The sequence below is a fragment of the Pacificoceanicola algae genome (assembly GCF_049341065.1).
GTDB lineage: Bacteria > Pseudomonadota > Alphaproteobacteria > Rhodobacterales > Rhodobacteraceae > Pacificoceanicola.
The window spans coordinates 114,160-229,502 of record NZ_JBMPIX010000004.1; the positions used below are offsets into that span (position 1 = coordinate 114,160).

The following is a 115,343-nucleotide window of genomic DNA, read 5'->3' on the forward strand; positions in this document are numbered from 1 at the left end:
TTTGGTCAGGCTTATGGGCCAGAAGTTCCAGCCGCGCGGCGAGCAGTTCGGCGGTCTGACCGGCAATCTTGCCGCTGTCGTAAGACAGGCACGGCGTGTCGCTCAGTTCGACCGTAAGGACAGTTCCGGGAATGTGTCCGCCGCTGGCGGCGATACCGATCTGAGGCACCTGCGGCCAGGACAACTCGGGCGCGCGGGCCACGATATCGGTGGTGAAGGTCTTGCCCCTTGCGGCATTGGCAAAGTCGCTGGGCACACCGCCGGTCACCCGCAACGGCGCCCAAGGCGAGGTCATGCCCGTCCCGGCCAAGGCGGCGATTTCCGCGTCGGCATAGGCCAGATCAAAGGTGCTTTGCCCGCCCAGACGTGCGGCCCATTTGGCGACCAAGGCCGCCCCTGTCTCGCCGGTTGGCAGGGTCAATACGCGGGTTTCAACGGTGTCTTCCCCTTCGCACGCGCCGGGGACGGTCACGGGCTTCTGATCGCCCAGCGCGACCCGCCAAAAACCGTCATACGCGGCGATCTGCGCCACGGCGGCATCGATCTCGGCAAGCTCATCGGCAGTTGGCAGGGGAAGGAAGTCGCCAACCGCCGCAACCTCGAACAGGTTCACCGGCATGCCGCAAATGCGGGTAACCCCGTCAAGCATCAACGCATGGTCGGCGCAGGCGATGGTCATGTGATCCGCTGTCAGTTCCAACACGGTGCCCGGCGTCCCATGACCTTCGACGATCTTGGCGTGACGGACCAGCCAAAGCGCCCCCTTGGCGCGGAATTTTGCGGCGGACAGCGGGTTCCAATAGGGGCCATGATCCAACGCGCGGATCAGACGCTCCAGACCGGCAGCCGGGCATTTGAAATCCAGCAGACCGTGGCCTGTGGGCCGGTCGCCCAAGGCGTGATAGCTGCGCTCAGACAGATCTTGGCGCTTGCGCTGCAAGGCGCCGCTTTCAAGCTGGTCCAAAAGAGCGGGAAAGCTTTCTATCGCCGCCTCATATGCCTTGGTGTTCAGTGTCAGCGCGGTGTCATTGGCCGAGATGTCAAAGCTGCGCGTGACCAGAACATCCCCTTCGTCCACGCCACCCTCGATCATATGCCAGGTAATGCCATGCGTGGTTTCGCCTTCGATCATCGCCCAGATCGGCGCATTCAGACCCGCGTGCCGGGGCAGCGGGCCATCATGGAAATTGATCGCGCCCTTGGCAGGCATCGACAGCACGTCGGACGGAATGATTTTGAGGTTGGCAATGGACAAGAGCCATTCAAAACTTTGCCCCTGAAGCGCCCCAGCCAGATCGCGGGCGTCCGTAACCACGGCTATGCCCTTGCCCTTGGCCCAGTCCGCGATTTCTGACGCATCCGTTACAACCGCACGGATCACATTTCCATGTGCCAACAGCCGCTCGCTACATTGAACAAGCAGGGATTCATTGCCGATCACCACACAGGAAAACTGAACCAAGATCTTTACTCCACTTTTGCTTCAATCGCGGCCACGGTCATGGCGCTCCGGGCCGCGCGCTGCTTTCCCGGCAAGGGCCGGAGCAGCGCTTTGAGATCATGTAACAACAGATCACGCAAAAAGTGCGGCGGATCTGCGGGGGCTTTGCGTTGGATAACGCGCCGGATACGCCACAAGGTGCCACCAAGGATATGCATCACGGTCGCCCAAACCGCATAGATGCGCCCATGGTTCTTGCAGAAATAGAGCCAGCGGCTGTCGAGCCAAAAACCGGGAATGCGCGTCCAGACCTTCATGCCCGTCGAAACCGAGCCGATGTGAGCGACTTCGCTTGCGCGGACAAAATGCGTCTCAAATCCGGCGCGGGCGGCGCGCAGGCACAGGTCAGTCTCTTCGAAGTACAGAAAAAAGGTTTCATCAAACAGGCCGATCTGATCCAGCACCGATTGCCGCATCATCATCGAGGCCCCGGCCAGCCAATCCACGCGGCAGGCCGCTTGCGGCACGGGCAAAGGCACCGCCTTGCTGCGCAACAGCCGCGAGACTGGACCAGAGCGCGCCGCCCCTTCAAGTTCGGACAAGGCCGAGGGGAAGCGGAAGGCGGTCATATGCGCCGCGCCGTCTTCGCCGTGCAGATAGCTTCCGGCAAAACCAGCCTTTGGATTGGCCTCCAGATGTTCCACAAGGCACCGGATCGCGTCCGTTGCGGGAAAAGCATCGGAATTCAGGATATAAACGTAGTCGGGTTTCCCACAATCGGACAGGCCTGACCGAATCCCCACGTTGTTGCCCGCGCCAAAGCCGCCGTTGCAGCCCGACTGGATCACCCGGATCAGCGACGCCTCCGGCCAAGTTGCGACCTTCTGCGTGATCGTCTCGTACGAGCCATCTCCCGAGTCGTTGTCGACGATGACCAATTCGGCCTCAAGCCCATCCATCGCGCGCAAAGCCGCGCGGGCCGAACGCAGAGTCATGTCCGCTGTGCGGTAGTTGAGCAAGACGACCAGAAGCTTGGGCATATGCTACTCCGCGGCCTGCGTTGGGAACGACAGCACCTCGCCGTGGCCCGCTGACATGGCCTCGGCGCTCTCGATCGACTCGCGCATCAGCCCGGCCAGAACCCGCACGTTGGGTTCAAGCACCATGCTGTCGTGATCACCGGGGACTTCATGCACCTCGACGTGCGGCACAGCGCTGCCCCAATCGTTGTCCGGCAGCACATAGCTCCGTTCGGAGTTCACCAACTGGCCATTTGAGACCGTCCATTTGCCTTGTAGCGGCGGGCGATACAGAACGACACGACCATCCCACGGCTTGACAGTGTAAGTGGCAATGGCCCGATAAAAAGCAGCCTCGATTTCGGCATTGTGAAAGGCATGCTCCGCGCCGGTTCCATCCCTTTCGCGGCGCTTGACGATTTCCCAAGCGATGCGGTTTCTGGCCCAGATCAAGGGATACAGCAGACCCTTTTCACGCGCCTGATGCCATTGGATGATCATCCGGTCGTGGCGCGACAACGGGCGGCGCTGCGGCAAGGGCGTATCCAGCATGACGACCAGAGACACCTCTTCGCCCATGGCCTCAAGCTGATGGGCAATCTCGTAGGCGGTAATCCCGCCGCCGGAAAAGCCACCCAGCATATAGGGACCTTCGGGCTGCACCTGGCGCATCTCGGCGATGTAATCGCGGGCGGCGTCCTGAATACTGTCATGCGGCGCTTCACCGCCGTAAAGCCCCTTGGCCTGAAGGCCATAAAATGGGCGGTCCGCGCCCAGAAGATGGGCCAGATGACGCAGGTTCAGCACGTTGCCAAACATACCTGCCACCAAAAAGAACGGTTGGCGCGGGCCGCCGTCGCCTTCGTGCATGGCGACAAGATGCTTGAACCTGCGTTCAGGGGCGGATTGCGGCGCGGGCTCAGCGCCGCTTTCGACATGGCCGGTCTGTTCGGCAATCAAAGCGGCGCATTTGCGGATGGTCGGAGCCTCGAACAGCACCGAAATCGGGAATTCCACCCGGAACGCCTTTTTCACCATCGAGAACAGCCGCACCGCGATCAAGCTATGCCCGCCAAGGTCAAAGAAGCTGTCTTCGGCCCCCACGTTCTGCACGCCAAGCAGGTCCTCCCAGAACCCTGCAAGGGTTTGTTCGATCTCGCCTTCCGGGGCGACATAATCGCCCTCAAGCTGTGGCCGCTCGAACTTTTGGCCGCTTGACGCCTCGGCCGTGCTGACGGCGGTTTGCCGGGTCAGCGCATCAAGATCCATGGACGAGATGACAATCTGCGGCTCGCCCAGGGCCAGGGCCGCATAAAAGGCCTGAACACCTTCGGCGGGCAAAATGCCCTGTGACAAATTGTGGGCCAGTCGCTCCTCGGCGGGCGACAGGGGTTGCGCAGCGTCAGCCTCGTCAAACTCGACCTCGGCGGCAGTCAGGCGCGGCGCGGCCTTGAGAATGTCGAGACTGGCCAGCTTGCGGATGGTAAAGCCTGCGATTTCGACCAACACAGCCCCGACTTCGTCACAGATCGTGATGTCAAAACTTGCGGTTTCGCTGCTGGCCTTGTTGTCGGCGGCATTACGGACCCAAGATACGATCTTATCCGTCAGCGGCGCATGGACGCGTACGCGGCCATAACGTACAGGCGCCCAAAGGTGCGTTGGCTGCCAGCCGTCGATCAGGTCCATGGCCCAGCCAGTGGCGATATCCATCAAGGCGGGATGCAGCAGGCAATTATCACCCTGCGCGGCAGGCGGCAGGGACAGCTGAGCAATCCCTTCGTTGTCCCCAAGGGCGCGGGTATCCAGCACCTTCCAGCGAGGGCCAAAAGACAGCATGACCTCTTGCGCGGCGGGCAGTTTTTGACCCGGCCCGGCTGTTACTGGCGCGGCGCAGCGCGCACGCATCGCCGCAAGATCAATCGGAGCGGGCCGTTTCATCGGCAAAAGGATCAGCGTGCCCTGAGCCGTCAATGCATGCCCGTGGCGGCCGTTCAGCGTGGCATCGGCCAAAACGTCAAAGCCATACCCTCGATCATTGCGCGACAACCGCACCCGCACATCACGAGAGGCGCCATCGGCCACGCGCAAGGGCCGCAGGAAATCCAGATCTCGAATTTCAAAAGCGCCGGTTTCGTGATGGGCGCGCAGGGCATTCATCGCAAGTGACAGGTATCCCGTACCGGGCAGCAACGCATCGCCCGCCTTGGTGCGGTGTTCGCCGATGAACCAATCGTCGCTGGAATAGGTCGCATGAAAGACCCGGTTTCCGTGGTTGTCAAAAGTCGCCTCGTCCAGCATGGGCTGATTGACCGGCGTCACCGGCGGCTTTGGCAAATCCCCGTTTCGGGCGGCAACAGCCTCGGCGGCCATGCCGACCTCGTTCCAGATGCCCCAGTTGATGGCGACCACTTTGGTCTGCCCGCCGGCCCGCGAACGGGCAAAGGCGTTCAGAAATTCGTTGGCCGCAACGTAATCCACCTGCCCCGCAGGCGCCGTCACGGTCGAAGTTGAGCTGAACAGCGCCATCCATTTGACCGCACCGTCCGGGAAAAGCCTGCCAAGAACCTCGGTGCCGTGAATTTTCGGGGTAAAGACATCCTCGACGCTGACGGGGCTTTTGGTCAGCAGCGGCGCATCGTCGATCACACCGGCGCCGTGAATCACCCCGGTGATCGGGCCAAAGCGCGCTTCTGCCTCGTCGCGGACCCGGGTCATCTGGGTCAGGTTGCAGACGTCGGCAGCGGCGACCATGACTTGCGTGCCAGCCTCTTCCAATGCCTGAACTGCGCGGATGCGGCGGGCGGTGGCGTCCTGCGGCGCGTGACGGTTCAGGTAATCCGACCAGCTGCCGCGATCTGGCAAAGCCTTGCGCGCAACCAGCACGAGGTTGGCACCTCGCGCGGCAAAGTCCTGCGCCAGAGTCAGACCGATCCCACCAAAACCACCCGTCAATAGATAAGTGCCGCCAGCCATCGGCTGCGGCGTTTCCATCGGCAGGGCAAGCGGCTTGATCGCACATTCAAAACGCCGATCCCCGCGCAGGGCGGCGATGGTGTCGGCAGGTTCGGAAAGCATCTCTTCGAGTATGCGCAGCGACAGGGCATTCATCGCCTCTTGTCGCGCCGCATGGGCCTTGGCTTGGCTCCAAAAGCTGGCCTCGACCGGCGCCGGAAGTTGCACATCGAGGGTAGAGACAGAAACGCCGGGTAATTCGCGCGGGATCACGCGAGCCGGACCCGCGATGGTGGACTTACCGGGATAGGGCAGCGCCTCGTCCCGCAGTTTCGCCGCGCCGTTGGTAACGACCGTGATATGCAGCGGGCGCGTCAGGTTTTCCTCGGCTACGGCCTGCGCAAGGAACATCAGCGAATAAAAACCATGCTCTTGCAGGCGGTGGAAAAAGCTGGAGCCGGGGCGATGGCTTTCGTCCTTGGTGACCAGCCAGAAATGCGCGATGCGGGTGGGGATCACCCCTTGCAACGCGAGATCCTGCAGCAACAGATCATAGCCTTCGCGGCCACGTTCCGGCGCCAACAGGTAAGAGGTTGCCGACAGTCGCGAAAAGGTGTCGCCAGGGCGCACTTCGATCACGCCATGGCCCGCCTTGCGCAGCGTGAGCACCGCATCATCGGCAAGGCCCGCGTCATCCATGAAGACCAGCCAGACCTGCGGTTCGGCGTCGGCCAGCCCTTCGGTCACGTCCACTTCGACCTGTGCGGCGCGGGGCCGCCAGACAGGTTTCCAGCCCCATTGCGTCACATCGTCGGAGCGCATCAGATAGTGCGGCGCGGTTTCGGTCTGTGCCTTGCCGGGCGCAATGAAATAAGGCGCGCGCTGAAAGGCGTAGGTTGGCAGCGGCACCCGGTTGCGGCGCGCTTCGCCCCAGATCTGGCCCCAATCGATGGTCGCCCCCAAGGCCCAAAACCGGCCCAGCACCTCAAACATGTGCTTGTCATCGGGAATGGAATCTTCGGGGTGGCGCAGGCTGCTGAGCACCTGATTGCCGCTGACGTCACCGTGCTGACGGGCCAGCGCCGACAGTGCCTTGCCCGGGCCGACCTCAAGGAAAATCCTGTTGCTTTGTGCAAGCGCGCCGATGCAATCGGCAAAATGCACGGTACCGCGCAGGTGCTGCACCCAATAGTCCGGGCTGGTCGCCTGCTCGGGCGTCATCAAGGCGCCGGTGCGGTTGGACGTCAGGGGAATTTGCGGCGGGTTTAGTGTGATCGAGGCCAGATAGGCCCGGAAATCCGCGAGGACGGGATCCAGCATGCGGCTATGCGCGGCGATGTCGATCCCGATGCGCTGGCAGTCGATATCTTGCGCCTTCAGGCGGGCCTCAAGCGCGTCAATCGCGGCCAAGGGACCAGAAGCGACCGACAGGTCTGGCGCGTTTTCTGCGCCCAGATCCAAGTCATCCCCCAGCATCGGGCGCAGTCTATCGGCTGAAAGCGCCACCGACAGCATTCCACCCGCAGGGACAGTGTCAAACAGCCGACCGCGCAGATGAACCAGCCCGATACAGTCCTCAAAACTGATCACTCCGGCAAGGCAGGCAGCAGTGTTTTCGCCCATCGAATGACCGACCAGAGCTTTGGGCGTGACCCCCCAGCTGATCCAAAGCTGCGCCAGCGCGTATTCGACAAGCATGATCAGCGGTAATTGCAGGCTGGGCCTTTGCAGCGCCTTGTCAGCCTCGGCCCGATCATTTTCAGGCAGCCAAAGCGCCCGCATGTCCACATCCGTGAGGGTCGCAAGGTGATCAAGCCCGCGATCCATCCATTCGGCAAAGACCGGCTCGGTCTCGTAAAGGTCACGAGCCATGCCAGCGTATTGCGCGCCGCCGCCCGGGAACATGAAAACCGTGTCGGGGCGATCCAGCGCGGTATGTTGGTGGACGCGGCGCTGGTTTCCGCTTTGAAGCAGGCGGGCGGCCTCATCTTGGTTATCGGCGACAATCGCCAGACGCTTTTCAAAGGCACGGCGACCTTCCTTGAGCGTCCATGCCACATCCGCCAATGGCTGTTCAGGATGGGCGCGCAGATGCGTTGCCAGACGGTCCGCGTTGTCCTCAAGCGCGGCTTTGGAGCGGCCGGACAGGGTCAAAATCTGGAAGGGGAAATCGCTGTCATCTGACGCCGCGCGCATCGGCGCCTCTTGCAGCACCGCATGGGCGTTTGTGCCGCCAACACCCAGCGAGTTTACTCCGGCGCGGCGCGGATGGGTTTGGCTTGACCAATCGGTCAGGCGGTCATTCACGCGAAAGGGCGAATGTTCAAAATCGATTGCGGGGTTCGGCGCCTCGAACCCAAGGCTGGGGGGCATCTGTTTATGGTGCAGCGCCAGCGATGCCTTGATCAGGCTGGCGACCCCTGCGGCAGTGTCCAGATGACCAATGTTGGTCTTGACGCTGCCGATGCGGCAATGGCCCACGGCATCACTGGTTTCCCGAAAGGCCTGAGTCATCGCGGCAACCTCGATCGGGTCGCCCAGATAGGTGCCGGTGCCGTGGCATTCGACGTAATCCACGGTGTCCGACGTCACATCGGCCATCGCCTGCGCCTCCGCTATGGCGGCGGCCTGCCCGTCCACCGAAGGGGCCAGATAGCCAGCCTTTTGCGCGCCGTCGTTGTTGACGGCAGTGCCCTTGATGATGGCCCAGATATGATCGCCATCCGCCACCGCATCAGCCATGCGCCGCAGCACCACAACGCCAGAGCCCGAGCCAAAAACCGTACCCTTTGCGCGGTGATCAAAGGCGTGGCATTCGCCGTCCGGGCTGAGGATCTCGTTTTCCTTGTAGAGGTAGCCGCGCCCCTGCGGCAACTCGATCGTCACGCCGCCCGCAATCGCCATATCGCATTCCCCATTCAGCAGCGCCTGCGCGGCGTAGTGGGTGGCGACGAGCGAGGTAGAGCATGCGGTTTGCAGATTGATCGACGGACCGTGCAGATCCAACACATGGGACAGGCGCGTGGTCATGAAATCCTTGTCGTTGCCAGTGTGGCGCAACAGGAACATACCCGTGTTTTCAACCAGATCAGGGTTCGAGCAGACATTGAAATAGAAATAGCTGCCCATCCCGCAGCCTGCAAAAACACCCACCTGACCGGGGAAGTTTTCCGGCACATGTCCGGCGTTCTCAAGCGCCTCCCACGCGGTTTCAAGGAACTGGCGGTGCTGGGGGTCCATGATCGCCGCCTCCTTCGGGGAAAACCCGAAAAACTCGGCGTCGAACTGTTCAAACCCGTCCAGAGGGGCGGCGAAGGGCACATAATCGCGGTGGCGGATAAGACCGGGGTCTTCGCCCGCCTCGCGCAGGTCATCCTCGGACAGACGGCGGATCGAGGACACGCCATCACGCAGATTACGCCAAAAGGCGGCAATGTCCGGCGCACCCGGAAGATGCGCGGCCATACCGACAATGGCGATATCGTTTTCGCCAGTTTTCTGCTGAGCGTCACCCGCCATGATTCACTACCCCGCCACACACCTATGCTGTCATCCTGCATGAGGAATGCGTACAAAATTGGGCGACTTTTAGGTTTCAGCCCGCCAAAAGACCCGAAGAACAGGGCACTCAGCGGCTTGGCTCCATTCAATCGACAGGCAGGGAACATACCCCCAATGCAACCATAAAGGAACAGGGAGAGGTCAAAGGCTTTTCCCCGCCAATTCTGCAACCGCATCCCAATTCAGCCAAAGCGCAAAACCCGCCAGACCGGTGCCAAAGCCTGCAAAAATGGCGTCGTGCAATCCATCCCAAGCGCCCATCCGACGCGCCAGCCAGACCACCACGGGATAGGACAGCAGATAGGCCGCCCCCTGCCCCACAAGTGCGCCCAGCAAGCCCGCAGTTTCCAGCCCGATAATCAGGCAGAGGATCATCAGTGCGGCGCGGGCAGCCGCCAGCACGAAGAACCGCTTGGAATCGCCCGCCGCCAAGGCCGCCTGATCATAGGTCTGAACCACAAGCATCGGCATCTGCGCACAGGCCAGAACGACAACAACCGCCCCCGCCATGGCATAGCGCGGATCGTACATCAGATCGACCAGCCAGACCCCCAGCGCGGCAAAGAGGCCAACCATGCTGATCAACAATGCCGTCACCGCAAATCGCATTTTGCGCAGCTTGGCAAAGTTCGCGGCGCTTTCGGATGGCGGTGTTTCGCGGTAGATCGGGATCAGGATCTTTCGCGTGACCATCCCACCCAGAAGCATCGGGAAGGCAGCAAGGAAATAGCCGATATTGTAGACGCCAAAGCTATCAAGGCTCAGGTATTTGCCGATCAGGATCTTGTCGGCCTGACTGAACAAAAAGCCAGCGATGGTCGCAAGAAAGACCCATTTTCCGAAATTGATCAGCTCATCCGTCGCCGCTTTTTCCCAGCGAAAGCGGTTGCGTTCCCCGGGCAGGAATGCGCTGTTGATCGCCACCTCGGCGATGCCCCCGACAACGCCGGATATCACCAAGGCCCAGACCGACCCCGTCGCCCAGGCCAGCGCCACCGCAACAAGAACGCCGATCATCTGCACGACCATGTCGATCACCGTCACGCGCCCCAGCAACAGATGGCGATTGGCGGTGTCCATGCGCGTCGGCTTGAACCCCGCGATCAACAAGGTCAGCGCAGCAACGGGCAAAAGTTGGGTCAGGAAGGGTTCTTCGTAGATCCAGGCCATCGGCCAGGCCGCGGCGCAAGCCACCGCCCAAAGGCCAAAGCCGCGCATCACCTGGATGGTCCAGGCAGTGTTCAGGAACTCACGATCATCACCGCGCTTGGATTGCAGGATTGCCGGGGTCACACCAACGTCAGAAAATTGGCCGAGCCCCGTGAGAAAGACCATGACCAGCGCCATGAGGCCGAAAGCCTCGGGGAATAGCAGGCGTGTCAGGATCAGGTTCGAGGCAAGACGGATCACCTGGCTAAAGCCAAAGCCCCCCACCGTCAGCAAGGACGATCGCATGACCCGCGCGGACAGCGAACCGCCGCGCAATTTTCCGATCAGGGCGCTCATCTGCTGCGGCTCCAACCCGATGTCTGGCCTTTGGTCAGCTTCACCACAAGGGCGACGCCCGCGTAGACAGCAAAGCCAAAGGGATCGCCCAGCGCCATATCCATCTTGCGTGACCTTGGGAAAACCGGCTTGTCATCGTTTGCCAAACGCGCCGGATATTTCTGCGCAATCTCATCCACGCCCACGTCCTGTCGGCGGCGCACCCGGATCAGGTTCCGCAGACCTTCGGCGATGGGCCAGCGGTATGTCGCGGAAACGCCAATGCGTTCTTCGGGCGCAAAGCTGAGGCGGACAAAAGTATCGTCCGAAATGATATCGGGAAAGGTGCCCCAACGGTTCCGCCCTGCCGCGTTGACGGCAAAGACACCGCAGCCCGGAACGCACTCTGCCATAAAGGGCACTTGCCGCCAGATGCGGGCATAGGCGCGACTGACCGGGCTTTTCGCGGTAATCTCAACCTTGCCGCTGGCGTAGCGCGGCTCATCGGTGGACAGCGCCTCGGTCAGTTCGGACAGCAGGCCGGGGGATACGGTCACATCAGCATCCAGATAGACCCGGATCGCGCCAGAGGCCTTTGCATCACCGGCATTCAGCGCGCCCGGTTTGCCACCCTGCGCCAGTTCGGTCACGTTAAACCCCCAGTTTTGCGCCTTGAACCGGACGGCAAAACCCCGCGCCAGATTGGCCGTATTGTCACGACATCCATTGGCGACCACGATTACCTCGACCGTCTCGGACCGATCCCAGCGCGAGGCCAAAAGCGCTTGAAGGCAGTCGCCGATCAGCGCCGCCTCGTTGCTCGCGGGAAGTATAACCGACACAAGCCCCGCCCGTGCCTCGATGCCATTAACCATGTCCCGTACCTTTGGAGCCACACATGCAAAAAATACAAGCCCTTCTTTCTAGCTGATTGCCGGTTAACTATGGCCAAAGCATGGTTCGGGCTGGAATAGTCCAAGGCATCCGCTTTCGGGGGAAAGCCGGTTCAAGCTGCCCTACCACAGGACAACAACAAGGTGTCGCAAAAGCTGCGTATCGGTTATTTGGTGCCTCAATTTCCGGGGCAAACCCACATCTTCTTCTGGCGCGAAATTCTTGCGCTGGAGGCGATGGGGCACGAAGTGCATGTCTTGTCCACGCGCAAGCCGCCTTCGGGGCTGATCGCGCATGACTGGTCCGATGACGCGATTTTGCGGACCAATTACCTTGGCTCTTTCGATCCGGTTGCCTCGGCAGTGGGGCTGTCCCGCCTGACGGCCGCAGGGCTGCCCAAATGGATTGCGCAAGAAGGCCCACGGTTCGCCAAAGACGCCCTCGTTTCTGCAGGCGCGGCCCAACATCTGGTGAAATACGCCGAAAAACACGGGCTGGACCATGTGCACGCCCATTCCTGTGGGCGCGCCGCGCTGATCGCCGCCTTGGCGCAAAACCTTGGCGGGCCCCCCTATTCGATCACCTTGCACGGCCCATTGTCGGACTACGGCACAGGTCAGCGATTCAAATGGTCCGGCGCCAAGTTTGCGACCATCATCACGCACAAGCTGCTGCACGAAGTCGAAGAGACCTTGCAAGGCTCTCTGCCCGATCGTCTGGTCGTCCGGCCGATGGGCGTAGACACCCGGATGCTAAGCCGCGACACGCCCTATATGCCACCAGAAAAAGGGCGCCCTGTGCGGTTGTTTTCCTGCGGGCGTCTGAATGTCGTCAAAGGTCATCAGGATTTGATGAGCGCTGTCCGCCAACTGTTGGATCAGGGCGTGGACGTGCGCCTTGAAATTGCCGGCGAAGATGACGCCGGTGGCAGCGGCTATCGCAAGGAACTTGAGGCCCATCTGAAAAAGCTGCGGCTTCAGGATCACGTCAAGCTGCTGGGCGCCATCGATTCCGGAGCGGTCCGCGAAAAGCTGAAAGAGGCGCATATCTTCGTGCTTGCCTCGTGGCACGAACCCTTGGGCGTCGCCTATATGGAGGCGATGTCCATGGGCGTTCCCGTGATCGGCACCGACGCAGGCGGCGTGCCGGAACTGATCAAGGATGGCACCCACGGCTATCTCGTGCCGCCCAAGAACCCTGGCGCCCTTGCGCGCACCATCCGCGGGCTGGCGACCGACCCCGACGCGCTGATGCGCCTGTCCGAAACCGGCCGCGCCCATATCGAGGCGCATTTCCGCGCCTCGCTCGGGGCTGAAACGCTGATCGAAGAGATCCAGCGCTAAGACTTATCTCCCCTCTTCAGAGCCCTAAAACTCACTTTCCGGGATTGCGGTGATGGGGTCCGCTTCAAAGACCAACTCTTCGATCCCTGTCATTCGCAATGTGCCATCTGGCCCAGTGAGCAACAACTGACGCCCTTCGCGGGCAAAGCCATAGTCCTTGCGCGCACCGGGCAGCACGGCGCGGTCCTTGCCTGCCCCGCCATTCAGAACATCCGCGCCGCCAGAGGCAACCAGCGTATCATCGCCCGGTCCCGCAATCAGGATGTCTTCTTGGCTCGTTCCCTGAAGGCGCTGATTACCCTCTTCGGCGATACGGGTGATGCCATTGGCAAAGGCAGCAGGATCGCGCGGCGCCCAATCATTTGGACCCGAGGCATTGTAAGCCATCAACATATTCCAACGCGGGTTCTGGTCGTCCAGATGGCGCAAGGCGCCCCAGCTGCCCCATTTCGTGGCGGGGGCCACATCGACGAAAGCATTGAAAAGGGTGCCCCCGGCATTCGCCCACCCGGCCAGCAAGAGCTCGTACAGCTTCGCCATTTCGGGGGTATAGTTGTACTGAGTGAAAAACTCGGTCAGGCGGTCGTCGTTGACCTGATCGCCGTGGGCGGTGACATGGCTGCCGCCTTCATACATGACCAGACGCAGACCGGCCTTGCGGGCAACGGCGGCGTGATAGGGAAAGACCTCGTCGATCAACTCCCTTAGCGATCCCTCTTCAAGCGCCAGCGTCACAGGGGCAATCGCTGCCTCGAAACGGGCCTGCTTGGCGAATTCTCGCAGCGCGACGCGGCGCAGTCCTTGCGCTTCGCCTGCCTGGGTCGCGATCCTCTCGGAGGTGTCCAGCCAGTCGTTCATGCGCTGCGCCATCTCGGGCCCGCCCATTTCATAGCCGAAATAACCCGTTACCGCGTAGGCATCAAAGCTGTCCTGCGGTGGGCGGCCAAGCTGCAAAAACGCCAGTGGTGCCATCAGGATGCTTTCCTCAAGACCCGGCCAGCCGGTGTGCGTGGCGACCACGCGCACCAGACGCGCCTTGGCCTCATTGCCAAAGACGTCACTCCAGATGTCCATGACCTGCGCCGCGCGCAGACCGTAGTATTGCATCCAGCCGGTTTCCGACTTGCCCCAAAGCGCCTCGGCCTGCGCGGCGGCCCATCCGGCCTGCGGGAAGACAAAATTCCAGACCTCGTTGGAATATTCGACATGCGCCTTCAGCCGGGGATCCAGCGTTGCCTTTACCAGTTCGGCGAAATTCCGGACATAGTCGTCATCCGCCAGATGGGGCATGTTGAACCATGGGTCCGCGCCAATCCGGTTGGCCAGCCGCACCATGACTTCAACGGGTACGCCCCAGACGCTATAGCTGGCATCGGTCATCCTCGGGCGATCGTCCCATGTCGTCACGGTCGAGCCGTTGGTCATCATCCAATCCATGAAGCGGATCGCGCGAAGATCCTCGATCTTGGCGATCCAGTCGGGGTTGAAAAGCACGCCCGCCTCGTACAGCGGAAGGCTCTCTTTTTTTACGACATGGATGTTGCGGATCGGATCAGCCGCGTCGATCTGCGAGATCGCGATGCCAACCAGCCCTTCGCCGGGTTCGTAAAAAAAGCCGATTTCCCCATCGTCATAGCGCACGCGCTTGGCGCGCCCGGTCAGCTTGATATCCCCCTTGCCCTCATAAAGCACGACATAGTCGCCGCGCAGATGCTGGGCCTCTTCGGGTTGGTCGGTCAGCAGAACTGCCTCCAGCGCGTCGGCCCCGCTCGGCAGGCTGAGCGGCCAGCCATCAGGGCTGACGTGCCCCTCGGCACGCAGCACTTCAGAGGTGAAAGCGCCCCATTCGTCGCCGCGATGCCCCACCCAATCGCGCGAGGTTTTCATCAGGTCGATAAAGGGATGCTGCGTGGACCAATCGGCGATGCCATTCAATCCCATGCCAAGGGCCGGCAACCCGGCAGGCTTGACGTCAGAAGGTGGCAAGGTAACTGGCTGGCGCGCCGGAAGATCTGCGTCCGCAGCCGCTTGGGCCAAGGTCTGGGGTGCGGCGTCCTGCGCCACTTTCATGGCCTTGGTCTGCGGCATCATCTGCCAGATACGCTCCGCGATCTGCGGGTATTTGTCGAAAACATCCGGATGTACCGCGACAGGCGGGCGCCAGTCTTTGGGCGGAGGGGCATCATAGATCACCGCATAGGTCACCATGGCCGCGAGCAGATACAGCGTTTCGGTCCCATGCGGCGCCGAGTCCGTGTAAAAGGCTTCGGCGGGCAGGCCCTCCAACAGCCCATCTTTGGCCATCAGCGACGACAGGATCGAGGCGACGGGGATCAGCGAAACCGGGTGATCCGGCCGCGTCTGGGCAAGCTTATCCAGCAGATCCACGTACCATTGATGATTGTCGACCTGATTGTAGGCGTGATAGCGCGCCAAAGCCTCGGGCTCTGGCGGGTAGTCGCCTGTAACGCCGGCCATTTCGGCCCAGCCTTCGTATATGTACAGACGTGACTTCGGGCTTTGCGCGCCGACCCAATCGATCAGGCGCAACGCCGCGCCAAGCGGGCTTTCACCGGCTGGGTTATCACCTTCATAGGGCACATCCGGTTGTTGATATTGAATGAAGTTCGCCGGGGCGATCACCACGGCATCGAAGTTGCCCGCGGAAAACTCGGAACTGGGCGACCATGCCCCGGAAACCCCGGGAAATGACCAGTTGGCAGTTGGCGGCAGGCCGTCGGCATAGTTGCGCAGGAACCCCCACTGGCCATCCACCGCGAAGGTGCGCCCATCCGCCACTGCCATTTCGTTCAGCCAGTGTGGAACGTTGGTGTGATCGGACTTTTCACTCAGGTGGTTTATCAGTGAATTGCCAAAGACATAGACGCGCGCGGCGCCTTCTCCGCGCTGTGCGTCCTGCGCAAAACTCACATACGGAATCAAAGCCAGCGCTGCTGCACATAGCATCCTGCGGAACATTTCATTGCCCTGTTTATTGCCTCGCGCGCAATATGCAGCAAGCTGATGCGAGGTCATAGCCCCGGAACGAAAACAGGCTGAAATTTGCGGGTTTTCTTTTGGGATTTGCGACGTATAGTGGCGGCCATGATGATGAATGGCCATATCCCAGCACCTGCGCGTTTTCACGCGTCGCTTGCGCTTGGCCTATCGCTTCTCCTAACTCGCCTCTGAGCGTGCCGTCCCGGCGCGTCCGCTCAGAGGAGATGTGAATCGCGCCAAACGCAACGGAGAAGACAAGAGAGTTCCTGACATGACCACGACCAAAAAAGACCGCGTGTTGATTTTCGACACGACCTTGCGCGACGGCGAACAAAGCCCCGGCGCAACCATGACCCATGACGAAAAGCTCGAGATCGCCGAGCTTCTCGACGACATGGGTGTAGACATCATCGAGGCCGGGTTTCCCATCGCCTCCGAAGGTGATTTCCGCGCCGTGAAAGAGATCGCCGAGCGGTCCAAAGATGCGGTGATCTGCGGCCTGGCCCGCGCGCAATTGCCCGACATCGACCGCTGCTATGAAGCCGTGAAGCATGCAGCCCAGCCGCGCATTCACACCTTTATCGGCACCTCGCCCTTGCACCGCGCCATTCCGAACCTGACCATGGACGAGATGGCTGAGCGCATCCACGAGACCGTGACTCATGCCCGCAATCTTTGCGATAACGTGCAGTGGTCACCGATGGACGCAACGCGGACCGAATGGGATTATCTTTGCCGGGTGATCGAGATCGCCATCAAAGCGGGCGCCACAACGATCAACATTCCTGATACCGTCGGCTACACCGCGCCGCGTGAAAGCGCCGATTTGATCAAGCGCCTGATCGAAACCGTCCCCGGCGCCGATGACGTGATCTTTGCCACGCACTGCCACAACGACCTTGGCATGGCGACGGCAAACGCCCTTGCCGCTGTCGAAGGCGGTGCGCGCCAGATCGAATGCACGATCAACGGACTTGGTGAACGCGCTGGCAATACCGCGCTTGAAGAAGTGGTGATGGCGTTGAAAACGCGCGGCGACATCATGCCTTTTGAAACCGGGATCGACACCCGAAAGATCATGCACATCTCGCGCCGGGTCAGCACGGTGTCGGGGTTTCCGGTGCAGTTCAACAAGGCCATCGTTGGCAAGAACGCCTTTGCGCATGAAAGCGGCATCCATCAGGACGGCATGTTGAAGAACGCCGAAACCTTCGAGATCATGCGCCCCGAGGATGTGGGCATCGCGGGAACGTCCCTGCCGTTGGGCAAGCATTCGGGCCGCGCGGCCTTGCGCGCCAAGCTCAAGGATTTGGGCGTTGAAGTTGGGGACAACCAGCTCAAGGATATCTTTGTCCGCTTCAAGGAGCTTGCCGATCGCAAGAAAGAGGTCTTTGACGACGACATTCTTGCGCTTGTCACCGCGACGACGGACGGCGACACGAACCGGTTGCAGCTGGTGAACCTCAAGGTCGTCTGCGGTACTGGCGGCCCGGCCGAAGCTTCGCTTGAGATGGAGATCGACGGCGAGGAGCATTCCGCCACCTGCACTGGCGATGGCCCTGTGGACGCGACCTTCAAGGCGGTGCGCGAATTGCACCCGAACAAGGCGCGGCTTCAGCTTTATCAGGTGAATGCCGTGACCGAAGGCACCGACGCGCAAGCCACGGTTTCCGTGCGCCTCGAAGAGGACGGCATGATCGCCACAGGCCAATCGGCCAACACCGATACGGTCGTTGCCTCGGCCTTGGCCTATATCCATGCGCTCAACCGTCTTTTGGTGCGTCGTGCAAAATCCGGTAAGGACGTCAAGGAAATCTCTTACAAAGATGTCTGATACCCCGCCCCGGCTTTCGGGCCGGGGCCGCTTCGCTGGACGATTGTGGTTGCCCGCATGCCTGTGGGTGGCCGGGATCGCGCCAAGGATAATTCCCTTAAAATTTTGCCGCTGACGAAAACGGGCATTTGACGTGATCCTGCTACGACCTAATACCACTCTAGCAGCATGCGAATGGTATGCGGAGCGAGGGTGGCGAAAATGAATCCTGCAAGGACGGTGCTTATCATGGGAAGCGCTCCTGGCGTCACCGCGTGTCGCGACTGGCCCCGGACTCTGTTTTCATCGATCGTTGCCATCAACAATGCATGGCGGGTGCGAGACGACTGGGATTATCACGTCGCTCCGGATGACTTTCCCAAGGACCGGTCACCGGACGGACTGCGTGGCGATCAAAGGCAGATTGGATCGGACAGCTATGTGCCAACCAACAACCAATATGGCGGCATAATCTACGCTGGCGGCACGATGGCGTTTTCCGCGGGGTACTGGGCGCTGTCGGCGTTGAGACCGGAAATTTTGGTCTTTGCCGGCTGCGATATGGTCTATCCAGCAAGCGGCAACACGCATTTTTACGGGACCGGCACGCCTGACCCGTTGCGGGTCGACATCACCTTGCGAAACCTCGAGGCCAAATCTGCCCGGCTGATGTTTCATGCCGCCAGACAAGGCTGCGCTTGCGTTCGCATCCCGTCAGACGAAAGCCGTCTGGTCTTTCCTGTCGCTGAGCTGGGCGATCTGGCGCGCGGCCAGGTCGAACACGTGTTGCCAGATCTGTCGGGCTTTATGCGCGTGAAAGCGCGGGAGCGTGAATTGGGCTGCTACGTCGAGTCCGGGCGATATTGGGAGGCCGCCAAGCCGTACCCTGTCAGCGATCTGGATGACATTGACCGCATGTGGCTTGGCCTGTGCGGTCTCAACCTTGGCCGGGAACACGTCCTGCTCGCCTAACGACGGCGGCTTTCTTCCGACCGGGCCCGCAAACTGTCAGCTCTTTTTCACGAACTTCGTCAGGATCACGATCCGCTGGCCTTCGACCCGGCCCGAGATATGTTCGGCATTGTCAGCCTCGAGCGAGATTTTCCGCACAGCGGTGCCCTGCTTGGCGGTAAAGCCCGCGCCTTTGACCGGAAGCGCCTTGATCAGGGTGACGGTGTCCCCGTTCTGAAGGACGGTCCCATTCACATCGCGGTGCACGATGCCATCGCCCGAGGGCAAGCCAGATTCGGCCCATTCCTGCACCTCCTGCTCCAGATAGGCGATTTCGAGAAGGTCATTGGCCCATGCCGCATCCAATTGCTTGAGCAAGCGCCACGCCAGAACCTGCTCGGCCGGGTTTGTGCTCCAGATTGCTTCGTTCAGGCATTGCCAATGAGGTCCGTCGGTCGGTCCGTTGGCCACACCTTCGGCGCAAGTCGCACAAAGCGCCACGGTGTCATCCTTGGGGGCAACAGCAACGGGGCTGGCGTCATCGGCTTTGCACAGGGCGCATTGGGTCATGATTTCGGTCCTTGGGTCTGGGTAGGCCGTGTAAACCTCAGGAACCACGACCTGTCCATGCGTCCAATGGTGCCAGCGTCAGAACAGAAGGCCGACCACCAAGGGCGCCAAAAGTGCCGTAAGAAGAGCGTTCAACCCCATGCCGATGCCGGAAAACGCGCCAGCGGTTTCGTTGACGCGAAAGGCCTGGGCAGTGCCGATGCCGTGCGCCGCCACACCCACCGCAAAGCCCCGCGCCCGGTAATCCGTGACCCCCAGAAGGTTCAGCATTGGTGTCGCCACAATCGCCCCGGTGATGCCTGTCAGGATCACCAGCACAGCAGTCAAGCCAGGCTGGCCTCCGATCGCCTCGGAGACGCCCAGCGCCACCGGCGCGGTTGCCGATTTCGGCGCCAGCGACAGCAGGGCTTCACCGCGTACGCCCAGCGCCCAAGCAATGCCAAGCGCCGACAAGATCGCCGTCAGCGATCCCGCCAACAGAGCCGCCGCCATGGGCAACAGGCTTTCCTTGACGCGTGACAGGTTGAAATACAGCGGCAGGGCCAACCCGACGGTCGCCGGCCCCAGCATGAAATGCACAAACTTCGCGCCGTTGAAGTAGTCGGTGTAAGGCGTGGCCGTGACCTTCAGGATCACCGCCAGCAAGATGACCGATATCAGCACCGGATTGGCCAGCGCATGGCGGCCCAAAGCTTCGGAGGTGCGGTCGGCGATGACATAGGCGGCCAACGTCAGGGTCAGCCACAGCAAAGGGTCGCGCGCAAGGTAGCTCCAGAGAGCGACGGCGTCAGACATTCGAGCCCCCGGTCAGGCGCACCACCAGCAAAAAGGCACCAACTCCGACAAGAATTGCCAGAATGGTGCTGCCCACCAGGGCAAGGATCAGCCCCGGTCCATCCCGTCCAAAGGTGTCCAGATGCGCGACAACGCCAACGCCTGCGGGCACAAACAGCAATGACAGATGACTCAACAAACCCGTCACGGTCTCGCGCATATAGTGCGCCAGACGCGGCAACATCAGCAACGTCACGAAAAGTCCGGCCAGCCCCAGTACCGGCCCCGGCACCGAAAGCCCCAAGGCCCGCGAAATGGTTTCCCCGCCAAGTTGGAACAGCAGCAGAACACACAGGACGCGGATCATCGCCACCGGAGCGGCCTATTGCATCGCAGGGACAACCTGATCTGGCGGGCGGTGCCCGTCAGCAAAGGTCTTGATGTTGATGATGACCTTCTCGCCCATCTCGACGCGGCCTTCGACGGTGGCCGAGCCCATATGCGGCAGCATCACTACGTTTGGCATGTTGCGCAGCTCGGGGTTGCCCTTGATGCCATGTTCGTAGACGTCCAGACCGGCCCCGGCCAATTCCCCGGCCTTGAGCATCCGGGTCAGGGCGTTTTCGTCCAAGACCTCGCCGCGCGACGTGTTGATGATCACGGCCGAGGGTTTGAGCAACTTGAGCCGCCGCGCGTTCAGCAGGTGATAGGTGCTGGGCGTGTGCGGACAGTTGACGCTGATGATGTCCATGCGGGCAGCCATCTGATCGAGGCTTTCCCAATAGGTGGCCTCAACCGCCTGCTCTACCTCGGGGCGCAGACGGCGACGGTTGTGGTAGTGAATCTGCATGCCGAATGCGGCGGCGCGTTTGGCAACGGCCTGCCCGATCCGGCCCATACCCAGAATCCCCAGACGTTTGCCGCCCAGACGGGTGCCCAGCAAAGCGGTCGGCGCATAGCCCTGCCATTCGCCCGCCTGCATCAGGCTCAGACCTTCCTGAATCCGGCGGGTCACGCCCAGCATCAGGGCCATGACCATATCGGCAGTGTCGTCGGTGACCACGCCCGGCGTGTTCGACACCAAAATCCCGCGCTGCCGCGCCGTCGCCACGTCGATATGATCGAAACCGGCGCCATAGTTGGCGATCAGCTTGAGGTTTTCACCCGCTTGCCCGATCAGCCCCGCATCGATCACATCCGTCACCGTCGGCACCAGCACATCCGCGTTCTGGACGGCATCGACCAGTTCGCCCCGGGTCATCGGGGTGTCGTCATCGCGCAACTGAACGTCGAACAGCTCTTTCAGCCGTGTTTCGACCACCTCGGGCAGGCGTCGCGTCACAACAACACTCGGACGTTTTGATGGCATCGAAACTCTCCCCTACTTTTCCCGAACCGGGCCTTGTGGCACAGTGCGTCAAAGGCTGTAGGGGCGCAAGAACCCCACCTCAATAATATCGGGCGGATCTGTGAAATGATCAGGAAAATCGGGGGCTTTGCCCTTTGTCTTTTGGTATTGGCAAGTGCCGCGCTGGCCGAGGATCGAGGCCCCGTAACCAATCTGCCGCTGCCGCGCTTCGTTTCCATGAAGGCCACCGAAGGCAATGCCCGGCGCGGCCCGTCGCTGTCTCATCGGATCGACTGGGTCTACAAGCGCCGCGGTATGCCGCTTGAGGTGACTGCGGAACATGGCCATTGGCGCCGCGTGCGGGATCGCGATGGCGCGGGCGGCTGGGTGCATTATTCGCTGTTGTCCGGCGTGCGCACCGTTCTGGTCGAACAGGACATGTTGCAACTGCACCAACGCGCCGATCCGGACAGCCCTGTCACGGCGATTCTGGAACTGGGTGTCATCGCCGAGCTGGGCGATTGCGAAATGACCGCGTGCGAGTTGACCGCTGGCGGCTATGAAGGTTGGGCGCCCAAGACCGCGCTTTGGGGTGTCAAACCGGACGAGATTCGCGAATAGCCCGTCCGGTTGTTGGTGTCAGGCGGCTTCGAACCGCAGGATTGCCGCCTCGGAACTGGACAGATTCCGCCGCGCATAAGAGCCATAAAGATGCGGGTTGTCCCGTATGCTGGGCTGAATGTTCAGCAAACGCATGCGGTCTTGCTCGGAAATGGTCGTCAGGGCTGTGTTCGCCGGGTGGAAGCTTTCGGTCTCGACACCATTGGCAAAGACCACCTCGTGCCGCGGCAACATCAGATGAATATATGTTACCTCGCGCACTGCGGTATCCAGGATCACGCTTTCCCCATTCACCAGATCACGCGCCGCAACCAATACCTCGGGGGTGTTGAACAGGGCGCGGGCAACATGCCCTTGCACAAGCATCCGGTGATCGGGTGAAACGAGGAATTCCTCTTCGGGGCGCTCAAGTCCGAAGGCTCCGGCCCGAATGCGGATGGGCCGCAGTCTGGGGATGGCGAAAAGCCTTGCGCCGGTCATGCGGCGACTGCCGATCCATTGCACCGGCTGGGCACCGCTGTCCTTGGTCTGAAGCAGGTCGCCGATTTGCAGATCTTCGACAAGGGTTTGACCAGTGGGTGTCTTGAGCCATGTGCCGGGGGTGAAACAGATCACGCCGCCTGCCTGCTCGCCCGAAGCCGGATCGCGCATCAGCTCCAAATTGTGGTGAACCACCCAAAGGTCGCGATTGGTCGGAGGCAACTCGTCAAGAAACATCAGCAACGGCAGCGCGCCATTGCTGACTTCGATCAGCGTGACGGTATAGCTTTGCATGCCATCCGTGACGACAAAACTGCTGTCGGTCAAAGGATGTTCGACCTCGACGGTCGAGATGTCCTTTTTGTACGTGATTGCAGCGCCAACCAACCGCCGCACCATGCGTGCGGCGCGTTTGCGCAAATGTGCTTCGCCCGTCGCCTGATCAAGTTGCAGGATCGACGAAGGACCGTCGACCCGTACAGCCTCGCCTTGCCAGGACCACGTGGCCCCAACCGACAAGGAGGACGGAGGTGCGGCCTTGAGACCGCCTATATCCGTCTGTGACCAAGAGATGACGAACGTGCCCCGATAGCCCGTTCCCATGCCTGTATGCCTGCTCAGTTTCTTGTTTTTATAGTGTCACAAAGACTAGACCAACTCGATCGCTTGGAAAAGCTTGCCAGGCACAAGGTCAGGGCATGGGGGCGCTCACGCCCTTCATTACGTGTCAATTGAGTCACAGAAAATACAATTAGAGCGTGCCAAAGCCCGAACGACCGATACTTTCATAGGCTTCGAAGCCGGCTGTTTCCGCATCTGAAGGCGCATAGACGTTGCGCAGATCGGCCATACGCGGGCTTTGCATGTCGCTGGCGATCCTGCGCAGGTCCAGCGCGCGGAACTCGTTCCACTCGGTCAGGATCACCAATAGATCGGCGCCCTTCGCGGCCTCATAGGGATCTTCGATCCATGCGATACCGGGCAACAGGTGCTCTCCCTCACGGCGGCCTTGGGGATCACAGGCCCGCACCTTTGCGCCGCCGCCGACAAGCGCTGGCACGATGGTCAGCGACGGCGCGTCTCGCATATCGTCGGTGTTGGGCTTGAAGGTCACCCCCAGCACAGCCACCGTCTTGCCATTGAACGAGCCGCCACAGAGATCCTGCAGTTTTTCGATCATCCGGCGTTTGACGTCTTCGTTTACCTTGATGACAGTCTCGACGATGGACATGGGCGAGGCATGGTCTTGCCCGATCCGCGCCAGCGCCTTGGTGTCCTTGGGAAAGCAGCTGCCGCCATAACCGGGACCTGCATGCAGGAATTTGTTGCCGATCCGGCCATCAAGCCCCATCCCCTTGGAAACCTGTTTGACGTCAGCGCCAACCTTTTCGCACAGCGCCGCGATCTCGTTGATGAAGGTGATCTTGGTCGCAAGAAAGGCGTTGGCGCCGTATTTGATCATTTCGGCGGATTCCAGATCTGTGGTAATGATCGGGAAGTCGCGCAGGTAAAGCGGGCGGTAAATCTCTTCCATAACCTTGGCGGCGCGGTCGGTTTCGACGCCGACAACCACGCGGTCAGGCTTCATGAAGTCGTCAATCGCCGCACCTTCACGCAGGAATTCAGGGTTGCTGGCCACGTCGAAATCAAGGCCGGGGTTTGCCGCCGTTACCACAGCCTTGACCTGCCGGTTGGTACCGACAGGGACGGTCGATTTGGTGACGATGACGACATAGTTCTTGGCGGCCTTGGCGATTTCTTCGGCTGCGGCCATTACATAGGTCAGATCCGCATGGCCGTCGCCGCGGCGGGTCGGTGTGCCCACGGCGATAAAGACCGCATCCGCCCCGTCGATCGCGCTGTTCAGGTCCAGCGTGAAGGACAGGCGCCCCGCCTCGACGTTCTTGGCCATAAGCCGATCAAGCCCGGGTTCAAAGATCGGCACCTCGCCATTTTCGAGCATCTCGATCTTTCGCGGGTCCTTGTCGACACAAACAACTTCATGTCCGAAATCCGAGAAGCACACACCAGAGACAAGCCCGACGTACCCAGTACCGATCATTGCGATTTTCATCTAAATTTGCCTTCCGCCAATACCCTTGTCTCTGTAATGATCCGCCGCCCCCGCAATTGTCAACGCAGGCCAAACCGGGCAAGCGTGGATATGCCCCATTGGACACGGGTCTAAATGCGCGATAACAGGCGGAATAACAGTTACGAGCGTTGCGAAATGAGCCAGACCCCGACCGAGATTGCCCGCGAAGTGCTGACCACCGAAAGCGCGGCCCTGACTCAACTGGCGCAGGAACTGCCCGCCAGCTTTGAAGACGTGGTGACGCGGCTTTTGAGCGTGCAGGGCCGGGTGATTGTGTCCGGCATGGGCAAGTCTGGCCACGTGGCGGGCAAGATCGCCGCCACCTTTGCCTCGACCGGAACGCCGGCACAGGTGGTACACCCCGGCGAGGCAAGCCATGGCGATCTGGGGATGATCACCCGCGCCGATGCGGTGATCCTGATCTCGAATTCAGGCGAAACCCGCGAGTTGGCTGATATGATCGCCCATTGCGCCCGCTTTGCCATTCCGCTGATCGCCATGACCAAACAGGCGGACAGCACTCTTGCCCGCGCCGCAGAAAGCGTTCTGCTGCTGCCCAACGCCCCCGAGGCCTGCGCGATTGGCATGGCGCCCACAACCTCGACCACAATGGCGATGGCGCTTGGCGATGCGCTGGCTGTTGCGATGATGCGGCACCGGGGCTTTGGCCGCGAAAACTTTGCCGCCTTCCATCCCGGCGGTACACTTGGCGCGCAGTTGCTGCATGTCTCGGCAGTGATGCATCGCGGCGATGAATTGCCGCTGGTGCAGGACACCACCCCGATGAGCGAGGTGCTGCTGACCATGAGCCAGAAGGGGTTTGGTGTTGCCGCGCTGGTTCAGGGTGGCAAACTGGCCGGGATCATCACCGATGGTGACTTGCGCCGTAACATGGACGGGCTGATGGACCGCACCGCCGGGCAGGTCGCCACGCGCACGCCGCTGGTCACGCGCCCTGATACTCTTCTGACCGAAGCACTGGGAGTCATGAACATGTCGAAACGCACCGTACTTCTGGTGGTCGAGGAGGATCACAGGCTGGTCGGCCTCTTGCACATCCACGACGCATTGCGCGCAGGTGTGGCATGAGCGCCGTCATCTTCATCCCCGCCCGCTATGCCTCCAGCCGGTATCCCGGCAAGCCGCTGGTCGAACTGACCGGCGCGACGGGGGTGGCAAAATCGCTGATCCAGCGCAGCTGGGAGGCGGCCAAGACCGTCAAGGGCGCCAGCGCCGTTTACGTGCTGACCGATGACAACCGCATCTCCGAAGCGGCGCGCGGCTTTGGCGCCGATGTGCTGATGACCTCGGACAAGGCGCGCAACGGCACCGAGCGCTGCGCCGAGGGCGTCCAGCAACTGGCCGAGGAACCGGACACGGTGGTGAACCTTCAGGGTGATGCTCCACTGACCCCGCCTTGGTTTGTCGAAGCGCTGATTGAGGCCATGCAGGACGACGCGGTGATGATGGCCACGCCGGTTCTGAAATGCGACCACGATACGCTGTCGAACTTTGTCTCTGACCGGCACGCTGGCCGGGTGGGCGGCACCACCGCCGTGATGCGCGCTGATGGCAATGCGCTGTACTTCTCAAAGGAAGTGCTGCCATATGTCGGTAACCTCGAAACGCCGCCCGAAGTCTGGCACCATGTCGGCGTCTACGCCTATCGCCCTTCTGCGCTGCGCAGCTATATGGGCTGGCCCGAAGGTCCGGTTGAGCGTGCCGAGGGGCTGGAGCAGTTGCGGTTCCTTGAAAACGGCATGCCGGTGACCTGCGTGCCGGTGGATGGACATGGCCGCGTGTTCTGGGAGCTTAACAACCCCGTCGATGTCACCCGCATCGAAGGTGTTCTAAAGAAAGAAGGCATCGCATGAGCCCTGTTCGCACCGTTACCATTGGCAACGTCACAATCGCCAACGATGCCCCGTTTGCGCTGATCGCCGGGCCGTGCCAGCTTGAAAGCCTCGATCACGCGCGGATGCTGGCGGAAAAGATCGCTGCGGCGGCAGACCAAAACCAGACCCAGTGGATATTCAAGGCCAGCTATGACAAGGCCAACCGATCATCGCTTCAGGGCAAGCGCGGTCTTGGTATGGATGAGGGGCTGAAAATCCTGCAAACCATCCGGTCCGAATTTGGCGTGCCGGTTCTGACCGATGTGCATGAGACCAGCCAATGCGCCACGGTGGCCGAGGTTGTCGACGTGTTGCAGATCCCCGCCTTTCTGTGCCGCCAGACCGATCTGCTTTTGGCCGCTGGCGAAACGGGCAAGGCGGTGAACGTCAAGAAAGGTCAGTTTCTGGCCCCTTGGGACATGGCCAATGTCGCTGACAAGATCGCCAGCACCGGCAACGAACAGATCATGCTGTGCGAGCGCGGCACATCCTTTGGGTACAACATGCTGGTCTCTGACATGCGGTCGCTGCCGATCATGGGCCAGACTGGTCGTCCGGTGGTCTTTGACGCAACCCATTCGGTGCAAATGCCCGGCGGTCAGGGGACATCCTCGGGCGGCAAGCGTGAATACGTCGAGCCCTTGGCGCGCGCGGCGCTGGCCATTGGTTGCGCGGCGGTCTTCATGGAAACTCATGAAGACCCGGACAACGCGCCTTCGGACGGGCCGAACATGGTCCCCGTAGAGGTGCTGGACCATATTCTGCACGGGCTGCGCGCCATCGACGATCTGACAAAGGGTCGGACCGAGGCGCTGGACGCGATCTTTGCCTGAGGCTTAACCGGCCAGTTCGTCGCGCAACTTGCCCAGATACTGTGTCACCAGCCCAAGCGCACGCTCGGCGCTGGCGGCTTCGGCATAACAGCGAAACTCGGGCGCATTGCCCGAGGGGCGAAGGTGCACGACATCGCCGCCCTCAAATGTCACGCGCAGCCCGTCGGTTTCGTCCAGCGCGGTTTCCGTTCCCGTATCTGCGAAAAACGCCGCGCGCGCAGCGGCATCGTCCGACATTTGCGCGATGAAGGCCTTGGAGACATCGGTTTCGATCCCGGCAATCCGGTCCGCTGCGGTAAAGCGCGGCGGCAAGGCGTCTGCAAGCGCGCCCAGCGTCACGCCTTGGGCGCAGGCCTCGGCCAACGGCGCAAGGATCGGCAACAGGCAATCGCGCGTCATCAGCGGCGCCAAGGAACCCGCCGGCCCCTGTCCCTCGAACCCCAAAAGGAATCCGCCGTTTGCCTCGTACCCGACGACCTTGGCCTTGGGGTCTGCCTCAACCGCTGCCTCCATTGCCGCGATCACATAGGGCGAACCGATGCGTGTCAGGGTCACCTGATCGAATTCCGGCATCTGCGCGACCATCGTGTTCGAACTGACCGGCGTGCACAGGACCTTGGCCCCAAGCGATCGCGCCGTCAGCGCGCCCAGCACGTCGCCGGGAATTATTCGGCCCGACGCATCAGCGACCATCGGTCGATCCGCGTCACCATCGGTTGAGATCACCGCATCCAATCCGTGCGCATTGCACCAGCCTGCCAGCATCCCGCGCGTCGCCGGATCAAGCGCCTCGGTGTCGACCGGGATGAAGCTGTCCGATCTCGCCAGAGCGACCGGATCAGCGCCCAGCGCGCCCAGCACCTCGACCATGACGTCACGCGCAACCGAACTGTGCTGGTAAACCCCAATCCGAAGACCTTTGAGCGCCCCACCATAAGCTTTGGTATAACGCTGAGTGTAATCGGCGACCGCATCCTGTGCGATCCGCGCGGGGGCAGCAATGCCAGTGACGCCCTTGCCCAGATGCGCGCCGATGGCGTCTTCATCGGTTTTGGAAATCTCGCCCGTGGGTACGTAGAACTTCAGCCCGTTGCGGTCTGCCGGAATATGGCTGCCCGTGACCATTACAGCCGCCTGCCCCGCGCCAAGCGACGACAGCGCCAAGGCGGGCGTCGGCAAAACGCCACAATCAATCGCCTGAACGCCCGCGCCCTCGATCGCCTGCATCACCCACTCTGCAATCTGCGGCGAAGACGGGCGCAGATCACGCCCGACATGAACCGCGCCACCATGCGGACAGGCCGCCAGAAAGGCGCCGGTGTAATCCCTGACCAAACCCTCGGTCAATTCCGTGACCAGACCACGCAGGCCGCTTGTTCCAAATTTGGGCGCCATAATCTTCTCCGTACAATTCGCATGAGTGATGCCCAAGCCGGGCCGCAAAGGCAACCGCGATTGACAAGATTTGCCCGCTTGTAAGGCGCACGCGCGGCAGCTATCACGATCCTCCTACCCAGCAGGAGAGCGCCCTTGTCCAGCACCGCCGCACGCATCAGCCGCATCATCGCCCAAGAGATCAACGCCAGCGCCGGACAGGTTTCTGCCGCCGTCGAATTGCTGGATGGCGGCGCCACCGTCCCCTTTGTCGCGCGCTATCGCAAAGAGGTGACAGGCGGGCTGGATGACACGCAGTTGCGCACCTTGAACGACCGCCTAGCCTATCTACGCGAGATGGAATCGCGGCGCGAAACGATCCTGAACTCGATCAAGGAACAGGGCAAGCTGACCGACGCCTTGGCCCGCCAGATCGGCAGTGCCGAGACGAAATCCACGCTCGAAGATATCTATCTGCCCTACAAGCCCAAGCGCCGCACCCGCGCGATGATTGCCCGCGAAAACGGGTTGGAGCCGCTCTTGCGCGCCATCCTCGACGACCGCAGCGCTGATCCGCAAGGCCTTGCCCAAAGCTTCGTCAAAGGTGAGGTGCCGGATACCAAGAAGGCGCTGGAAGGCGCGCGCGACATTCTGGCCGAAGAGCTGAGCGAAAATGCCGAGCTTCTGGGCAAACTCCGGACCTTCATGCAGACCGAGGCGGTGATCACCGCCCGCGTCCAACCCGGCAAGGAACAAGAGGGCGCCAAATTTTCGGATTATTTCGACCATTCCGAAAAGTGGGCAAGCATTCCGTCCCACCGCGCCCTGGCCATCCTGCGCGCCGCCAAAGAAGAGATCGTCACCATCGAGATCGCCCCTGATACGGAAACCGGAACACCGCGCGCGGTGAATATGGTGGCTGCGGCGGTGGGCACCCGCGGCGACGGCCCCGGCGATCAGTGGCTGCGCGACGCGGCGGGCTGGACCTGGCGCATCAAGCTGAGCCTGTCGATGTATGTCGATCTGCTGTCCGATCTGCGCAAACGCGCCCACGAAGAGGCGATCAACGTCTTTGCCCGCAATCTGAAAGACCTGCTACTAGCCGCTCCGGCAGGGGCGCGGGCGACGCTCGGCCTCGATCCCGGCATTCGCACCGGGGTAAAGGCGGCGGTGGTGGATGCCACCGGCAAGCTTCTGGACACCGGGACGATCTATCCCTTCCAGCCCAAGATGGATGTACGTGGTGCGCAGGCGAAGATATTGGAACTTGTCCAGCGCCACGGTGTCGATCTGATCGCCATCGGCAACGGCACCGCCTCGCGAGAGACCGAGCGACTGGTCGCCGACACGCTGAAATTGCTGCCCAAGGGCGTTAAGACCCCGACCAAAGTTGTCGTCTCCGAGGCGGGCGCTTCGGTCTATTCCGCCTCTGAACTGGCGGCGCGCGAGTTCCCCGATCTGGACGTTTCGCTACGCGGCGCCGTGTCGATTGCGCGGCGCCTGCAAGATCCCCTGGCCGAATTGGTCAAGATCGAACCCAAAAGCATCGGCGTCGGTCAATACCAGCACGACGTGGATCAGCGACGCCTGACACAAGCCCTAGAAGCCGTGGTCGAAGACGCGGTGAACGCGGTGGGCGTGGATGTGAACATGGCCTCGGCACCCTTGCTTTCTTATGTCGCCGGGGTTGGCGGATCGGTGGCGCAGGCGATCGTGGATCACCGCGACGCCCATGGCGCTTTTGACGCGCGCAAAGCCCTTCTGAAAGTTCCGGGACTGGGCGCAAAGACTTTTGAGCAATGCGCCGGTTTCCTGCGCATTCAGGGCGGCGCAGAGCCTTTGGATGCCTCCTCGGTTCACCCAGAAGCTTACGGCGTGGCGCGCAAGATCGTGCAGGCCTGCGGGCGCGACATTCGGTCGATCATGGGCGATGGAAGCGCGCTCAAGGGGCTGAAGGCCGAGCAATTTGTCGATGACACCTTTGGCCTGCCAACGGTGCGCGACATCCTTTCCGAACTGGAAAAACCCGGGCGCGATCCGCGTCCGGATTTCAAGACGGCCAGCTTTACCGACGGGGTCGAGGACATCAAAGACCTGCGCCCCGGTATGCGGCTTGAAGGCACGGTGACCAATGTCGCGGCCTTCGGGGCCTTTGTCGATATCGGCGTGCATCAGGACGGGTTGGTGCATATCAGCCAGTTGGCCGACCGGTTCGTCAAAGACCCGCATGAGGTGGTGAAAGCCGGGGATGTGGTCAAGGTCACAGTGACCGAGGTTGATATCCCCCGCAAAAGGATCGCTCTTTCGATGCGCAAGGACGCTGGCCAACAAGATCGCAACGCCCCCTCCCCGCGCAAGGAAGAGCCACGGCGCAGCCCCGGAACCAAGCGCACACCGCCGCAAAAGCCGCAAAAAAGCGACAGCCCCGGGGCGCTTGGCGCCGCCTTGCTGGATGCGATGAAAAAAGGGCGCTGACCATCCGGTCTGGCCAGATCACACAGCCGGAAATGACTAATATCTGTGCAATTCAGCCTTTGCATTCTGCGCCGCAGAAAACCCGATTTGCCATTTGGTGGCGATTTGGTAATAGGGGCCGACCCAACATTTCGAGTTAGTGAATATGGCTTTTACGACGATCACCCCAATCATTCTTTGTGGCGGCTCTGGCACCCGTCTTTGGCCGCTGTCTCGCAAAAGCTATCCCAAGCAATTTGCGACGTTGATGGGGCGCGAAACGCTTTTTCAGGCCTCCTCTCGTCGTCTGTCGGGCAAGACCGAAACCTTGGGTTTCGACAAGCCGATGGTGCTGACCAATTCCGATTTCCGGTTTATCGTCACCGAGCAACTTGCCGAGATCGGCATTGATCCGGGCGCTGTGCTGATCGAACCCGAAGGCCGCAACACTGGCCCCGCCGTTCTGGCCGCGGCGTTGTACGCTTCCAAGACAAATCCCGACGCGGTGCTTCTGGTGGCGCCGTCGGACCACGTTGTTCCGGATACCGACGCCTTTCACAAAGCGGTGGAACGTGGGTTGAAGGCCGTTGCCGAGGGCAGTCTGGTCACCTTCGGTATCTCGCCGACACATGCCGAAACGGCTTATGGCTATCTTGAACTGGCCGATTGTCCCGGCGATGACCGCGCCGCGGTGCCGTTGGCGCATTTCATCGAAAAACCCGACGAAGCCCGCGCGGCCGAAATGGTCAAGGCGGGGAATTTCCTTTGGAATGCGGGGATCTTCCTGTTCCGCGCCTCGGACATCATTGCCGCCTTCGAAAAACACGCGAGCGAGCTTATCGCGCCGGTTCAGGCCGCCGTTGACGAAGCGCAGGTCGATCTGGGCTTTTTGCGTCTTGCACCGGAACCTTGGTCCGGAGCGGTCGACATCTCGATCGACTATGCCGTGATGGAAAAGGCCGACAATCTGTCGGTCGTGCCTTTCACGGATGGCTGGTCGGATCTGGGCGGCTGGGATGCTGTTTGGCGGGAAAGCGGCCCGGATGAAAACGGCGTGATTGCCAGAGACAAGGCAACCGCGATTGACTGCCGGGACACATTGCTCCGCTCGGAAAGCCCGAACCTCGAGATCGTCGGGATCGGCTTGAATAACATCATGGCCGTGGCAATGAACGATGCTGTACTGGTCGCTGACATGAGCCGCGCGCAGGACGTCAAGAAAGCCGTTGCAGCGCTGATGGAAAAGGGCGCTGTTCAGGCGACGACCTTCCCAAAGGATCACCGCCCCTGGGGCTGGTTCGAAAGCCTGGTGGTCGGCAACCGCTTTCAGGTCAAGCGCATCCTCGTGCATCCCGGCGCGGCGCTTTCGCTGCAAAGCCACTTTCACCGCTCCGAACATTGGATCGTGGTCGAAGGCACTGCACAGGTGACCGTCGATGATCAGGTCAAACTGTTGACCGAAAACCAGTCCGTTTACATTCCGCTGGGCGCTGTGCACCGTATGGAGAACCCGGGCAAAGTGCCGATGGTTCTGATCGAAGTGCAGACCGGCGCCTATGTCGGTGAGGACGACATCGTGCGCTACGAAGATGTCTACGCGCGCAGCTGACAGGATCAGCTGTGTTGCCTGACATGGGTTGATCGCGGATAGAATTCAAAAACCGGGCCCCGCAACAGGGCCCGGTTTTTTTAGCGGACCGCCGCGCCAACGGTGGTCGTGATCAGCGACGGCGTGATCTGCTGAATGACCCGGCCCCAGCGCGTCACCGGCTGTTCCGAGACAAAGATCACGTCATTCGGGCGCAGTTCAAAGCGGGTTGCCAGAATAAAGTTCGCCGCGTTACGACCGTCCAGTTGCCATGCCGTCACCGCGCCAAATTCACGGGCATCGGCCGAGCCGCGCAGCACGTAAATCTCGCGCACGTTGCCCGTCTCGGTGGGAATGCCGCCCTTGCTGTACAGCGCATCGGCAAGCGTCGCGGTCTTGCCAAAGGGCAGCGGATAGCGGCTTTGCTCGGCGACTTCACCTGCCAGATAGACGTAATCGCGCTCGACCGAATCCAGTTCGAGACGGGTGAGATAGTTCTGCCGGGCGTCCTGCATCGCGTTTCGGCGAATGCTTATCTCGGACTGCAATTCGTTCAGGGCATTGACTCGCGAGGTCTGCCGGAATTGAGCGGTGCGGATTTCCTGCTCGAAATAGGCCTGCGCCTGATTCAACTGAAACTCGGTATCGACAAAGATGCTGTCTCCGTCGGCCAACTGGGTGCGCTGAAGCCCGCGGTTGGAATACAGCTCGTTCAGGGGGATCTGGTAAAGGGTGCCATCGCGATAAATCCGGACAGAGGCATAGTCCAGATTCTCGGCGGAAACGCCTCCTGCCGCTGCTAGCGCTTCGTCGAGGTACAGCGGTCTTAGTCCAATGGCGGCGACGGTCGGCTTTGCAACGGCGCCGCCGATGGACACTTTGCGAGAGTTGAATTCGGCAATCTCAAGGCTGAAAGTCGGGTCGATCTGCGCCGCGACCAAACGCTGGAACAGCTCGGCCTCGGCCTCTTCGAGGGTCATGTCATACACGGTGACACGCCCGACGTTCGGGATTGCAATCGCGCCGTCGTCCTGAACGGTATACCCCTGCCGGGAATTCGAGGCTGCCAGCAGGCCCGTCAGCTGTTCAACTGTGCTGCCAGCCTGCGGTGTTGCCAGAAGGACGACATCGCCGATGCCAATCTTGTACGGGCCGTTCACCATCTGCGGCGGAACGCGGGTCTCAAGAAAGCCGCCAGCGGTTCCGGGATTGTCCAGAGTTCTGGGAAGCGCGCCAGCCCCGCGCGGCGAACTACCGCCCCCTGCAGCGCCGAAAAACACCGCCGGAAGCTGCTTTGGACGATAGGTAGAGCGGTTCGCAGAAATGACCGTGTCTGGCGTCATGGCAACAACGCGGACCTTTGCGTCACCGTCGCGCAGCGGATTGACACTTGGCGATTGGTAAACCACGTCACAGCCAACCAGCCCGACACAAAACAAAGCAACCAACAAGGGCCTGAGCATCGATCATTCCTTAATATCTGGGTCCGACAAAGGGTTTTTACACCCCGCGAATGCAGGGTGCCAGCCTATGTGTCTTGGGAAAACGAAAAAGGCGAACCCGATGCAGGTTCGCCTCATTATTCCGTCAAAGACTGAACGTCTTTGGCTTAGTTGTTAACGACGGTGTTCGGGGTCGATCCACCTTTGCTGCTGCCACCACCGGATGCAACGATGGCCAGAACAGCAACGCCGCCAAGCGCAATTGCCGCCGCAGTGCCGCTACCTGCAAAACCACCCAGAATGGTGCAATCGTCGTTGGTCGCTGCGGTCGATTGGTTGCTGTCACAGCCTTCGGCAGAAGCAACAGATGCGCCAGCCATCGACGCGACAAGCAGCATAGAGGTAAAGAATTTCTTGTTCATGATCTGCACTCCGAAAATCACACTTTGTAAGGTACGTACACGAAACAATAATTCCACGCAACGCGCGTCGTTAATGAATCGTTAATTTGGGTCCGGCAATTACGGATTTTGCCTTTTTATTGGACTTTCAGCAACTCGGTCTCAAGGTATCCGATAAACGGACCAAGCCATTGTTTTGACTTCCGCACGCGTCCCGCAGCATCGACCCAGAATTCATTGTCGAACTGCTCCCCCGTGCTATCAAAACAGATTTCGGCGACAAACAGCGCGGGGATTTGTCCGACAAGGGTCTGCGCAGCGCCGCCAGACGTGTGGACGTACTCACATATGAAGGCCCGCACAACAAGTTGGTTTTCCTGATTCAGGTAGCGGTGGACGCGTTCACCCTGAATTGCGCCCGAACGCAGCGCCGACTGAACATCGTCCAGATCAGAAGACATCAGATCGCCGCCCAGCCCGCGCGTTGCGGTGACAACACCGCGATCAAAGCTGACGGAAACGCCATCGGGCGTCACCCATTGCTGCGCCGAGCCGTTGCGCACCGAGGGCACCAGACCGGCCTGAACAGACCGAGCGGGCAGCGCCGCGTACATCAGAGGCCCCTCAAAACCAGCAATGAAACCAGGCGTCAGGGTCTTGCGAAGATCGGGTTGCGCCACTTGCCCGCGCTGCCCCATGACCCTGCCCAAAGCCCCTTGAACAGCGCCGGGTGCCAAGCTGCGGTCCCCGCAGGCAGCCAGCGTCAACAGCGCCAGCGCGGCCACGAAAAAGGGTCTCATCGCCAGAACCGTCCCCATTGCTGTTGCAGGCCAAGTTGGTGGTATTCCCGCACATCGTTGTACAGGCGACCATCGACGTCCAGCCGTGCACCACCGTCGCGCTGAACCGGCCTGATGGTCCGCGCGATCGTCCTGGTCGATTTACTTCCGGTTATCGCCGACAGCGGAATTTCAAAGCGGAATCCTTTGTCGAATGAGCCTTCGCCAAAGGTGGTGAAGGGCACATCGGTCAACGTCGCAAAAGCGCCGACCTTGATCCCGTTCCTGAATTCACGATCCACTGACAGGGTCGCTCCCCAGTCGCCCGCCAGATAGCGGCCAACGTCCAGTTGATAATGGAACCCGTTGAGCGTCTCGTAATAGGCCGAAGCGTGGCCTGTGATGACGTCGTAATCCCGCAGCCCAAAGCCCTGCGCGAACTCGCGTTGCTTGACGTAGTTCAGCTCGGCCCCAAAGGCGAGGCGGCTGTTGACCGGCTTCCACAGCAACTCGCCCGACAAGCCGGCAAACATCGGCTCCAGATAACCCGCCGTGACCCGGCCATAGAGGTTTTCGCCGGGGCGGAAATACTTGGCCACGGTCAAACTGGTCATCGCCGTCTGCCCTTCGGCGGCATAAAGGCCCACGTCCGAACGCACATGCGGCAGTTTGGAGCCTGACAACCGCAGATCGACCCGATTCCCGGTCAGGCGGCGCTGCACGGCGCCGGAATAGACCAGCCCCAAAGACGGTTCGTACCGGAAGGTGCCTTCGACCCCCAGATCAAGGCGGATCGGTGAATCCGGGTCAAAATAGCTCGCCTGAAGGTAAGGGCCGATCCCCCATGTGAACGACGGAACCGTGACTCCCGGCATTTCAGCGCCCAGCGATCCGGCGTTCGCGTCTTCGATCCTGGCGCGGGCAAAGGTTTGCCAAGCGCCGTCCGGGGCATATTCCAACTCTTCCAAGTCGCTACGCTGCAGAACCACGCGCGAGGCAGCTATGCCGTTGGCCGTCACCGGAACGATCTCAAACTGCTCGACCGAGGCGGGCATCAGCACCGTCAACGTCCGCGCGATCCGCCCCACCGACTGGGCAGAGTTCGCATTGCCAGGATTGCGGAAGCGCACCAGAACCTTGGTTGGGCGCAGCGTAAATCCATCCAGGGCAAGGCCCTCGGCCTCAAGCACCTGCGCAAGAGCATCTCGCAATGATCCGGCCACGTTGGTTTGCTGCGACCAGCCAAGATCGGCCGCCGCGCCGGGCGCGCGCACGGCCAAGGGTGGCGGGGCCCCGTCCAGCACCGGCGGATTGCGGTTTGGCTGCTTGGGGTTCAGGGTATAGCTGAACTAGACGGCCAGCGTACTGCCATAAAGGTAGGCCGCCCGCATATCGACGCCATTCCGAAAACGATAGTTCAGACCGAAGTTCAGCGGCGAGGCGCGGTCAAATCCCATGCGGGTCGTTTCACCGACATAGGCGTCCGAGGAATATTCAACCGCCAGCCTGAGCCGGTCGTTCACGGCATATTCCAGTCCGCCGAACAACGCAGCGTCGCCGCGGAACCACTGACCCGCATCAAGACGCCCGGTCTGGGTCACCCCGCCCGTCTGGTCGGGCCGTGTCTTGAAGCTCTTGGACAGCACACCCAAGGGGTTCGTAAAGCCGTTGTAGCTGCCAAAGCGCCCCCAGCCGATCCCGCCTGTGGCCCGCAGATTGCCAAAGGTCTTGGTCGCCACAAGGTATTCGCCCAAATAGATCCCGGTGCCGCCAAAGTCTTGCAGTCCAACAGTGACCGCAGGGCGATAGCGCCCCTCTTCCATAAGCAAATAGCGCAGATCAAAGCTGCGGTCGTAATAGGCCACGGTGCCTTTGTAGTTGTCGAGATAGGCATAGCGGAATGCACCGGACAAACGGGGCGTAATCTGAAAGTGAAACGTCGAGCGCCCGGTCATGTCGAACAGGCCCAGCGTCACTGTCAGATCTGCGTCTTTCATGGAATGCGCCGTCGGCATGTCCAGAATGCCCGGTACGCCGCTGAAACCAAGGGTTGGCCGCGACCATGCGCTGTCCTGCGCCTTCGCCGAGGCTGCCAAAGCGCCGCTCAGGCAGAGTGACAAACCAATGGTTCCAATTCGAGATCGCAAAAAGTTACCTCCTTCAGACACCATCGGTTTACCGCGAAAACAGGCTTGGTCAATCGGCCGCGACCAATCCGATCAGCCACGCACCCAAGACCAGCCAACAGGTGGATGAGGTTCTTCTGCCGTGTCCGTCAAAAAGAATAAAGCGGCGGCGCGGAAAAAGTCCGACTTTGGGTCTGTGTCATGCGCAAAAACCACATCAAAGATTGATTTTCCGCCACCAGAACCGGCCACACACCGCTTGGCGCCGATGACACCAAGGCACCTTGCAGCCGCCCAAAAGATCAACCAGATTGAAAAGGTTATTCTAGAAAAGGGGTTTAGCCTTGGTCAGCCGACCGGACATGCAGACTGTTCTGGATCAGCTTGGCCTATCTGATCTGATCGACCGGTTTCGAACGCAAGACATCGACGACGCCCTGTTCTGGACGTTGCGCGAATCCGATCTTCGAGAGTTGGGTCTGACCATCGGGCAGCGAAAAAAGCTGCTCGGCGTCATCGGGGACGCGTCAGAAAGGGCGCAACCCGCCGAGGGTTTGGAAAAACGGCGCCTGACGGTGCTGTTCATCGATATGATCGGATCAACCCCGCTGGCCGAACGTCTTTCAGCGGACGACATGCACGACCTTCTGCAATCGACCTATGTTGCCGCCAGCGCCGTGGCGCGACGGTTCGGGGGGTATCTTGCGTCTTTGCAAGGGGACGGCATGATCATGCTGTTTGGCTATCCCCGGTCGCGTTTTGGCGACGCTGAACGGGCGCTTGGGGCCGCGCTCGCCATGCAAGAGGACCTCAAGACAAGCGAATACCTTTTACCGTCCGGCGCCCGCGTCGAGGCGCTGTTCCGCGTCGGTGTGGCGACGGGTCAGGCGATCATCGGCACGCCATCGGACTATGTCGTCGGCGGCGGGCTGCAAATGGTTGGACAAGTGATGAACCGGGCCGCGCGCCTGCAATCCGCAAGCCCTCCGGGCGGGGTGATGGTGGACGGGCCGACACGCGCCGAGGTCGGCGATCTTTTTGAGTTCGAGGCCCGCGACGATGTGGTGCTGAACGGCATTGAGGACACCACTGGAATTGCGCAACTGGTTCGGCGCAGCACAGCTCAGACGCCGCAACAACCCCAGCCGACAACCGTGTTCGGACGCGACGCTGAAAATGCCCGGCTGCGCGGACTTTGGGCCCAAGTCGGGGCGGGTGCGACAAGGTTTGCGCTGCTGACGGGTGAGGCGGGATTGGGCAAATCGACGGTGCTGCGCCAGTTTCTGACCGCGACGTCCGGCGCGCAATCCCGCGTTGTCTCATTGGCCTGTACGTCGCTTTCGCAATACACCGCGCTAGGCCCGGTTTTGAACCATTTCGAGCAATTGGTCGGCGACAAAGAGGCCGCGACCCCAACCGCCCGCAGCGAAGCGCTGCGCCTGATCCTTGGATCACGGCCAGTTCAGGATCTTGCCCTGATCGCCGGACTTCTGGGACTGCCGGTGAAGGAGGCTTTGGATAAACCGCCTGCTACAGCTTCTCGGGGGCAGTTGATCGACATACTGGCGGATTGGCTGGTCGATACCTCTACCGGACGGACAACTCTTGTGGTTCTGGAGGACGCGCATTGGTGTGACCCAACCACACGCGATCTGATGGAGGCCTGCGCCGAGCGTGCAAATGGCCATCCCGTCATGTTACTGGCCACCTCGCGCAACGCCGCTGAACCGCTTTGGCGCACCCAATCCGGGGTCGAGACCCTGGCCCTGAAAGGCCTAGAGTACAAACCCGCCGAGGCCCTTCTGACCCGCATCTTGCAGGATCATCCACCGCCGGCCGTCATCCGCCAGCGCATTCTTCAGCGCAGTGACGGAAATCCGCTAATGTTGGAAAGCCTTGCGCGCAGCTTTGGGCGTGATTTCGACGGCGACTATGGGCGCGATGTTACGGTGCCGCAAACCATCTACGAAAGCGTGGCCGAAAGACTGGATGGGCTGAAACAGGGGCGCCGTGTTGCCGCCGCGCTTGCGGTGCTGAACACCGAAACCGATCGGGACATGCTCGCGCCGCTTCTTGGACTCTCTCCCGCGCAGATCGACGACGGCTTGCAAGACCTTCTCCGGGCCGGCCTTGTCAGCGATGATCGCGCCGGCCGCGCTTGTCGCTTTTACCACCAGTTGTATCGCGACGTCGTCTATGAACGGATGATCGAGGCTGATCGCCGGGATCTGCACCGCAAGGCGTTGGCCATCCTGCCCGACCTGTTTCCGGACATGCGCACGCGTCACCCTGACATCCTTGCCACGCACGCGCTGGCAGCGGGCGCCAAGGTCCATGCAGCCCCTCTCGCCCTGACCGCGGCCGAGCTTTTCCTGTCCCGCTCTGCGCTGGTCGAGGCCGATCATTTCTTTGAAATGGCCCTGACGGCTTTGGATGGTCTTGCGCGCACGCCTGATCATCAAAGGCTGCGTCTGCGTGCAGTCACAGGGATGGCTGCGGTCAAGCGCGGCCGCCTGAGCATCGCTGCAGATGAAGTGCGCACGCTCGGGCGGGAGATGCTGGCGCTATCCCGCGAACTTGAGGACCGCCAGAGCGAAATGCTGGCGCTGAACGGTCTTTATGCCCACGCTCTTGTGCGCGCCGATTATCGCGAAGCTCGGGATTGGGCGGTTGCCTTGAACGACGCCGCGCGGTTGTCACAGGACCGCACATTCACCATGATCGGGGGGCGCGCCATGGGGGTCGTTGCCCTGCACGTCAGCCGCTTTGACGAGGCCGAGGAAAGGCTGCGCGCGGCGCTGGATGCCTATGATCGCGACCGGGACATTGGGCTGGCCTACGCGCACGGTTATGACCACGCTGAAATTTGCGCCGTGTTCCTGTCCTTCACCCTTTGGATGCGCGGCGATCTGAAAGGTGCGCGCAAGGTCAGCGCGTTCTCTGTCAGTCATTCACGCGATATTAATCATGCGCATTCGCTTGGTCAGGCGCTGTCATTTCGTGCATTGCTGGCTGCATTGGCCTTTGATGATGGCGAAATGGCCGATGCCGGTCTCGAAGCGGTGGAGATGGCGGATCGGTTTGACATCAAGGTTGCGCGCGGGGCGGGGCTGTTTTTCGGCAATGCCGCCCGTTTGCTTGCCCGGGCCGATCCTCCGGATCAATCCGACTGCGCGGCCTTGAAAAGGGCCCTCCCGGTTTTTCAACAGTTCAACCCATTCAACTACGGCCCTTTGGCGTGGTCCGTCCTGGCCAACGCTTATCTGCGTGCAGGTCAGTTGCCCGATGCCAAATCCTGCCTCGAACAAGCGCAAAAGATCGAGAAGCACACTGACGAGACGTGGACAAGTTCTGAAATCGCCCGCCTTCAGGCGCAGTTGGCCGGGCTTGAGGGCGATTCAGACAAGGCTGCGGACCTGCGGGTTCGGGCTTTTGAGCACGCGCGGGAAAGCGGAGCGGCGACGCTGGCCCTGCGCATCGCCTGCGACATGGTCGAAGCTGAGGGTTCGGAGCAGTCATACGCGCGACTCGCACAAGCGGCTGACGGCATGGTTTCCCTTGATGAGGGATGGGATGCCACCCGCCTGCGTCGTTTGCGTGCGACGCGATGAAGGTTTTTCGACCGCACCGTTGCAGAGATGCCCGGCATCCGGCACGCAAAGCCCACCCGGCAAGAGCTTTTGACAGTTCCGCAATTGGCTGTGCAAATGCGCGTCGCAGAAATTCACAGGCCCGTCACGTGACATTAATCGAGCCACCCTTCGCTGTTGCCGCAGCCTCGCCTAAGAACGAAGCCCCACGCGGTTGGGCGCTCGCGTGAGCACTGCCACCGAATCCCCAAGGCAAATCAGCCCTTCAGCAGCAATTTTTGTGATTGCCGCCGTCGTTGCTACGTTCGGGGCGCTAAGTGGGTGGAGCATCTTGTTGAATATCGCGGCCATCGCCTTGGTCGCTTTTGTGGTGCTTCAGTTCCGCAACATACAGCGCGCTCAGCAGATCGCCGGGATCTTGCTTTTGGCCATCGCGTTCTTTGTTTCCCTGTCACAGAGCAACGTGATCGAGGTTTTCGAGACCGGCGTTCTGAAAACCCTGCCTTTCCTGTTGGTCTTTGCCTCGGTTGGCTGGCTTCGGGCTGCGGCTTGGGAAAGCCCCTCTGTCGCCGATCTCAGGGCGGCCTTGTCCCGCATGGGGCCGGGGCGCCGCTTTGCCGCCTTTATCCTGTCGGCCCATACCATGGGGGCTGGCTTTAATCTGGCTGGTCTCGGGCTTTTGGCGCCGATGCTGGATGACGGCCGCGAGAACACCATTGAAGGCATGCGTCTGCGCTGCGCAATCATGTGGGGGTTTGCCGCGGCAACCTGTTGGTCGCCGTTCTTTGTCGGCACTGCTGCCGTGCTGGCGACCATGCCGGGGCTGCGTTGGCCGCAGGTTGTGCCCTATGGGCTGCTCATTGCCGCCGGATTTCTGATCTACGCCACTGTTTATGACCGCTTTGTCAGACGCCGCGGCGGTGTTCGCCGGCAGGGCGTTGCGGAAAAGTTGGACCTTGGCCCCGCTGTCGCACGGCTTCTATTGGCGATTACCGTACTTTTCGTCATCACTCTGACGCTTGTTGAAGGAACGCATCTGAAGCTGACAACGGCCATTGCCCTGTCGGCTCCGACCTATTCGCTGGCTTGGCTCTGGCTTGTACATGGCCGAAAGAACGCCCCGCGCGTCGCCCAAATCGCACGGTCGGTTCTGGCGGGCTATTCCGGGATGCGCACTGAAACCACCCTTTTCGTATGCGCCAACATCTTTGGTGCGGCCGTGGCATCCATGCTGGCTTCGGGTGATGCCGGCGGCATTGCCATGCCGGGACTGACCGGAGTGATGTTCGTCGACGCTGTTCTGGTGATCTGGATTTATCTGGCGGTCTGCGCGGTTGGCTTGCATCCCATCATCCTTCTGGTCGTCTTCACCACGGTCACCGACCCGGCTTCATTGGGCATCCCCTTGCCCCTTATGGCGGCCACGATGATGGCGCTTTGGGGTATGGGCACCTCGGTCTCGCCGCTTTCGGGGACAACGCTGTTCATGTCGCAAATGTCCCCGGTGTCATCCTTTGTCATCGCCTGGCGCTGGAATGGCGTCTTCGTCATCCTAAGCACTTTTTGGGTGGCTGCCGTCCTAACCTTATTTTCCTAACGATGCCGGTTTCCCAAGCTCAGAGAGGCTAAAAATTCGCGTCCCGCCGCATAAACCTTTGGAGTATGCGCGATTTTTTCGGAGCGCATTCATTCCATGCACCCAGAGTTTATATCCTTTGGCCGGACAGGCCGGATACGGTTTTCCCAATTGATCAGATTCTTCGAAAGGAACGACCGTGCCAGATTTATTTGGAACACCCGAGGCGGACCGCTTGGTTGGCACGAACGGCGCTGACGTATTTTATGCGGTAGGCAATGATCTTATGGTTCGGGATAGGTTGATCGGGAAAAACGGCGATGACACCTACGCGATCACCTCGGGCACCTACAACAGCTTTTTCATTGATGATCGAGGCACGGACGACGGCACCGACACTATCCTCAGCCCCAACGGATTGTATAACACAACCTCGACCGGGGCAATTTCGACCTTCGCCACGGCGGTGAAGGCCGGCGACACGCTGGTTCTGAATTTGCCGGGTGAAAATTCGTGGTGGCGTCACAGCGCGACACCGGACATCGAATTGCGGCTGGTCGGGCAACATGCTGGGACGGGGATCGAAAAGCTTGTCACGTCGACCGGGACCTACACCATCGCCACTGGCGACACCGGGACCGAAACAGCAGACCTGATCGTTGGCGGCAATGAGGCCAACACCTTTTCGGCAATGGGCGGTGCGGATTTTGTTTTTTCCAACGGCGGCAACGATAGCATCGATCTGGGCGCCGGTGACGATTTTGGATTTGCTGGCGGCGGCCGCGACACGATCTTCGCCGGCGCGGGCGATGACCGTGCCTATGGCGGCAACGGCAACGACTGGATCCATGGCGAGGCCGGAAACGACGTGCTTTTTGGGGAAGATGGCAATGATCATATCTGGGGCGGCAGCGGTGCGGACAATCTGTCAGGGGGCGATGGTCGGGATTGGCTGCGAGGCGGAAGCGGCGACGATACTTTAAGTGGAGGGCTTGGCAACGATCTGCTGTTCGGGCAACGCGGTGCGGACACTTATCATTTCGATGCGAACATCGGCACGGATCAAACGGATATCATTGACGACCGCGGCGACGGCAACGCCACATGGCTTTCCCACGATGTGATCGATCTTTGGGGCCTTAACCCCAACAACGCCACCAACGCGCAGCTTCAGCTGACCGCCTTTGACGATCTGTCGTTTTCCAAGGTCGGCAACGATGCGGTCATCACAATTGCCGGATCGGGCAACACGATCACTGTCAAGGACATGCTGAACGCGTCTCTTCACGACAAGGCCTTTGTCGAGGAACTTCAACTCGGCTCGTCAGTTTTCACTTTCCGCTTTGTCGACGCACAGGTGACGGATGTCTCGAACGACCGCGATTGGGGATCGGGCTATGGGTCTGAGCTTAACGAGATCATTTACGGCACAGGTGGCAATGATCAGATCTTTGGCGGGACCGGTATCAACTTCATCGTGACGGGCGATGGTGCCGACACATTGATCTACAAGGTCGGCGATGGCCAGGGTCTCGGCGGGCTGGGCGGCGGCGTCTCGCACGATATCATTCAGGACTTTGACCTGACCGTCGACACGTTGGATTTCTCAGAGATCACGGGCGAACTGGGCGCTGGCGGGTACTATCTGCAATACGGAGAGGACGCCCAAGGCGACGCAACCATCTTCATCGACACAGGGGATTTCCAGACAGCCGACGTCCTGATCGAATTGCGCGGTATTTCACTGGTCGATCTCATGGCTTCGGACGCTCTGATCTTTTGAGCATGGGGTTCACACGCCGGCTCTGAAATCCGATCTTTGCCTATGACGTGCCGACGCAGCCAAGCCAAGTCGGCACAACGACGGGCGGCCTGGAAAGTGGCCGCCCGAGAGGTCTATTTTGCGTCTTCTTTCACCGTTTCCGCGTCTTCGACGATCTCGGCCTCAACGGGCTCCGATTGGGGTTCCGCAGGCGCGTCTGGCGTAGCGTCCACCAACTCTTGCTCTTTGGTTGGCTTTGGCGAATGGTCCTCAAGCGCGCCCACAATCAGTGGCAGCATTTCGGCCCCTGCGGGCAGAACGACCTCGGATTGCGGCGGTTTGGTCCAGCTGAGCGTGTCAAAGGCCCCGCAATTCGAACAGAGCGGCGCCCATTGGGCGTGAATTGTATTGCAGTTGTCGCAGACCCACTGCGGACCACGCGGCGAGGTCAGCGCCTTTGCCAGCCAGCCACGTACAACTGAATCCGACCCGCCCTCGCCCTTTTCGATCGCTGCCATGATGGCCAGCACCCGCGCGTCAGGATCAGTTTCCACCAGGTCGCCAAGGCTGCGGCGCGCTTCGGGAAAGTTTTCGGCGGCAAGGTTGAGTTCGGCCTTGAGCAGCTTGGTTTCGCGATGATCGGGTTTGATCGCCGTCAACGCAGCAAAGCGCTTTACGCGTGCATCGGGTGTCTCGTTCGGTTCGATTTCGGCGAAGGCAGCGGCAAGATCCGGGTGCGGGTGCACTTCCCAAGCTTTCTTGAGCACGCGTATCGCATTACGTTTGCGGTTTTGCGCGATATAGCCACGCGCCGCCATGGCAGCAGCGGGGATCAGGTCAGGCGAGGCTTTGTTCGCCTTGATCGCCGCTTCGGCAGCGGCGCCGCTGGCTGCATCATCAGCGATGTTCTGCGCCTCGGACAAAGCCAGAACCGCATCGCGCCGCTTGAAGACATCACGCGGTAAGGTGCCGGTTTTCAACTTGGTGGCGAGAGTCTTGCGGGCGCCTTCCCAATCCGACGATTCCGCCTGAAGCCGCAGCAGAGTATCCTGCACTTCGGTATGCTTGGGCTTGATGGCAAAGGCGCGCTCCGCCAGTTTCAGCGCTGTCGCCGTATCGCCCGAGGACAGCTTTTGCTTCATCAGACCGCGGACGCCGACGAAACGGGTATTTTCGTCCTTGAGAAGCCGTTTGTAGACCTCCTCGGCCTTTTTCGTGTCGCCAACCATTTCCGCCGCCTGCGCGGTGATCAGATTGGTCAGGTCAGGACGATGCAGGTACTTGTCAGCCTTGGTCGCCTTGGCCATCGCCAAACGACCCTCGCCCGAAGCCAGCGCCATGAGCCCTTCGGACAAAGCCTGAAAGCCCTTGCGTTCGCGGTTGCGATCAAAATACCGGCTTAGCGCGGTTTCATCGCCGTTTATGAACTTGAGCAGGGCAATCACCAAGCCAAACAGCTTGAAGAATACCCAGACCAAGGCCACCAGCACCAGAGCGCCGATCACCGACTGCAGCGGACCCAGAGTAAACTCGGTCCCCGCCACGGTGACCTGGATACCGCCCTGGCTTTCCATCAGGTAGCCTGCGCCAAGGGTCAAGGCCGCGACAAGCGCGACGAAAACGACAATCTTGATAAGTGACCAAAGCATTTCGTGACCCTTATTCTTTATTCAAATCTTGAGCGAGCGACTGAGCCGCTGCCAGAGCATCTTTGCGCGAATTGGCGCGCGAAACCCAATCGGCCAGCACCGCTTGTGCTTCGGCAGGCAGGGCCTGCAATTCGCTCAGCGCGGTGTCGAGATCTCCGGCCTTGACGGCCGCCTCGGCGCGCGAAAGCACGGCGTCGGGATCATTGCCTTCGCGCGGAGTAACCGAACGCGCGCCAAGCTGGTTCGACAGGAAGGTCGCCAGACCGCCGCCACCTTCTTCGGCAGGGGCCGCGCGGCGCGCGACGCTCAGCGCATCACGCGCGAGATCCGGAAATTCGCTGGCCAGCGCGGTGATCGTCGGCACGCCATCGGCGGCAGCAGCGCTCAGGGCTGTGGGAACCTCAACGCCATTTGCCGTCAACAAGAGAAGGGGTTCGCCATAGGGTTTGCCTGCCTGCGCCAAAGCGATCAATTCAGCCAAGGCATTGCGGCTTGACGCTATCGTGGCCTGCTCTTCTGCGTTGGCGTTGGCGGCCAGAGCCTTTTCCGCCATGGCCTGAATTTCCGCCTTCTGTTCCTCGACCGCTTGTTTCTGCGCGGTGATCGCCAAGCGAAGCTCTTCGAGCTCACGTTCATAGGCAGCGATGGCTTCGGGGCCGACGGCCTCGGCAACCGGGGCTTTTTCGATCGCTGTGATACGGCTGTCCAAACCGGCGATGCTGGCTTCCAACGCGGTCACGTTGTCGGTCAAACCAGACAGGGTATCCTCGACCCCGGCGACCGAAGACATGATCGGGTTCAGATCAATGATACCGATGGCCTTCTGTGCCTCACCAAGCCCGGCCTCAAGGTTTGCGATCTGCTGGGACTGCGCGTCGATCGAAGCCTTTGCCTCTTGCTCAAAGGGGTTCGGTTCGGGCGCACCAAATAGGTTCATGTCGGTGAATTGCGCCGCGCCAAAGCCCAAAGCTGCGGCGACGATCCCGCCCAGCGCCATTGGCACGAACCCGCCTTTGCGTTCGATCACCTTCTCCTGCACCACGGTGGGCTGAGGCGTAGGCGCTTCGGTTTCCGAGGAGGCAAGGTCATCGCGAATGTCATCGTCCAAAACTTCGGCCGGACCGCTGGAATTGAAGACATCTTCGGCTAGCGTGTCATCCAGCGCGGGGTCTTCCGGCTGGGCATCGTCCTTGGGCGCGTCTTCGGTCAAAGCCTCGTCCTTGGGTGTTTCAGGCTCATCCGAGGTATCGATCTCGGTCGACGCCTCGACGCTGTCCTGATCTTCAGTGACCTCTTCGGTTACCGCATCCACCACGTCTTCGGGTTTGGCAGTTTCTGCCTCGGATTGATCCGAGGGTTTGCTGGACTTTGCCTTTGCCACGTTTCGTCACCCTTTCACATTCCCTGCACATCCGCCCATAACCGGAGGCAGTCACTGTATTCAATTCTCAACCGATTCCCGCGCAAACTCCAGCAATTCCAGAACAGCAGCCAGCATCGCATCGGATTCGGGGCGCGTTGCGATTTCCACCTTCCATATATGGAGCGGCTGAGCCGCATTGACCACCGTTTGACTAATCCCCGCGACAAGAAGCGGCGCTTTAATGTGCTGTTTGGCAAAAAGCTGAGCGGTTCTGGGCGAAAACAAAGGGGCAATAACCGGAGTTTCGCCTAGCAAAGCATCCTGCGCCTGCCCTGTCAGGGGCAACGGGGGCTGTTGATAAAGGATCGCTTCGCGTGTTTCCAGACCGTCAGATCCGAGCCGCGCGGCCAGATCTCCTCGGCTGTGCTGACCCCTGACATGCAACAACGGCACGTCAGGCCGCTGATCCAACAGCATTTCAATCAAGCTTTCCGCATTTCCATCGGCACTTTTGGCCGTCATTCCCGCCCTTTGTGCAGCCTGCGCGGTGGCATTGCCGACCGTGTAGGCCGGAAGATCAACGCGCCCGCCAAGCGCCTGCCACGCCGCGACACCATTGGCCGAAGTAAAGATCAGGCCTCGCAGGTCGTCTTGCGCGGGCAATGGGCCAGCGTATTCGATCCCGATGAGCGGTGCAAAAATTGGCTGAAAGCCAGCATCCCGAGCCTGTAGCTGCGCAACGAATTCCTCTGCCTGCGCCCTCGGACGAGTCATCAGCAGGATGGGATCTGGCTTGGCCATCTGACCTCCGGGATTGTGGGGCGCCTTTCAGGGTGGTACCTGCGAGGGCAGGACAAAGCAACGGGAACGGCGGATGGACACTGTGCCCCTTATTCTTGGGCTGGAAAGCAGTTGCGACGATACCGCCGCCGCCCTGCTGCGCGGTCGCGATGTGTTGTCCTCGGTGGTGATGGGCCAGAACAACCTGCACGCGGCCTATGGCGGCGTGGTCCCCGAAATTGCCGCGCGCGCCCATGCGGAACGGTTGGATATCTGCGTTGAACAAGCGCTGGACGAGGCCGGTGTTACGCTGGCGCAGTTGGACGCGGTTGCCGTGACCGCCGGTCCGGGGCTGATCGGCGGCGTTTTGTCTGGCGTCATGCTGGCCAAAGGGTTGGCGACCGGGCTGGGCAAACCGTTGATCGGGGTGAACCATCTGGCCGGTCACGCGCTGACGCCCCGCCTGACTGACGGGCTGTCTTATCCTTACCTGATGCTGCTTGTTTCGGGCGGTCATTGCCAATTCCTGATCGTCCGCGGGCCGCGGGATTTCACGCGCCTTGGTGGCACCATCGACGACGCCCCCGGCGAGGCCTTTGACAAGACCGCGCGCATTCTGGGCCTACCGCAGCCCGGCGGCCCCTCGGTCGAGGCCGAGGCGCAAAAGGGCGACGAAAAACGGTTTCGCTTCCCGCGCCCGCTGCTGGACCGCGAAGGCTGCGATCTGTCCTTTTCGGGGCTGAAGACCGCCATACTCCGCCAGCGCGATAGCCTGATCGCAGTGCAAGGCGGGCTGACCACGCAAGATCGCGCCGACATTTGCGCCGGGTTCCAAGCCGCGGTGCGCGACGTTCTGATGGAAAAGACGCGCCGCGCCATTGCGGCTTATCTGGACGAAACACCTGAACAACCGGCCTTGGCCGTGGCTGGCGGAGTTGCTGCAAATCAGATGCTTCGGGCTGGATTAGAGACTGTTTGCAGACAAGCGGGCCTGACGTTCACCGCCCCGCCACTGCGTCTTTGCACCGACAACGCGGCGATGATCGCCTACGCCGGGGGCGAGCTTTTGGCCTTGGGCCTGACCGACGACATGAGCCTTGCCGCGCGCCCACGTTGGCCGCTGGACAAAAACGCCGCGCCGCTGGTTGGATCAGGTAAGAAGGGGGCCAAGGCATGAGCGTTTCGATCCTTGGCGGCGGCGCTTTCGGCACCGCCCTTGCGGTGGCGATTGGGCAAAAGCGCCCCGTTACGCTTTGGGCTCGCGATTCCAGGCATTTGGCAATGCACCGCGAAAGCCCTCGCTTGCCGGGGGTGCAATTGCCGGAAAACGTGACCGTGACTGCCGACCTCGAAATCGCTTTGGATGAGGCGGCCCTGCTGTTTTCAATGCCCATGCAAAGTCTGGAAAGATTTGCCTCGCAGATCCCGGACACCCTTACCAGCAAAGCCCTTGTCGCCTGCTGCAAGGGTATCGACCTGACCACCCTGCAAGGCCCCGCTGCGATCCTTGCCAAGCACTGGCCCGAGGCGCACCCTGCCATCCTGACCGGGCCAAGTTTCGCCGCCGATATCGCGCGCGGATTGCCTACTGCCCTGACACTGGCTTGCGCAGACGATGCGCTGGGGCAAACCTTGCAAGAGTGGCTCTCGACTCCGACGCTCCGGCTCTATCGTACAACGGATGTTGCGGGGGCCGAACTGGGCGGTGCGCTGAAGAACGTCATCGCCATCGCTTGCGGCGCCTGCATTGGTGCCGGATTGGGCGACAGCGCCCGCGCGGCGCTGATGACCCGCGGTTTCGCCGAGATGACACGGCTTGCGGCGGCATTGGGCGCAAAGCCGGAAACCCTGGCTGGCCTGTCCGGGCTGGGCGACCTGACGCTGACCTGCACCTCGGACCTGTCGCGAAACTTCCGCTATGGGCTTGCTCTTGGACGGGGCGAGGCGTTTGATCCGTCGGTAACTGTCGAGGGCGCCGCAACGGCCCGCGCGGTTGCGCAAATCGCTCTGCAACGCGGTCTGCCACTGCCCGTCTGCTCTGCCGTCGCAGAGCTCACGACCGGGGCATTGACCGTTCCCGAAGCCATGAACCAACTGCTTTCCAGACCCCTGAAAGAGGAATAAACCATGCTCATCGCCCTGATCGCCCACGACAAACAAGACGCGCTACAGGTTCGTAAAGACAACCGCGACGCGCATCTTGCCTATATCGAAGCCACCGGTGTGGTGAATCAGGCCGGGCCTTTGCTGGACGACGCAGGCGAGATGGCCGGCAGCCTTGTGATCCTTGACGTGACCGATATGGCTGCCGCTCAGGATTGGGCCGACAACGATCCCTACGCCAAGGCGGGCCTGTTCGAAAGTGTCAGCCTGACCGCGTGGAAACGGGTGATCGGCGGATGAGGTACTGGCTGTTCAAGTCCGAACCGTCGACCTGGAGCTGGCAGGACCAAGTGGCCAAGGGCGACGTCGGCGAGGAATGGGACGGCGTGCGCAACTATCAGGCCCGCAACTTCATGCGCGAGATGAAGATCGGCGATCGCGGCTTTTTCTACCATTCCCAGAAGGAAAAGGCGGTGGTCGGCACGGTAGAGGTGATCGCCGAAGCGCACCATGACAGCTCCACCGAAGACGCGCGCTGGGAATGCGTGGACATCAAGGCACTTGAGACCGCGAAAACCCCAGTGACACTGGACGATATCAAGGCAGACGACCGGCTGGCTGAAATGGTTTTGGTGAAAAACTCTCGATTGTCCGTCCAGCCCGTCACCGAAGACGAATGGCGCCTCATCTGCGACAAGGCCGGACTGACGGCCTAGTCAAAAACCGCGCTCTGCGGCAACATCGACGTCACAAGCAGGAGGGGAACTCATGGAACTCATCAATGTGATTGTGGCGACTGTCGCTGCCTTTGCCGCGGGGGCGGCCTGGTATATGGTGCTGTCAACGCCCTGGCTGGAAGCCATCGGCATTCCCTGCGATGCCGATGGCAAGCCGGAAGGCGGACAAAACCCTTTGCTGTTCGGGTTCGGATTCATTCTGCAGTTGATTGTCGCAGGAATGATGCGCCATGTCTTTGCACTAAGCGGGATCGACAGCATTGGTGCCGGGATCATCGGCGGGGCAGGCATAGGCCTGTTTTTCATCACGCCCTGGATCGCGCTGAACAATTCCTACGCCATGCGGCCGCCCAAGCTGACGCTGATTGACGGCGGGTATGCCACCGTTGCCTGTGCGATCATGGGCTTTGTTCTGACGTTGTTCTGAAGGTAATATCTCGAAGGCAAAAAATGTTACGGGGGCACCGATCACAAGACCGGCACCCCCGTCACCCCACGTGCTCCCTACGCACCACACGTGAATCTGATCAAAGGATCCGGCCTTCTGGCCTTCTTTGAATTGACACTAACCGGGAAAGAGCCAGTCGAGCAATCTTCAAGTATTCGCAATTCAAACTTCATTGAAAACGAAAAGGCCCCCGCGCAAAGCAGAGGCCTTTATGTATTGGTTGGAACAGGGCTTTACCCGTAAACGGACTCTTTGCCAAAATGCTTGGTCAGCATGTAGTAGACCACGGCGCGGTATTTGTTGCGCTCGGAGCGGCCATATGTTTCGATCACGCTGTTGATCGCGTCCATCAGCTCGGGGCCGTCGCTGAGGCCCAGCTTTTTCATCAGGAAGTTTTCCTTGACGGTTTCAAGCTCGGACTCCTGACCGGCGGCCACAGTCGATGCGTCTGCGTTGTAAATGGCGGGGCCGCAACCGATGGTCACCTTGGTCAGAAGATCCATGTCAGGATCCATACCGCACTTGGTGCGCAGGTCGTCCGCATATTTCGCGATCAGATCGTCACGCTTTCCCATAATCCACTCTCCCTCGGGATATTGATAAAATAGTTATCAACGGCCACTTTGGACAAGGCAACCGCACAAATCTAGGGGAAAAACAGCCAGATTGCATCGCAATATGCCAGGAAACGGCCTAATCGCGCCCGCTCACCAATACCGAGCGATAATCGCGCATAACAGCACCGGCGCATAAAAAAGCCCCCTCCGTCAATCGCGGAAGGGGCTTTGTATGCTTGGGTGGTGCCGATCAGTAGCGGTAGTGTTCCGGCTTGTAGGGGCCTTCCGGAGTCACACCGATATAGGCGGCCTGCTCGGGGGTCAGCTGGGTCAGTTTGACACCGATGCGGCCCAGATGCAGACGCGCGACCTTTTCATCCAGATGCTTGGGCAGGATGTAGACGCCGTTTTCGTAGTTTTCGCCGTTCTTCCACAGTTCGATCTGTGCCAGCACCTGGTTGGTGAAAGAAGCCGACATAACAAAGGACGGATGCCCCGTAGCGTTGCCAAGGTTCAAAAGGCGCCCTTCCGACAGAAGGATGATACGCGAGCCCGAGGGCATCTCGATCATGTCGACCTGATCTTTGATATTGGTCCATTTGTGGTTCTTCAGCGCGGCCACCTGAATTTCATTGTCAAAGTGACCGATATTGCCAACGATCGCCATGTCCTTCATCTCGCGAATATGCTCGATGCGGATCACGTCCTTGTTGCCGGTGGTGGTGACAAAGACATCGGCGCTGGCGACAACGTCCTCAAGCAGCACGACTTCATAGCCATCCATTGCCGCTTGAAGAGCGCAGATCGGATCGGCTTCGGTCACTTTGACCCGCGCGCCAGCACCGCTGAGCGAGGCTGCCGAGCCTTTGCCGACGTCGCCGTAACCGCAAACAACAGCGACCTTGCCGGCCAGCATGGTGTCAGTGGCGCGGCGGATGCCGTCAACCAGTGATTCCTTACAGCCATACTTGTTGTCGAATTTCGATTTGGTGACGGAATCGTTCACATTGATCGCGGGAAAGGGCAGCTGCCCCTTCTTGTGCAGGTCATACAGACGGTGCACGCCGGTGGTGGTCTCTTCAGACACGCCTTTGATCGCATCGCGGGTTTTGGTGAACCAACCCGGCGTTTCAGCCATCCGCTTGTTGATCTGGGCCTTGATGACTTCCTCTTCTTCCGATGTCGGCACCGGAATGATATCCTCACCGGCCTCGGCGCGCGCGCCCAACAGCACGTACAGCGTGGCGTCGCCGCCATCGTCGAGGATCATGTTCGCGCCATCGGGGAACATGAACGATTTGTCGAGATAATCCCAATGCTCAGCCAGGGTCTGGCCTTTGATCGCAAAGACCGGAACGCCTGCCGCCGCAACGGCTGCGGCAGCGTGATCCTGGGTTGAGAAGATGTTGCACGACGCCCAACGGACATCAGCGCCAAGTTCGACAAGTGTTTCGATCAGAACTGCGGTCTGGATCGTCATGTGCAAAGAGCCGACGATGCGCGCGCCCTTCAGCGGCTTGTCCGTGCCGTATTCCTCGCGAAGGGCCATCAGGCCCGGCATTTCGGTTTCAGCGATATTCAGTTCCTTGCGGCCATACTCGGCCAGAGAAATGTCTTTTACGATGTAATCTTTATTCATGATGCGATCTGCTCCTGGTGTCACACGTGCAAGGCGTGAGCCGTTAATAAGGTTTGGTTTAATTGACAACAAGCCGGGATACCATATGCATGACCAAGAGGCATCATGAAAGCGCTAGAATGGACTTCGAACATCGCATTTGCGTCAATGAGTACGGATTTTACTGCGTGCCAAACGAATACAGCAAACGCGAAATCCCGCAAATTTTAACGCGCGGCGAAGTTTATGAACCTGGTACCCTGCGCCTGATGCGCCGCCGGGTTGGCAGCGGCGATATCGTGACCGGTGGGGCCTTTATCGGTGATTTCTTTCCGGCGCTCAGCGCGGCACTGGCACCCGAAGCCCGCCTGATCAGTTTTGAGCCGAACCCGCTGAGCTTTGCCGCAGCCCAACGCACCATCGCCCTGAACAAACTGACAAATATCGAACTTTCCCCTGTCGCCGTGGGCGCAGAAGCGGCCAAGCTGCATTTGCAATTGTCCCGCGTCGGTGGCAGCGCAACCGCCGCCCGCGCCAAGATTGTCGAAACCGCAGACGATGGCGAGACGATCGAAGTCGATGTTGTGCCGTTGGACACGCTGGTGGCCAAAGGTCGCAAGGTCTCGATCCTGCATCTCGACGTGGAAGGGCACGAAAAAGAGGCACTGTTGGGCGCGCGCCGGGTGATCGAGGAAAATCGCCCGATGATCGTGCTCGAAGCGGAGCGGCCCTGGCAGCGCAACATGTACCTCGAATTTCTGGGCGACAATTTTGGCGACCAAGGATACCGCTTTTGCGGCGGAATGGAGCGGAACGCCTTTTATCTGGCGGATGGCTGATGCACTCAGATCAAGGGGGCCGAAATGGCGAAACAACCACGCGCTTGGCAACGGATGCTGTCCGGTCGCAGGCTGGATCTGCTGGACCCGACGCCGGTGGACATCGAAATCGAAGACATCGCGCATGGTCTTGCGTTCGTGGCGCGCTGGAACGGCCAGACACGCGGCGATTATGCCTATTCGGTGGCCGAACACTCCTTGTTGGTCGAAGAGATTTTCGGCCGTCTGTGCCCCAATGCAACGGTGGCCGAACGCTTGACCGCCTTGCTGCATGATGCGCCGGAATACGTGATCGGCGACATGATCTCGCCGGTCAAAGCCGCCGTCGGACCGGATTATGAAGAACTGGACAAACGGCTGACCTCGGCCATTCACATCCGTTTTGGCTTGCCCGCAGTCACTCCGGTCAAGCTCAAAAGACAGATCAAAAAGGCTGATCGCATCAGTGCCTGGATGGAGGCCGTGCAGATCGCCGGATTTTCCCGCAGTGAGGCGGACAAGTTCTTTGGCGCTCCGGATCTGGACCTGATTGCCGATCTGGACATTCTTCTGCGCCCACCGTTGCAGGTGCGACTGGATTTCACCGCACGTCATGCCGCCTTGATGAAAGCGCATTGATCGGCTCTTGGTCCGCTTGCCGAGCGCGACCGTGGAGAAAGGGCAACAGGTTTTGCGCCTTCAAATTATCCGCCATTTTGGAAACAATCTGCCCAATTCTTGCCGCAATCGACCTCTAGCGAAATCGAAAAGCGTTTCGTTATGGAGGTTTAACGATGTCTGGCAGCAAAGCCGTTTTGGTCGCAGTTCTCGCAATCACCGTGTCTGGTTGCGCCCAAACGCAACGTATCATGGCCACCTCGCGGAACAACACGGCCTTTCTGATCGAGCCTGTCGCCCAGACCTCGGAAAGTGAACGCGCGCTGGTGCGCAGCGCCGAGGCCGGCAGCTCTCAGGCGGACTGCGGCACGGCCTTGTCTGACCCCAGCATGGCCGAATGTTCGGAAAAACAACTGCTTGGCCGATACATCGGCACCCTTCGCGGCACTGGTCCGGCGGCAAACCGAGTGGATGTAAACAGCTTTATCCCCGCGCTGGCCGAAAGTTATGAACACCTCGAAAGCGTCGACACGGGCGTGACCGCGATGCTCGAACAGCAGAGCGCCGAACTGGCTCTGCTCAAGCAACAGCGCGCCGCGGGAGAACTGTCGGATCACGACTATTCTGTGCGGGTTACGGCAATGAAGCAAAGCCGCGAAGCTGTGGGTGAAGCGCTGAAGCTGAGCGCCAATCAGGCCGCAACGGCGCAAAAACTGTTCAAGAAAGCGCAGGCAAAAGGCCAGGACGGTCTGTCGTGGTATGTGCTTTCACTGGGCCATGTGGAAGAGGTGACCAAGGCAGCCAAAGCCCGCCTTGCGGCGGCGGGATAGGCATTGTGCGACTGGCTTAGCGCGGGCTGCGCTTGGCCAGAATGCGCTGCAAGGTGCGCCGATGCATGTTCAGACGGCGCGCCGTTTCCGAAACATTGCGGTCGCACAATTCGTACACACGCTGGATATGCTCCCAGCGGACGCGGTCCGCGCTCATCGGGTTCTCCGGTGGCGGCGGCAGGTCATCGCCCTTCGCCAGCAAGGCATTGGTGATATCCGTCGCATCGGCGGGTTTGGACAAGTAGTCCGTTGCCCCGATCTTGACCGCAGCAACGGCGGTGGCAATCGCGCCATAGCCCGTCAAAACCACAACCCGGCTGTCGGGACGTTTTTCGCGCAGCACTTCGACCACGTCCAACCCGTTGCCGTCCTCGAGCCGGAGATCGACTACTGCGTAGGCTGGCGGCCTTGCCGTGGCCACAGCCCAGCCAGCCGCTACCGATCCAGCGGTTTCCACTTCGAAACCCCGTTTCTCCATGGCCTTGGCCAAGCGCCTCAGGAAAGGCTCATCATCATCGACAAGAAGCAAAGTTCTGTCGTCACCGAGTTCCTCGATGTTGCGTTCTGCCAAAGCCCATCCTCCCGGCCCGTTCGCGCCCAATTAAAGGAGTATTAGCCCCGCGATGGGCGGCGGTCAAACCATTGAGAGATATCATTTCTGAACGGGTCTGCGAATGCTATGTCGCATCGATGAAGCAGGCGACTTTTTCAGCCATCTCCTCGGGCGGCATATCGCGACGGAAATACTCGACAAAGCCATGTTCGGGAAGAACCAGATAGGTAAAGGTCGAGTGGTCGACGAGGTAATAATCATCCTCGCCCGGCTGCCGTTTGTAATAGGTTCGATAGGCCTTGCTGGCGGCTTTGACCTGTTCTTCGCTGCCCGTCAGGCCAATCATGCGGTCATGTACATTGGCGGCAAAGTCGCCGACAGCCTCGGGGGTGTCGCGGTTCGGGTCGATCGAAATAAAGACCGGCGTGACCGAATAGCCTTTGGCATCCAGCACGTCGACAGCGTCGGCATTGCGCACCGTATCAAGCGGACAGACGTCCGGGCAGAAGGTGTAACCGAAGTACAGAAGCGATGGACCGGTGATTACGTCCTTGTCTGTAACGGTTTCACCGTCCTTGTTCACCAGAGTGAAGGGGCCGCCAATCTGCTCGGTTCCGCCCGCAATGGCGGCACTGCGGCACTGCGCGAAGCGATCGGCACTATTTGGACCCGAGGTTACATACCAGATGCCCCCAAGCAACGCGGCGATGGCAACACTGGCGGACAGGACGGCGATACGGGGCATTTTCAGCTCTCCCATTGCGAACACTTGCCTGACAGGTAACAATCCAGACAATCCCCGCAAGTGACGAATGGGCGCAGATGGCGAATAGTGAAATCGACCTTTTGGGCGAATACCAACGCAGTAACTGGATTCGCCTTAGGACGATGATCCTTTTGCGTTGGTTTGCCATCATCGGCCAGCTGATCGCCATCACTGTCGCCCAGCGCATGTACAACCTTCAGCTGGAACTGGGTCTTTGTTATCTGGCCGTAGGTGTTTCGGTCGTTGGTAATCTCGTCGCGATTTTCGTCTTTCCGGAAAGCAAACGGCTGTCCGAGACCGAGAACTTTTTGATGGTCATGTTCGACCTGCTGCAGTTGTGCTTCCTGCTTTATCTGACCGGGGGGCTGCACAATCCGTTTTCCCTTTTGGTGCTGGGTCCGGTGACGGTCTCTGCTTCGGTTCTGACACTGAGATCGACAGTGATCCTTGGGGTAACGGCCAGTATTCTGGTGTCGGGGATGGTGTTCTTCCACCTGCCCCTGCGAACCGAACAGGGGTTTATCCTGCGAATCCCAGACGTTTTTGTCTTTGGCCAATGGACCGCAATCAACATCGCGCTTGTTTTCATTTCCGTTTATTCGCGCCGGATCACGCGCGAGATGAATTCCATGTCCGACGCGCTGGCCGCCACTCAGATGGCGCTTGCCCGCGCACAAAAGCTGAACGATCTGGGCGGCGTGGTCGCCGCGGCCGCGCATGAATTGGGCACGCCGCTGGCCACGATCAAGCTGGCGTCAACCGAACTGGCTGACGATCTGGAGGACCGGCCCGAGCTTCAGGAAGATGCGCTGCTGATCCGCGAACAGGCAGACCGTTGCCGCGATATCCTGCGCTCGATGGGGCGCGCGGGCAAAGACGATCTGCACATGCGGCACGCTCCCCTGATCGAAGTGATCCGCGAGGCAGCAGAGCCGCATCAGGATCGCGGCAAAGAGATCGTGATCGAGGATGGTCCTGGCCCCGGCGGGGAATACAACCAACCACAAATCCTGCGCCGCCCCGAGGTGATCCACGGGCTGCGCAACTTGGTGCAGAATGCTGTCGACTTTGCCAAAAGCACCGTTTGGGTCGAGGCGATCTGGACCGATGAGGTGATCTCGATCCGGATCATTGACGACGGGGGCGGCTTTCCTCTGCACCTGATCGGACGCATCGGCGATCCCTTTGTGCGCAGAAGGCGCAGCGAGGCCGAGCGCAAAGCCCGCCCCGAGTACGAAGGCATGGGTCTGGGTCTATTCATCGCCAAGACCTTGCTGGAACGTAGCGGCGCCGAACTGAGCTTTGCCAATGCCTCGGACCCATTTACCTCGCCGTCGCTGCAAGGCGAACGGCGCGGCGCGGTCGTCGAGGTCGTCTGGCCGCGCAGCAAAATCGTCGCCGAGGCGGCAAATCCGGGTACCGCCTTGGGGGAGAACCAGCCATTCGATATGTGATATTAATGTATACTCCTGCGCAATTGCGATGAAACTTAACAATTCGTAAACTACTTTTTGGATAGGTGGATATTCGCCGTAGCAACCAAGACGGGAAATTTTAAGTGCAGGACTTCATTGCCATAGGCGTTGGAATCTTTATCGGAATCTCGATGATTTTGGCTGGATGGTTGATCCTGCGCAGCGCACGGCCCGCCAAACTTGAACCTATTGTCGATAGGGGATCCAAGGAAACCATCTTTTTGTTTGGGGACGACGGCAAACTGTTGGATTCCACGCCGGATGCGCGCGATCTGCTTGGCAGTACGTTTGGCGATGACGGCACTTGGGAAGACTTGCACTCTGCCCTTGTCAAAAGGTTCCCAAGCCTTCCGCAAAACCTGCCAAACAAACCCCTGTCTTTTTCTTCGGATGACATAGCCGAGACCGAGCTCAGCATTACCCCGACCAATGGCCAAATCCGGGCGATTCTCAAAGCGCCCCCGATGGGCCCCGCCGAGCAGCATCAATATATTGTCCAATGCTGCGAGCTGGATCGCCTGTCGGCAGCGTTTAACGTGGCGCCCAATCCCATTTGGGCAACCGATGAAAACGATGCTGTGACCTGGAACAACAGCGCTTTTGACCTGCTGAAAGACATGGCCAGAGACTCGGTTTCAGAGACCGCCTTGACCGACTTGGGCGTGCCGGAAGACTTGTCGGTCAAAAGCGTGAGAACCCGGATTGAAAAGCTGGACGGAACGACCCGTTGGTTCGAAGTGACCTCGCGCAAGACGACCGACGGATGGATGCATTTCGCCACGGACATCGATACCTTGATCGAGGCGGAACTGGCGCAGCGCAACTTTGTCCAGACCCTTGCCAAGACCTTTGCCCATCTGCCCATTGGCCTTGCGGTCTTTGACCGTGATCGCCGTCTGGTTCTATTCAACCCGGCTCTGGTCGATCTGACACGCCTGCCTGTAGATTTCCTGTCGGCCCGGCCCAACCTGCTCAGCTTCTTCGACCACATGCGCGAAAACCGCATGATGCCTGAGCCCAAGAACTATGCCACCTGGCGCGAGCAGTTGACGGACGTGATCACAGCCGCCCGCGACGATCGCTATTGCGAGACATGGAGCCTTGCCTCCGGTCTGACCTACAAGATCACCGGTCGCCCGCACCCGGACGGGGCGGTTGCCTTTTTGCTCGAAGACATCAGCGCCGAAATCTCGCTGACCCGGCGTTTCCGGTCTGAACTGGAACTGACTCAATCCGTCATCGACTGCTTTCATGACGCAGTCGCGGTGTTCTCGCGGCTTGGGGTGCTCACCTTCAGCAATTCCGCCTATCGTGAGCTTTGGAACTGCGATCCTGACAGCGCCTTTTCCGAGATGAGCATCGTTGACGCCACCAACGACTGGCAAGCGGTCTGCGAACCAAGTCCGATCTGGACCGAGATGCGCGACTACGTACTGACGATGCAGGACAGGACAGCTTGGGATGCGCCGCTGCAACTGGAAGACGGCCGCAACCTGCACTGCTGGGTGGAGCCCGTTTCCGCCGGGGCCACAATGGTCCGCTTTTCGTTTCACGCCAAAACGGCCGAACAGCGGCCTTTGAAAGAAAGCGCTGCCATCGCGGGCTGATCCCGCTTGCAGCCGCCTCACCCCAAGGTATCCTTGGGCCATGACCGCTCGGCAAATCAGCACCACTTTGACCTCACCCGATGAAACCTGCGCGCTGGCCGCGCAGATGGGTGCGTTTTTGCACCCCGGCGACGTGATTTTGCTGTCTGGGGGGATTGGGGCGGGCAAGACGCATTTCGCGCGCTGCCTGATCCAGTCGGTCCTACTTGAACCCGAAGACATCCCTTCGCCAACATTCACCTTGGTGCAGGTATATGACACACGGGCGGGTGAGCTTTGGCACAGCGATCTGTATCGACTGTCCGGTCCGGACGATTGCGTTGAACTTGGTCTGACTGAGGCCTTTGAAACCGCCATCTGCATCGTTGAATGGCCCGACAAGCTTGAAGATCTGACCCCCGCCAATGCCTTGCACCTGATCCTTTCTGACGGCGATCAGGAAGACGTTCGCATATTGACAGCGCAATGGAGCGATCCCCGTTGGACCGCAATGCTGGAAAGGTTGATCGCGTGAAGCAATTTCTGGCCTCTTGTGGATGGGCTGGAGCGCAGGCGCTGCCTTTGGCTGGCGATGCCTCGGCCCGCCGCTACACCCGGCTGACCCAGAAGGGCGAAAGTGCCATCCTAATGGAAGACCCCGAAGGCGACGTCGCGCTTTTTGCGCGTCTGGCGCGACATCTGACCCGCCTCGGCCTGAGCGCGCCCAAAATCTTGGCCGACGACGCGACGCGTGGATTGCTTTTGCTAGAGGATCTTGGCGATGGCCTGATCGCGCGGCTTGCGCTGGATGGTGAGACCGAAAAGCGGCTCTATCTTTGCGCAACGGATGCCTTGATCGCGCTGCACGGGCACTCGCCGGCCCCCGGTTTACCGAAAGCCACACCCGACTTTCTGGCAAATATGACCGACCTCGCGTTTGACTGGTATACATCGGCGCCCAAGGCAAAGCTTGCCGTCATAGCTGCCTTCGTACCCATCTTTGAGGCCCACGCGCTACCCGCGGATGTGATGGTTCTGCGCGATTATCATGCCGAAAATATCCTTCACCTGCCGTCCCGCACTGGCGCGGCGCAGGCCGGGCTTTTGGACTTTCAGGACGCCCTTGAAGGGCACCGCGCCTATGATCTGATCTCGCTCATCGAGGACGCGCGCCGCGATGTTGCGCCCGATACCTCCAAGGCTTGTATCAGTCACTATCTCGGCGCAACTGGCCAGCCAGAGGAGCCTTTCCGAGCTTCGCTTGCCGTTCTTGGCGCCCAGCGCAACCTGCGTATTCTTGGGGTATTTGCCCGGCTCGCGGCCACCCGAGGCAAACCGCATTACATTGACCTGATTCCAAGGGTCTGGAACCACCTGCAAACCGATCTGCGTCACCCCGCCCTTGCCCCGGTGCGCGACTTGATCCTCGACACCCTGCCCGAACCGACCGACACCCACCTTGAGAGGTTAAAGACCCCATGCCCGACGCCGTAATGCTTTTCGCCGCCGGGTTTGGCACGCGCATGGGCGCGCTGACAAAGGACCGGCCAAAGCCGCTGATCAAAGTTGCCGGACGCACCTTGCTGGACCATGCCCTGGATCTGACGTCTGGCATCGGCGCCAAGGTGGTCAATGCCCACTATCATGCCGATCAGATTCGGGCTCATCTTGCTGGCCGAAACATTGAGGTCAGCGTCGAGGCTCCGGATATTCTGGATACAGGCGGCGGGTTGCGCCACGCCTTGCCGCTGCTCGGGTCCGGCCCGGTTTTCACGCTCAACACCGATGCGGTCTGGAGCGGTCCAAATCCGTTGCAATTGCTGCGCGCGGCCTGGGCCCCCGACCGGATGGATGCCCTGCTGCTTTGCGTTCCGGTCGCCCGCGCCATCGGGCGTCTTGGGGCGGGCGATTTTTCCTTGCAGGACGATGGCCAACTCAGCCGGAAGGGTGAACTCGTTTATTCCGGCGCTCAGATCGTCAAGACAGACCTGTTGCACGATGTATCCGAGCCTGCCTTTTCGCTGAACCTGTTGTGGAACCGCATGGCCGAGGCGGGGCGCCTGCACGGCCTGCCCTACCCCGGCCAATGGTGCGACGTCGGCCATCCGGAAGGCATAACTTTGGCAGAGGAACTTCTTGCCAATGTCTGAGGCCAAGCTTTTCGCCCTGCCCCCCGGCGTCGATTTCGCCAAAGAGCTGCTGAATGGTCTGCGCGCCCGCATTGACGGGCCGCCCGAAGCGATGGCCCAGGTCGAGCTTTACGTGAACACGGAACGCATGGCCCGACGGTTGCGTGGATTGTTCGACGAAGGCGCTGCCTCGTTCCTGCCGCGTATCCGATTGGTCACCGATCTGGCTGATCCCCTGGCCCGCGCACAACTGCCGCAGCCCATTCCGCCCCTGCGCCGCCGGCTTGAAATGGTTGGTCTTGTTTCGCGGTTGATCGACGCCCAGCCCGATCTTGCTCCGCGCTCGGCGCTGTATGATCTGGCCGATAGCCTTGTTGGCTTGATGGAAGAAATGCACAGCGAAGGCGTCTCGCCGCAGGCGGTTGCCGAACTGGATGTGTCGGATCAATCCGGCCATTGGGCGCGCGCGCTGACCTTTTTCAATGCGGTTCAGCCGTTCTTTGAAGAATCTGCCGAGCCGGATCAGCAGACCCACGCGCGTCTTGCGCTGGAACAGAGACTGAAACACTGGGAAATCGATCCGCCGCAACATCCGATAGTCGTCGCCGGATCTACCGGGTCGCGCGGAACAACAGCCGCCTTCATGCGCGCCGTGGCCCGGCTGCCCAAAGGCGCCGTGGTCCTACCGGGCTTTGATTTTGACATGCCGCAATCTGTCTGGGAACGCCTTGGCGACCCTATGAAAGGCGAGGATCATCCGCAGTTCCGCTTTGCCCGCCTCATGTCCGAGCTTGACCTGACCTTTGGCGATATCCAGCGGTGGACCGCCACTCTGCCCCGCAACCCCGATCGCGGGCGGCTTTTGTCGCTGGCACTGCGCCCCGCCCCGGTCACCCACCAATGGATGAGCGAAGGCCCGAAATTGCCGGATCTGCGCGAAGCCTGCGCCGATATCGCCCTGCTGGAAGCGCCGACCGGGCGGGACGAAGCCATGGCAATTGCCCTGCGCCTGCGTGAAGCCGCGGAATCGGGCACGCGCGCCGCGCTAATCACCCCTGACCGGATGCTGACGCGTCAGGTGACCTCGGCCCTTGATCGTTGGGGGATCACGCCGGACGACAGTGCCGGAACGCCCGCGCAGCTAACGCCTCCGGGGCGCTTCTTGCGCCATGTGGCCGGGCTGTTCACCGAAGAGCTTTCGGCCGAAGCGTTGCTGACTCTGCTGAAACATCCGCTGACACATTCCGGCGCAGATCGCGGCCCGCATCTGAACAACACGCGAGAACTTGAACTTCATATCCGTAGAAAAGGTTTGCCCTACCCCAGCGCCGAGGCTTTGCGGGCTTGGGGGGCGGGGCACAAATGCGCTGACTGGGCGGATTGGGTGGCAGATGTTTTCTGCGCCCAGCGCGAAACCGGCCATCCGCTGTTGGCCGATTGGATCACCCGCCACACGACCCTCGCCGAACGGATCGCAGCAGGGTCCAAAGCTGAAGGATCAGGCAAGCTTTGGGAAGAAAACGCCGGGCGCAAACTGCTTGATATCGTCTCTGACCTTGCGGCAGAGGCGGAGTATGGCGACGCCCTTGGTGCCCGCGACTATGCAGACCTTTTCGGGGCCATCGTCAGCGCGGAAGAAGTGCGAGATCGTGATGAAGGCCATCCGCACATTCTTATCTGGGGGACACTTGAAGCCCGCGTGATGGACGCCGACCTTCTGATCCTTGCCGGTTTGAACGAAGGCAGCTGGCCCGAAATGCCCGGCGCAGATCCCTGGCTAAACCGCAAGATGCGGGCCGATGCAGGGCTATTGCTGCCGGAACGGCGCATTGGCCTTTCGGCGCATGACTTCCAACAGGCCGCCGCCGCACCCAAGGTCTGGCTGACCCGTTCGCTGAAATCCGACGACGCGGAAACCGTGCCGTCGCGCTGGCTGAACCGCATGGTCAACCTGATGAACGGCCTGCCCGACAGACATGGGCCAACGGCGTTGCAGCAGATGCGAGAAAAGGGAGCACATTGGCTTGCGCTTGCCCGCGCCTCGGAGGCGCCGATTGTGACGCCCCCGGCCAAACGACCCTCGCCCGCGCCACCGCTTGCCGCGCGGCCCCGGGAATTGCCGGTCACGGATATCAAGAAACTGGTGCGCGATCCCTATGCGATCTACGTCCGGCGGATCCTGCGGCTCCGGTCGCTTGATCCTCTGATGCGAGCGCCCGATGCTTTGATGCGCGGCATTCTGGTGCACTCGGTTCTTGAGGCGTTCGTCAAAGCCACGCAGGAAGATCCGGACAACCTGACCAAGGCAAAACTGATCGAGATGGCCGCAGATGTCATCGGTGATCCCCAGCAGGTCCCCTTCCCCACGATCCGCGCGCTTTGGACCGAACGGATGCGCGCCGTGTCCGATTGGTTTGTTACCAGCGAGGCGGAAAGGCAGGCTGTTGCGCGCCCTGCCCGCTTTGAGGTGACGGGAAAGGCGCAGATGCCCGAGATTGGCTTTACCCTGACCGGACAGGCTGACCGGATCGACATCGACGACCGCGGTGGCGCGCATATCTACGATTACAAAACCGGCAAGGCCCCCACCGGGCCGGAACAGGCGCATTTTGACAAACAATTGCTGCTTGAGGCGGCGATGGTCACCAAGGGCGCATTCGAGGGTCTCGATCCCCGGCATGTGGAACGCGCGCTGTTTATCTCGCTCAAACCCGGCGACGCCAAAGAGGTTTTGGCCCCGCTGGAGGACTCGCCCCCCGACAAGGTTTGGGAGGAGCTTGCCGTGTTGATCACTGCCTATCTGGACCCGGACAAGGGGTATTCAGCCCGCCGCGCGCTGATGTCAGACAATGATTTTGCCGAATACGATCACCTTTCGCGGATGGGCGAATGGGATGTGACCGATTTGCCCGGAAAAGAGGTGTTGGAATGATCCGCGATCTGGCCACTCAGCGGCAGGTCGATGCTGCCGCACCGGGCAATTCCACATGGCTTGCGGCCAACGCCGGGTCTGGCAAGACTCGTGTGCTGACCGACCGCGTGGCACGGCTGCTGCTGGAAGGCGTGCTGCCCGAACATATCCTGTGCCTGACTTACACCAAGGCCGCTGCCTCGGAGATGCAGAACCGTCTTTTCCGGCGGCTGGGCGAATGGGCCATGTTGGACAGCGACAAACTCAGGGACGAGCTGCGCAGCTTGGGCGTGGAAAGTGCCCTGTCAGATGATTTTCTACGCGATGCACGGACACTGTTCGCCCGCGCCATCGAAACGCCCGGCGGATTGCGGATTCAGACAATCCACTCGTTCTGTTCCTCGCTGTTGCGACGCTTTCCGCTGGAGGCCGGTGTCAGCCCGCAGTTCCAAGAGATGGAGGACCGTTCCTCCGAGCTGCTGCGCGCGGAAATCCTTGATCAGATCGCCGACGGCCCGCTGGCCTATCTTGTCCAGGACATTGCGCCCTATGTTTCGGGGAATGACACCGAAAGCCTGATGGCCGAGATCACGCGCCACCGCGACGCTTTTGCCGCCGGACACTCGGAAGCCGATATCAAAGCTGCCTATGGTCTGGCCGATGGGCAGACCCTGAGCGGCCTTCCGGACCAGGTTTTTCTTGGCGGCGAAATGGAATTTTTGGCTGAGTTAGAGCCGCTTTTGCGCACCAGCGGGGTCAACGACCAAAAGCTCGCCGATTGCATCAAAGGCCTGAATGGTCCGACGCTGGAAAGCCTGATCGCGCTTGAAAAAGTGTTTCTGACTGGCGCAGCGGCCAAAGACCCCTTTGCGGCAAAAATCGGCGCGGTGCCAACCAAGGGCTTTGTCGGAAAGCACGACGTCGACCACATCATTCCGAAGCTGGACGCCCTCATGCTGCGGGTCGAAGCCGCGCGCCAGACGCGGCTGTCACTGTCTGCCGCCCAGCGCGACATCGCTTTGCACCGTTTCGCCGAGCATTTCCTGCCCGCCTATGAACGCGAAAAAGAGCGCCGCGGCTGGCTGGATTTCGACGATCTCATCACGCGTGCGCGCGATCTTCTAAATGATCCCAAGGTCGCCGCCTGGGTTCTGTTCAAGCTTGACGGCGGCATTGACCACATTCTGGTGGACGAGGCACAGGACACATCGCCAGTGCAATGGCAGGTGATCGAACGTCTTGCGCAGGAGTTCACCTCTGGCATGGGCGCGCGGGCCGATGTTCGCCGGACGATCTTTGTCGTCGGTGACAAAAAGCAGTCGATCTATTCGTTTCAGGGCGCCGATCCGGCCGAATTTGACCGCATGCGCGAAGAATTCCGCGACAGGCTGCAAAGGACAGATGCGCCGTTGTCCACGATGGAGCTGGAGCATTCCTTCCGCTCGGCCGATCCGATCCTGCGACTGGTTGACTGCACCTTTGACAATGCCGTGCCCTCGGGCTTTACGCCCGATCAAAAGCACCGCGCCTTCAAGGATCGGATGCCGGGGCGCGTTGATCTTTGGCCGGTGGTCGAAACCGTGAAAGAGGAACGGGATGGCGAATGGTTCGATCCGGTGGACCGCGTCGGGGTGCAACATCATACGGTTGTTTTGGCTCAACGCATCGCGCGTTTCATTCGCAAGACCATCGAGGCAGAGACTCCTCTTCCGATCGAGAAGGGCCATAGTGGCGACTACGAAGCCCGACCCATCCACGCTGGCGATTTCCTGATCCTTGTCCGCTCTCGCTCGCGTCTGTTCAACGAAATCATCCGCGCCTGCAAACAGGAAAAGCTGCCTATCGCCGGGGCGGACAGGCTCAAGGTCATGGCGGAACTGGCGGTGCGGGATATCATGGCGCTGCTCAGCTTTCTCTCGACACCCGAGGACAGCTTATCGCTTGCCACGGCGCTCCGCTCGCCGCTGTTCGGGATCACAGAGCAGGCGTTGTTCGACCTCGCCCACAGGCGCAAGGAAACCTACCTGTGGGAAGCATTGCGCAACAACCGGGATAAATTCCCGCAAGAAATGCAGGTGATCGACGACTTGCGCGATCAAACGGACTTCCTGCGCCCTTATGATCTGATCGAACGCATTCTGACACGCCACAACGGTCGCCGAAGGCTGATCGGGCGTTTGGGGGCTGAGGCCGAGGATGGGATCAACGCGCTTTTGGCGCAGGCGCTGTCGTATGAACGCACCGCGATCCCGTCGCTCACCGGGTTCTTGCAGTGGGCCGAGGCGGATAATCTTGAGATCAAGCGCGCGGCCGAAAGTGCCGGTCAGACGTTGCGCGTCATGACGGTGCATGGCGCCAAGGGTCTTGAAGCGCCGATTGTCATCATGCCCGATTGCGCCAAACCTGACGGCAAGCTGCGCGCAACCCTTCTGCGAGACGAGGCGGGATTGGTCTGGAAAGAAACCGGCGCAAATCTTCCCGAACGGCACAGCGCTGCGATCCAGGCCGCAAAAGACGCGGAAGCCCGAGAACGCGACCGGCTGCTGTACGTCGGTCTGACAAGGGCTGAAAAATGGCTGATCGTCGGCGCTTCTGGCGAGACCGGCAAAAATGGCGACGCATGGTACGATAAAGTGGCGCGCGGAATGGAGGGGGTCGGTGCCGATACCGTAACCTTTGATTTCGGTGATCTGAGCAGTGGCGAGGGGCTGTCGGTGACCCACGGCGACTGGTCAGCGCTGGAAATGACACGCCCCGAGGATAAGCAGGTTATCAACCCGGACTTGCCTGCCCACCTGACCCAGCCCGCGCCCGCCGTTGCCCCTGCCCCGGAAACCCGGAAACCTTCGGATCTTGGCGGTGCCAAAGCGCTGCCCGGAGACGAAGGTGATGATGAAGACACCGCCAAAGCGCGCGGCACCTTGATCCACGAATTGCTCGAACTTCTTGCACCATTGCACGAACCTGATCGGCGGATCGCTGGCGAAAGCCTGCTGCGTGCCAACGGTGTTTGGGCTGAAACAGAGCCGCTTTTGGCCGAAGCGCTATCTGTTCTTTCCGCCCCAGACATGGCAAGTTTTTTCGCCCCCGGCACGCTGGCCGAAGTTCCGGTGACCGCTGAAATCCCCGGCGTCGGACGGATCCATGGCGTGATCGACCGGCTGATTGTGACTCCGGCAAAAGTAACGGTCGTGGACTACAAATCGAACCGGATTATACCTGACAGCCCTGGGGCCGTACCTGAAGGTCTCAAACGGCAGATGGGCGCCTATGCCAATGCCCTTTCTCAGATTTATCCTGATCGCGCGATCGAAACTGGCCTGATCTGGACGGCAGGGCCACACTATATGCCGCTGCCCCACGATGTTGTGACACAAGCGCTCGAACGGGCAGCTGCATCTTGACGGATGGGTGCAGGCTACATACTTTCCGCGTTCAAAGACGCTGCCCCTTTTTCCCGATAGGAGAATACCCATGGCCACTGTCGCCGTAACAGACGCCACCTTTGACGCAGAAGTCAAAAATTCCGATGTGCCCGTTGTCGTGGACTTTTGGGCCGAATGGTGCGGACCCTGCAAACAGATCGGCCCAGCTCTGGAAGAGCTTTCGGTCGAGATGGACGGCAAGATCAAGATTGCCAAGGTCGATGTTGACCAGAACCCGAATGCTGCTGCCGCAATGGGCGTGCGCGGTATCCCGGCGCTGTTCATCTTCAAGGACGGTCAGGTGATTTCCAACCGTGCCGGCGCGGCACCCAAGGCCGCCCTGCAAAGCTGGATTGAAGACTCGATCTAAGCCTTTCCCGCCAGATTTCCAAAGGCCTCACCCTCAGGTGGGGCCTTTTGCTTTTCCGGCTTCGACTTGGCAAAAACGCCCCCATCCCCCATATGGGCAGGAACGCAGGAGAGACAAATGAGTGATACGGACTTCCCCGGCTGGCACGGCACAACCATCATCGGCGTTCGCAAGGGCGGCAAGGTGGTGATTGCCGGTGACGGACAGGTCAGCCTTGGCCAAACCGTGATCAAGGGCACCGCGCGCAAGGTGCGGCGACTGTCGCCGGGTGGCTATGACGTGGTCTGTGGATTTGCCGGATCGACGGCGGATGCCTTTACCTTGCTTGAACGGCTTGAGGCCAAGCTTGAAGCCACCCCCGGACAGCTTCAGCGCGCCTCGGTCGAATTGGCCAAGGACTGGCGCACCGACAAATACCTGCAAAAGCTTGAGGCGATGCTGATCGTTACCGATGGCAGCGATCTGCTGGTCATCACCGGCGCGGGCGACGTGCTTGAGCCGGAACATGACGTCACCGCCATCGGCTCGGGTGGCAACTATGCGCTGGCCGCCGCGCGCGCCATGATGGACACGGACAAGGACGCCGAAGCCATTGCACGGGCTGCGATGGCAATCGCGGCCGACATTTGCGTCTACACCAATGGCAACCTGACTGTAGAGACTATTTCGGCCTGAAACGGCCCGAAAGGATACCCATGACCGACCTGACCCCCCGCGAAATCGTCTCGGAACTCGACCGTTTCATCATCGGTCAATCAGACGCCAAGCGCGCCGTCGCGGTGGCTTTGCGCAACCGTTGGCGTCGCAAGCAACTGGCCGATGATCTGCGCGAAGAGGTTTATCCAAAGAACATCCTGATGATCGGCCCGACCGGCGTCGGCAAAACCGAAATCTCGCGTCGTTTGGCAAAGCTGGCCAGGGCCCCCTTCATCAAGGTCGAAGCCACCAAGTTCACCGAGGTCGGCTATGTCGGACGCGACGTGGAGCAGATCGTCCGCGATCTGGTGGACGCATCCCTGGCCATGACGCGGGACCATATGCGTGAGGATGTCAAATCCCGCGCCCATGAAGCTGCCGAAAACCGCGTGATCACGGCAATCGCCGGCGAAGACGCCCGTGAAGGCACGCGCGAGATGTTCCGAAAGAAGCTCAAGTCCGGCGAGCTGGACAACACGGAAATCGAACTGGAACTGGCCGACACCGGCTCGCCCTTTCCAACGATGGAAATCCCCGGTCAACCGGGGTCGAACATGGGCATGATGAACCTTGGCGATCTTTTCGGCAAAGCGCTGGGCGGCAGAACGACCCGAAAGAAGATGACTGTCGCCGACAGCTATGAGGTGCTGGTCGCGGAAGAGGCCGACAAGCTGCTGGACGATGAGCAGGTCAAACTGGCCGCCATTGAAGCGGTCGAGCAAAACGGTATCGTCTTCCTTGATGAAATCGACAAGGTCGCCACCCGGCAAGAGGCGCGTGGCGGCGATGTCTCCCGCGAAGGTGTTCAGCGCGATCTGTTGCCGTTGATCGAAGGCACCACCGTCAGTACCAAATATGGCCCGGTCAAGACCGATCATATTCTGTTCATCGCATCAGGCGCGTTCCACATTGCGAAACCGTCGGATCTGCTGCCTGAATTGCAGGGCCGCTTACCCATCCGGGTCAATCTGCGGCCACTGACCGAGCAGGACTTCGTTCGCATTCTGACCGAAACCGACAACGCGTTGACCCTGCAATACACCGCGCTGATGGCCACAGAACAAGTAACCGTCAGCTTTACCGAAGGGGGTATCGCGGCCCTGGCCAAGATTGCTGCCGAGGTGAACCAATCGGTGGAAAACATCGGCGCACGCCGGTTGTACACTGTTCTGGAGCGCGTCTTCGAAGAGCTCAGCTTTACGGCTCCGGACAGACCCGGTGAAACGGTGACGGTCGATGATGCTTTTGTCGAACAGCACCTTGGCGAACTGACCCGCTCGACCGATCTGAGCCGCTATGTTCTTTAAGGCCGCCCGGCAATTACGCGAGCTACAAGTACGCCGCCCCTTCCTTGGCGGGCAAGCTCTGATATGTTTGCGCGAACACTTTAGGGAGGCACCATGAAACGGTCGCGCATCAATGAGATCATCCAAGAGGCTGACACCTTTATCCGATCGCACGGGTATTCTTTGCCGCCCTTCGCGTATTTCTCGCCTGAAGAATTGCGCGCGGCGGACCACGATCAGATCAAGACACGGCGCATGGGATGGGACATAACCGATTATGGTGAGGGCGCCTTTGACGAAATGGGTCTGTTCCTGTTCACCACCCGCAACGGTCTGAACAAGGATCTGGGTCAGAAATCCGCGATGCTTTACGCCGAGAAAATCATGATCTCGCGCGATAACCAGCTAAGCCCGATGCATCGCCACGACATCAAGGTCGAGGATATCATCAACCGCGGTGGCGGCGATCTGGTGCTGAAACTGTACATGGCCGATGCCAGCGGTGGGATCGATCATGACGCAAGGGTCGAGGTCATGTGCGACGGGTTGCCCCGCAGCGTCGAAGCGGGCGGCCTGCTGAAGCTGAAACCCGGCGAGTCAGTGACGCTGTTCCCGAACAACTGGCATGCTTTCTGGGGCGAAGGCGGAGATGTGCTGATCGGTGAGGTTTCGACCGTGAACGACGATATGACCGACAACATCTTTGCCAAGCCCATCGGTCGATTTGCCAATGTCGAAGAGGACGAAGCGCCGCTTCACCTGCTGGTGTCCGACTACGATACGCTGCTGTAAAACCAGCTTCATTTCATTGGCGGCCAAAACAAAAACGCCCCACAAAACCTGCGGGGCGTTTCGTCGTCATTTCGGGACAGATCAGGCCATCGACCAACGTTCCGCCATGCGGGCGTTGTCCATCTGCCAAAGGTTGCCCACCGTCTCAGGCGAGGACACCTTGTTGCTGACAGCCTGCACGTAGTTGGCGAACATCGGGATGATCGCGCCACCATCGTCACGCAGGATTTGCTGCATCTCGTGATACATCTCCTTGCGCTTGGTCGTGTCGAGAGTCGCCCGCGCCTCGAGCAGTAGCTCTTGGAATCGCGGCTGATCCCACTGAGTGTCGTTCCACGGCACACCGGTTTCATAGGCCGTTGCAAACATCCAGTCCTCGGTCGCACGACCAGAGAAGTACGACGCGCAGAAGGGTTTTTTCAGCCAGACGTTCGACCAGTAGCCATCCGCCGGTTCCTGCACCACGTTGATATTGATGCCCGCACCCTTGGCCGAGGCCTGATACAGCTGCGCCGCGTCTACAGCACCGTTAAAGGCCGCGTTAGACACGTTCAGGTCGATGTTGAGCTCGGTCAGACCGGCCTCTTTCAGATAGAACTTGGCTTTGTCCAGATCGTAGGTCAGCGGTTCCATGTCCGCATAGAAGTACTGGTTTGCAGGGCCGATGGGCGTGTCGTTCGCAGCCAGACCGTGGCCCAGCAGGATCTTGTCGACCAGTTCCTGACGGTTGATGCCATACTTGAGCGCGCGGCGGATGTTGACGTCATCGAAAGGCGCGACCTTGGTCAACATCGGGAAGGTATAGTGCTGGTTGCCTGTCACTTCCTGAATGCGGACCATCGGGTTGGCCTTGAGCAGAGCCTCGGTCTTGAAGTCGATCCGGTTGATCGCGTCGACCTGACCGGTCAGCAAGGCGTTCATCCGCGCGGTGGAGTCGTTGATGGCGATATACTCGATCTCATCAAAGAAGCCCGCATCGTCGCCTTTGTAGTGGCTATCAACACGCTTGGCGGTCATGCGAACGCCCGGCTCGAATGAGGTTACTGCATACAGGCCCGTACCGATGCCATTGGCAATGGCCTCTTCGATCTGGCCAGCCGGGTACATCAGCAGGTGATAGTCGGACATCAGATAGGGGAAGTCGGCATTGCCCGCAGCAAGCGTGAACTGAACCTGATGTTCGCCGGTCTTTTTCATTTCCTGAATCGCGGAGACGATAGGCTTGGCGGCGGATTTCGCGCCTTCGGCCACATGCAGTTGCAGCGACTCGATCACATCATCTGCGCCAAATGGCTTGCCGTTGTGGAAAGTCACACCCTGACGCAGGTTGAACGTCCAGGTCTTGGCGTCCGGGGTTGCCTCCCAATCCGTGGCCAGTTCGCCAACGAGCGAGCCATCGGCGGCCACTTCGGTGAGGCTGTCGAAAACCGCGCCCTGGGCGCTGGCGATCATGTAAAGGTCGGAATGCGTGCGGCCATCCCAGCTGTCGCTGGTATTGGCCCCGTTCAGGCCCGCGCGAAGCCGTCCGCCGCGCTTTGTCTGGGCGCGCAGGGGTAGCCCCGAGGCGGCCAGAACACCGGCTGCGGCGCCTGTGGTCAAAAGTCCGCGTCTGCTGATGCGTGTCATATAGTGGTCTCCCTTTGTTTCAGCGGTCTTGGCCGCCTGAATACGTCGCCCTTATGGGGCGATTCCCTTGGTTATAACGCAGTTGACCCGATAAAAGGCGTCACTTTTGCGATTGCGCTAATCCATCTTTTGCACGGCGGCATCGCCAATGTTGTCCAGCCCTCGTTCCTTGAGAAGATTTGTCAGCCAGTCCGGGTCCATTTCTGGCACCGACGACAAAAGCAGATCGGTATAGGCATGGTGCGGCGGCTGGAACATTTCTTTCTTCGGCCCCTGCTCGACGACCTCGCCGTCCTTCATCACGACAACCTCGTCGGCGATGGATTTCACCGTGGCAAGATCGTGGGTGATGAACATATAGGACAGCTTGAGCTGATCTTGAAGATCGGCAAGCAGGCGCAAAATGCCCTCGGCGACAAGTTGATCCAGCGCACTGGTCACTTCATCGCAGATGATGAACTTGGGCTCGGCGGCCAAGGCCCGGGCGATGCCTATGCGTTGTTTCTGGCCGCCCGACAGTTCCGAAGGCAGACGGTGGAAATATTGATCGGCCGGCAGTTCGATTTGTTCAAGCAGTTCTTCCACGCGTTTGCGTTTCGCCTTGCCCGTCAACCCCATGTAAAATTCAACCGGGCGGCCGATGATGTCACCGATCTTGTTGCGGGGATTCAGCGCCGTGTCGGCCATCTGATAAATCATCTGAATCTGCCGGAGTTGGTCCTTGGATCGCTTACGATAATCGAGGGGCAGGGGTTGCCCGTCCAGTTCGATATGCCCGCTGCGCGGCGGCAGAAGTCCGGTAATGCAACGCGCCGTGGTCGATTTGCCCGACCCGCTTTCGCCAACCACCGCCACCGTGCGGCCTTCGTGAATATCAAAGCTGACATCATGCAGCACATCGACCTTGCCGTAGGCTGCCGTCACACCCTGAACCGAGATGACCGGCGTGGCGTCGGTCTGAACTGCAGGTTTTTGGGGGCGCTGGAATTCACGTACCGCCCAAAGGCTTTTGGTATAATCCTCTTTCGGGTGGGCCAGCATTTCGCGGGTCTCGGCCTCTTCGACCTCGTCACCTTTCAGCAAAACCTTGATCCGGTCAGCCATTTGGGCAACCACGGCCAAATCGTGCGTGATGTAGATCGCTGCGGTGTCAAACTCGGCCACGATCTCGCGGATGCTGGCCAGAACTTCGATCTGGGTTGTGACATCCAGCGCGGTCGTCGGTTCATCAAAAATGATCAGATCGGGCCGGCAGGACATGGCCATTGCCGTCATCGCACGCTGTAGCTGCCCGCCGGACACCTGATGCGGATAGCGAAAGCCGATTTCCTCAGGGTTGGGCAGCCGCAGTTTGCGGTAAAGTTCAATCCCGTCGGCCTCGGACTCGGCCTTGGACATGATGTGATGTTGGACCGGCGCCTCGGTGTGCTGGTCGATCAGCTTGTGCGCGGGGTTGAAACTGGCGGCAGCACTTTGGGCTACATAAGCGATGCGTTTGCCCAAAAGCTGGCGTTTCTGATCGGAACTGGCAGCAAGCAGATCAATTCCGTCAAACTTGACTGAACCTTTGGAAATCCGCACGCCGTCACGGGTAAAGCCCATGGCGGCAAGACCCAAGGTGGATTTCCCGGCACCCGATTCCCCGATCAGACCCAGCACTTCGCCTTTTTTCAGGGTCAGGTCGACACCGTTGATGATCGGCGTCCAATGCTCGTCACTGCGGCCTTCCATAACGATGCCGCGCATTTCAACAAGAAAGCTCATTCCTTCAACCCCGAGCTTCGTTGCAGCATCCAGTCCACCACAAAGTTGACTGCAACGGTCAGCAAGGCAATGGCGCCTGCGGCCATCAGGGGCAGGGCGGCCGTCAGCGGGCTGAAGGCAGCAAAGTTGATGAATTGGGCAAGATCACGAACCATGGTGCCCCAATCCGCAAGCGGCGGCTGAATCCCGACACCGAGGAAGGACAATGAGGCGATCGTCAGGAAGACAAAGCAGAACCGCAATCCGAACTCGGCCAGCAAGGGGGCCATGGCGTTCGGCAGGATCTCTTTGAAGATCAGATAGGTCAGCCCTTCGCCGCGCAGTTTTGCGGCTTCGATGTAGTCCATGACCACGATGTTCATGCCGACCGCGCGCGCCAGTCGGAAAACCCGGGTCGAGTCGATCACAGCGATGATCAACACCATGTAGACGGTCAGCAGCCACTTTTCCGAACCCGCCCATGCGCTGGCGATGGTCATCAGCAGCAGCGCAAAGATTAGCGAAGGGATCGCCATCAGCACGTCAACCCCGCGCGACAGGACCTGATCGAAGAAACCGCGCAGTGTCGCCGCCAGAAAGCCAAGCGTGCCGCCGATAAAGAAGGCAAGGCAAGTGGTGGCGAAAGCAATGCCCACGGTGTTCTGCGCGCCATAGATCAGGCGGGACAGAAGATCACGCCCGATCTGATCGGTGCCAAGCAGGTGATCCGGATTGCCACCGGTTGCGGCATTGCCGCCGGGCAGGGCGTTGACCTGTTGAAAAACATCGGCCTGACCATACGGCGCAAGCGCTCCTGCAAAAATCGCGAGGATGGCGTAAATGAGGATAACCAGAATCCCGAAGGACGCGGTCAGGGGCATCTGGCGAAACAGCTTGCGCGTGGCCTGAGTGCCGACGGTGCGGCCCAATAGCCGAAAGAGGTAAGCGGACAGTGCGAACAGGGCAAAGCCATGCACCGCCCACTGGAAAAAGGTCACGCCTGCGTCGGGAATCCCGGCGTCTGTCATCGCGGGCTGGAAATAATACCAAACCGCGAACAGCACCAAGGCCGCCGCCAGAACATACCCGAAGGCCACCGCATATGGCATGTCACGGAAGGCAGGCTTGTTTCCTGTGATTTTCCGGCCGACGAACCGGAACAACCAGCCGCCAAAGGTAATCGCCACAATGGCCACGATCAGGATCATCCAGCCGCTCATTTCGGGTGCCTCAGCCGCGGGTTCGACAGGACTGACAGGATGTCGGCGGTCAGGTTCAGCAGGATATAGGCTGCGGCAAAAATCAGGCAGCAGGCCTGCACCACCGGGATATCGCGAATCTTCACGCTATCAACGAAAAGCTGGCCGATGCCGGGATAGACAAAGACCACTTCGACCACGACAACACCGGTGATCAGATAGGCCAGGTTCAGGGCAATGACGTTGATGATCGGCGCCAGTGCATTAGGCAAGGCGTGCCGAACGATCACCCGCATCGGCTTGATCCCCTTGAGGCGCGCCATTTCGATATAGGGGCTGGCCAGCAGGTTGATGATCGCGGCGCGGGTCATCCGCATCATATGCGCCGTGACAACAAGCGTCAGGGTCAGCGCTGGCAGCAATGTCTTTTGAAGTCGCTCACCAAAGCCCATGCCGTCATAGATATTCGACAGTGACGGAAGCATCGGGTTCAGCACCGCGAGAAACAGGATCAGGATATAGGCCAGAAAGAATTCCGGGCTGGAGATTGAACTGAGCGTCGTCACGTTGGTCGCGCGGTCAAACACCGAATTGCGGTAAAGCGCGGCCAGAATGCCAAGAGTGACCGCAAATGGCACAGCGATGGCAGCGGTAACCCCGGCAAGGAACATGGTATTGGCAAAGCGCGGCGCGATCTGTTGCGCCACGGTGGTGCGCACACCGCTGTCATCCCCGACAAAGCTGGCAAAGTTCGCTTGCGCGAAAGAATTCCCCAGATCGCCATGAAGAGCAGACGCCAGCCACTGGAAATACCGGGTCACGGGCGGCTGATCTAATCCAAGGTCACGCCGGATTGCGTCAACCGCTTCGGGCGTCGCCCCCTGCCCCAGAATAGCCTGCGCGAAATCTCCGGGCAGCATATTCACCGCAGTGAAAATGACGATCGAAACGATGAACAGCGTAAGCAGTCCCAGCGCGAGACGCTGCAAGATTATTTTGAGAACCGAGTTCACGATCCCTGTCGGTTTGTTGTTATCATTGACTGGCAGGTTAACGGCTGCGCGAAGTCTGTAAACCCTTGTTATCAAATTCCGACACAAATGTCGGGTTCGAATAGCGTAAAGGCTTACGCCGACAGCGTTTCGGCGATCTGATCCATGGCGCGCACAAGTTCCGAGCTGATACCCGGTTCGGACAGGGCGTGCCCGGCGTTCCGGATCATCCGCAGATCGGCGTTTGGCCAGGCCTGAGCCAGCTCCCAGGCGCGCAGAGGCGGGCAGATCATGTCGAAACGCCCCTGCACGATGACACCGGGAATATCGCGGATCTTGTCGGTATTGGCCAAAATCCATCCATCGTGCTCAAGAAAGCCCTTGTTGACGAAGTAATGGTTTTCCAGCCGCGCGAAGGCGCGGGCATATTCACCCGGGGCTTCCCCTCCGTGACCCGAGGAATAGACCGATGCGAGCGCATTTTCCCAAGACGACCATGCCTGCGCATGTTTTGTCTCGACCCGCAGGTCTCCGCAAAACAGCCGTTTGTGGTAGGCCCCGATCAGGTCGCCGCGTTCCTCTTCGGGAATCAAGTCACGAAAGCGCGCCCATGTTTCCGGCCAGAATTGGCCTGCGCCGCCGCCATAGAACCAATCAAGTTCGGCCTGAGTCATCATGAACACACCGCGCAGCACCAACTGGCGCACGCGATCCGGGTGTGTAATCGCATAGATCAGCGACAGGGTGGCGCCCCAACTGCCGCCAAAGACGATGAATTGCTCTATCTCCAGCTCGGAGCGGATCGCTTCGATGTCAGCAACCAGATCCCAAGTGGTGTTGTCCTTGACGCTGGCGTGTGGCCGCGACCGGCCACAACCGCGCTGATCGAACAGGACAACGCGATAGACGTTCGGATCGAAATAGCGCCGCATTGCCGGGCTGCATCCGCCGCCCGGGCCGCCATGTAAAACGATCACGGGAATGCCTTTGGGGTTACCGCATTGCTCGACATACAGGGTATGCCCATCGCCCACAGCCATTGTGCCCTGATCAAAGGGATCAACCGGAGGATATAGATACAGCACTGCGCGCTTTTGGCTCGGGAATTTGTCCATGATCCAACTATATTAAAGCAGGTAGGCAAAAGACCATGGGGAAAGTCATGACAGTTACCGTCGATCCTGCGGAAGTGGCAAAGTTTGAGGCGATGGCCGCAGAGTGGTGGGATCCAAATGGCAAGTTCAAGCCCTTGCACATGCTGAACCCTTGTCGTCTGGATTATATCACGACTCAGATCGCAGGCGAATTCGATCGCGACCTGACAGACAAGGCACCGTTTGCCGGGCTTAGAATCGTCGATATCGGATGCGGTGGCGGGCTTTTGTGCGAACCCATGGCGCGATTGGGCGCCGAAGTTGTGGGCGTTGATGCGGCTGGCCGCAACATTCCCGTGGCGCAAACACACGCCGCGCAATCGGGCCTGACCATCGACTATCGCCATACCACCGCAGAGGCCGTCGTCGCAGGCGGTGAACGGTTTGACGTGGTGCTGAACATGGAGGTGGTCGAACATGTCGCCGACCCCCTGGCCTATCTGACCGCTTGCCAGGAGCTGCTGAAACCGGGCGGGCTGCACATCTGTTCGACGATCAACCGCAATCCAAAAAGCTTTGCCATGGCCATCGTCGGCGCCGAATACGTCATGCGCTGGTTGCCCAAAGGCACGCACGAATGGAACAAGTTCATCACGCCTGATGAACTGTACGAACTGATGCGCAACGCAGGCCTCGATCCCGTGGACCGCAAGGGCTTTGTGTTCAATCCGGTTAGCTGGAAATGGAGCCTTTCGGACAGGGATCTTTCGGTGAATTACGTGACCGCGGCGCTTAAACCGCAGTAGCCCATTGCCGGGGCCCGGATTGCGCGACATAGCTGGCGCATGGGTTTTCTTCGTTTTCTGACCGGGAACTTCCGGTGGCTGTCGGCTGGCATCATGCTGACCTTTCTGTCCAGCTTTGGGCAGACCTATTTCATTTCCATTTTCTCAGGCGAAATCCGCCAGGCTTTTGATCTGAGCCACGGGGCTTGGGGCGGTATCTATACCCTTGGCACAGGGGTTTCTGCGGCCGTCATGCTTTGGGCCGGAGCGCTGACCGATCAACACCGGACACGGATGTTGGGAGCTGTGGTTCTGGTGCTGCTGGCCTCGGCTTGCTTGTTCATGGCGTTCAATACCTGGGCCGCGATGTTGCCCGTGGTGATCTTTGCGCTGCGGCTGTGCGGACAGGGGATGATGAGCCATCTGGCCGTGGTGTCCATGTCGCGCTGGTTCGTCGCCTCGCGCGGGCGGGCGCTGTCGATCGCTGGACTTGGCTTTGCCTTGGGCGAAGCGATCCTGCCGGTCAGCTTCGTATCACTGATGTTGTTGGTCGACTGGCGTTGGCTTTGGGTCGGCGCGGCGGGGGTCAGCCTGATGGCTATTCCCGTCCTGTTTTTGCTGCTCCGACAGGAACGCACCCCGCAATCGCACGCCGAAAGCGATGTGTCTTTCGGGATGGACCAAAGGCATTGGACACGGCTTCAGGCCCTGCGCCATCCCCTGTTCTGGTTCATGGTGCCAGCTGTGCTGGGGCCATCGGCCTTTAACACCGCCTTCTTTTTCCAACAGGTTCACTTTGCCGAGGTCAAAGGCTGGGCGCATTTGGATCTGGTCGCCCTTTTCCCGCTCTATACGCTTGCTGCCTTTTGCACGATGCTGATCTCGGGCTGGTTGCTGGACAGATTCGGAACGCCGCGTCTGATACCTTGGTATCAACTGCCTATGATAATTGGCTTTGCTATCCTTGGGTTCAGCCAATCCCTGTCTCAGGCCTTTTTCGGGCTGATGTTTCTGGCCATGACGACCGGGGCGAACAACACGCTGCCAAACGCATTTTGGGCTGAATTCTACGGCACCCGGCATCTGGGCGCGATCAAGGCGACCGTGGCCGCCGTCATGGTGCTGGGCTCGGCTATCGGACCGGGGATTACAGGGGCGCTTATCGATTTTGGGGTCGGAATTGAAACCCAGTATCTATTTGTTTCGGTTTTCTTTGTCGTCACAACCTGCCTGATGGCGATCGGGGTCGGACGCGCAGTAAAAACGCTTTAACGCGTGCGCCGCAGATAGACGTAATACGCTCCTGCGCCGCCATGCTTGATATGCGCTTCGGCGACCTGCAGGACGGCTGTGTTCAAGGGTGCCTGTCGAAGCCACATTGGCACCTGACGTTTCAAAATCCCGCGCCGGTGAGGCATCGGATCATAGGGATCCTCGCGCGACCCCTTGCCCGTGATGACCAGAACCAGACGCAAGCCGCGAGTATACGATGTCATGATGAACCGCGACAAAGCAGGGTGTGCTTGGTCCAGCGTCATACCATGCAGGTCAATCCGCGCCTCGGGCGCCAGCTTCCCGCGTTTCAACCGGGTAAAAGCCTTGGAATCCATCTGAAGCGGATCAGCCTGTACCCTTTGGCTGGTCGTCTTGGGAAAGAAGTGCGTTTCTGTATGGGTTTGCGCGGTGTCGCCAAGCTTGAAACTGGGGATCGGCTGGACGGCGGGCTTGACCATCGCGCTGTTGGGTTTGGGTGCAGGGCGCTCAACCGGCTTTGGGCGTTTGTGCATGGGTTCTGCACTTTTTGCGACCTGCTGCCAAAGTTCCAGTTCTTCGGGGCGGACACGCCGCCGACTCATTGCACCGATTCCGGTAGCAGCGCATAGGCCCTTTGGATCGGCATGAAAACGATCATCCGGCCCGGATCTTTCAAAGTTCCGGCAATGCGCCCGGCGTCGTCCCCGGTGCCGATGAAGATATCCGCGCGCTGGGCACCCTTGATGGCAGACCCGGTGTCTTGCGCAATCATTAAACGGCGCAGCGGTTTTTTCCCGTCTTTCTCGATCCAGACCGGGGCGCCCAGCGGGGTAAAACTTGGATCAACGGCAATGGACCGCATCGTGGTGATAGAACGGTTCATCGCACCAAGTGGGCCTTTCTCGGCCGGGACTTCACTGACCTCGCGGAAGAACACGTAGGAATCATTATGGAACAAGAGTTCCTGCCCGTCATAGGGATTGCGCCGGACCCAGTTCTTGATGACCTGCGCGGACACTTGATGCGGCTGGTAAGTGCCTCGCCGGACCAGTTCCTGTCCGATCGAGCTGTAACTGTGCCCATTGAACCCGGCGTAACCGATACGGATGTGGCTGCCGTCCGGATACCGGACGCGGCCCGATCCCTGAACCTGCAAAAAGAACAGCTCGACCGGGTCATCGACCCAACAGATTTCCAGCCCCCGGCCGTCCATCACGCCAAGTGTCGCTATCTCGCGACGTGTCAGCCAAGGGCGGGTCGTCCTTGCTTCGTCTGGCATCTTGTAAATGGGGTAACGATAACGCGGCGTCCGAACCGGTGAGCCGTCAAGCTCGGGCTCGAAGTAGCCGGTAAAAAGCGCGTCTTTTCCGTCGCTGATCAGGACAGGACGAAAGAACAACTCAAAAAACTGCCGCGCATTCTTTGCATCCGCAGCCACGCCACAAAGGGCACGCCAATCGGGATCGTTCAAATCGTTGCAGGTGTTGAGAAAGGTCTGCAGCGCGTCTTCGTGACTGTCCTCGGCCCAGCCGTTCAAATCCCCAAAATCGAGGATTTCATAGTGCACCTCGGTCTGGGATTTAACTGGGTCAGTCATGAGGATTATCGCGAAAAGCGCTGCAAAGACCGTTCGTATCATTCGTCCGTTGCGACAAGCTGCCAGTTGGGATCATCGCTGCCCATATTGCGGGCGTAGGTCCAGATGTCCTTTTGCCGTTTGACCGCAGTCGGGGATCCTTCAAGCACCTGGCCTTCGGAATCCTTGGCAACGGAGGTCAGTTCACCGACGTATTTCACGGTGATTTCGGCGCGCTTGGTCGTGTCGTCAAAGGTGGCATTGACCAAAGACATCTCTCGAACGCCGACAAACTCGGATTCGATAGTGATGCCCTGCTCGGCCCGCTGATCAACGACCTGCTGGAAGGTTTCATAGACCTCAGGATCAAGGAACGGCACCAGTTCTTCGATTTTGCCGCGCTCAAACCCCATGAGGATCATCTCATAGGCGCCGCGCGCGCCAGACAGGAAGTCGGACACCCCAAAGCTTGGCTCGACGCGTTTCATCGCGGCCAGTGCTTTGGCGGAATCGGACCCCTCGGGAACGTGATCAGTGATGTCCAGATCAGGGCCGCCTTCGATAACCTCAAAATCACGCTTATCCTTGCGGGATTTTGAGGCTGCAGGAGCGGCAGGCTTTTCGAACCCGTCGCGCGTCCCAAGGACGCTGCGCAGGCGAAGGACAAGAAAAATGGCGATTCCGGCAAGAACCAGAAGCTGCAAGATAGGCGAGTTCATCTGCACCTCGTGCTGGGGGTGGATGGCAATTCATCAATTGCATTCCTATGTAGGTGCTGTGTGCAGGCAAGTCCACCTGCGCCGGGACAAGAAGGAGCCCTTCCCATGTGGTTGTTCATCGCCTTTCTGGCTGTTCCTCTGATCGAGATCGCGCTTTTCATTCAAGTTGGCGGTCTGATCGGTCTTTGGCCGACGCTTGGCATCGTCATTATCACGGCGATTTTGGGCACCTATCTTGTTAAACAGCAGGGTCGTGCGGCGATTGGGCAGCTGCAATCCTCATTTTCGCGGCTTGAGGATCCAAGCGAGCCTTTGGCCAATGGCGCGATGATCCTGATCGCGGGTGCCCTGCTGCTGACGCCCGGATTTTTCACGGATGCAGTTGGGTTTGCGCTGCTGGCCCCGCCGGTCCGGATGGCTGTTTTCGCCTGGGCACGCAAACGCGTGAAGGTTGCGCGCTTTGAAATGGGCCCTGATCCGCGACGTCCGCAGGCAGACCCAGGCGCGCAAAACCGCCCCGGCGACGTGATCGAAGGTGAATTTACGGAAGTTCCGGACGGGAAAAACCCCAATCATCCCGGCTCTGGCTGGACGAGGCATTGAGCAAGCAAGGCCTGCCTGTTAAGGCATAGCGCAATATTTTTTGATCTAGCGGAGTTCGGCTCATGGCGGAAAACGACAACGGCGCGGCGGCACAGGCCCCCCAACCCCCGAAAATGAACGTTCTTGCACAATTCGTGCGGGATCTGTCCTTTGAAAACATCCTGTCGCAAAAAGGCGTGACAGGCGAAGTTCAGCCTGATGTTCAGGTTCAGGTGAACCTTGATGCCAAAAAGCGGTCGGCTGAGCATCAATACGAAGTGATCCTCAAGCTGAAGGTTGAAGCCAAGTCCAAGGGTACCGGCGATCACCTGTTCCTGCTTGAACTGGATTACGCGGGCGTGTTCCAGATCGAGAACGTTCCCGAAGACCAGATGCACCCCTTCCTGCTGATCGAATGCCCGCGGATGATCTTCCCCTTCGTGCGCCGGATCGTTTCGGATGTCACACGTGACGGTGGCTTTATGCCGCTGAACCTCGACACCATCGACTTTCTTGCACTGTACCGCGCCGAGATCGCCAAGCGTCAGCAAGAAGCGGCGGCCGCTCCGGTATCCTGATGGGAGTTCTCGCTCAGGTCTTGGACCAGAGCGCGTTTTCCCCAAGTTTCTCGACAAAGGCGGCGTGAGCCGCCTTTTCTTTTTCCTTGATCCGTGGGGGCAGGGACGTCGGGCGTGGTTTTGGGCGCCAATTCAAATCTGCTTGGCCGCTGGATTGTTGCTGGGCAGGTGTCGCCAAGCCAAAGTCGGGCTGCTTGCCGCCAATCAGTTCCAGGTACACTTCCGCAAGAATTTCACTGTCGAGCAATGCGCCGTGCAATGTCCGTGACGAGTTGTCGATGCTAAAACGTCGACACAGTGCGTCCAGCGAGGCGGGCGATCCCGGGAATTTTTTCCGCGCTATCATCAGTGTGTCGACAGCGCGCGAATTGGCGATTTGCGGCAGGCCCATCCATTTCAGCTCGGCATTCAGGAACTTCATGTCAAAGCTGGCGTTGTGGATAACAAGGGTCGAATCCTCGATAAAATCCAGAAAAGCTTGGCCGATCGCTTTGAATACGGGTTTATCCCTCAGGATAACTTCGCCCGGATTGGGTGGTCGTGGAACACTCAGCAAATCCGGCCCGATCCCATGCACCCCAAAGGCCTCGTCTGGCATTCCGCGTTCGGGATTGATGTATTGGTGATAGGTCCGACCCGTGGGCACATGATTGAACAGCTCCAACGCCCCGATTTCGACGATGCGATCGCCGGCTTCCGGCTCAAACCCTGTGGTTTCGGTGTCGAGAACGATCTCACGCATCACTCAGCCCCTTTCGAATGTCCTGCATGATATCCTGCACCTGCCCGCGAGCATGCTCAAGGGTGTCAGTTCGAATGACATAGGTCGCGCGGGAACATTTTTCGTCGTTTGGCATCTGCCGCGACAGAATGCGCTCCAAGTCGTCTTGGGTCATCGTGCCACGCGCGAGCACTCGTTGAATTTGAATTTCTTGCGGAACAGTGACGCAGGCTGTTGCGTCCATTTCGGCGTCACCGCCAGTTTCAAATAGCAACGGAACGTCAAATACGCCGATCTTGTCCGGGTGCAGGCGGGCAAATTCCGTGCGGTCCTGTTGAACCAGTGGGTGAACGATGGCTTCGATCCGGGGCAGGGCGGTTTTGTCCGCTGCTATGATCTCGCGCAGACGATCACGCGAGATGGCGCCATTTTCTATTGCCTCAGGCCAGGCTTGTTGGATCGGCGAAACCGCTGCTCCTCCGGCGGAATAGAGTCTGTGTACCGCTGCATCAGCATCCCAAATCACGCAACCTTCTTCGGCAAACATTGCAGCGGTTGTAGATTTTCCCATCCCGATCGAACCGGTCAGTCCAAGACGAAACTTCATAGCATCACCGCATTTCGAGTGGCGCTGTCCACTTTGGGGCGCTGACCGAACCAACGCTCAAATCCCGGAACGGCTTGGTGCACCAGCATCCCAAGGCCATCAATCACTGTGCAGCCTGCAAGTGCTGCCTGTTCCAACAGGTGAGTTTTGAGCGGGCTATAGACAATATCCGTGACCACCATGTTCGGTTTGAGCGCGTCAAGCGGCACCCGGAAAGGTGGTTTCCCTGTCATCCCGAGCGAGGTTGTATTGATGATCGTCGAACTGCCTTCGACAATATTCCCGGCTTTGACCCAATCGTAAACCTGAACACGGTTGCCAAAATCCGCGCGCAGTTTATCAGCGCGGATACGCGTGCGGTTGGTTAGTCGGATCTCGGGTACACCGACATCCAGAAGCGAAGCGATCACCGCCCGCGCAGCGCCGCCTGCGCCAAACACGGTTGCGGCGCCGATCCGCGGGTTCCAATCCGGCGCACCTTGGCGCAGGTTCTCGATAAATCCATAACCGTCCGTGTTGTCGGCATGAATTCGGCCGTCAGTTCGAAAGATCAAGGTGTTCGCCGCCCCGATAAGCGTTGCCCTGTCCGAGATAAGGTCCGCGATTTCCATCGCCCGCTCTTTATAAGGAAGCGTGATGTTGACTCCGACGAATCCAAGATCGGGCAAGCGACGAAGGCAATCCGCCAATTTGTCAGATGCGATATCCATCGGGATATAATGGCCGGGCAGGCCATAGGTTCTGAGCCAGTGAGCGAACAACCGAGGAGAGCGGGAATGTGCCACGGGCGATCCGATCACACCAGCCAAGGGAATGCGGGTTGGGATCATGCCCGGATAACCCCTCTGAGGGAGAGGTAATTTAGGAGCTCCAGCAACGGGAGGCCAAGAATGGTGAAGTGATCGCCCTGAATTTGTGAAAACAGCCGAACGCCCTCTTTTTCCAGCTTGTAGGCGCCAACGGACTGGCCAATGTCAGGCCAATTGCGATCGATGTACTCATCAAGATAGCTGTCGGACACGTCCCGCATCGTCAGGCGGGCTGTTGAAACATGACGCCAGACCGGCTGCGCATTCTGATATAGAACTGCGGCCGAGAGCAACCGATGGGTCTTTCCGCGCAGTTTCATCAGTTGGTCACGCGCAGCGTTCGGTGTTTCTGGCTTTGAAAACAGCTGCCCTTCAAATTCGAGAACCTGGTCACAACCGAGAACCATATGTCCCGGCAGCTTACGCGATATTTTCTGGGCTTTCGCTTCAGCAAGCGCGTCGGCGATGTCCCGCGGTGTTGCCTCCTCTTCAAGAAGGGCATGTTTTATGGCCTGCTCATCTACCCGAGGCGATTCGATTTCGATCGCCAGACCTGCGGCGCGGAGTAAATCTGCGCGTATTTCGGAGCCTGAGGCGAGGATGAGGTCAAGATTCATGTGGATTAATACGCGGACAACTTTGTGGTCAGGGGTGATGATGTTTCTGGGGAAAAGGTCGCGATCATGCAAGCCTTGGGACGACTCAGCGAGTTCAAGGCGAGTCGTTGGAGTTTTCAAACCTGTGAAAGGGAAAACTTTAACTTGTGGGAGGGTTGGTGAAACTCCGGCTTATCCACGACGTGGGCCATCTTGAAAGCGAGGGCTTTTCCCAACCACCAAAAGCCCAAAACAAGGTTCAGGGAAAGAACCCACAAGAGTATCCCAAGTTCACGCCTCTGTGAGTAACTTTGGTAAGAAACATTAATCCACAGGTAAGATGTTCCCCTATCTAAATCAAAATCCTTTCTATTTTCTTTATTTATTTAAGAAGGCACCGTCGGAAGGGATGATCATTGACGAAACAGGGTGTCCCGGGTTAGGAGGCTGGTGTTCCTGTTCTGGAGCAGTTTCCCATTAAGTGACATGAGGCGGGCAGAAATGCCCGAAGGGCATCGTATGACCCAGGAAAGATTGAACCTTGCTGATCTGAAGGCGCAAAGCCCGAAAGACTTGCTGTCCATGGCGGAAGATCTTGAGATCGAGAACGCTTCGACCATGCGAAAAGGTGAGATGATGTTCCAGATCCTGCGCGAGCGGGCTGATGAAGGTTGGGACATATTTGGCGATGGCGTTCTGGAGGTCCTTCAGGACGGTTTCGGCTTTTTGCGCTCGCCCGAAGCAAACTATCTGCCGGGTCCGGATGACATCTATGTCTCGCCTGACATGATCCGTAAGTATTCTCTGAGAACCGGGGATACCATTGAAGGCGAGATCAAGGCACCGGACGGGGAAGAGCGGTATTTTGCCTTGGTCTCCGTCACGCGCATCAACTTTGAAGAGCCCGAAAAGGCGCGTCACAAGATTGCGTTCGACAACCTGACGCCGCTGTATCCGGACGAGCGTTTGAAGATGGAAGTCGAAGACCCGACGATCAAAGACAAGTCCGCTCGGGTCATCGATATGGTTGCGCCGATTGGGAAAGGCCAGCGCGGCCTGATCGTGGCGCCGCCGCGGACGGGTAAAACCGTGATTTTGCAGAATATCGCGAATTCGATCGAGAAAAACCATCCCGAGTGCTACTTGATTGTTTTGTTGATCGACGAACGTCCGGAAGAAGTCACCGACATGCAGAGATCGGTGAAAGGCGAGGTTGTGTCTTCGACCTTTGACGAACCGGCGCAGCGGCACGTCGCTGTTTCTGAGATGGTAATTGAAAAAGCCAAGCGCCTTGTTGAGCACAAACGAGATGTAGTTATCCTTTTGGACTCAATCACAAGACTTGGTAGAGCGTTCAACACTGTGGTGCCATCGTCCGGAAAGGTTTTGACGGGTGGTGTCGACGCAAATGCTTTGCAACGCCCCAAGCGGTTCTTTGGCGCGGCGCGGAATATCGAAGAGGGCGGATCGCTGACCATTATTGCCACGGCGCTAATCGATACGGGTTCGCGGATGGACGAAGTTATCTTTGAAGAATTCAAGGGTACCGGTAACTCGGAATTGGTTTTGGACCGCAAAATTGCTGACAAGCGGGTCTTCCCGGCGATTGATATTCTCAAGTCCGGCACACGGAAGGAAGATCTTTTGGTCGACAAGGTGGACCTGCAGAAGACGTTTGTTCTGCGCCGCATCCTCAATCCGATGGGCACGACAGATGGCATTGAGTTCTTGTTGTCGAAGTTGAAGCAGACGAAGTCGAATGCTGAATTCTTCGACTCGATGAATACTTGATCCCAGGCACGCCATGGATACGATCTTTGCCTTGGCGAGCGCGCCGGGGAAAGCTGGCGTTTCCGTTATCCGGGTCTCTGGCCCGGATTCGGAGAAGGCTGGAATAGATATTTGCGGAACGTTGCCCGCGTCGCGGCGTGCGGGATTGCGAATGTTGCGCGGGACAAACGGAGATCTGCTGGACGAAGCTTTGGTTCTGTTCTTTGAAGCCGGTAAAAGCTTTACGGGTGAAACAGTTGTTGAATTTCAAACTCATGGCAGTTTGGCTGTTGTTTCCGCAATTTTAGGACGGTTGGCCAAGATTGAAGGCCTGCGTCACGCTGAGGCGGGAGAATTTACACGCCGTGCCTTGGAAAATGGAAAGCTGGACCTGACGCAGGTTGAAGCGCTTTCTGATTTGATCGAAGCGGAAACCGAGGCCCAGCGGCGCCAGGCCGCGGAGGTTCTTTCGGGTGCCCTTGGAACATTGGTAGATAAATGGCGGACAGATATTATCCGTGCGGCATCGCTTCTGGAAGCGACTATTGATTTCGCGGACGAAGAAGTCCCGTTTGATGTATCAGATGAGGTGAGGGAGTTACTGTGCGGTGTTCGCCGCGAGGTAATGGCTCAGCTGAATGGACTTGAAGCAGCAGAGCGGGTTCGAGATGGTTTCGAAGTTGCGATCGTTGGAGCGCCTAATGTCGGTAAGTCCACTCTGCTCAATTTCTTGGCAGGGCGTGAGGCTGCCATTACTTCTGAAATTGCCGGGACGACGCGGGATGTCATTGAAGTTCGGATGGATATTGGGGGTCTTGCCGTAACATTGATAGACACCGCAGGGCTTCGTGAAACGGAAGACGCGGTTGAATCGATTGGTGTAGATCGTGCTAAAGTTCGTGCTGCCAGCGCAGATATTCGCATCCATTTACTGGAAAGTGGGCAGTCGCCTATTCTTGATGTCGAGGCATGTGACCTGGTCGTTATCGCAAAGGGTGATGTGCATTCTGCCGCAAACTCGATATCCGGGCTGACGGGAAAGGGCGTTAATGATCTTCTGGAAGCACTGAAGAGTCGGCTGCTGGAAATGACGGCAGGGGCAGGTGTGGCAAGTCGAGTGCGACATCGTAATGTCCTTGAGCGGGGTTTGGCCCAGATTGATTTGGCTTTGGAAAATTTGAAAGATGGTCCAGAGGCATATGATATTGTGAGCGAAGAAATTCGCGTCGCTGTTCGTGAAATGAGCTCACTTTTGGGTTATGTTGACGTTGAGCATCTACTTGATGAAATTTTTTCCAGTTTCTGCGTTGGGAAATGAGGAGTGTTTCACGTGAAACAAAACCGGTTTGACGTAATCGTAGTCGGCGGCGGACATGCTGGGACAGAAGCCGCAGCAGCGGCTGCGCGGATGGGCGCCAATGTTGCTTTGGTTACACTTCGTAAGTCCGATCTAGGAGTAATGTCCTGCAATCCCGCCATTGGTGGCCTTGGAAAGGGTCACCTGGTTCGGGAAATCGACGCGATGGATGGTGTGATGGGTGTAGTGGCTGACAAGGCCGGAATTCAGTTTCGGCTATTGAACCGTCGCAAAGGACCAGCAGTTCAGGGGCCGAGAGCGCAGGCAGACCGCAAAATCTACCGCGAGACCATGCAGCTTCTGATGTCCTCCATCCCCAACCTCGAGATTATTGAGGGTGAAGTGGTCGACTTCCTCATGCAGGGCTCAAAGATATCCGGTGTTCGGCTTGCAACGCAGGTCGATCTGGAGGCTCGCACAGTTGTTTTGACAAGCGGAACCTTTTTGCGCGGGACAATCCATATCGGCGATGAGACGACAGCGGGTGGACGTATGGGAGATCGACCGTCGGTGCGTTTAGCCGAGCGGATTGACGATTTCGGATTGTCCCTTGGTCGATTGAAGACGGGCACGCCGCCGCGTTTAGACGGGCGCACAATCAACTGGGACGTCTTGGAGAAACAGCCGGGCGACCCAGATCCCGTCCTGTTTTCGTTTATGTCGAAGTCGGTTTCGGCTCGGCAGATTTCCTGTGGAATTAGTCACACGAACTCTCATACACATGATATTATTCGAGAAAACCTCGAAAGATCGGCAATGTATGGCGGTCATATCAACGGAGTTGGGCCAAGATACTGTCCATCGATCGAAGATAAGGTCGTTCGCTTCTCGGAAAAGGAAAGTCACCAAATCTTTCTTGAGCCAGAAGGTCTTGATGATACGACGGTATATCCGAATGGCATTTCAACCTCTCTACCGAGGGATGTTCAGATTGCGTATGTACGCAGTATTGTTGGCTTGGAAAAGGTTGAGATTTTGCAGCCTGGTTATGCCATCGAGTATGACTATGTCGATCCGCGAGAGCTTGATACTCGTCTGGCGTTGAGAAATGTAGCTGGCCTGTATTTGGCTGGGCAGATTAATGGAACAACGGGTTATGAAGAAGCAGCAGCTCAAGGGCTGGTTGCAGGACTGAACGCGGCCTCAGAGGCCCTGAACTTGGATCCAGTGCGCTTTGCACGGAGTGAAAGTTATATCGGCGTTATGGTTGACGATCTGACAACTCGCGGTGTTACAGAACCTTATAGGATGTTTACCTCGCGTGCCGAGTACCGCCTGTCCCTGCGGGCTGACAATGCAGATCAGCGGCTTACGCCAAAGGCAATTTCTCTGGGCTGCGTCTCTGAGGTTCGGAGGGTCGCCTTCGAAGAAAAACTTTCTAAACTTCAGAACGCAAAAGAAATTTTGGACGAAACGTTTTTGTCGCCGAATGATTTGGTTGCTTTGAACACGGATGTGAAATTGGACGGGACTAAACGGTCTGCCTATCAGGCCCTTTCGTTCAAAGACGTAGAGTTTTGTGACCTGAAGCTGATGAACAAAAGTCTAAATTTGATTGAGGATGCAATCGGGGAACAGATGAAGTGTGAAGCCCTATATGCAAACTACATCGAACGTCAGCAACGAGACGTCGAGATTTTGCGTAAGGACGAGGCTGCAAGGATTCCCGCTGATTTCGATTTCAATGTACTCTCCAGCCTGTCGGCGGAGTTGAAGGCCAAGCTTAACAAGGTGAAACCAGAGGATATTTCTCAAGCGAGCCGAATAGATGGCATGACCCCTGCGGCGTTGACTCTTATCTTGGCGAAGCTCAAGCAAAATTCGCGTCGAAAGTCTGCTTGATGGATCTTCACACCGCGATCGGAGTAAATGTTTCACGTGAAACACAAAGCCGATTGGAAAATTATCTGGAACTGCTGCAGGTCTGGAATAAAAAGATCAACATCGTCTCTCCTGCTACTTTGCGGGAAGCATGGCTGCGGCACATCATAGATTCGGCGCAAGTTTTTCGTCATGCCCACTGCGAAAATGGCACTTGGGTCGACTTGGGGAGCGGAGGCGGCTTCCCTGGAATGGTTATTGCAATCCTTGCCGCGGAGCTTAAACCCCAATTAGAAGTGGTATTGGTAGAAAGCGACGCGCGAAAAGCCACATTTCTGCGAACAGTGGCACGAAAAACGATGGTAAAAGCGATTGTTATTACTGACAGAATCGAACGGACCAAGCCGCTGGATGCGCAATTAGTCTCAGCTCGCGCGCTCGCGCCTCTTCCGCTTCTATTGGGTTATGTTGCCCGTCATTTGAGCGCAGATGGCTCTGCATACTTGCTCAAGGGCGCGAACTGGGAAAGCGAACTGACGGCCGCTCAAGAGTTGTGGAACTTTCAAAGCACACCACATAAAAGCATCACTGACCCAAACTCGGTTATCCTTGAAATTGGAGAACTCAAACATGTCTGATCCGACGCGCGCGGCTGGCCCAAAGATCATCGCTGTCGCAAATCAAAAAGGCGGTGTCGGCAAAACGACCACGACAATCAACCTTGGCGCGGCAATGGCTGAACTCGGGCTACGGGTGCTCGTGATCGATCTGGATCCTCAAGGAAACGCATCGACGGGCTTGGGGGTCGAACCTGAAGATCGGGGCTACACCACTTACGAACTTTTGTTGGAAGATATAGCGCTGCGCGATGTAATCCTGCCAACGACGACCAAGAACTTGATGCTTGTTCCTGCGACGGTAGACCTGAGCTCGGCCGACATGGAATTGATTTCGAACGAAAAGCGCAGTTTTCTGTTGCACGATGTTTTGCGTCAGCCGGCGATGGACGACTTTCACTTCGACTATATCCTGATTGACTGCCCGCCGTCGCTCAACCTCTTGACTGTCAATGCGATGGTGGCCGCGCATTCGGTCCTCGTCCCACTTCAAAGCGAATTTTTCGCGCTGGAAGGGCTCTCGCAACTTATGTTGACCATCCGTGATGTTCGTCAATCCGCGAATCCTGACCTGCGGATCGAGGGGGTGGTGCTGACGATGTACGACGCCAGGAACAATCTTTCCCAGCAAGTCGAGGCCGATGCGCGGGCAAACTTGGCTGATTTGGTGTTTGACACCGTCATACCCAGGAACGTTCGGGTCAGCGAGGCGCCGTCTTACGCTTTGCCTGTCCTGGCTTACGACACGCAATCCAAAGGCGCCGCGGCCTATCGAATGCTTGCGGATGAGCTTGTAAAAAGAAACGCTAGATTGGCGGCTTAGCGTCAGTCGAAAAGAACAGGGGGCTGAAATGGCAGACAAGAAAGAACAACGCAGAGGGTTGGGCCGCGGCCTTTCGGCGCTAATGGCCGATGTTGAAACGCGCCCACAGCAGACGGGTAATGACGGCGCCAGTCGACCAGATCGTGTTGTCCCGATTGAGCGCGTCCTCCCAAACCCTGATCAGCCCCGACGCACTTTTACAGAAGCGCAGCTTCAGGAGTTGGCGGACTCCATCAAGACCAAGGGCATTATCCAGCCGCTGCTTGTTCGAGTGAACCCGAAGAATGTAGACCAGTTTGAAATCGTTGCTGGCGAACGTCGCTGGCGCGCTGCTCAGATGGCCCAGCTCCATGAAGTTCCGGTTCTGGTTCGCGATTTCGATGATACCGAAGTGCTGGAAGTTGCGATCATCGAAAATATTCAGCGGGCTGATCTGAACGCAATCGAAGAGGCCGCCGGTTATCGGCAATTGATGTTCAAATTCGGTCACACTCAGGAAAAACTGGCCGAGGCATTGGGCAAAAGTCGCAGCCACATTGCAAACCTGATGCGTCTTCTTAATCTTCCGGAAAGCGTCCAAGAAATGGTGGAGCAGGGGGACCTAAGCGCTGGACATGCGCGGACATTGATCACTGCCCCGAATCCAGAAGAGTTGGCCAAAACAATTGTCGCCAAAGGTCTTTCCGTACGCGCGGCCGAGCAACTTGCCAAATCTGCAACCAATCCCAGTCAGCCGAAACCAAAACCCGAAGGCAGCTTCAAAGTTGAAAAAGATGCAGACACACGCGCGTTGGAAGGTGATCTATCCGCTGCACTCAGCATGAAGGTGTCTATTGATCACAAGCCGGGACAAGAAGCTGGAAAACTGACGATTTCATACGACTCTTTGGAACAGCTTGATGCGCTTTGCGCAATGCTGAGCGTTGGCTGAATCAACCCGGAAGCAGCTCTGCGATGACAGAGTTCAGAACCAGACGGCCCTTCGGCGTGACACCAAGGGCCGTTACGGTTTTCCAAACCAACCCAAGATCCACGAGATCGGCCACTTTCTCGTCTCCAAGAAGCCCGGGATACATCTTGTGTATCCTGTCAACTTCAATGCCTGTATCTAGCCGAAGACCCATCATGAGGTATTCTCCGGCCTGATCTTCGCGATCTACGGGCTCAAAAACCTTGTCGCCAGTCCCGCAACCGACCTTTTCAATCCATCCCCCGGGGCTGCGCTCGGCTGCAGTTGCAAATTTTTGCCCGGCGATCGTCAATCGACCGTGAGCCCCAGGGCCCACCCCGGCATAATCCCCGTAGCGCCAGTAAATCAAATTATGACGCGACTCTGCACCGGGGCGCGCGTGGTTTGAAACTTCATAGGCCGGCATGCCCGCGGCAAGACACAACTCTTGTGTCAAATCGTACATATCCGCCGCTAAGTCTTCGTTTGGCAATCCTTTGAGCCTTCCAGCCTTTGCGCGATCCCAAAACGCTGTGCCTTTTTCAATTGTCAGCTGATACAGCGACAAGTGATCAACAGACATTGCCAAAGCTTCGCTCAGTTCCGCCTCCCACGCCGCCAGACTCTGGCCCTGCCGCGCATAGATCAGATCAAAACTGACACGATCAAAGACAGAACGCGCAACCTCAAATGCTGTCTGTGCCTCCTCGACATTATGCAGCCGTCCGAGCCGACGCAAATCGTCTTGCCGTAGGGCCTGAACGCCCAAGGACACGCGGTTCACCCCTGCATCGGCATATCCGGCAAATCGATCAGCCTCGACCGACCGGGGGTTCGCTTCCAGCGTGATCTCGATGTCGTTGGCCCAAAGCCAGTTTTCCCGGGACGCGTCCAGAACAGTCTGCACCGTACTCGGCAGCATCAAGGATGGCGTTCCGCCGCCAAAGAAGATCGAATTCAGAACGCGACCGGGGACCAAATTGGAGACGCGGCGCACTTCCTTGGCAAAAGCCTCGGCCCAGGCAGTCTGATCAATGGATCTGGTAACGTGACTGTTAAAGTCGCAATAGGGGCATTTGGCCTCGCAAAAAGGCCAATGCACATAAAGGCCAAAGCCCCCGGCTTGCCAATCCTCAGCTGTCAAAACAGCCCGTCACGAATTTGGCGAATGCATCCGCGCGGTGGCTGATTTTGTTCTTTTCCCAGCGGTCCATTTCGCCAAAAGTGATGTCATATCCGTTGGGTTGGAAAATCGGATCATAGCCGTGGCCCTGTTCGCCGCGCATCGGCCAAACAACAGAGCCCTCCATCACACCGGGGAAGACTTCGTCGTGCCCATCTGGCCAAGCCAGAACAAGCGTACAGCAGAACCGAGCAGTCCAAGGTTCGAGCGCACCACGTTCCTGAAGCAGACGATAGGTTTTCTCCATCGCCATCACAAAGTCCCGACCAGTCTCTGTTTCGGCCCAATCTGCGGTATAAACGCCAGGAGCCTTATCCAGAGCGTCGATTTCGATCCCGCTGTCATCGGATAGCGCCGGAAGCCCAGTCTCCTTAGCGGCGGCGTGGGCTTTGATCCGGGCATTTTCCACAAACGTGGTTCCGTCTTCGACCGGTTCAGGCAAGTTCATCTCTTTGGCGCCGACAACCCCGACACCAAAAGGTTTGAGAAGATCGGCGATCTCTTCCAGTTTGCCCTGGTTGTGGGTCGCTACCAAAAGACGATCGCCGGTAAACTTCCGTGTCATGCGAAAGCGGCTTTCTGCGCGTCGACCAGTTCCGCGACGCCCTTTTCAGCCAGGTCCATCAGCAATCCCATCTGTTCACGGGAGAAAGTCGCGCCTTCGGCGGACATTTGCACCTCGATCAACTGACCGTCGCCGCGCAGGATGAAATTGCCATCAACACCCGCTTCGCTGTCTTCGGGGTAGTCCAGATCAAGGACAGGCTGACCGGCGTAGATTCCACAGCTGATCGCGGCGACTGGTGAAATCAGCGGATCGGTCTTGATATCGCCGACCTTCATCAACTTGTTCACGGCCATACGCAACGCAACCCAACCGCCAGTGATCGAGGCGCAGCGTGTCCCACCATCAGCTTGAATAACATCGCAATCGACGGTGATCTGGCGTTCGCCCATGGCAACACGGTCGACGCCGGCCCGTAGCGATCGTCCAATCAGGCGTTGGATTTCAACAGTACGACCACCTTGTTTGCCCGAAGCCGCCTCGCGGCGCATCCGCGATGAGGTTGACCGCGGCAGCATGCCGTACTCCGCCGTGACCCAACCCAAACCAGAGCCTTTGATAAAGGGCGGCACGCGCTCTTCTACAGACGCGGTGCATAGCACATGCGTATCGCCCATTTTGATCAAGCAAGACCCTTCGGCGTGTTTCGTTACCCCTGTTTCGATTGAAACAGAGCGCATTTCACTTAAATTCCGTCCCGAGGGTCGCATGATGTTCCTTTCTGGTATGTTGTGCCACGGATAGACGGGCCAACCCCCTTCGCGCAAGCCCGATTGACGCCACGATGCAAGCGCCTTTAATGAATACACTCTCGAGAGGCCAAAGATGACCACAGCAAGCGAATTGCTTTCTCAGATGAATGAACGCTCGCGCGAGGTGTTTCGCCGGGTGGTCGAAGGCTATCTGGATTCAGGTGAACCGGTTGGGTCGCGCACCCTGACGCGCACATTGTCCGAAAAGGTTTCGGCAGCGACGATCCGCAACGTGATGCAGGATCTGGAATACCTCGGTCTTCTCGACAGTCCGCACGTCAGCGCCGGCCGCATCCCGACACAGATAGGGCTGCGGATGTTTGTCGATGGTCTGCTGGAGGTCGGCGATCTCAGTCGCGATGATCGAGAAAAGATCGACGCGACCATGGGGTCCAACGCGCAAGATGTCAGCGGACTGCTCGACAAGGTGGGCTCGGCGTTGTCTGGCGTGACGCATGGGGCCTCGCTTGTTCTGACGCCGAAACACGAAGCTCCGCTGAAGCATATAGAATTTGTCAGCCTTGGGCATGACCGCGCTTTGGTCGTGATTGTCTTTGCCGACGGGCATGTCGAAAACCGCCTGTTCACGCCACCGCCGGGGCAAACGCCCAGTTCGATGCGCGAGGCGGCGAACTTTGTGAATGCCTTGGTCGAGGGGCGCACATTGGACCAGTTACGAAAGGTCATGACCGAAGAGATCAAACGCCGCCGGCAAGAGTTGGACAGCCTTGCCGCACAGATGATCGAAGCCGGAGTCGCTGTCTGGGACGGCGAATCTGACAGTTCGGCTCGGCTGATCGTGCGCGGGCGGTCGAATCTGTTGGGTGATGATGCCGCCGAAGACGAGCTTGAGCGCATTCGCGAGCTGTTTGATGACCTCGAACGCAAGCGTGATATCGCTGAATTCCTTGAATTGACCGACGAAGGCGACGGCGTTCGCATTTTCATTGGCTCAGAGAACAAACTTTTTTCTCTTTCGGGTTCCTCTCTGGTGGTCTCTCCATATATGAACGCTGACCGTAAGATCATTGGCGCGGTAGGGGTCATCGGACCCACGCGCCTCAACTATGGCCGGATTGTTCCAATCGTGGACTATACGGCGCAGCTGGTGGGCAAGCTGATCGCCGACCGCAGTTAGAGGTGAAGAATGGCAAACCCGAGAGACGAAGATTTTCTCGACGATATCGAAGCGATGGAAGCGGCTGAAGCTGAAGCAGCCGAGGCAGATCCCACGCCCGAGGAAATCATCTCCTCGCTCGAAGCTGAGCGGGATGAATACAAAGACCGTTTTATGCGGGCATTGGCAGATGCGGAAAACAGTCGCAAACGGGCTGACAAGGATCGCCGCGAGGCACAGGCCTATGGCGGCACGCGGATCGCGCGGGATCTGATCCCGGTCTATGACAACCTGAACCGCGCTTTGAACGCTGCAAAAGATTCGGAAGGACAGGCCTCGGCTGCACTGACCGAAGGGGTCGAGTTGACGTTGAAAGAACTTCTGACCGTGTTTGATCGCCATGGCGTCAAACGCATCGTGCCGGAAGTCGGCGACCGTTTTGATCCGCAGATGCATGAAGCGATGTTCGAGGCGCCTTTGCCGGGCACCAAGGCGGGCGACATCATTCAGGTCTCAGCCGAAGGCTTTATGCTTTATGACCGACTTCTGCGTCCAGCACAGGTTGGCGTCAGCTCCATGTCGGGCTAAGCCGCACAATGGATGGAACGACATAGGGCGGGGATTTCCCCGCCTTATTTTTTGAGCAGCGCTTTGAGATCGTACAGCGCCTGCAGCGCCTCGCGCGGTGTCATCTCATCCGGCAAAAGCGCCGCGACCTGCTCTTCAATCTCGGACGGCCCCGCCTTTGCTGTCGGAGGAGGGGGTGAAAGGGCCGCAGCGGAAAACAGCGGCAGATCGTCGATCAAGGCCATTGGAGAGGCGCTTTCGCGTTCGCCCTTCTCCAGCGCTTCCAGAACAGTCCGGGCCCGTTCGATGACGGGTTTTGGCAGGCCCGCCAATTGCGCAACCTGCACACCGTAAGACCGATCCGCTGCGCCGTCGCGAACCTCGTGCAGAAAGATCACCTCACCTTCCCACTCTTTGACAGCCACCGTGGCATTCCGGACGCCGGGAAGCTTTCCGGCCAATACAGTCATCTCGTGATAATGCGTGGCGAACAGCCCACGAACCCGGTTGGTTTCGTGCAGATGCTCTAGCGTTGCCCAGGCGATGGACAGGCCGTCATAGGTTGCTGTCCCGCGGCCGATCTCGTCCAAGATCACCAGCGCCCGATCGTCAGCCTGGTTCAGAATGGCGGCGGTTTCAACCATCTCGACCATAAAGGTCGAACGGCCTCGCGCAAGATCGTCGCTTGCGCCGACCCGACTGAAAATCTGGCTGACCAAACCGATGTGCGCGGATTGGGCTGGAACGAAAGAACCAATTTGAGCCAGCAATGCAATCAGGGCGTTTTGCCGAAGATAGGTTGATTTACCCGCCATGTTGGGGCCGGTCAGCAGGGTGACGGACGCCTCATCGCCCTGAGCGGTCAGGTTGCAATCGTTGGCGATAAACGGCTCGCCTGCTTTGCCAAGCGCCTCCTCGACAACCGGATGTCTGCCGCCCTGAATGTCAAAAGCGCGACTGTAATCGACGGTTGGCTTACTCCAGTCACGACTGCGGGCCAGTTGCGCCAGACCTGTCGCCAAATCAAACTCTGCCAGCGCCAAGGCAAGATCGGACAGGGCAGGGGCTTGATCCAGAATAGCTTGTCTCAAGGTTGAATAGAGCCGCTTTTCGATTTCCAGCGCTTCATTCCCGGCATTCAGAATCCGGGTTTCCAGCTCTGATAGTTCGACGGTGGTGAAACGCACCTGATTGGCGGTTGTCTGGCGGTGGATGAAGGTCTCGGACAATGGCGGCGACATCATTTTTTCCGCGTGGGTGGCGGTGGTTTCGATGAAATAGCCCAGCACATTATTGTGTTTGATCTTCAGTGCATTCACGCCCGCGCGCTGAGCGTAATCCGCCTGCATCCCGGCGATGACGCTGCGTCCCTGATCACGCAGTTTGCGTGCTTCGTCCAAAGCGGCGTCATATCCGGGGGCAACAAAGCCGCCATCGCGGGCCAGAAGTGGCGGCTCAGTCACCAAGGCCGCATCCAGCAGTTCCAGCAGGGCATCATGTCCCGTCAAAGACTGGGCGGCAGAGCCAAGAAGGTCGGGCAAGTCGGCGTGTGCAAGCTGAAGTGAGACCGTTTCGGCCTGCGTCAGGGCGTTGCGCACCGCGGCCAGATCCCGAGGGCCGCCACGGTCCAGGCCCAGCCGCGATAGCGCACGATCCAGATCCGGAACGCGACGCAAAGCCTCGCGCAGGGGATCGGCAAGGGGCGTTTCCATCGCCCAACTTACTGCGTCCAACCTTTCGCGGATCACCGACAATTCCCGTGACGGCGAAGAAACGCGGCGTTCAAGCAGGCGCGCGCCGCCGGACGTCACCGTTCGGTCGATTGAGGCCAGCAATGAACCGGCGCGCCCGCCATTCATGCTGGCTGTCAATTCCAGATTGCGCCGGGTGGCCGTATCGATTTGCATCAGCCGGGAAACGGCCTCTTGCCGGGGCGGGGACAGCAGCGGCAGGCGGCCTTTCTGCGTGATCTCAAGATAGTCGACCAAAGCGCCCATGGCCGACAACTCGCTGCGGGCAAAACGACCGAAGCCGGCCAGAGTCTGGACCCCGAAAACCCGGCAAAGCCGCGCCTCGGCGGCGGCCGAGTCGAACGAAGCCGCGCCGAGCATAGTGGCCTCGATCCCCAGATCGCCCAGCACTTCACGCAGATCTTCTTCGACCTTGTCCGAGACCAGAAGTTCCGATGGCGCCAGCCGCGCCAGTTCGGCCCCGATCCGGGCTTGGGAAAGGGGCATCACGTGAAACGCCCCGGTCGAGATATCGGACCAAGACAGGGCATATTCGTCTCTAACACGGCCCAAAGCGGCAAGATAATTGTGGCGACGGGCCTCAAGCAGGGACTCTTCGGTCAAGGTTCCGGGGGTGACCAGTCGCACCACATCGCGTTTGACCACGGATTTGGAGCCGCGCTTTTTCGCCTCTTCCGGGCTTTCCAGCTGTTCACCCACCGCGACGCGGAACCCTTTGCGGATCAATGTCAGCAAATAGTTCTCGGCAGCATGAACCGGGACGCCGCACATCGGGATGTCGTCGCCATCGTGCTTGCCGCGTTTTGTCAGGGCAATATCCAGCGCCTCTGACGCGGCCACGGCATCGTCAAAGAACATCTCATAGAAATCACCCATCCGGTAGAACAGCAAAGCGTCCGGGTATTGGGCTTTAATTTCAAGATATTGCGCCATCATTGGCGTGACTGTCGGTGTGTTAGCGCTCACGTATCTTCCCCCCAAGGGTTTCGCATGACATTAAGGTGAGCAACCATCGGGGAAAACCCGATATTCGAGACCCCCGGGGAGGAAGCATGTCGAAACCCAAGTATACCCGCGAAGAGGCGCTTGCCTTCCACCTTGAACCGACCCCCGGCAAGTGGGAGGTGCAGGCCACTGTTCCGATGACCACGCAGCGCGATTTGTCACTGGCCTATTCGCCCGGCGTTGCGGTTCCTTGCGAAGACATCGCGGCAAATCCTGAGCTGGCATATGACTATACAAACAAGGGCAACCTTGTGGCGGTGATTTCGAACGGAACGGCGGTTCTTGGGCTTGGCAACCTTGGTGCGCTGGGAAGCAAGCCGGTGATGGAGGGTAAAGCGGTGCTGTTCAAGCGCTTCGCCGACGTCAACAGCATCGACATCGAATTGGACACCGAAGACCCCGATGAATTTTGCAACGCGGTTCGCCTGATGGGGCCGACTTTTGGCGGTATCAACCTTGAGGACATCAAGGCTCCGGAATGCTTTATCATCGAGCAGCGCCTGAAAGAGGAAATGGACATCCCCGTTTTCCACGACGACCAGCACGGCACAGCTGTGATCTGCGCGGCCGGTCTGATCAACGCGCTGCACCTGTCGGGCAAAAAGATCGAGGATTGCCGGATTGTTCTGAACGGTGCCGGTGCGGCCGGGATTGCTTGTCTCGAGTTGATCAAACGGATGGGCGCGCGGCATGAAAACTGCATCATGTGCGACACCAAGGGCGTGATCTATCAGGGTCGCACCGAAGGCATGAACCAGTGGAAATCGGCCCACGCGGTCAAGACCGAAGCGCGCAGTCTCGAAGAGGCCATGACGGACGCAGATGTTTTTCTGGGCGTGTCGGCCAAAGGCGCGGTTACCCAGGACATGGTCGCCGCGATGGCGGACAATCCGGTGATATTCGCGATGGCAAACCCCGATCCGGAAATCACCCCGGAAGAGGCGCACGAGGTTCGACCCGATGCAATTGTTGCGACGGGTCGTTCGGATTACCCCAACCAGGTGAACAATGTTCTGGGCTTTCCCTACCTGTTCCGAGGCGCACTTGACGTGCACGCCCGCGCCATCAACGACGAGATGAAGATCGCCTGCGCCGAAGCGCTGGCCAAACTTGCCCGAGAGGACGTGCCGGACGAGGTGGCCCTCGCCTATGGAAAAACCCTGACCTTTGGCCGCGATTACATCATTCCGACGCCTTTTGATCCGCGGTTGATCCACCGTATCCCGCCAGCGGTCGCCAGGGCGGGTATGGACACTGGCGCCGCGCGGCGACCGATTGTCGACATGGAGGCCTATGAGGAAACCCTGAAGGTCCGGATGGACCCGACTGCCAGTATTTTGCGTGGTATCAACACCCGGGCCCGGGCGGCACAGGCCCGGATGATCTTTGCCGAAGGCGATGATCCGCGCGTTTTGCGCGCGGCTGTGATGTACCAACGTTCGGGGCTGGGAAAAGCTCTGGTCGTTGGCCGCGACACAGATGTGAAGCAAAAGCTCGAGATCGCGGGCCTTGGCGACGCCGCGCGCGAGCTTGAGATCGTCAACGCAGCCAATTCGCGGCATCTGCAAAGCTACAAGGATTTCCTGTACGAACGGCTTCAGCGCAAAGGCATGGACCGGCAGGACATTCACCGCCTTGCTGCGCGCGACCGGCATGTCTTTGCGGCTTTGATGCTTGCCCATGGGCATGGCGACGGCCTGATCACCGGGGCAACCCGGAAATCCGCGCATGTGATGGAACTGCTCAACCATGTTTTTGATGCGGAAGCAGGGGACGGTGCGGCTGGTGTGACGGCACTGCTGCACAAGGGGCGCATTGTGCTGATTGCCGATACGTTGGTGCATGAATGGCCGGACGAAAACGATCTGGCTGATATCGCTGAGCGCGCTGCAGATGTGGCCCGGCATCTGGGTCTCGAGCCTAGGGTCGCGTTTGTGTCTTTCTCGACCTTTGGCTATCCGAATTCCGAGCGGGCCGAGAAGATGCACATTGCGCCAAGGGTTCTGGATGCACGCGGCGTGTCATTCGAATACGAGGGCGAGATGACCGTGGACGTCGCTTTGAACCTCAAGGCGCAAGAGGCTTATCCGTTTCAGCGGCTGACCGGTCCCGCCAATATCCTTGTGGTGCCCGCACGGCATTCGGCCTCGATCTCTGTCAAGTTGATGCAAGAGATGGCCGGGGCGACAGTGATCGGGCCAATCTTGGCTGGGGTCGATAAGTCTATCCAGATCTGCTCGACCAATGCGACGGCGAATGACATCCTGAACATGGCGATCCTTGCGGCGTGTAAAGTCGGCTGACCTACCGGCGGTATTTTGGGAAAATAAGGGGCTGAGTCGTGACGATTTTCAACCTTGGGTCCATCAATGCCGACTTGGTTTATCGGGTTCCGCAATTGCCGGGACCCGGAGAAACATTGGCCTCCACGTCGTTTTCGCGCGGTTTGGGGGGCAAGGGGCGAACATGTCTGTCGCGGCCGCGCGGGCGGGTGCGCGCTGTGTGCACATCGGCTCGGTCGGCGCAGACGGCAAATGGGCGGTTGAGACGCTGACCGAATTCGGCGTCGACACGCGCCATATCCACCTGTCCGGCCCCACCGGCCAAGCGATCATTTATGTCGATGACGCCGGTGAAAACTGCATCGTCCTGTATCCCGGCGCAAACCGCACAATCTCGAGCAGTTCGGCGATCGCTGCGCTGGCCGAAGCTGGGCCGGGCGACATCTTTCTCTTTCAGAATGAGACGAACCTGCAGCAAGAGGCGGCCCGTATTGCCGAAGCCAAGCAGATGCGCGTGGCCTATGCCGCCGCGCCCTTTGACTCCCAAGCGGTCCAAGACGTCCTGCCCCTGATCGACTTACTTTTCGTGAATGAGGTCGAGGCGGCACAGCTGCAACAGGCCACCGGACTTGCCCCAGACGCGTTACCGATCCGCGATGTGATTGTGACACTCGGATCCAAAGGCTGCCTTTGGTACAGTCAGGATGAGGGTTCTGTACAAACCTTCCCGGCGCACAAGGTCACGCCCGTTGATACGACGGGGGCCGGGGACACTTTTACCGGCTATCTGATCGCAGGACTTGATTGCGGGATGCCGATGGCTCAGGCGATCAAGCTTGCGACGAAGGCTGCTGCCTTGATGGTAACCCGACTGGGCGCTGCGGATGTGATCCCGGACCTGAAAGAAGTCCAGGACGCAAATTTCGAGACTTAGTTCACGAAGGGTGCGGCGCTGCCCCAAAGCTGTTTGACCCGTTGATCGCGACCGCAAGCGCCGCGGTATTTCTTGTAGGCTGTGCTTTGCTTGACCGGTCCGAACCGCGTGATCACCAGCTTGTCGCCTTTGTAGTAACCCTGGTGATAATCTTCGGCCTTGTAAAAACGCTTAGCATCCAACACGGGTGTCACGATCTTTCGACCCAATGCTGCCTGAGCAGCGGCCTTCGCCTCTTCTGCCGCCTTCTTTTGAGCTGGGTTAGAAACGAAAATCGCGGTGCGATAGCTGTCGCCACGATCGCAGAACTGGCCGCCTGCGTCAGTGGGGTCGACCGATCGGAAGAACAGGTCATACAGTTCGCGCGGGTTGGTCTGGCTTGGGTTAAACGAAATCCGCACCGCTTCGTAGTGCCCCGTGCCACCGCGCGAAACCTGCTTGTAGGTTGGGTTGGCGGTCTTGCCGCCTGTGTATCCTGAAACCGCGCCGGTCACGCCTTTGACCTTTTCAAAGTCGGCCTCGACGCACCAAAAGCAGCCTCCGGCGACTACTATCTCGTCCGCTTGGGCGCGCTGGGCTGAAATACCGAAAAGGATGAGCAAGGCAAGAACTAAGGGGCGGGTGCTGACTGGAAAGCGCATGAGATGTCTCCTTTTCCAGCAAGCTGACGAGTTGCGCGTCATCTGGCAATGGCTGCAATCCGATCTCACCTGATGGTGAGCTTGCGTGAGTCAAAACTCCGACATAGCGTGACCGCATGGATGAATATGTAACAACACATCAGGCCGAGGAAGACGCGCGCAATGATAGCGTGTTGATCTGGGTGAATGGCCAGCTCAAACCACGTGCCGATGCGACGGTCAGCGTCTTTGATTCCGGCTTTATGCTGGGTGACGGGGTGTGGGAAGGTCTGCGCCTGTACGAAGGGCGATGGACCTTTCTCGACGAACATATGGATCGCCTGTACGAGGCAGCCAAGGCGATAGATCTGGATATCGGCATGGATCGCGTAGGCGTCATTTCTGCATTGGTAGAGACGCAAACTGCCAATGGGATGACCACGGATGCCCATGCACGACTGATGGTAACCCGCGGGGTGAAGTCGCGGCCCTTTCAGCATCCCGGTCTGTCGCGGCAGGGGCCGACCATGGTGATAATCATGGAGCATTCCAAGCCGTCGATCCCGCGCCCGATCCGCCTTGCCACGGTACCGCATATTCGCGGTTTGCCGATGACGCAGGACCCGAAACTGAATTCACATTCCAAATTGAACTGCATTCTGGCTTGTATTGCCGCCGAAAAGGCCGGGGCGGATGAGGGTTTGATGCTGGACGTTCATGGTTTTGTGAACACCACCAACGCGTGCAACTTTTTCATTGTCCGCAAGGGCGCGGTTTGGACCAGCACTGGGGATTACTGCATGAACGGGATCACCCGGCAGAAGGTGATCGATCTGTGTCGGGCAAACGACATTCCAGTGTACGAAAGGAATTTTTCGCTGGTCGACACCTATGGCGCCGACGAGGCCTTTTTGACAGGAACATTTGGCGCGCAAACTCCGGTGGGCGAAATTGACGGGCGAAAGATCGGCGACGGCTGCATGGGCCCGGTAACCAAGCGTATTCGGGCACTCTACAAAGATCTTGTGACGCCATGAGAATCGCAATGTGGTCCGGGCCGCGCAATCTGTCGACGGCAATGATGTATGCCTTTGGCAACCGTGCGGACTTCCATGCTGTGGATGAGCCGTTTTACGGCCCTTACCTAAGGCGTACGGGCCTGGACCATCCGATGCGTGCCGAGATCCTCGCAAGCCGCCCGGAAAGCGCACTTGAGGTGGAGCAGAGCCTACTTGGTGCGATCCCACAAGGCAAACCTCATGTCTATCACAAGCATATGTGCCAGCACATGATTGCTGGCATCCCAAGGGATTTCATGAAGGACTGCGTGAATGTCTTTTTGATCCGTCATCCGGATCGCGTGGTCGCCAGTTTTATGAAAGGCTATCCGCAGGCGACCTCTGACGACATCGGTTTTGCCAAACAGGCTGAATTGTTCGATCACTGCCGCGCGCAGGGTCAAGATCCGATTGTGCTCGATAGTGCTGATGTCCGCGCGGACCCAGAAGGCATGTTGCGCAGCCTTTGTGACTCGATTGGATTGACGTGGGACCCGGCGATGCTGTTCTGGCCGCATGGGCCAAAGCCCTTTGACGGCGCTTGGGCGCCACATTGGTACGGCTCCGTTCACAAGAGTACCGAGTTTGCCGGGCCGGAAGGGGCGTTGCCGATCCTGGATGTGCGAGGGCGCGCGTTGGCGGATGAGGCGATGGTGCATTACAACGCGCTGGCGCGTCACGCGATAAAATCCAAAACGTTCTGAAACTCTTTTCAGCGTGCTGACGTGTCTGATGGCAAGCACGGGAATTTCCGTGCGCTGACAACAGATGGAGAGACACAATGAAAACCATTCTCACAAGCAGCATCTTTGCGCTGACAGCGTCTATTGCTATGGCGGCTGGCCATGGAATGGCGCCCGGCGTCGAAGCTATGGATCAGGACGTTTCCGGTGGAACAGTAACTGCAACCAAAGTGATTGCGCCTGCCAACGGCTGGTTGGTTGTGCACCGTACTGATGGCGAGATGAAGCCGGGTCCGGTGGTCGGCTACGCATCCTTGAAGGAAGGCGAAAACATGGACGTGTCCGCCATCTTGCAAGAAGACGTGGCCGCCGGCGACAAGCTGATGCTGATGGTTCATGGCGAAGACGGCGGCATGACGACAGGTGTGTTCGAATATACCCTCGGCGCGAAAGAAGACGGTCCCATCAAGCCTGATGGCAAGTTGGTCATGACTGTGGTTTCGGCCAAATAAGACGTCTTTGGGGGCAGGGCCGTCCTTGCCCCCAAAGACGTCGCGATCGGGAAGAGCAGCGCCTTTTCCCAATGAGCCGTGCGCTTGTCCCGCGATTGCTGGAACTATTGAACGAACCCGACATTGACGATGAAGATCAGGGTCTTTCGGACAATTCAGCCGAGGTCAGCTCGCATCTTTCGCCGGAATAGAGACTGTTCAAAACGTTGCTGAATATTTTCGGCGCATTCGGAACAGCTTCGAACAGAGTCATGCAGGACCGAACTTTGAGAGCATCGACCGGGCCAAGGATCACGGCCGGATCGGTGCCTGCATGGGTCAAAAGCAATTCCGAGACCTCAATCAGGCGCGGCCCAAGAATTGGATGTGCCAGATAGGTCTGCGCCTCATCGACTCCGGACAGACCAAAATGCACCGCGCGGGATGAGCGGCCCAGTTTGGCCAATTGTGGAAAAACCCACCAAATCCAATGCGTCACTTTCCGCCCGGTGCGCAGTTCGCGCAGGACATCGTTCCAGACGGCGTCCTGCGCGGTGACGAATTCGGAAAGCTCAGCCAAGCCGCCGGTTGCGCGCGGCCAGCAGGCGCAGGCGCAGGGCGTTCAGGGTGATAAAGCCTGCCGCGTCCTTTTGATCGTAGGCGCCGGCGTCGTCCTCAAAAGTCACATGCGCCTCGGAGTATAGCGAATGTTCAGACCAGCGGGCGATTGTACGAACCGAGCCTTTGTACAGTTTCAGGCGCACGGTTCCGGTGACATGTTCCTGGCTCTTATCGATCAGCGCTTGCAGCATTTCACGCTCGGGCGAGAACCAGAAGCCATTGTAGATCAGCTCGGCATAGCGCGGCATGATCGAATCCTTCAGGTGGCCTGCACCGCTGTCCAGCGTGATCTGTTCGATACCGCGATGTGCCTCGAGCAGGATCGTGCCGCCGGGGGTCTCGTAGATGCCGCGTGACTTCATGCCGACAAAGCGGTTTTCCACGAAGTCCAAGCGCCCGATGCCGTGCTTGCGGCCATATTCGTTCAACTCGGTCAGGATGGTGGCGGCGCTCATCGATTGGCCATTGATCGCCACCGCGTCGCCCTTTTCAAAGGTCAATTCGATGATCTCGGGCTCGTCCGGCGCGTCCTCGGGGTGCACGGTGCGCTGATAGACATAGTCGGGCGCGTTTTCGGCCGGATCCTCCAGCACTTTGCCTTCGGACGAAGTGTGCAGCAGGTTGGCGTCGACGCTGAAGGGCGCTTCGCCGCGTTTGTCCTTGGCGATCGGGATCTGGTTCTTTTCGGCAAATTCCAGAAGCGACGTCCGCGAGGTAAGGTTCCATTCACGCCAGGGCGCGATGCACTTGATGTCGGGGTTCAACGCGGCAGAGGACAGCTCGAACCGCACTTGATCGTTGCCTTTGCCAGTTGCGCCGTGGGCGATGGCATCGGCACCTGTTTCCTCGGCGATTTCAACCAGACGCTTGGAAATCAGCGGGCGGGCGATGGAGGTGCCGAGCAGATACAGCCCTTCGTAGACCGCATTGGCGCGGAACATCGGAAAGACGAAGTCCGAGACGAACTCTTCGCGCACATCTTCGATGTAGATGTTCTCGGGCTTGATCCCAAGCATCTCCGCCTTGGCGCGCGCGGGTTCAAGTTCCTCCCCCTGCCCGAGATCGGCGGTAAAGGTCACGACTTCGCAACCGTATTCGGTTTGCAGCCATTTCAGTATAATCGAGGTGTCGAGGCCACCGGAATAGGCCAGGACGACTTTCTTGGGCGCGGACATGCTGGGATTCCTCTGTCAGTAATTGACGCGCGGCTTACTGGGTTTTGCAGGGATCGGCAAGGATAGCCGTTGACGAGGGAGGTGGGCGTGATAGCCCTTTTGCGAAAATGGAGGGTCTTGAATGAAAGGCTGGGCGATCTTCGTACATTCGGTGCGTTTGGTGATGAACAACATCGACGTCGCGTTGCGCGTGTCTTTGGTTTTGTATCTGGTGCAGGGGGCTTACCAACTGACGGCTTTTCAGTATGCGCCAGAGGGTGGCGGGCAACCCGCTCAGCTTCCGCCCCAAGCTGCCTTGCCGCTTCTTGTCCTTGGTATCGCGGCAGTGATTGCAAGCCTGTGGATCGCTGTTGCATGGCACCGCTTTGTCCTGCTCGAAGAGCGCCCGAGCGGTTGGCTGCCCAACTGGCATGGCGGCAAGATCCTTGGCTACCTCGGGCGGTCCATGCTGATCGGAGTGCTGATCTCGGTGGTTCTGCTGGTCACCTTGTCTGTCGTCATGGTGATTCCGCCGCTTCAGGTGGTGATCCTGCCCGGGATGGTTTTGGCTGGGTCGTATTTCTTTTTCCGGCTCGGGGTGATGCTGCCCGCTGGGGCGATTGACCGAAAGATGAAGTTGGCCGAATCCTGGAATGCGACCAAGGATAAGGATGGCGCGATCGTCGTTCTGGCGTTGATCATGATGGCGGGCGCCTTCGTGTTGCAGATCCCTTCGTTGGTCAATGGCGATCCATCGTCGCCGATCTCGCTGGTCTATGATCTTGTAACAGGATGGTTCGCAACGATGATCGGCGTGTCAATCCTGACCACGCTTTACGGGCATTATGTGGAAGGCCGGGACATTGACTGACTTGCGCGAAGGCCAATGCTTTGCGACCCTTCCAGGATGAACGATTTCCAGGATAAGGCCCGTGCGGCCACCAAAGCGATGCGAGAGGTGTTTCCAGAAACGCCCCTGCAGCGCAATGCCCACCTCTCCGAGCGCTACGGAGCCGACATCTGGCTGAAACGCGAGGATCTGAGCCCGGTGCGCAGCTACAAGCTGCGCGGCGCGTTCAATGCCATGCGCAAGCGTGTCGATCTGGGCTTGGTGGTCTGTGCCAGTGCGGGCAATCACGCGCAGGGCGTTGCCTATATGTGCAAACACTTCGGGATGCGCGGCGTGATTTTCATGCCGGTCACAACGCCACAGCAGAAGATCCAGAAAACCTCGATGTTCGGGGGGGACAATGTCGAAATTCGTCTGATCGGGGATTATTTCGACGATTGTCTGCGTGCGGCCAAAGAATTTTGCGAGACGGAAGGCGGCTATTTCCTGTCGCCCTTCGATGATCTCGACGTGATCGAAGGGCAGGCCAGCGTCGCGGTAGAGATTGAAGAACAGCTGGGCGCGGTGCCCGATACGCTGGTGATCCCGGTGGGCGGCGGCGGGCTTGGCTCGGGTCTGCTCAGCTATTTCGGATCGCAGCCGCAATACACGTTCGTCGAACCGATGGGGGGCGCCTGCCTGCGCGCGGCGCTTGAGGCAGGTCATCCTGTGGCCTTGGACAAGGTGAATACCTTTGCTGATGGCGCTGCGGTGGCGCGGATTGGTGAGATAACCTTTGACCGGCTCAAAGGCGTCGGTCTTGCCAGCACCCTGCAGATCAACGAAGATCGCCTGTGCACCACCATTCTGGAGATGCTGAATGTCGAGGGGATTGTCCTTGAGCCTGCGGGTGCCCTGTCTGTGGATGCGCTGAAAGACATGGGGCAGATGATCCGTGGGCGGCAGGTGGTTTGTGTGACCTCGGGCGGAAACTTCGATTTCGAACGCCTCCCCGAGGTGAAAGAGCGCGCGCAGACCTATTCTGGGGTGAAGAAATACTTCATCCTCCGGCTGCCCCAACGCCCCGGCGCGTTGCGCGGTTTCCTTGATATGCTTGGGCCAGAGGACGACATCGCCCGGTTCGAGTACCTCAAGAAATCTGCACGTAATTTTGGTTCTGTTCTAATCGGGATCGAAACCCGGAATCCCGAGAACTTTTCCAAACTCTTCGAACGGCTTGATGCCGAAGGCTATGTCTACAACGACATCACTGACGACGAAGTTCTGGCGAATTTCGTGATATGAGGTTCGAGGGGCGCAGCGCGATCATCACCGGCGCCGGGCAGGGGATCGGCCGCGCCATTGCGCGGGCGCTTGCCTCGCGCGGCGTGCGCGTCTGCGTCAGCGATTTAGACCCTATTTCAGCACAAAACGTCGCAACTGAGGTCGGCGGGATTGCCGTTGCCTGCGATGTTCGGAAGGCAGATCAGATCGCCCGCCTGATTGAACAAGCAAGCGCGGGGCTGGGCGATATCGACATGTTGTGTTCAAACGCTGGTTTTGCGCGCGGCTCGATGCTTGGCCCAACATCCTCGCCGGATGATCAATGGCAAGACAGCTGGGACGTGCATGTTATGGCGCATCTTCGGGCCAGCCGACTCTTGCTGCCGCAGATGATTTCGCGAGGCGAAGGCTGGCTGGTCAATGTTGCTTCGGCTGCGGGGCTTTTGAGCCAGATCGGCGATGCTCCGTATTCTGCAACGAAACACGCGGCTGTCAGTCTTGCACAGTCACTTGCGATCGAACATGGCGATCAGGGTATTCATGCCAGCGTGGTTTGTCCGCTATATGTTGCGACGCCGCTTTTGGGATACAATGCTGACGCACCCAAAGATCGTCCACATGATCGCGTTTTGACGGCCGACGATGTTGCGCAGGCCATTGTCACGGGGTTGGAGGAGGACCGCTTCCTGATCTTGCCGCATGAAGAAGCGGGCCTGTATTTTCGCCGTCGCGCCGAGGATATGGATCGTTGGATTGATGGCATGCGGCGGTTGCGGCGTGAGACCTTCAAGGATGGCGCGCCAGAAACTCTGAACGATTTGCACCGCAGGATTTAGGCGGCGAATTTCAAAGGTAATTCCTCGAGGAACTGCGTCTTGCTCGTCTCAAAGGTTTTGCGCACCGCGCCAAACGGGATCGCCTCGGCATCGCCGGCAGCGGCTGCTTTTTCGCCCTTTTGGCAGAGATCGGAAAACGCTGCGAACCCAAGGTTGAGGGCGGCCCCCTTCAGGAAATGCATCTGCTCTTCGGTCACAATTGGGTTGCCGGCAGCGCTTTCCAACAGGTCAATGGCGCCAAGAACTTCGGACAAGAAAAGCTCAACCACCTCATCGAAGTCCTCTGGTCCGATCTCTTCACGCAGCTCGCCGACGCGTTGCCAATCAATCATGTCGTTTCTCCACTTATGCCCGCAGGGTATGGGCCATTAGTGAACAACGGGTTTCCCTGTTCTTCATATTGTTTTGGATTTTAGACTTCAGGCACTGTTAAGGACTCATCCCGTATTTGATGTCGAAATCTTGAGCCGCCATCATGGCAGGGAGTCGACGTGCAGCCAAATGCAGCTGACGAATTGCAAATCGAACCAGATGCCGTGAGGCGCGTCTTGCTGGTGGATGACAGCCGTCTTCAGTTGAAGATCGTCAGCGCGATGTTGTCGCGATGGGGCTTCGAGGTTTTGCAAGCCGAGTCGGGGCCCGAGGCTTTGGAGATTTGCGCCAAGACCCCACCCGACCTTATTTTGTCCGACTGGGTAATGCCCGAAATGGACGGACTGGAATTTTGCAGACGGTTTCGCGATCTCCCCAAGGAAACCTACGGCTATTTCATCTTGCTTACCTCAAAAAGCGAGAAGGGCGAGGTTGCGCAGGGTCTGGACGCTGGCGCTGATGATTTCCTGACCAAACCCGTGAACGCACACGAGCTACGCGCCCGTATCAACGCTGGCGCGCGCGTTGTTTCGATGGAGCGACAGTTGTCCGAAAAGAACCGTCAGGTGACCGAAGCCTTTGCCGAACTGAAAACGATTCATGAGGCTATCAACAACGATCTGAAGCAGGCCCGTAAAATCCAGCAGGCGCTGGTTCCTGAACGGATGCGTGTGATCGGAACCTCTCGGGTCAGTTTGCTGCTGCAACCCTGTGGGCATGTCGGTGGCGATCTGGTTGGCATGTTCTCACCCGGGTTCGACCGTTTGGGCCTGTACAGTATCGATGTTTCCGGGCACGGAATCACCTCTGCGATGGTGACGGCGCGGGTCGCGGGGTATATGTCCAGCGCCTTTCCGGATCAGAATATCGCGCTCGAAAAGCGGTTCGATCAATACTATGCGATGCGCGAACCGGCCGAGACGGGGCGTATGCTGAACGAACGTCTGGCCGCTGACCCCGGGGTCGAAGAATACCTGACAATGGCCTTTGTCGCGGGCGACATGAAGACAGGCGCCATGCGCCTGATCCAAGCGGGACACCCGCCGCCGATCCTATTGCGGGCAAATGGAAAAGTTGAATTTCTGGGGGATGGCGGCCTTCCGATTGGGCTGGTGGATGAGGTCAGCTATGATCAGGTGGAATTCACCATGCATCGCGGTGATCGTCTGCTGCTATATTCGGATGGGTTTACCGAGGCCGTGATGAAAGATGGCCAGATGCTGGACGAAGACGGACTTGCCCTGATCTTCCGAAAAAGCGTGGAAGCGGGCGGGATTGGCCCTGAGTTGCTGGAGGACATGTTCTGGCGGCTGACAGCGGATATGAAGAACGCGGAAACTCTGGGCGACGATGTTTCGGCGGCCTTGCTTGAGTTTGACGCTGTGCAGGAAGCAGGCGCTTAGCGCCAGATCATCGCAAAAAGTGCTGGGTTACAAAATCCCGGTCGCCGGAGTTGCCCAAATGGCGCGCCGCAAGCTCCGGCGCCATCCAGACTGCTTGATGCCCGGCATCACTGGGCGGCCCAAGCGGACGGACAGGCCGGGCGACATATATGACGCAAAGCTTTTCAGCCCAAAGCTCGTACTCTGGCATATAGGTAAATCGCCGAAACGCCCCCAGCCTCCGAGGGCTGGAGATCCGCCAGCCGGTTTCTTCAAATACTTCGCGGTGCAGCGCGGTCAACGGGTGTTCTCCGGGATCAACTCCGCCGCCCGGCAATTGGAATTCAGGTTCGGGCGCGTCTTGATGGGTGAGCAAAAGCTCATTTCCTCGTGGAAGAATCGCATATGCGCCCGGGCGCAATTTGTACCGCTGTACGGTGTCTGGAGGCGGTCCATATCTGCGGATCATGCCATCTACCCTTTGCGCCTGCCTTGATCGCCCCTATATGGCTGCGGTATGCCAGCGCTCGGCAGATAAGGAAACCCCATGACCATCGGCACTAAAATTGCTTGGGACGACACAGTCCTGCCTTTCCAGCTTGACCGCTCTGACATGCGCGGCCGCATCGCGCGTCTTGATGGCGTGCTCAGCGGTGTGCTCAAACAGCACAATTACCCTGCCCCGGTCGAGGCTTTGGTCGCCGAGATGGCGCTTTTGACAGCGCTGATCGGCCAGACCATCAAGCTGCGTTGGAAGCTGTCGCTGCAGGTTCAGACCAACGGGCCTGTACGCATGATTGCCACCGATTACTACGGCCCCGAAGCCGAAGGGCAATCAGCGCGGATTCGGGCTTATGCAAGTTATGACGCGGACCGGATCACCGACGCGCCCGCATTCCAGCAGCTTGGCGCTGGTTATTTTGCCATTCTGATCGATCAAGGTAGCGGGATGCAGCCCTATCAGGGCATCACACCTATTGCCGGAACCTGTCTTGCGGATTGCGCGTCGTCCTACTTCGCACAGTCCGAACAGTTGCCGACGACCTTTGCTTTGTCCTTTGGGCGGTCTTCCGCCCCCGGGGTGGATGAACATTGGCGCGCGGGCGGGATCATGTTGCAGCACATGCCCAAGGCGTCGCCTTTCGCCACGGGCGGTGGGTCCGGCGAAGAGGGCCTGCTTGAGGCCAAGGATCTGGTAGCCAGTGAGGACAGCAAGGAAAACTGGAACCGCGTGAATATGCATGTGAACACAGTTGAAGAGCTGGAGCTGATCGGCCCCATCGTTTCCCCGACCGAATTGCTGTTGCGTCTGTTTCACGAGGAACAGCCCAGGGTGTACGACGCCCAATCAATCCGCTTTGGTTGTACCTGTTCCGAGGACCGCGTGCGTCAAAGTCTGTCGATCTATTCGGCCAAGGACATTGAAAAGATGACCACCGAGGATGGCAAGGTTACGGCTGACTGCCAATTTTGTGGGGCGCATTACGTCTTGGACCCCGCAACAGTGGGCTTTGAGGCCGATAATGGCGACGGCTGATCAGATCAAAGCCCTGCGAGGAGCGCTTCGCAGGACCAACGTGAGCACATCCGATTTCGATCTGAACCCCGATGTGCACCTACCGGAAGGCCGAAAGCTGCGGCCTGCCGGCGTGCTGTGCGCGTTTCAAGAAGGTGCAGACGGGTTGGAATTGATCCTGACGAAACGCTCGTCGCGGTTGAAGCATCACCCAGGGCAGATTGCCTTTCCGGGCGGCAAGCAGGATGAAGGGGACGCCGATGTTATCGCGGCCGCTTTGCGCGAGGCCAAAGAAGAGGTGGGTCTTCCCCCGCAAAGCGTTGAAGTATTGGGCACGCTCCCGACCCATGAAACAGTGACGGGGTTTCTGGTCACGCCGGTTTTGGGCCTGATCCGAGACGATTTTCAGCAGATCCCTGAACCGGGCGAGGTGGACGAGATTT

98 protein-coding genes and 2 pseudogenes (2 of these 100 only partly in view) are annotated in these 115,343 nt (G+C 59.2%); 54 read left to right on the forward strand and 46 right to left on the reverse strand.

Annotation, left to right across the window (positions count from 1 at the left end; translation table 11 throughout):
- The 5 genes from ACOYQJ_RS07630 to ACOYQJ_RS07650 all read right to left on the reverse strand — a co-directional run.
- Nucleotides 1–1,462, reverse strand: partial view of a MupA/Atu3671 family FMN-dependent luciferase-like monooxygenase gene (locus ACOYQJ_RS07630; protein ID WP_422905423.1) — the 5' portion only. Its footprint begins 3,116 nt before the window's first position; 1,462 of the gene's 4,578 nt are visible here — the first part of the coding sequence; the start codon lies at nt 1,460–1,462; the stop codon falls past the left edge of the window.
- 5 nt (nt 1,463–1,467) lie between these two features.
- A complete protein-coding gene (locus tag ACOYQJ_RS07635) occupies nt 1,468–2,481 on the reverse strand; it encodes a glycosyltransferase family 2 protein (protein ID WP_422905424.1) in 1,014 nt (337 codons plus the stop codon).
- Nucleotides 2,482–2,484: 3 nt separating this feature from the next.
- Nucleotides 2,485–8,934: a type I polyketide synthase gene (locus tag ACOYQJ_RS07640; protein WP_422905425.1), complete on the reverse strand. Its 6,450-nt coding sequence runs from the start codon at nt 8,932–8,934 to the stop codon at nt 2,485–2,487.
- Between the two features lie 183 nt (nt 8,935–9,117).
- Nucleotides 9,118–10,482: an oligosaccharide flippase family protein gene (locus ACOYQJ_RS07645; RefSeq protein WP_422905426.1), complete on the reverse strand. Its 1,365-nt coding sequence runs from the start codon at nt 10,480–10,482 to the stop codon at nt 9,118–9,120.
- Nucleotides 10,479–11,336, reverse strand: a complete 858-nt coding sequence (locus ACOYQJ_RS07650; RefSeq protein WP_422905427.1) for a glycosyltransferase family 2 protein — start codon at nt 11,334–11,336, stop codon at nt 10,479–10,481. Before ACOYQJ_RS07650 ends, ACOYQJ_RS07645 begins: the two co-directional genes overlap by 4 nt.
- A gap of 162 nt (nt 11,337–11,498) precedes the next feature.
- Here ACOYQJ_RS07650 and epsE point away from each other — a divergent pair, with 162 nt between their 5' ends.
- Nucleotides 11,499–12,698 (forward strand): exopolysaccharide biosynthesis GT4 family glycosyltransferase EpsE, encoded by a 1,200-nt coding sequence (epsE, locus tag ACOYQJ_RS07655; protein WP_422905428.1) that lies wholly within the window; start codon nt 11,499–11,501, stop codon nt 12,696–12,698.
- A gap of 24 nt (nt 12,699–12,722) precedes the next feature.
- Here epsE and ACOYQJ_RS07660 read toward each other — a convergent pair whose 3' ends face one another.
- Complete coding sequence (locus ACOYQJ_RS07660; protein ID WP_422905429.1) at nt 12,723–15,677, reverse strand: calcium-binding protein; 2,955 nt, start codon at nt 15,675–15,677, stop codon at nt 12,723–12,725.
- Nucleotides 15,678–15,969: 292 nt separating this feature from the next.
- Between ACOYQJ_RS07660 and ACOYQJ_RS07665 the strand changes: the two genes are divergently transcribed.
- Both ACOYQJ_RS07665 and ACOYQJ_RS07670 read left to right on the forward strand, forming a co-directional pair.
- On the forward strand, nt 15,970–17,532 hold the full coding sequence (locus ACOYQJ_RS07665; protein WP_422905430.1) for a 2-isopropylmalate synthase: 1,563 nt from the start codon (nt 15,970–15,972) through the stop codon (nt 17,530–17,532).
- A 228-nt stretch (nt 17,533–17,760) separates the two neighbouring features.
- On the forward strand, nt 17,761–18,483 hold the full coding sequence (locus ACOYQJ_RS07670) for a hypothetical protein (RefSeq protein ID WP_422905431.1): 723 nt from the start codon (nt 17,761–17,763) through the stop codon (nt 18,481–18,483).
- 36 nt (nt 18,484–18,519) lie between these two features.
- Here ACOYQJ_RS07670 and ACOYQJ_RS07675 read toward each other — a convergent pair whose 3' ends face one another.
- The 4 genes from ACOYQJ_RS07675 to ACOYQJ_RS07690 form a co-directional block, all read right to left on the reverse strand.
- Nucleotides 18,520–19,032 (reverse strand): alkylphosphonate utilization protein, encoded by a 513-nt coding sequence (locus tag ACOYQJ_RS07675; RefSeq protein ID WP_422905432.1) that lies wholly within the window; start codon nt 19,030–19,032, stop codon nt 18,520–18,522.
- A 78-nt stretch (nt 19,033–19,110) separates the two neighbouring features.
- Nucleotides 19,111–19,827: an LrgB family protein gene (locus ACOYQJ_RS07680; protein WP_422905433.1), complete on the reverse strand. Its 717-nt coding sequence runs from the start codon at nt 19,825–19,827 to the stop codon at nt 19,111–19,113.
- Complete coding sequence (locus ACOYQJ_RS07685) at nt 19,820–20,173, reverse strand: CidA/LrgA family protein (protein WP_422905702.1); 354 nt, start codon at nt 20,171–20,173, stop codon at nt 19,820–19,822. Before ACOYQJ_RS07685 ends, ACOYQJ_RS07680 begins: the two co-directional genes overlap by 8 nt.
- Before the next feature lie 15 nt (nt 20,174–20,188).
- Complete coding sequence (locus ACOYQJ_RS07690) at nt 20,189–21,175, reverse strand: 2-hydroxyacid dehydrogenase (protein ID WP_422905434.1); 987 nt, start codon at nt 21,173–21,175, stop codon at nt 20,189–20,191.
- Between the two features lie 105 nt (nt 21,176–21,280).
- On the opposite strand from ACOYQJ_RS07690, the gene ACOYQJ_RS07695 reads away from it, so the two are divergent.
- A complete protein-coding gene (locus ACOYQJ_RS07695; RefSeq protein WP_422905435.1) occupies nt 21,281–21,775 on the forward strand; it encodes an SH3 domain-containing protein in 495 nt (164 codons plus the stop codon).
- 18 nt (nt 21,776–21,793) lie between these two features.
- Here ACOYQJ_RS07695 and ACOYQJ_RS07700 read toward each other — a convergent pair whose 3' ends face one another.
- Entirely contained in the window at nt 21,794–22,858 is a 1,065-nt protein-coding gene (locus ACOYQJ_RS07700) for a Hint domain-containing protein (protein ID WP_422905436.1), read from the reverse strand.
- A 148-nt stretch (nt 22,859–23,006) separates the two neighbouring features.
- Nucleotides 23,007–24,329 (reverse strand): UDP-glucose dehydrogenase family protein, encoded by a 1,323-nt coding sequence (locus tag ACOYQJ_RS07705; protein WP_422905437.1) that lies wholly within the window; start codon nt 24,327–24,329, stop codon nt 23,007–23,009.
- 156 nt (nt 24,330–24,485) lie between these two features.
- On the opposite strand from ACOYQJ_RS07705, the gene ACOYQJ_RS07710 reads away from it, so the two are divergent.
- The 3 genes from ACOYQJ_RS07710 to kdsA are packed head-to-tail and all read left to right on the forward strand — an operon-like array spanning nt 24,486 to nt 27,078.
- The gene (locus ACOYQJ_RS07710) at nt 24,486–25,439 is read left to right on the forward strand and encodes a KpsF/GutQ family sugar-phosphate isomerase (protein ID WP_422905438.1); all 954 of its coding nucleotides are present in this window, start codon (nt 24,486–24,488) and stop codon (nt 25,437–25,439) included.
- Nucleotides 25,436–26,224 carry a 3-deoxy-manno-octulosonate cytidylyltransferase gene (locus ACOYQJ_RS07715; RefSeq protein WP_422905439.1) on the forward strand — a complete coding sequence of 263 codons (789 nt, stop codon included), beginning with the start codon at nt 25,436–25,438 and terminating at the stop codon, nt 26,222–26,224. Before ACOYQJ_RS07710 ends, ACOYQJ_RS07715 begins: the two co-directional genes overlap by 4 nt.
- On the forward strand, nt 26,221–27,078 hold the full coding sequence (gene kdsA, locus ACOYQJ_RS07720; protein WP_422905440.1) for a 3-deoxy-8-phosphooctulonate synthase: 858 nt from the start codon (nt 26,221–26,223) through the stop codon (nt 27,076–27,078). Before ACOYQJ_RS07715 ends, kdsA begins: the two co-directional genes overlap by 4 nt.
- Nucleotides 27,079–27,081: 3 nt before the next feature.
- On the opposite strand, the gene ACOYQJ_RS07725 is transcribed toward kdsA, so the two are convergent.
- Nucleotides 27,082–28,473, reverse strand: a complete 1,392-nt coding sequence (locus tag ACOYQJ_RS07725; RefSeq protein WP_422905441.1) for a phosphomannomutase — start codon at nt 28,471–28,473, stop codon at nt 27,082–27,084.
- A gap of 135 nt (nt 28,474–28,608) precedes the next feature.
- Between ACOYQJ_RS07725 and ACOYQJ_RS07730 the strand changes: the two genes are divergently transcribed.
- Nucleotides 28,609–30,927, forward strand: a complete 2,319-nt coding sequence (locus tag ACOYQJ_RS07730; protein WP_422905442.1) for a Tex family protein — start codon at nt 28,609–28,611, stop codon at nt 30,925–30,927.
- 145 nt (nt 30,928–31,072) lie between these two features.
- On the forward strand, nt 31,073–32,515 hold the full coding sequence (locus ACOYQJ_RS07735; protein WP_422905443.1) for a mannose-1-phosphate guanylyltransferase/mannose-6-phosphate isomerase: 1,443 nt from the start codon (nt 31,073–31,075) through the stop codon (nt 32,513–32,515).
- An 80-nt stretch (nt 32,516–32,595) separates the two neighbouring features.
- On the opposite strand, the gene ACOYQJ_RS07740 is transcribed toward ACOYQJ_RS07735, so the two are convergent.
- From ACOYQJ_RS07740 to ACOYQJ_RS07755, 4 genes and pseudogenes are all read right to left on the reverse strand, one after another.
- The gene (locus tag ACOYQJ_RS07740) at nt 32,596–33,957 is read right to left on the reverse strand and encodes a polysaccharide biosynthesis/export family protein (RefSeq protein ID WP_422905444.1); all 1,362 of its coding nucleotides are present in this window, start codon (nt 33,955–33,957) and stop codon (nt 32,596–32,598) included.
- Nucleotides 33,958–34,103: 146 nt separating this feature from the next.
- Nucleotides 34,104–34,358, reverse strand: coding sequence for a hypothetical protein (locus ACOYQJ_RS07745; RefSeq protein ID WP_422905445.1), 255 nt, complete (start codon nt 34,356–34,358; stop codon nt 34,104–34,106).
- Nucleotides 34,359–34,474: 116 nt separating this feature from the next.
- Nucleotides 34,475–35,137, reverse strand: a complete 663-nt coding sequence (locus tag ACOYQJ_RS07750; RefSeq protein ID WP_422905446.1) for a YjbF family lipoprotein — start codon at nt 35,135–35,137, stop codon at nt 34,475–34,477.
- Nucleotides 35,134–37,287 (reverse strand): annotated as a pseudogene (locus tag ACOYQJ_RS07755) (YjbH domain-containing protein). Before ACOYQJ_RS07755 ends, ACOYQJ_RS07750 begins: the two are co-directional and overlap by 4 nt.
- 317 nt (nt 37,288–37,604) lie before the next feature.
- Here ACOYQJ_RS07755 and ACOYQJ_RS07760 point away from each other — a divergent pair.
- From ACOYQJ_RS07760 to ACOYQJ_RS07770, 3 genes are all read left to right on the forward strand, one after another.
- Nucleotides 37,605–40,853: an AAA family ATPase gene (locus ACOYQJ_RS07760; protein ID WP_422905447.1), complete on the forward strand. Its 3,249-nt coding sequence runs from the start codon at nt 37,605–37,607 to the stop codon at nt 40,851–40,853.
- 313 nt (nt 40,854–41,166) lie between these two features.
- Nucleotides 41,167–42,429: a hypothetical protein gene (locus tag ACOYQJ_RS07765; protein WP_422905448.1), complete on the forward strand. Its 1,263-nt coding sequence runs from the start codon at nt 41,167–41,169 to the stop codon at nt 42,427–42,429.
- 178 nt (nt 42,430–42,607) lie between these two features.
- Nucleotides 42,608–44,191, forward strand: a complete 1,584-nt coding sequence (locus ACOYQJ_RS07770) for a calcium-binding protein (protein ID WP_422905449.1) — start codon at nt 42,608–42,610, stop codon at nt 44,189–44,191.
- A 113-nt stretch (nt 44,192–44,304) separates the two neighbouring features.
- On the opposite strand, the gene ACOYQJ_RS07775 is transcribed toward ACOYQJ_RS07770, so the two are convergent.
- Genes ACOYQJ_RS07775 through ACOYQJ_RS07785 form a run of 3 tightly spaced genes read right to left on the reverse strand, consistent with a single transcriptional unit; the run spans nt 44,305 to nt 47,983 of the window.
- On the reverse strand, nt 44,305–45,819 hold the full coding sequence (locus ACOYQJ_RS07775; protein ID WP_422905450.1) for a heme biosynthesis protein HemY: 1,515 nt from the start codon (nt 45,817–45,819) through the stop codon (nt 44,305–44,307).
- A gap of 10 nt (nt 45,820–45,829) precedes the next feature.
- Nucleotides 45,830–47,200: a COG4223 family protein gene (locus ACOYQJ_RS07780; protein WP_422905451.1), complete on the reverse strand. Its 1,371-nt coding sequence runs from the start codon at nt 47,198–47,200 to the stop codon at nt 45,830–45,832.
- Between the two features lie 60 nt (nt 47,201–47,260).
- A complete protein-coding gene (locus tag ACOYQJ_RS07785) occupies nt 47,261–47,983 on the reverse strand; it encodes a uroporphyrinogen-III synthase (RefSeq protein WP_422905452.1) in 723 nt (240 codons plus the stop codon).
- A 73-nt stretch (nt 47,984–48,056) separates the two neighbouring features.
- On the opposite strand from ACOYQJ_RS07785, the gene tsaD reads away from it, so the two are divergent.
- Genes tsaD through ACOYQJ_RS07810 form a run of 5 tightly spaced genes read left to right on the forward strand, consistent with a single transcriptional unit; the run spans nt 48,057 to nt 51,229 of the window.
- Entirely contained in the window at nt 48,057–49,139 is a 1,083-nt protein-coding gene (tsaD, locus tag ACOYQJ_RS07790) for a tRNA (adenosine(37)-N6)-threonylcarbamoyltransferase complex transferase subunit TsaD (protein WP_422905453.1), read from the forward strand.
- Nucleotides 49,136–50,086 (forward strand): NAD(P)H-dependent glycerol-3-phosphate dehydrogenase, encoded by a 951-nt coding sequence (locus ACOYQJ_RS07795; protein WP_422905454.1) that lies wholly within the window; start codon nt 49,136–49,138, stop codon nt 50,084–50,086. The genes tsaD and ACOYQJ_RS07795 overlap by 4 nt, the downstream gene beginning before the upstream one ends.
- A gap of 3 nt (nt 50,087–50,089) precedes the next feature.
- On the forward strand, nt 50,090–50,365 hold the full coding sequence (locus ACOYQJ_RS07800) for a YciI family protein (protein ID WP_422905455.1): 276 nt from the start codon (nt 50,090–50,092) through the stop codon (nt 50,363–50,365).
- Nucleotides 50,362–50,781 carry an EVE domain-containing protein gene (locus ACOYQJ_RS07805; protein WP_422905456.1) on the forward strand — a complete coding sequence of 140 codons (420 nt, stop codon included), beginning with the start codon at nt 50,362–50,364 and terminating at the stop codon, nt 50,779–50,781. The genes ACOYQJ_RS07800 and ACOYQJ_RS07805 overlap by 4 nt, the downstream gene beginning before the upstream one ends.
- Nucleotides 50,782–50,833: 52 nt before the next feature.
- Nucleotides 50,834–51,229, forward strand: a complete 396-nt coding sequence (locus tag ACOYQJ_RS07810) for a DUF1761 domain-containing protein (RefSeq protein WP_422905457.1) — start codon at nt 50,834–50,836, stop codon at nt 51,227–51,229.
- Nucleotides 51,230–51,483: 254 nt separating this feature from the next.
- Here ACOYQJ_RS07810 and ACOYQJ_RS07815 read toward each other — a convergent pair whose 3' ends face one another.
- Nucleotides 51,484–51,825, reverse strand: coding sequence for a DUF2853 family protein (locus tag ACOYQJ_RS07815; protein ID WP_422905458.1), 342 nt, complete (start codon nt 51,823–51,825; stop codon nt 51,484–51,486).
- Between the two features lie 232 nt (nt 51,826–52,057).
- Entirely contained in the window at nt 52,058–53,446 is a 1,389-nt protein-coding gene (gene ahcY, locus ACOYQJ_RS07820) for an adenosylhomocysteinase (RefSeq protein ID WP_422905459.1), read from the reverse strand.
- 119 nt (nt 53,447–53,565) lie between these two features.
- On the opposite strand from ahcY, the gene ACOYQJ_RS07825 reads away from it, so the two are divergent.
- The 3 genes from ACOYQJ_RS07825 to ACOYQJ_RS07835 all read left to right on the forward strand — a co-directional run bounded on the left by ACOYQJ_RS07825 (nt 53,566) and on the right by ACOYQJ_RS07835 (nt 55,691).
- Complete coding sequence (locus tag ACOYQJ_RS07825; RefSeq protein ID WP_422905460.1) at nt 53,566–54,264, forward strand: FkbM family methyltransferase; 699 nt, start codon at nt 53,566–53,568, stop codon at nt 54,262–54,264.
- 24 nt (nt 54,265–54,288) lie between these two features.
- On the forward strand, nt 54,289–54,882 hold the full coding sequence (locus ACOYQJ_RS07830; RefSeq protein WP_422905461.1) for an HD domain-containing protein: 594 nt from the start codon (nt 54,289–54,291) through the stop codon (nt 54,880–54,882).
- A 155-nt stretch (nt 54,883–55,037) separates the two neighbouring features.
- Entirely contained in the window at nt 55,038–55,691 is a 654-nt protein-coding gene (locus ACOYQJ_RS07835; RefSeq protein ID WP_422905462.1) for a hypothetical protein, read from the forward strand.
- 16 nt (nt 55,692–55,707) lie between these two features.
- On the opposite strand, the gene ACOYQJ_RS07840 is transcribed toward ACOYQJ_RS07835, so the two are convergent.
- Complete coding sequence (locus ACOYQJ_RS07840) at nt 55,708–56,262, reverse strand: ActR/PrrA/RegA family redox response regulator transcription factor (protein WP_422905463.1); 555 nt, start codon at nt 56,260–56,262, stop codon at nt 55,708–55,710.
- A gap of 106 nt (nt 56,263–56,368) precedes the next feature.
- Nucleotides 56,369–56,989 carry an SCO family protein gene (locus tag ACOYQJ_RS07845; protein WP_422905464.1) on the reverse strand — a complete coding sequence of 207 codons (621 nt, stop codon included), beginning with the start codon at nt 56,987–56,989 and terminating at the stop codon, nt 56,369–56,371.
- 77 nt (nt 56,990–57,066) lie between these two features.
- Between ACOYQJ_RS07845 and regB the strand changes: the two genes are divergently transcribed.
- Nucleotides 57,067–58,464: a sensor histidine kinase RegB gene (gene regB, locus ACOYQJ_RS07850; protein WP_422905465.1), complete on the forward strand. Its 1,398-nt coding sequence runs from the start codon at nt 57,067–57,069 to the stop codon at nt 58,462–58,464.
- 50 nt (nt 58,465–58,514) lie between these two features.
- On the opposite strand, the gene ACOYQJ_RS07855 is transcribed toward regB, so the two are convergent.
- Complete coding sequence (locus ACOYQJ_RS07855; protein WP_422905466.1) at nt 58,515–58,973, reverse strand: hypothetical protein; 459 nt, start codon at nt 58,971–58,973, stop codon at nt 58,515–58,517.
- A gap of 90 nt (nt 58,974–59,063) precedes the next feature.
- On the opposite strand from ACOYQJ_RS07855, the gene ACOYQJ_RS07860 reads away from it, so the two are divergent.
- The 10 genes from ACOYQJ_RS07860 to ACOYQJ_RS07905 all read left to right on the forward strand — a co-directional run bounded on the left by ACOYQJ_RS07860 (nt 59,064) and on the right by ACOYQJ_RS07905 (nt 71,680).
- Entirely contained in the window at nt 59,064–60,092 is a 1,029-nt protein-coding gene (locus tag ACOYQJ_RS07860; protein ID WP_422905467.1) for a PAS-domain containing protein, read from the forward strand.
- Nucleotides 60,093–60,132: 40 nt separating this feature from the next.
- Nucleotides 60,133–60,606 (forward strand): tRNA (adenosine(37)-N6)-threonylcarbamoyltransferase complex ATPase subunit type 1 TsaE, encoded by a 474-nt coding sequence (gene tsaE / locus ACOYQJ_RS07865; protein ID WP_422905468.1) that lies wholly within the window; start codon nt 60,133–60,135, stop codon nt 60,604–60,606.
- Nucleotides 60,603–61,565, forward strand: coding sequence for an aminoglycoside phosphotransferase family protein (locus tag ACOYQJ_RS07870; protein WP_422905469.1), 963 nt, complete (start codon nt 60,603–60,605; stop codon nt 61,563–61,565). Before tsaE ends, ACOYQJ_RS07870 begins: the two co-directional genes overlap by 4 nt.
- Complete coding sequence (locus tag ACOYQJ_RS07875; protein ID WP_422905470.1) at nt 61,550–62,221, forward strand: nucleotidyltransferase family protein; 672 nt, start codon at nt 61,550–61,552, stop codon at nt 62,219–62,221. Before ACOYQJ_RS07870 ends, ACOYQJ_RS07875 begins: the two co-directional genes overlap by 16 nt.
- On the forward strand, nt 62,214–65,132 hold the full coding sequence (gene addB / locus ACOYQJ_RS07880; RefSeq protein WP_422905471.1) for a double-strand break repair protein AddB: 2,919 nt from the start codon (nt 62,214–62,216) through the stop codon (nt 65,130–65,132). Before ACOYQJ_RS07875 ends, addB begins: the two co-directional genes overlap by 8 nt.
- Complete coding sequence (addA, locus tag ACOYQJ_RS07885) at nt 65,129–68,515, forward strand: double-strand break repair helicase AddA (RefSeq protein ID WP_422905472.1); 3,387 nt, start codon at nt 65,129–65,131, stop codon at nt 68,513–68,515. The genes addB and addA overlap by 4 nt, the downstream gene beginning before the upstream one ends.
- Before the next feature lie 70 nt (nt 68,516–68,585).
- Nucleotides 68,586–68,906 carry a thioredoxin gene (gene trxA / locus ACOYQJ_RS07890; RefSeq protein ID WP_422905473.1) on the forward strand — a complete coding sequence of 107 codons (321 nt, stop codon included), beginning with the start codon at nt 68,586–68,588 and terminating at the stop codon, nt 68,904–68,906.
- 117 nt (nt 68,907–69,023) lie between these two features.
- Entirely contained in the window at nt 69,024–69,581 is a 558-nt protein-coding gene (hslV, locus tag ACOYQJ_RS07895; protein WP_422905474.1) for an ATP-dependent protease subunit HslV, read from the forward strand.
- Between the two features lie 20 nt (nt 69,582–69,601).
- On the forward strand, nt 69,602–70,909 hold the full coding sequence (gene hslU, locus ACOYQJ_RS07900; protein WP_422905475.1) for an ATP-dependent protease ATPase subunit HslU: 1,308 nt from the start codon (nt 69,602–69,604) through the stop codon (nt 70,907–70,909).
- Between the two features lie 93 nt (nt 70,910–71,002).
- The gene (locus ACOYQJ_RS07905) at nt 71,003–71,680 is read left to right on the forward strand and encodes a D-lyxose/D-mannose family sugar isomerase (protein ID WP_422905476.1); all 678 of its coding nucleotides are present in this window, start codon (nt 71,003–71,005) and stop codon (nt 71,678–71,680) included.
- A gap of 81 nt (nt 71,681–71,761) precedes the next feature.
- On the opposite strand, the gene ACOYQJ_RS07910 is transcribed toward ACOYQJ_RS07905, so the two are convergent.
- The 5 genes from ACOYQJ_RS07910 to pip form a co-directional block, all read right to left on the reverse strand.
- On the reverse strand, nt 71,762–73,306 hold the full coding sequence (locus ACOYQJ_RS07910) for an ABC transporter substrate-binding protein (RefSeq protein WP_422905477.1): 1,545 nt from the start codon (nt 73,304–73,306) through the stop codon (nt 71,762–71,764).
- A 117-nt stretch (nt 73,307–73,423) separates the two neighbouring features.
- Nucleotides 73,424–75,070 (reverse strand): ABC transporter ATP-binding protein, encoded by a 1,647-nt coding sequence (locus ACOYQJ_RS07915; RefSeq protein WP_422905478.1) that lies wholly within the window; start codon nt 75,068–75,070, stop codon nt 73,424–73,426.
- On the reverse strand, nt 75,067–76,269 hold the full coding sequence (locus ACOYQJ_RS07920; protein WP_422905479.1) for an ABC transporter permease: 1,203 nt from the start codon (nt 76,267–76,269) through the stop codon (nt 75,067–75,069). Before ACOYQJ_RS07920 ends, ACOYQJ_RS07915 begins: the two co-directional genes overlap by 4 nt.
- Nucleotides 76,266–77,261: an ABC transporter permease gene (locus ACOYQJ_RS07925; RefSeq protein ID WP_422905480.1), complete on the reverse strand. Its 996-nt coding sequence runs from the start codon at nt 77,259–77,261 to the stop codon at nt 76,266–76,268. Before ACOYQJ_RS07925 ends, ACOYQJ_RS07920 begins: the two co-directional genes overlap by 4 nt.
- Before the next feature lie 113 nt (nt 77,262–77,374).
- On the reverse strand, nt 77,375–78,355 hold the full coding sequence (pip, locus tag ACOYQJ_RS07930) for a prolyl aminopeptidase (protein WP_422905481.1): 981 nt from the start codon (nt 78,353–78,355) through the stop codon (nt 77,375–77,377).
- 47 nt (nt 78,356–78,402) lie between these two features.
- Here pip and ubiG point away from each other — a divergent pair, with 47 nt between their 5' ends.
- Nucleotides 78,403–79,140 carry a bifunctional 2-polyprenyl-6-hydroxyphenol methylase/3-demethylubiquinol 3-O-methyltransferase UbiG gene (gene ubiG, locus ACOYQJ_RS07935; protein ID WP_422905482.1) on the forward strand — a complete coding sequence of 246 codons (738 nt, stop codon included), beginning with the start codon at nt 78,403–78,405 and terminating at the stop codon, nt 79,138–79,140.
- A 39-nt stretch (nt 79,141–79,179) separates the two neighbouring features.
- On the forward strand, nt 79,180–80,391 hold the full coding sequence (locus tag ACOYQJ_RS07940; RefSeq protein WP_422905483.1) for an MFS transporter: 1,212 nt from the start codon (nt 79,180–79,182) through the stop codon (nt 80,389–80,391).
- Here the strand turns inward: ACOYQJ_RS07940 and ACOYQJ_RS07945 are convergent.
- Genes ACOYQJ_RS07945 through ACOYQJ_RS07955 form a run of 3 tightly spaced genes read right to left on the reverse strand, consistent with a single transcriptional unit; the run spans nt 80,388 to nt 82,668 of the window.
- Nucleotides 80,388–80,975, reverse strand: coding sequence for a Smr/MutS family protein (locus ACOYQJ_RS07945; protein WP_422905484.1), 588 nt, complete (start codon nt 80,973–80,975; stop codon nt 80,388–80,390). The genes ACOYQJ_RS07940 and ACOYQJ_RS07945 overlap by 4 nt on opposite strands.
- Nucleotides 80,972–81,970 (reverse strand): murein transglycosylase A, encoded by a 999-nt coding sequence (gene mltA, locus ACOYQJ_RS07950; RefSeq protein ID WP_422905485.1) that lies wholly within the window; start codon nt 81,968–81,970, stop codon nt 80,972–80,974. Before mltA ends, ACOYQJ_RS07945 begins: the two co-directional genes overlap by 4 nt.
- A gap of 38 nt (nt 81,971–82,008) precedes the next feature.
- Complete coding sequence (locus tag ACOYQJ_RS07955) at nt 82,009–82,668, reverse strand: Tim44/TimA family putative adaptor protein (protein ID WP_422905486.1); 660 nt, start codon at nt 82,666–82,668, stop codon at nt 82,009–82,011.
- A gap of 105 nt (nt 82,669–82,773) precedes the next feature.
- On the opposite strand from ACOYQJ_RS07955, the gene ACOYQJ_RS07960 reads away from it, so the two are divergent.
- Together ACOYQJ_RS07960 and secB are read left to right on the forward strand one after the other, a co-directional pair.
- Nucleotides 82,774–83,271: an FxsA family protein gene (locus ACOYQJ_RS07960; RefSeq protein WP_422905487.1), complete on the forward strand. Its 498-nt coding sequence runs from the start codon at nt 82,774–82,776 to the stop codon at nt 83,269–83,271.
- A 62-nt stretch (nt 83,272–83,333) separates the two neighbouring features.
- A complete protein-coding gene (gene secB, locus ACOYQJ_RS07965) occupies nt 83,334–83,828 on the forward strand; it encodes a protein-export chaperone SecB (protein WP_422905488.1) in 495 nt (164 codons plus the stop codon).
- A gap of 13 nt (nt 83,829–83,841) precedes the next feature.
- On the opposite strand, the gene dnaQ is transcribed toward secB, so the two are convergent.
- From dnaQ to ACOYQJ_RS07985, 4 genes are read right to left on the reverse strand one after another with little or no spacing between them, the layout of a single operon-like run.
- Nucleotides 83,842–84,570 (reverse strand): DNA polymerase III subunit epsilon, encoded by a 729-nt coding sequence (dnaQ, locus tag ACOYQJ_RS07970; protein ID WP_422905489.1) that lies wholly within the window; start codon nt 84,568–84,570, stop codon nt 83,842–83,844.
- Nucleotides 84,563–85,156, reverse strand: coding sequence for a dephospho-CoA kinase (coaE, locus tag ACOYQJ_RS07975; RefSeq protein ID WP_422905490.1), 594 nt, complete (start codon nt 85,154–85,156; stop codon nt 84,563–84,565). The genes dnaQ and coaE overlap by 8 nt, the downstream gene beginning before the upstream one ends.
- Nucleotides 85,153–85,986 (reverse strand): shikimate dehydrogenase, encoded by an 834-nt coding sequence (locus ACOYQJ_RS07980; protein WP_422905491.1) that lies wholly within the window; start codon nt 85,984–85,986, stop codon nt 85,153–85,155. Before ACOYQJ_RS07980 ends, coaE begins: the two co-directional genes overlap by 4 nt.
- Nucleotides 85,983–86,582: a Maf family protein gene (locus ACOYQJ_RS07985; protein ID WP_422905703.1), complete on the reverse strand. Its 600-nt coding sequence runs from the start codon at nt 86,580–86,582 to the stop codon at nt 85,983–85,985. Before ACOYQJ_RS07985 ends, ACOYQJ_RS07980 begins: the two co-directional genes overlap by 4 nt.
- Nucleotides 86,583–87,080: 498 nt before the next feature.
- Here ACOYQJ_RS07985 and rho point away from each other — a divergent pair, with 498 nt between their 5' ends.
- Genes rho through ACOYQJ_RS08015 form a run of 6 tightly spaced genes read left to right on the forward strand, consistent with a single transcriptional unit; the run spans nt 87,081 to nt 93,880 of the window.
- Nucleotides 87,081–88,352: a transcription termination factor Rho gene (gene rho / locus ACOYQJ_RS07990; protein WP_422905492.1), complete on the forward strand. Its 1,272-nt coding sequence runs from the start codon at nt 87,081–87,083 to the stop codon at nt 88,350–88,352.
- 13 nt (nt 88,353–88,365) lie between these two features.
- A complete protein-coding gene (mnmE, locus tag ACOYQJ_RS07995) occupies nt 88,366–89,649 on the forward strand; it encodes a tRNA uridine-5-carboxymethylaminomethyl(34) synthesis GTPase MnmE (protein ID WP_422905493.1) in 1,284 nt (427 codons plus the stop codon).
- Nucleotides 89,650–89,652: 3 nt separating this feature from the next.
- Nucleotides 89,653–91,530 (forward strand): tRNA uridine-5-carboxymethylaminomethyl(34) synthesis enzyme MnmG, encoded by a 1,878-nt coding sequence (gene mnmG / locus ACOYQJ_RS08000; RefSeq protein ID WP_422905494.1) that lies wholly within the window; start codon nt 89,653–89,655, stop codon nt 91,528–91,530.
- Nucleotides 91,530–92,147 (forward strand): 16S rRNA (guanine(527)-N(7))-methyltransferase RsmG, encoded by a 618-nt coding sequence (gene rsmG / locus ACOYQJ_RS08005; protein ID WP_422905495.1) that lies wholly within the window; start codon nt 91,530–91,532, stop codon nt 92,145–92,147. Before mnmG ends, rsmG begins: the two co-directional genes overlap by 1 nt.
- A complete protein-coding gene (locus tag ACOYQJ_RS08010; RefSeq protein WP_422905496.1) occupies nt 92,140–92,949 on the forward strand; it encodes a ParA family protein in 810 nt (269 codons plus the stop codon). Before rsmG ends, ACOYQJ_RS08010 begins: the two co-directional genes overlap by 8 nt.
- Nucleotides 92,950–92,977: 28 nt before the next feature.
- The gene (locus ACOYQJ_RS08015) at nt 92,978–93,880 is read left to right on the forward strand and encodes a ParB/RepB/Spo0J family partition protein (RefSeq protein WP_422905497.1); all 903 of its coding nucleotides are present in this window, start codon (nt 92,978–92,980) and stop codon (nt 93,878–93,880) included.
- A 1-nt stretch (nt 93,881) separates the two neighbouring features.
- Here the strand turns inward: ACOYQJ_RS08015 and hemW are convergent, their stop codons facing one another.
- From hemW to rph, 3 genes are read right to left on the reverse strand one after another with little or no spacing between them, the layout of a single operon-like run.
- Nucleotides 93,882–95,042, reverse strand: coding sequence for a radical SAM family heme chaperone HemW (hemW, locus tag ACOYQJ_RS08020; protein ID WP_422905498.1), 1,161 nt, complete (start codon nt 95,040–95,042; stop codon nt 93,882–93,884).
- Nucleotides 95,032–95,646 carry an RdgB/HAM1 family non-canonical purine NTP pyrophosphatase gene (gene rdgB, locus ACOYQJ_RS08025; protein ID WP_422905499.1) on the reverse strand — a complete coding sequence of 205 codons (615 nt, stop codon included), beginning with the start codon at nt 95,644–95,646 and terminating at the stop codon, nt 95,032–95,034. The genes hemW and rdgB overlap by 11 nt, the downstream gene beginning before the upstream one ends.
- A complete protein-coding gene (gene rph, locus ACOYQJ_RS08030) occupies nt 95,643–96,356 on the reverse strand; it encodes a ribonuclease PH (RefSeq protein ID WP_422905704.1) in 714 nt (237 codons plus the stop codon). The genes rdgB and rph overlap by 4 nt, the downstream gene beginning before the upstream one ends.
- 115 nt (nt 96,357–96,471) lie before the next feature.
- Between rph and hrcA the strand changes: the two genes are divergently transcribed.
- Nucleotides 96,472–97,536, forward strand: coding sequence for a heat-inducible transcriptional repressor HrcA (gene hrcA / locus ACOYQJ_RS08035; RefSeq protein WP_422905500.1), 1,065 nt, complete (start codon nt 96,472–96,474; stop codon nt 97,534–97,536).
- Nucleotides 97,537–97,545: 9 nt separating this feature from the next.
- Nucleotides 97,546–98,103 (forward strand): nucleotide exchange factor GrpE, encoded by a 558-nt coding sequence (locus tag ACOYQJ_RS08040; RefSeq protein WP_422905501.1) that lies wholly within the window; start codon nt 97,546–97,548, stop codon nt 98,101–98,103.
- 44 nt (nt 98,104–98,147) lie between these two features.
- Here ACOYQJ_RS08040 and mutS read toward each other — a convergent pair whose 3' ends face one another.
- On the reverse strand, nt 98,148–100,769 hold the full coding sequence (mutS, locus tag ACOYQJ_RS08045) for a DNA mismatch repair protein MutS (RefSeq protein ID WP_422905705.1): 2,622 nt from the start codon (nt 100,767–100,769) through the stop codon (nt 98,148–98,150).
- Nucleotides 100,770–100,885: 116 nt separating this feature from the next.
- On the opposite strand from mutS, the gene ACOYQJ_RS08050 reads away from it, so the two are divergent.
- Together ACOYQJ_RS08050 and ACOYQJ_RS08055 are read left to right on the forward strand one after the other, a co-directional pair.
- Nucleotides 100,886–103,141: an NADP-dependent malic enzyme gene (locus ACOYQJ_RS08050; RefSeq protein WP_422905502.1), complete on the forward strand. Its 2,256-nt coding sequence runs from the start codon at nt 100,886–100,888 to the stop codon at nt 103,139–103,141.
- 38 nt (nt 103,142–103,179) lie between these two features.
- A pseudogene (locus ACOYQJ_RS08055) lies at nt 103,180–104,054 on the forward strand (ribokinase).
- On the opposite strand, the gene msrA reads toward ACOYQJ_RS08055, so the two are convergent.
- Nucleotides 104,051–104,695 (reverse strand): peptide-methionine (S)-S-oxide reductase MsrA, encoded by a 645-nt coding sequence (gene msrA / locus ACOYQJ_RS08060; RefSeq protein WP_422905503.1) that lies wholly within the window; start codon nt 104,693–104,695, stop codon nt 104,051–104,053. The pseudogene ACOYQJ_RS08055 and the gene msrA sit on opposite strands and share 4 nt — an antisense overlap.
- Before the next feature lie 116 nt (nt 104,696–104,811).
- Between msrA and ACOYQJ_RS08065 the strand changes: the two genes are divergently transcribed.
- The 3 genes from ACOYQJ_RS08065 (at nt 104,812) to ACOYQJ_RS08075 (ending at nt 106,927) form a co-directional block, all read left to right on the forward strand.
- Nucleotides 104,812–105,711 carry a D-amino acid aminotransferase gene (locus ACOYQJ_RS08065; protein WP_422905504.1) on the forward strand — a complete coding sequence of 300 codons (900 nt, stop codon included), beginning with the start codon at nt 104,812–104,814 and terminating at the stop codon, nt 105,709–105,711.
- The gene (locus ACOYQJ_RS08070) at nt 105,708–106,436 is read left to right on the forward strand and encodes a sulfotransferase-like domain-containing protein (RefSeq protein ID WP_422905505.1); all 729 of its coding nucleotides are present in this window, start codon (nt 105,708–105,710) and stop codon (nt 106,434–106,436) included. The genes ACOYQJ_RS08065 and ACOYQJ_RS08070 overlap by 4 nt, the downstream gene beginning before the upstream one ends.
- A 77-nt stretch (nt 106,437–106,513) precedes the next feature.
- Nucleotides 106,514–106,927, forward strand: a complete 414-nt coding sequence (locus ACOYQJ_RS08075; RefSeq protein WP_422905506.1) for a DUF7282 domain-containing protein — start codon at nt 106,514–106,516, stop codon at nt 106,925–106,927.
- Nucleotides 106,928–107,063: 136 nt separating this feature from the next.
- Here the strand turns inward: ACOYQJ_RS08075 and ACOYQJ_RS08080 are convergent, their stop codons facing one another.
- Nucleotides 107,064–107,486, reverse strand: coding sequence for a DUF1810 domain-containing protein (locus ACOYQJ_RS08080; protein WP_422905507.1), 423 nt, complete (start codon nt 107,484–107,486; stop codon nt 107,064–107,066).
- Nucleotides 107,479–108,702, reverse strand: coding sequence for an argininosuccinate synthase (locus tag ACOYQJ_RS08085; protein WP_422905508.1), 1,224 nt, complete (start codon nt 108,700–108,702; stop codon nt 107,479–107,481). The genes ACOYQJ_RS08080 and ACOYQJ_RS08085 overlap by 8 nt, the downstream gene beginning before the upstream one ends.
- Nucleotides 108,703–108,823: 121 nt before the next feature.
- Here ACOYQJ_RS08085 and ACOYQJ_RS08090 point away from each other — a divergent pair, with 121 nt between their 5' ends.
- The 3 genes from ACOYQJ_RS08090 to ACOYQJ_RS08100 are packed head-to-tail and all read left to right on the forward strand — an operon-like array spanning nt 108,824 to nt 111,630.
- Nucleotides 108,824–109,552, forward strand: a complete 729-nt coding sequence (locus tag ACOYQJ_RS08090) for a hypothetical protein (protein ID WP_422905509.1) — start codon at nt 108,824–108,826, stop codon at nt 109,550–109,552.
- Nucleotides 109,553–109,588: 36 nt separating this feature from the next.
- Nucleotides 109,589–110,815: a threonine ammonia-lyase IlvA gene (gene ilvA / locus ACOYQJ_RS08095; RefSeq protein WP_422905510.1), complete on the forward strand. Its 1,227-nt coding sequence runs from the start codon at nt 109,589–109,591 to the stop codon at nt 110,813–110,815.
- Nucleotides 110,812–111,630, forward strand: coding sequence for an SDR family oxidoreductase (locus tag ACOYQJ_RS08100; RefSeq protein WP_422905511.1), 819 nt, complete (start codon nt 110,812–110,814; stop codon nt 111,628–111,630). The genes ilvA and ACOYQJ_RS08100 overlap by 4 nt, the downstream gene beginning before the upstream one ends.
- Here the strand turns inward: ACOYQJ_RS08100 and ACOYQJ_RS08105 are convergent.
- Nucleotides 111,627–111,962 (reverse strand): Hpt domain-containing protein, encoded by a 336-nt coding sequence (locus ACOYQJ_RS08105; RefSeq protein WP_422905512.1) that lies wholly within the window; start codon nt 111,960–111,962, stop codon nt 111,627–111,629. The genes ACOYQJ_RS08100 and ACOYQJ_RS08105 overlap by 4 nt on opposite strands.
- Before the next feature lie 159 nt (nt 111,963–112,121).
- On the opposite strand from ACOYQJ_RS08105, the gene ACOYQJ_RS08110 reads away from it, so the two are divergent.
- Nucleotides 112,122–113,405 carry a PP2C family protein-serine/threonine phosphatase gene (locus ACOYQJ_RS08110; RefSeq protein ID WP_422905513.1) on the forward strand — a complete coding sequence of 428 codons (1,284 nt, stop codon included), beginning with the start codon at nt 112,122–112,124 and terminating at the stop codon, nt 113,403–113,405.
- A gap of 7 nt (nt 113,406–113,412) precedes the next feature.
- Here the strand turns inward: ACOYQJ_RS08110 and ACOYQJ_RS08115 are convergent, their stop codons facing one another.
- Complete coding sequence (locus tag ACOYQJ_RS08115) at nt 113,413–113,853, reverse strand: NUDIX hydrolase (RefSeq protein WP_422905514.1); 441 nt, start codon at nt 113,851–113,853, stop codon at nt 113,413–113,415.
- A 78-nt stretch (nt 113,854–113,931) separates the two neighbouring features.
- Here ACOYQJ_RS08115 and hslO point away from each other — a divergent pair, with 78 nt between their 5' ends.
- On the forward strand, nt 113,932–114,921 hold the full coding sequence (gene hslO / locus ACOYQJ_RS08120) for an Hsp33 family molecular chaperone HslO (protein ID WP_422905515.1): 990 nt from the start codon (nt 113,932–113,934) through the stop codon (nt 114,919–114,921).
- A protein-coding gene (locus ACOYQJ_RS08125) for a CoA pyrophosphatase (RefSeq protein WP_422905516.1) crosses the window boundary here: on the forward strand, nt 114,908–115,343 show its 5' portion. It continues 167 nt past the right edge of the window; only the first 436 of its 603 coding nucleotides appear in the window; its start codon is at nt 114,908–114,910; its stop codon lies beyond the right edge, outside the window. The genes hslO and ACOYQJ_RS08125 overlap by 14 nt, the downstream gene beginning before the upstream one ends.

Coding starts and splice junctions, on each gene's coding strand:
- ACOYQJ_RS07725 (WP_422905441.1), bottom strand. CDS start 28,473: ATGGCGCCCAAATTTGGAACAAGCGGCCTGCGTGGTCTGGTCACGGAA.
- ACOYQJ_RS07845 (WP_422905464.1), bottom strand. CDS start 56,989: ATGCCCCGTATCGCCGTCCTGTCCGCCAGTGTTGCCATCGCCGCGTTG.
- hslO (WP_422905515.1), top strand. CDS start 113,932: ATGACCATCGGCACTAAAATTGCTTGGGACGACACAGTCCTGCCTTTC.
- hslV (WP_422905474.1), top strand. CDS start 69,024: ATGAGTGATACGGACTTCCCCGGCTGGCACGGCACAACCATCATCGGC.
- ACOYQJ_RS08100 (WP_422905511.1), top strand. CDS start 110,812: ATGAGGTTCGAGGGGCGCAGCGCGATCATCACCGGCGCCGGGCAGGGG.
- ACOYQJ_RS08105 (WP_422905512.1), bottom strand. CDS start 111,962: ATGATTGATTGGCAACGCGTCGGCGAGCTGCGTGAAGAGATCGGACCA.
- ACOYQJ_RS08085 (WP_422905508.1), bottom strand. CDS start 108,702: ATGTCCGCGCCCAAGAAAGTCGTCCTGGCCTATTCCGGTGGCCTCGAC.
- coaE (WP_422905490.1), bottom strand. CDS start 85,156: ATGAAGTTTCGTCTTGGACTGACCGGTTCGATCGGGATGGGAAAATCT.
- ACOYQJ_RS07960 (WP_422905487.1), top strand. CDS start 82,774: ATGTGGTTGTTCATCGCCTTTCTGGCTGTTCCTCTGATCGAGATCGCG.
- ACOYQJ_RS07670 (WP_422905431.1), top strand. CDS start 17,761: ATGGGAAGCGCTCCTGGCGTCACCGCGTGTCGCGACTGGCCCCGGACT.
- ACOYQJ_RS07710 (WP_422905438.1), top strand. CDS start 24,486: ATGAGCCAGACCCCGACCGAGATTGCCCGCGAAGTGCTGACCACCGAA.
- ACOYQJ_RS07715 (WP_422905439.1), top strand. CDS start 25,436: ATGAGCGCCGTCATCTTCATCCCCGCCCGCTATGCCTCCAGCCGGTAT.
- ACOYQJ_RS07690 (WP_422905434.1), bottom strand. CDS start 21,175: ATGCCATCAAAACGTCCGAGTGTTGTTGTGACGCGACGCCTGCCCGAG.
- ACOYQJ_RS07810 (WP_422905457.1), top strand. CDS start 50,834: ATGGAACTCATCAATGTGATTGTGGCGACTGTCGCTGCCTTTGCCGCG.
- ACOYQJ_RS08090 (WP_422905509.1), top strand. CDS start 108,824: ATGAAAGGCTGGGCGATCTTCGTACATTCGGTGCGTTTGGTGATGAAC.
- ACOYQJ_RS08050 (WP_422905502.1), top strand. CDS start 100,886: ATGTCGAAACCCAAGTATACCCGCGAAGAGGCGCTTGCCTTCCACCTT.
- ACOYQJ_RS07675 (WP_422905432.1), bottom strand. CDS start 19,032: ATGACCCAATGCGCCCTGTGCAAAGCCGATGACGCCAGCCCCGTTGCT.
- tsaD (WP_422905453.1), top strand. CDS start 48,057: ATGGACACTGTGCCCCTTATTCTTGGGCTGGAAAGCAGTTGCGACGAT.
- ACOYQJ_RS07640 (WP_422905425.1), bottom strand. CDS start 8,934: ATGGCGGGTGACGCTCAGCAGAAAACTGGCGAAAACGATATCGCCATT.
- ACOYQJ_RS07940 (WP_422905483.1), top strand. CDS start 79,180: ATGGGTTTTCTTCGTTTTCTGACCGGGAACTTCCGGTGGCTGTCGGCT.
- ACOYQJ_RS07905 (WP_422905476.1), top strand. CDS start 71,003: ATGAAACGGTCGCGCATCAATGAGATCATCCAAGAGGCTGACACCTTT.
- ahcY (WP_422905459.1), bottom strand. CDS start 53,446: ATGAATAAAGATTACATCGTAAAAGACATTTCTCTGGCCGAGTATGGC.
- addB (WP_422905471.1), top strand. CDS start 62,214: ATGTCTGAGGCCAAGCTTTTCGCCCTGCCCCCCGGCGTCGATTTCGCC.
- rph (WP_422905704.1), bottom strand. CDS start 96,356: ATGCGACCCTCGGGACGGAATTTAAGTGAAATGCGCTCTGTTTCAATC.
- ACOYQJ_RS08065 (WP_422905504.1), top strand. CDS start 104,812: ATGGATGAATATGTAACAACACATCAGGCCGAGGAAGACGCGCGCAAT.
- mltA (WP_422905485.1), bottom strand. CDS start 81,970: ATGACTGACCCAGTTAAATCCCAGACCGAGGTGCACTATGAAATCCTC.
- ACOYQJ_RS08040 (WP_422905501.1), top strand. CDS start 97,546: ATGGCAAACCCGAGAGACGAAGATTTTCTCGACGATATCGAAGCGATG.
- ACOYQJ_RS07985 (WP_422905703.1), bottom strand. CDS start 86,582: ATGAATCTTGACCTCATCCTCGCCTCAGGCTCCGAAATACGCGCAGAT.
- ACOYQJ_RS07650 (WP_422905427.1), bottom strand. CDS start 11,336: ATGGTTAATGGCATCGAGGCACGGGCGGGGCTTGTGTCGGTTATACTT.
- ACOYQJ_RS07920 (WP_422905479.1), bottom strand. CDS start 76,269: ATGAGCGGCTGGATGATCCTGATCGTGGCCATTGTGGCGATTACCTTT.
- rsmG (WP_422905495.1), top strand. CDS start 91,530: ATGGATCTTCACACCGCGATCGGAGTAAATGTTTCACGTGAAACACAA.
- ACOYQJ_RS07915 (WP_422905478.1), bottom strand. CDS start 75,070: ATGAGCTTTCTTGTTGAAATGCGCGGCATCGTTATGGAAGGCCGCAGT.
- ACOYQJ_RS07945 (WP_422905484.1), bottom strand. CDS start 80,975: ATGAGTCGGCGGCGTGTCCGCCCCGAAGAACTGGAACTTTGGCAGCAG.
- ACOYQJ_RS08015 (WP_422905497.1), top strand. CDS start 92,978: ATGGCAGACAAGAAAGAACAACGCAGAGGGTTGGGCCGCGGCCTTTCG.
- ACOYQJ_RS07955 (WP_422905486.1), bottom strand. CDS start 82,668: ATGAACTCGCCTATCTTGCAGCTTCTGGTTCTTGCCGGAATCGCCATT.
- ACOYQJ_RS07830 (WP_422905461.1), top strand. CDS start 54,289: ATGGCGAAACAACCACGCGCTTGGCAACGGATGCTGTCCGGTCGCAGG.
- ACOYQJ_RS08070 (WP_422905505.1), top strand. CDS start 105,708: ATGAGAATCGCAATGTGGTCCGGGCCGCGCAATCTGTCGACGGCAATG.
- ACOYQJ_RS07665 (WP_422905430.1), top strand. CDS start 15,970: ATGACCACGACCAAAAAAGACCGCGTGTTGATTTTCGACACGACCTTG.
- ACOYQJ_RS08075 (WP_422905506.1), top strand. CDS start 106,514: ATGAAAACCATTCTCACAAGCAGCATCTTTGCGCTGACAGCGTCTATT.
- tsaE (WP_422905468.1), top strand. CDS start 60,133: ATGACCGCTCGGCAAATCAGCACCACTTTGACCTCACCCGATGAAACC.
- ACOYQJ_RS07910 (WP_422905477.1), bottom strand. CDS start 73,306: ATGACACGCATCAGCAGACGCGGACTTTTGACCACAGGCGCCGCAGCC.
- ACOYQJ_RS07775 (WP_422905450.1), bottom strand. CDS start 45,819: ATGCTTTGGTCACTTATCAAGATTGTCGTTTTCGTCGCGCTTGTCGCG.
- ACOYQJ_RS07660 (WP_422905429.1), bottom strand. CDS start 15,677: ATGTTCCGCAGGATGCTATGTGCAGCAGCGCTGGCTTTGATTCCGTAT.
- ACOYQJ_RS07700 (WP_422905436.1), bottom strand. CDS start 22,858: ATGGGAACGGGCTATCGGGGCACGTTCGTCATCTCTTGGTCACAGACG.
- mnmE (WP_422905493.1), top strand. CDS start 88,366: ATGGATACGATCTTTGCCTTGGCGAGCGCGCCGGGGAAAGCTGGCGTT.
- ACOYQJ_RS07785 (WP_422905452.1), bottom strand. CDS start 47,983: ATGGCCAAGCCAGATCCCATCCTGCTGATGACTCGTCCGAGGGCGCAG.
- ACOYQJ_RS07800 (WP_422905455.1), top strand. CDS start 50,090: ATGCTCATCGCCCTGATCGCCCACGACAAACAAGACGCGCTACAGGTT.
- ACOYQJ_RS07685 (WP_422905702.1), bottom strand. CDS start 20,173: ATGATCCGCGTCCTGTGTGTTCTGCTGCTGTTCCAACTTGGCGGGGAA.
- ACOYQJ_RS07815 (WP_422905458.1), bottom strand. CDS start 51,825: ATGGGAAAGCGTGACGATCTGATCGCGAAATATGCGGACGACCTGCGC.
- secB (WP_422905488.1), top strand. CDS start 83,334: ATGGCGGAAAACGACAACGGCGCGGCGGCACAGGCCCCCCAACCCCCG.
- ACOYQJ_RS07835 (WP_422905462.1), top strand. CDS start 55,038: ATGTCTGGCAGCAAAGCCGTTTTGGTCGCAGTTCTCGCAATCACCGTG.
- ACOYQJ_RS08010 (WP_422905496.1), top strand. CDS start 92,140: ATGTCTGATCCGACGCGCGCGGCTGGCCCAAAGATCATCGCTGTCGCA.
- rdgB (WP_422905499.1), bottom strand. CDS start 95,646: ATGACACGGAAGTTTACCGGCGATCGTCTTTTGGTAGCGACCCACAAC.
- ACOYQJ_RS07825 (WP_422905460.1), top strand. CDS start 53,566: ATGGACTTCGAACATCGCATTTGCGTCAATGAGTACGGATTTTACTGC.
- ACOYQJ_RS07645 (WP_422905426.1), bottom strand. CDS start 10,482: ATGAGCGCCCTGATCGGAAAATTGCGCGGCGGTTCGCTGTCCGCGCGG.
- ACOYQJ_RS07745 (WP_422905445.1), bottom strand. CDS start 34,358: ATGAACAAGAAATTCTTTACCTCTATGCTGCTTGTCGCGTCGATGGCT.
- kdsA (WP_422905440.1), top strand. CDS start 26,221: ATGAGCCCTGTTCGCACCGTTACCATTGGCAACGTCACAATCGCCAAC.
- ACOYQJ_RS08115 (WP_422905514.1), bottom strand. CDS start 113,853: ATGATCCGCAGATATGGACCGCCTCCAGACACCGTACAGCGGTACAAA.
- ACOYQJ_RS07705 (WP_422905437.1), bottom strand. CDS start 24,329: ATGAAAATCGCAATGATCGGTACTGGGTACGTCGGGCTTGTCTCTGGT.
- ACOYQJ_RS07695 (WP_422905435.1), top strand. CDS start 21,281: ATGATCAGGAAAATCGGGGGCTTTGCCCTTTGTCTTTTGGTATTGGCA.
- ACOYQJ_RS07795 (WP_422905454.1), top strand. CDS start 49,136: ATGAGCGTTTCGATCCTTGGCGGCGGCGCTTTCGGCACCGCCCTTGCG.
- rho (WP_422905492.1), top strand. CDS start 87,081: ATGACCCAGGAAAGATTGAACCTTGCTGATCTGAAGGCGCAAAGCCCG.
- ACOYQJ_RS07875 (WP_422905470.1), top strand. CDS start 61,550: ATGCCCGACGCCGTAATGCTTTTCGCCGCCGGGTTTGGCACGCGCATG.
- ACOYQJ_RS07680 (WP_422905433.1), bottom strand. CDS start 19,827: ATGTCTGACGCCGTCGCTCTCTGGAGCTACCTTGCGCGCGACCCTTTG.
- pip (WP_422905481.1), bottom strand. CDS start 78,355: ATGGACAAATTCCCGAGCCAAAAGCGCGCAGTGCTGTATCTATATCCT.
- ACOYQJ_RS07760 (WP_422905447.1), top strand. CDS start 37,605: ATGCAGACTGTTCTGGATCAGCTTGGCCTATCTGATCTGATCGACCGG.
- ACOYQJ_RS07980 (WP_422905491.1), bottom strand. CDS start 85,986: ATGATCCCAACCCGCATTCCCTTGGCTGGTGTGATCGGATCGCCCGTG.
- mutS (WP_422905705.1), bottom strand. CDS start 100,769: ATGATGGCGCAATATCTTGAAATTAAAGCCCAATACCCGGACGCTTTG.
- addA (WP_422905472.1), top strand. CDS start 65,129: ATGATCCGCGATCTGGCCACTCAGCGGCAGGTCGATGCTGCCGCACCG.
- hrcA (WP_422905500.1), top strand. CDS start 96,472: ATGACCACAGCAAGCGAATTGCTTTCTCAGATGAATGAACGCTCGCGC.
- ACOYQJ_RS07735 (WP_422905443.1), top strand. CDS start 31,073: ATGGCTTTTACGACGATCACCCCAATCATTCTTTGTGGCGGCTCTGGC.
- trxA (WP_422905473.1), top strand. CDS start 68,586: ATGGCCACTGTCGCCGTAACAGACGCCACCTTTGACGCAGAAGTCAAA.
- ubiG (WP_422905482.1), top strand. CDS start 78,403: ATGACAGTTACCGTCGATCCTGCGGAAGTGGCAAAGTTTGAGGCGATG.
- ACOYQJ_RS07740 (WP_422905444.1), bottom strand. CDS start 33,957: ATGCTCAGGCCCTTGTTGGTTGCTTTGTTTTGTGTCGGGCTGGTTGGC.
- ACOYQJ_RS07805 (WP_422905456.1), top strand. CDS start 50,362: ATGAGGTACTGGCTGTTCAAGTCCGAACCGTCGACCTGGAGCTGGCAG.
- msrA (WP_422905503.1), bottom strand. CDS start 104,695: ATGCGCTTTCCAGTCAGCACCCGCCCCTTAGTTCTTGCCTTGCTCATC.
- ACOYQJ_RS07635 (WP_422905424.1), bottom strand. CDS start 2,481: ATGCCCAAGCTTCTGGTCGTCTTGCTCAACTACCGCACAGCGGACATG.
- dnaQ (WP_422905489.1), bottom strand. CDS start 84,570: ATGCGTGAGATCGTTCTCGACACCGAAACCACAGGGTTTGAGCCGGAA.
- hslU (WP_422905475.1), top strand. CDS start 69,602: ATGACCGACCTGACCCCCCGCGAAATCGTCTCGGAACTCGACCGTTTC.
- ilvA (WP_422905510.1), top strand. CDS start 109,589: ATGAACGATTTCCAGGATAAGGCCCGTGCGGCCACCAAAGCGATGCGA.
- ACOYQJ_RS07750 (WP_422905446.1), bottom strand. CDS start 35,137: ATGAGACCCTTTTTCGTGGCCGCGCTGGCGCTGTTGACGCTGGCTGCC.
- regB (WP_422905465.1), top strand. CDS start 57,067: ATGGCGAATAGTGAAATCGACCTTTTGGGCGAATACCAACGCAGTAAC.